This window comes from Pantoea sp. BRR-3P (assembly GCF_039621635.1).
In the GTDB taxonomy this organism is placed as follows: domain Bacteria; phylum Pseudomonadota; class Gammaproteobacteria; order Enterobacterales; family Enterobacteriaceae; genus Pantoea; species Pantoea floridensis.
In genome coordinates, this window is sequence record NZ_CP155066.1 from 4,142,156 (window position 1) to 4,241,285 (window position 99,130).

Here is a 99,130-nt window from a genome sequence, read left to right on the forward strand (position 1 = left end):
ACGTCCACATTGGGCAAATGTGCCGTTACCTGGCGCGCCATATCCACACGCTCATCCAGACTGAACAGCGGTTTCTTGCTCGGGCTGGCGGCAATCGCCACCACGATGCGGTCAAACATCTGCGCCGCGCGCGTCACAATATCCAGATGACCCAAGGTGAAAGGATCAAAGGTGCCGGGATAAATCGCTTTGGTGCTCATACGCGGCCTTTTGTTGAGGTGTGATGCAGCGCCCAGAGCGCCGAGTATTTGTTGAAGGTGTATTGCGCGTTCACTACCGCCAGAATCCAGCCCTGTTTGCCATCAAGGAAACCGGCGCGCAGCAGCAGCGTTTTCACAAACGCGCCGAGCGTATGGCTAAAGATAGAGAACAAGCCGCAGCGTTTGCCGCGCTGGAAACGCTCTTGCGCCCAGGCTTCGGCATAGTTCATTTGCTTGCGCTGGAAAGCGATGAGATCGCGGCAGGTAAGATGTTGCAGATCGCCCGGCAACGTCACCACCGGCGCGCCCTGCGTCTCCAGCGATTCATGTACCAGGTTGTCGTTGTAATTTAGCTTGCGCGGGTAGAGGCGCAACACGCGGTCGGGATACCAGCCGCTGTGGCGCATAAAGCGACCGAGAAACAGGTTGCTGCGCCCCAGGCTGTAAACGGTGTCTGACGGCGGCTGAGCTAAAACCTGTTCAATGGCACGACGCAGTTCTGGCGTCACCCGCTCATCAGCATCGATCATCAAAATCATATCGCCGTTGGCATGTGCCTGCGCGCGCTGGCGCTGTTTGCCAAATCCATCCCAGCCTTCAGCCTGGTACACCTGTGCGCCATGCTCCCGCGCGACTTGTGCGGTGTGGTCTGAACTGCCGGAGTCCAGCACCACAATCTCATCCGCCCAGCTAACGGAGGCCAGCGCCTCTGGCAGCAGCTCAGCTTCATTTTTGGCGATCATCACCACAGAGAGGCGTTGGCGTTGCGACATGAGTTAGTGTGCTCGCGGCGGTAAGTGAGGTTCGAGTAACTGTAGCAGACGCTGTAAGGCGCCCTGATTCTGATGCAGCACTTCCACGGCATGGCGACCGTAATAGCGGCGATAATCGTCATCCTGCAGCAGGTTAGCGACCTCTTTTTGTAACGACACCACGTCAGTAACGGTAATCAAACCTTCGGCCTGCTGCAACTTGGCGCAAATATCTTTGAAGTTCCAGATGTGCGGACCCATCAACACGGGGATCGCGTGTGCGGCCGGTTCGAGCGGATTGTGCCCGCCGCGCTCCACTAAACTGCCGCCAACAAAGGCGAGGTCAGCAATGCCGTACAGCATCATCAATTCACCCATGGTGTCGCCAATCACGACCTGGGTAGAGCTTGATGGAATTTCACCGCTGCTGCGCAAGATAAAACTGAAGCCACGTTTTTGCGCCAGGTCACAGGCATCTTTGAAACGCTCTGGATGGCGCGGCACCAAAATCAGCAGTAGATCGGGAAACTGCTGCAGCAGGCGACGATGGGCATCGAGCACAATCGCCTCTTCGCCTTCGTGGGTGCTGGTGGCGATCCATACCGGGCGACGCGATGCCCACTGACGACGCAGCGTCACCGCTTTGGCCGCCAATTCCGGCGTGACCGAGATATCAAATTTGAGGCTGCCGGTGACGGTAAGATGCGAACGTTTCAGGCCAAGGCTAAGGAAACGGTCGCCATCTTCGGCGTTTTGCGCAGCAATCAGCGTGATACGTTGCAGCAAATCGCGCATAAAGCCGCCGAGCTTTTTGTAGCCTTTGGCTGAACGCTCAGACAAGCGCGCATTGGCAATCACCAGCGGGATTTGGCGCTGATGCAAAATACGGATGATGTTTGGCCACAGCTCGGTTTCCATAATGATCACCAGCCGTGGATTGACGTTATCAAGGAAGCGATTAATGGAGCCAGGCAGATCGTATGGCAGATAAACGTGGTGCACATCTTTGCCAAATGCCGATTGCGCGCGCTCGGAGCCGGTTGGCGTCATGGTGGTGACGGTGATCGGTAAAGTGGGATAGCGGTGGCGCAGCGCGCGCACCAGCGGCACCGCCGCCAGCGTTTCGCCGACGGATACGGAGTGCAGCACAATACCGTGCGGCAGTACTTTTCCAGCGCAGTAGCCGTAGCGTTCTGCCCAGCGCTTACGATAGGCCGGTGCTTTTCGACCGCGCAGCCACAGGCGCAGCCAGATGAGTGGCTGAATCAGATAGAGCAAGGCTGTGTATAGAGTCGTCATAGTTACCGTTACGACAGAATCGCGTCAAAAAACAGATGAAAGGCGGCATGTTATCAGAAACTAGCCGCCTGCTCATACCACTTCGTCAGCGGCTCTGCAGCACTTGCTGATAAAGTGAAGTCAGCGCCAGCGCCAGTCGCTGCGGACCAAAAGGTTCAATTCTACGTCGTGCGGCTTCACCCATGGCAGAATTGTGTGAAAGTGCTGGCGTGGCGATTACGGCTTCGTTTAACGCTTTGATATCTAACGCATCACAAACAAAACCTTCCTGGCCTGCAGTGATAAATTCAGCGCCACCGCAGCCGGTGCTGGTGATCACTGCCAGGCCGCAGGCCATTGCTTCCAGCACCACATTGGGAAAGGGGTCATAAAGCGTGGGCAGCAGCAGCGCGTCAGCGGCATGGTAAAACGGCTGTACATCCTGCTGCACGCCAACAAAACGCATTCGATCCAGGCAGTTAAGCTGATTCGCTAACTGCTGATAACGCGACAGGTGCTTATCCTGGCCAACCACCACCAGATAGCGATCGCTTTTCGCCACCGCCTCAATCGCGGCCTTAAGTCCTTTGCGCTCAAAGCCCGAACCGACATAAATCATCACTGTGGCATCGTGCGGCAGGTTGAGCTGCTGACGTGCTGCGTGGCGCAATGTTTCGCTGGCGGGCTGGAAACGCTGGCTATCAATCGCATTGTGAATCACATGAATCTTGCTGGCATCGAGCGTGAAGTGCCGCAAAATATCCTGCTTCACCATCTCGGAATTACAGATCACCGCCTTCAACGCAGGCGCATTGAACATCTCGGCTTCCGCCTGCAATACGTAGCGATGGTAAGGGCTGAGGCTGGCGCTCAAACGTTGCCACGGCGATACAATACGCGCGCGCTGTTCCAGCCATACGCGATGCACGCCATCTCCCGCGCGGAAGATATCGCAGCCGGCAATGCGCTCGTGGCTCTGCACAATATCGAACTTCTCACGTTCCCAGCATGCCCGGGCGGCGCGGGCAAAACCCCTTTCGCGCGAGATGCGGCCGAATTTCGCCGGATTACAGATGTGCAGATGCCAGGCCGGATTCGGCATGCCCTGCCAGCTGCGGGTGATAATGTTGAGATCGAGCTGTTCGCTATCCAGTGCTTCCAGCGCACGTGAGATAAAGCGCTCGGCGCCGCCGTCGGGACGGTATTTCTGCCGGACTATCGCCAGGCGTAACTTACTCATGCAAAAAACTCCTGGCGGCGGCGACCACATCCTCAACGGGAATAGCAGAAAGGTAGCGCTGTTGGGTATTGGTATCGATTGCGTCTGGCGACGGCAGCGGCCCATAATCGCCGGCCCAAATCACGCGGTTGTTCTCGCCCCACGGGCGCCAGTGTTGCAGCTTAGTTGGGCCAAACAGCGCAAGGCAGGGGGTTTCCAGCGCGGCGGCCATGTGCATGGGAGCAGAATCCACGCCGATAAACAGCTGCGCCGCATTGATGAGTGCGGCCAACTGCGGCAAGGAGAGTTGACCCGCCAGCGACACCACATTGTGGCTGCGGCACAGCGACTGAATATTGGCGATCATCGCCAGCTCTTTCTGGTCTGGTCCTGCGGTAAGCACCACGGTACGGCCTTCAGCGGTGAGCGCATCGATCACCTGTGCGACTTTGTCATCTTCCCAGCATTTAAACTGCCAGCGAGAAGTGGGTTGCACCACAATAAAAGGCGCGCTGACCGCGTGCTGTGCCAGCATGTCCTGCACCTTTTGCCAATCGGCCGCGCTGAAGTGCATTGAGGCTTTCGCGCCCGCGGCGCTGATACCCAGCGGCGTCAGCGCCGCCATATTCTGTTCAACCGTATGCAGCTGGTTATGATTGGCGGTGCTAACCAACTGATTGTGCATTCGGCGCCATAAAACATTGTCGCGCTTGTGAAAAGCAAAACCGATACGCACGTTGGCGCCGGAAAGGCCGGTAATAATGGCGCTGCGCCACTGATCGGCGAGGTTGATCACGAGGTCATAGTGGCAGGCGCGTACCGCTGAAATCAGGCGCATTTCGTGACGGAATTTCTGCCAGCCGCCCTCTTTCTTCCAGTTGCGATCGATAAAGTGTAACTGGCGAATGGCCGGATGCGCTTCCAGCATCGGACGGGTCTCTTTATACAGCAGAACGTCGATATTGGCCTGCGGATAGCGCTGGCGAAGCGCATTGATAGCGGGTGTGGTCAGCAGCATATCGCCGTGATGGCGCAGCTTGATCAATAGAATATTTTTCGGTGTAAATGGGTCTGGAATCGGGCTTGCCATACTCAAATGATCTCAGAATTCAGTCAGCTGATTGTAGGGCAAACCCCAAAAGCGTGAAAGCCAGGTGCAGCGCTTATTTCTTACGCCAGCGATAAATCCGACTCAGCCACAACAGCAGTTGATACCATTGCCGCAGGCCGCGTGCGTTACGCAGCATGCGTTTATGCGTTTGTGTGGCAAACAGGTCTTCAATCATCGCCAGACGCGCACTCTCTTCGGGTTCGCGACGAATGCAGTGGCAGACGCTGAGCGCCTCATGCGTAATCTGGGCGTGAAATGACGGATAGATTTTCACTTTATCGCGATAGCGCACGTTAATCTCTTCCAGCAATCGCGCAATTTTCAGGTAATGGCGCTGATACTCGACGTTGCGCTGGCCGGTGCGCTTACGATTGCTGATTGACGCATCGTGCATATGGTAGCGATAGAAGATTTGATCGGTGTAGCGCACGCGTTTAGCGTTAAGCATCAGCTCGGTGGTCCAGGGGATATCCTGATGATGCAGGCCGGGTTCAAAATAGAGCTGCAGCTGCTCGATCAGTTCACGGCGATAAATCCCCAGCCATACCACGTGCATGTAGCGCCGCGTTTGCAGTGCCTTATTGAGCCATTCAGAGCCGCTAAGCACGCCGGTGCTGGTGAGGCGATCGCGGGGAATCAGCGGCTTTACCTGTTGACTGGCTTTAAAGAACCACTCCGCATTGCACTGCGCGACGTCGAGATTATCGCGCTCTGCCATTTCGACCAGGGTTTGATACATCGCCGGGTCCATGGTGTCGTCAGCATCCGGGAATGACACGTACTTACCACGCGCGACGGCCAGTCCGGCATTGCGGGCGCGAGACACGCCCCCGTTGGCTTGATGAACAACGCGCACATGGTGGTGCTGTTGTGCATAGGCGTCGGCACGCTCGCCGGAGCCGTCGGTAGATCCGTCATCGACAATGATGATTTCCATGTCGCTAAGCGTTTGTGCCAGCAGCGCCTGCATGCAGACAGTAAAATCGCTGCCCGCATTGAACATGGGAATGATAAGGCTGAGTAAAGGGGCTGATTGAGCAGGGGGCATTGTCATGCTGTTTTTGTGTTCTTCCGTCGCGCCAGGCGTTGTTGCTGCCTCGCGGTAATAAAATCATGAATATCATCCAGCTTCCGCTGATCCAGTTCAAACAGCTGTTCAGTGGGATGCTTAAATTTGTACTGCGCTGCGAAAACAAATGAAGAAGGCGCAATATGATTTGGGCCAATCAGCAAGACATCGCCAAGAGGGCGCTGTTCTTCTACACAGCAAGGACCGTAAATCAAAATAATGGGAACGTGCTGCGCATCGGCAATATAAACGTTCCCCGAATCAGACGCGATATAGAAATCCATCTCGTTGATAACGGCGGGAACGTCTTCTAACGGCACTTTACCTACCAAACTGATCACATTCTCACGCGCGCCGACAACTTTATACAGCTCTTGTAGACGTGATTGTTCATTCGGTGCGCCAAAGGCAAAGAACTGACAGGGCAAATCGCTGAGATGGTCAAACAGTCGCTGCCAAATAAGCGGAGGAATCGTTTTCGCCTGGTTACCGGCGGTGATACTGATACCAATTCTGATCCCCTCATGCTGGAAAATTTCTGCAGGCAGCGCGCGAGGTTGCCACAGCGGTTGTGTCGCATGTTTCGGATAGCTCTCTTTAGTAAAAGAACGATCGGCGAGCTTTAAATAATTTTCCAGCGTGAGCGTATTTTTTTCGTGCTGCACGACACCTGAAGCGGTGAGATAAAAAAGCTTCTGATAGCTTCGGCGACGATAGCTGGAAAGAAATTGCTTGTTACTGGCGTTACAGCAAGCGGCAATAAATAGATTGAGATTGGTCGGATGCAGCAGATAGATATTGTCGTAACGATTAAGTAATAACCATATTAATTTGAATTTCTTAATCAGTCCTGAACGATGATCTTCGATGTACCAGATATTTTCTAGCGTGCTGTCACGCGTCGCCAGAGCCGCTACGCTATGGCTTAGCAGCGCATCGCTTTTTCCCAAATGGGTTAATAGCGGAGTGATGTTAATAAAATCACCAATCTTCGCTGTTTGAATCACGAGATTTTTACCGGTCCTGGCATGGAAGATTTTCATCAACCATTTCACCGGTAAAAAAAGAATGAAGAGAATGGTATACGTCAACGATCTATCCCCATGTTCGGCCACACCGACATGGGGACCTGTTTAACCTGAAACGTGCTGAGTATGTGAATATGAGGGTTTTGCCGCTTCAGCCAGTTGCAAATAGTGCTGACAAACCACGTTGAGACTATAAATGCTTAAGTCCAGATGTTGCAACTCTGGCGGGTTCGCATAAATTTCGCGCATTTTTTCCGCCAGTGACTGCGCATTTAACTCAGCAAGCCCACGCGCAAGGTCACCGCTCATTATCGACGCTGGGCCACCAGGGCAACGCGTACTGACGATGGAAGTGCCGCAGCTCAGGGCTTCTACCAGCACATTACCAAATCCTTCGCTATCTGAACTAAGCACTAACAGACGTGCGTGGCGAATCCACGGGTAAGGATTGGCGTGAAAGCCTTCGAAGCGCACGCGCTCAGCAATACCTAAATCAGCGGTTTGCTGACGTAATTTTTCCGTGATTTTTTCACTTCCCTGACCCAATAACACTAAGGGAGCGGTGATACCACTCATAGCATAGGCGTCCAGCAAGCGATCGTGGCGTTTTGTTTCATGAAAACGCCCAACGTGCAGGACGAAATCACTGCCGGCAAGGGGGCAAGGTTCGGCGGCAAGGCGACTAATAAGATTGAAATCGAAGGGGTTGACTATCACACGCGTTTTGCTGGGCTTTACGCCAATATTCTGAACAACATCATCAATGACGTATTGTGAAACACCAATCAATTGTTTGCCTTGATAAGTCAGGCGTATTTTGAGCCGTTTAAGCCACAGCGAGAATCCTGATTTACGCTTAAGGTACGAGGCTGAGAATACGCCATGCAGACAATACCAGGTTTTATTCGTATCCAGCGCGCGTGCGCGCCGCACAATGCGATCGGTTTTGTGTAGATGTGAAAGAACCAGGTCAAATTTTCCGTGCGTTGCTTCGCTTGCACGCACGGCGGCGTCAAGGAGATGCGCTCGACGATAAGTTTCAGTCAACTTACGCCAGGGACGAGAGCTGCTATCAATGATGGTCTGATAATCAACGCCGGATGGAATAGGGTAATCACACACCTTACGCAATGAAAAAAGCGACACCCGATGTCCCTGACTTATAAAACCTTCTGCCAGCGTCAGGACGACTTTTTCGGCCCCTCCTCCCGGCAGGCCATCAATCACCATCAGAATGCGCTTTGACAAATTCGTTACTCCTAATCGCCAGCCTGTTTTTAATGATACAAAAACTATCATCCCCGCTAAAAACAGGACTGAATATAAGATAAATCAATTTATTAGATGTGTTTGGTATTAAATGAATTCGCAGGGCATTTTAGCTGAGCACCCAGCGTATTCTGAACCTTATGTAGTTTAATTCACTCTAGTTTAACCGTGCTTATACTGCTACACACTTATCCCCGCGCCTGTCCGATGAAATGTTTGCCCTCATTCCCGGGCTTGCGTACCATAACGACGAGAAATTGCTCATTTTATCGGATAAGTTATGGATAAGCCTGCGTTTTTAATCACTCTCGATACTGAAGGGGATAACCTCTGGCGCAATCGCAGCGGCAAGGTTACCACGCATAATGTTCGATTCCTGCCGCGTTTTCAGTCGTTATGTGAGAAATACGGTTTTAAACCAACCTGGCTAACCAATTTTGAAATGGCGAGCGATCCCGCTTATGTAGAGTTTGGCCGCGATCTGCTGGCGCGGGGGCAGGGTGAAATCGGCATGCATCTGCACGCATGGTATAGCCCGCCAGACTATGCGCTAACGGATGATGATTGGCGCTATCAGCCCTATTTAATTGAATATCCTGAAGATGTGCTGCGTGGAAAAGTCGCTTTCATGACAGATTTACTGGAAACGGCCTTTCAGCAGAAGATGACCAGTCACCGTGCTGGACGCTGGGCTTTCAATGAAATCTATGCGCGCGCACTGCTCGATTACGGTTATTTGGTTGATTGTTCCGTCACACCGCGCGTTGACTGGCGTACCTCTTCTGGCGCGCCTCAGGGCAAAGGCGGCACCGATTATCGCCACTTTCCCGACCACGCTTATTATCTTGATGCGAATGATATTTCCAAAGAGGGCGACAGCGGGCTTTTAGAGCTGCCGATGAGCATCGAATATCGCTACGGTGCGCTGACCAATCAGTTAAAAAAAGTGTGGAATGACATTCGCGGCAAGAAACGCGGCCATTCAGTCAACTGGCTGCGGCCGGTTGGTGGCAATGTGGCGCAGATGAAGCAGGTGGCTGAGCAGACGCTTAGGCGTGGAAATGACTACGTTGAATTTATGCTGCACTCTTCAGAATTCATGCCGGATGGCAGCCCCACGTTTAAAAATGAGGCTGACATTGAACGTCTTTATGATGATTTAGAGCAGCTTTTCAGCTGGCTCCAGTCACGTACCCAAGGCATGACGCTAACAGAATATGCGTTATTAAAGCGCGATCGCCAGCCGAGCTGAATCAAGACGCGGTATACCTCTATACCGCGATTTCTTTCATCATTGCCGCGACATCCTTTGCCTGGATATCTGCCATGCTGTGGCCTTGTGCAGGGCGCAGCACATACTGATTTTTCCCATATCCACCAATGAGTCCCGGATCGGTTGGGCCGTATAAGGTGATATTGGGCCGATCCAGCGCCGCGGTCAGATGGCTTAAGCCGGTATCCACCGATACCACCGCGCGCGCGCCCGCTAATTGCTGCGCGACCTGCTCGAGGGTTAATTTGGCTAACACTTCAACATGTGAGAAGCCTTCCGCCAGGCGCTGCGCGCGCTGATGCTCGTGCTCTGCGCCCCACGGCAACTTCACGCGCAGGCCCGTAGGCTGCATTAATTCGATTAACTCGCGCCAGTGCGATTCCGGCCAGTGTTTGTTGTCACGCGTGGTCGCATGCAGAAACACCAGATAAGGGCTGCTCTCCGCCGGAAGTGACGTCAGGAAATGACCGGCAATGGCATAATCACCCTGCGTAGCCGGTTTTTCATAGCCGAGGCTTTTGGCAAACAGCTCGCGCGTACGTTCCACGGCATGCTGCTGCTTGTCGATTTCATGACGCTTGTCATACCACCAGCTGGCGAAAGGCTCGCGCGCACTGCGGCTATCCTGACCGTGCTTCACCCCTTTTGCCAGGCGCGTCACCAGCGCGGCGCTTTTGATGAGGCCTTGCGCATCCAGCACCACATCATAGTCGCGCGATTGCAGATCGCGTTTGAAGCGCACGCGCTCTTCGCGCTGCTGGCTGCCAAACCAGTGTTTGCGCCAGCGGCGAATCGCGACGGGCAGCACTTTATCCACCGCCGGATGCCAGCCTGGAATCTGGGCGAAGTTCTCCTCCACCACCCAATCAAAGCGAATGCCTGGAATGGCCTGCATCGCATCGGTGAGCGCCGGAAGCGTATGCAGCACGTCTCCCATTGAGGAGGTTTTTACTATCAAAACGTGCATCTTTACTCCTGCACCGGATGCAACAGCGCGCTAAGCTCCTGATGAACTCGCGCTGGTTGAATATCAATCAGGCTTTGGTGATAGCCTTGATCGGCATCCCCTTTGCGGATTTTGTGATAACCGGTGATCAAGCGAATAATGCGCGCCTGATGGGACAACGGCGGGGTGAAATCCGGGCTGCTTGGGCCATATAGCGCCACCAGCGGACGGTTAAGAGCCGCCGCAATATGCATTAAGCCCGAATCATTACTCACCACTGCCGTGCAGTTGGCCAGCAAAATCACCGCCTGTTCCAGTTGCGTATCGCCGGCCAGATTCTTGCAGTGCGCACGCGCTGTTTCTGACAGCGTTTGTACAATGGTTTCGCCGGTTTCGCGATCCTTTGCCGAACCAAACAGCACCACCTGATAGCCTTCGCCGATCAGCTGTTCTGCCAGCGCGGCATAGTGATAATGTGGCCAGCGTTTGGCCGGACCAAACTCTGCACCCGGGCAAAAGCCAATTGCTGGACGATCGGCTGATAGCGCAAACTGTGCCGCCGTCATGCGTTTTTCGTCGTCATCCACGCGCAGCTGCGGCCACAACAAGGGCTGCGGCAGCTGCTGCGCTGAGGCGATGGGCTTGTCATAGCCGAGCGCCACATAGCGCTCAACCATTAACGGAAACGCGGCTTTATCCAGCACGCGGACATCATTTAACACGCCATAACGCATCTCGCCGCGCCAGCCGGTGCGACGCTTGATGCCGGCGAAGAAGGGCACCAGCGCGGATTTAAAGGAGTTCGGCAACACATAGGCGCGATCGTAACCGCTCGCCTGCAGCGTTTTCCCAAGGCGTCGACGCTCACCTAACGCCAGAGCGCCATGACCGAGCGGCATCGCCAGTGCCTGATTCACTTCCGGCATACGCGACAGCAAAGGGCGGCACCAGGCTGGGGCCATTACATCGATTACCGCGTCAGGATGTTCCGCCTTGAGCGTGCGATAGAGACTTTGCGACATCATCATATCGCCGACCCATGATGGGCCAATAACCAGAATTTTCATCGCTGGTGCCGGTTTCCTTATGCGTTACGATTCAGCCAGGCCATATATTCGCCCACGCCTTGCGCCACGGTTTTAAACGGCTTGTCGTAACCGGCCGCTCGCAGATTGGTCAGATCGGCTTGAGTGAATGCCTGATAGCGGCCTTTCAGCTTGTCAGGGAAGGGAATGTACTCAATCTGGCCCTTCTGGTGGAAGTTCAGCACCGCATCCGCCACTTCCTGGAAAGATTCAGCGCGGCCGGTACCGCAGTTGTAGATACCGGAAACGCCGTTCTCCCAGCACCACAGATTCACGGCGACCACGTCATCAACATGGATGAAGTCGCGGCGGAAAGCGTCGCTGCCTTCAAACAGCTTCGGATTTTCATCGTTGCTGATCTGCGTGTTGAGATGGAAGGCCACGCTCGCCATGCTGCCTTTATGGCCTTCGCGCGGACCATACACGTTGAAGTAGCGGAAACCGCACACCGGTGATTCGGCTTCTGGCAGAATCTGGCGCACATAGTGATCGAACAACATTTTTGAGTAGCCATAGACGTTCAGCGGCTGCTCGTATTGGCGCTCTTCAATGAAGTTTTCATTGCGGCCACCGTAGGTCGCGGCGGAAGAGGCATACAGGAACGGGATTTCACGCTCAAGACAGAAGTGAAGCAGATCTTTCGAGTACTGATAGTTGTTGTCCATCATGTACTTGCCATCCCATTCGGTGGTCGCGGAGCACGCACCTTCGTGGAACACGGCTTCGATAGGGCCCAGATCTTCGCCGGACATGATATAGCTGAGGAACTCCTCTTTATCCATGTAATCAGCGATGTCCAGATCGGCCAGATTCACGAATTTGGTGCCATCCTTCAGATTATCCACCACCAAAATGTCGGTAAGACCGCGATCGTTCAGCGCTTTAACAATGTTGCTGCCAATCATGCCAGCGCCACCGGTTACGATAATCATATGCTTTGCCTTTAAAGAGTTAGGGTGAAACAGGAGGTTTCAGCCACGAATACCTACCATCATAACATTTCAACCAGACGCAGGCAGCCAGATGACTCCGTAAGCGCTGCACAAATCCTGTTCGCAGCGTGAACTATGCTGCAAAACCGAGATATTGCTGGCTGAAATATCGTGTCTTTGCTTTTCGATCAGTAATATGTGCCAAAATTTTGCTATCTAAGGAGCAGAATCATGTCCAGTCAGTTTTATTCGCAAATCCGCCAACAGCTTGAGACAACACGTCAGGACGGATTGTTCAAACAAGAACGCACTATTACCTCGCCACAGCAGGCGGAAATCAATGTCGCTCACAGCCCAGCCGTCATTAACTTTTGCGCCAATAACTATTTGGGTTTAGCCAATCATCCGGCATTGATCCAGGCGGCGAAAGACGGCATGGATTCGCACGGCTTTGGTATGGCCTCGGTGCGCTTTATTTGCGGCACGCAGGATATTCACCAGCAGCTGGAACACAAGCTGGCCGCATTCCTCGGCATGGAAGACGCGATTTTGTTCTCGTCCTGCTTTGATGCCAACGGCGGCCTGTTTGAAACGCTGCTCAGCGCGGAAGACGCGATTATTTCGGACGCGCTTAATCACGCATCGATCATTGACGGCGTACGCTTGTGCAAAGCGCAGCGCTATCGTTACGCCAATAATGATATGAGCGAGCTGCGCGCGCGCTTGCAGGAAGCTCGCGACAAGGGCGCGCGCCACATTCTGATCGCCACCGACGGCGTCTTTTCTATGGATGGCGTGATCGCCAATCTGCAGGGGATTTGCGACCTGGCCGATGAGTTTGATGCACTGGTGATGGTGGATGATTCGCATGCGGTGGGCTTTGTCGGTTCGGCCGGACGCGGCACGCACGAATATTGTGGTGTGATGGATCGCGTCGACATCCTTACCGGCACGCTGGGTAAAGCGCTGGGTGGCGCGTCTGGCGGTTACGTGGCGGCGAAAAAAGAGGTGGTGGAATGGCTGCGCCAGCGCTCGCGCCCGTATCTGTTCTCCAATTCGCTGGCACCGGCAATTGTTGCCGCCTCGCTGCGCGTGCTGGAACTGCTGAGTGAAGGCGATGGGTTACGTCAGCGCCTGTGGGAAAACGCCCGCTTCTTCCGCGAACAAATGACCGCGGCAGGCTTCACCCTGGCTGGAGCCGATCACGCCATTATTCCGGTGATGCTGGGCGATGCCAAAGTGGCACAGCAATTCGCGAGCCTGCTGCAGCAGGAAGGCATCTATGTCACCGGCTTCTTCTACCCGGTGGTGCCGCAAGGTCAGGCGCGTATTCGTACGCAGATTTCTGCCGGCCATACCCAGGCTCAGCTGGAACACGCTGTTGCCGCCTTTACCCGCATTGGTCTGCAGCTGGGCGTTATTTCAGGAGCAGGGAAATGAAAGCACTCGCCAAATTAAAAGCCGAAGAAGGTATTTGGATGGTCAAGGACGCGCCGATTCCGGAGCCGGGCCATAACGATCTGCTGATTAAAATACGTAAAACCGCTATTTGCGGTACCGATGTGCACATTTATAACTGGGACGACTGGTCGCGCAAAACCATTCCGGTTCCGATGATCACCGGCCACGAATACGTGGGTGAAGTGGTGGGAATCGGGCAGGAAGTAAAAGGCTTTGCCATTGGCGATCGTGTTTCTGGTGAAGGCCACATCACCTGCGGTCATTGCCGTAACTGCCGTGCGGGACGCACTCATCTCTGTCGCAACACCGTTGGCGTGGGCGTTAATCGTCAGGGCTGCTTCGCCGAATACCTGGTCATTCCGGCGTTCAACGCTTTCAAAATTCCTGACAACATCTCTGATGAACTGGCGGCCATTTTTGATCCCTTTGGCAACGCGGTACATACGGCGCTGTCGTTTGATTTAGTCGGCGAAGACGTGCTGATTTCTGGTGCCGGTCCGATTGGCATTATGGCGGCAGCGGTGTGTAAGCACGTCGGCGCGCGTCATGTGGTGATTACCGATATCAATGAATATCGCCTCGATCTGGCGCGCAAGATGGGCGTAACGCGTGCGGTGAACGTAGCGCAGGAGAATCTGCGTGACGTGATGGCTGAACTCGGCATGACCGAAGGGTTTGATGTTGGGTTGGAAATGTCAGGCGCGCCGCCGGCATTCCGCACCTTGTTAGAGGTGATGAACCACGGCGGCCGCATTGCCCTATTGGGTATTCCGCCGGGTGAAATGTCGATTGACTGGAATCAGGTGATCTTCAAAGGACTGTTCATCAAAGGCATCTATGGGCGTGAGATGTTTGAAACCTGGTACAAGATGGCAGCGTTGATTCAATCTGGCCTCGATCTTACGCCTATCATCACCCATCGTTATCACATTGATGAGTTCCAGCAGGGCTTTGATGAGATGCGTTCGGGTCGATCTGGCAAAGTGGTGTTGAGCTGGGATTAAACGATTCTCCGGCCAGACGGCCGGAGAGTTTCATTGCTGTATTTTTTCTGCGTCCGTCAGGTAGCGCACTTTGCGTGTGTAATCCTGCCCCTTGAAGGTGAGCGGCTGAGTGGGATCCTGAAGGTATTTCTGCCATTCACTTAAAGGAAAACCACCGTGTGCGCCAATGACTTCAGAGGGAATGGGCGCCGCGTGGCCGCCAATCTTTTTGGAAACGGGCCAGTTTGCCCACTCTCCCAGATTGATCGTACGAAGGTCTAGCATATCCAGTAATACTGAGAGTGGCAGCTGATCTGTTGGCGGCTGATTGTCGTTCATGAGTTCCCACGTGTCTTGAAAGAGCGTTAACCAGAGTGGGCAAATGCGTTTCCAGGTTTTTCGCGTGGCGGCTAAATAGGCACCATTTACGTGATCTTCTAAATACGGTCTTATTGATGGTTTGTAATATGCAGGGATGGCATGCTCATCGGCTCCCTCCAGCTTAGCGATCATTTTTCCTTTGCGGAAACTGGAATAAAGATGCCCTTCATGCATATTTATTGTGGGTGATCTAAGCAGATTGAGGTCCGAGTCAATCATCAAAATCCCTTCGCCTTTAGCCTGTAAAGGGGCTTGAATTTTGATTAATCGACTGCGGTAAATCTGTTTATAACGATAGCTTTCCTCACGAAAAGGAATATCCAATGTCGTTACGCGGGTATTTTTCGGCAGTTTACCGAAAGCCTGCTCAGGCTGATCGCTGACAATCACTATCTCCTCAATACCGGATGCAAAGCGACTGGCAAATTCTGCACTCAATAACGCTTCTTCGATATAGTCGGAACCTGTGCAAGGAATGATCACTGAAGTTAATGGTGTATTACCTTGCGTATCGCTCTGCGTGTATGAAATATTGTGGCGAGCGCGGATGTGTCGATAGTTTTTATTTAAAAATTCAAACATGCGTTCTCCTTTCAATACATTTTTCTAATATCATTTCGACACCAGAAACATAGTTCTCAATGGCGTATTGCTCACGCACGCGTAATTCAGCCGCCTCAATGAGGCGCTGGCGCAGTGTGGCATCTTGCCATAATGTCATCAGATAGCCGCTTAACCGATCAATATCGCCATATTCAAAAATCACGCCGGTCTCATTGTGATTAATTAACTCCGCCGTTCCTACCACATTCGAACCTATTACCGCCGTTTTCACCAGCATGGCTTCCAGCACCACACGCGGTAAGCCTTCACTGCGCGAGGCAAGAATAAAGACATCAAACGCGGCAAGATAATCCAGCGGATTGTTTTGAAAACCGGTAAAAACGATATGTGATTCAATCATTTCTGTACCAGCGAGCTGAGCCAGTTTTTCCTGTTCGGGCCCGCTACCTACCACCACCATTTTCCATTTGGCCTCAGGATGAGCGCGTTTGAACTGGCCTAACGCCTGAAAAATATGATGGTTCGCTTTACGCGTGATAAGTGAGCCTATTGAACCAAAAATGAATGTTTCTGGGGCGTAGCCCAGGCGCTCACGTACTTCTGCGCGGTCAGGCAATGTCTGGTGAATATCAATCGCGTTTGAAACGGTGAAGCAGCGCTGCGCATCAACGCCGCTCTGACGTAATGACTGGTTGACGCCGTGCGAGACCGCGATAACGGCATCAACACGTTCATTAACCCTCTTCACCAGCGCGGCGTTCAGTTGCGGTTCAATTCGGCAGTGCTGGATGAGCGCCACATCTAAATTGTTGACGGCGCAATAGCCTTCAACGTTGGTGCTGGGCTGGTTATTCATATAAAGCGCGTTGTATTGCCCAGCCCGCATAATTGATGAAATTGCTTTGGCATTGGGTAAGACACGCCATATTTCGTCCACCCGAGCGATCATCTCTTTTTTCAGCGAGCGGTTGAAAAAAAACAGCGTACGTAACAGCTCTTTACTCAGTTTTGCCCACATTGGCTGGCGACGTTGCGGGATAAAAATAACGGGAATGCCGATTGAATTTAAGATGGACTCAATGGTTTCGCTGTTGCCACGAGAATAGTTGTTGTAAAAACAACAGGTGACAGCAAACTTCTGCCGATCGATGCGTTTAAGCAGTTCTAACATACTGTTAGTGCCGCCGCCCCATTCACGTCCGGTATCCAACAGCAAAATCTTTCTTCTCATTGAGTTCATTCATCCCGCTATCAGAAGAGCTGTTTAATTGACTTAACCAATTGGCTTTGCTCAATACTTTCCGTGACTAATTCAACGGCTCGGCTCTGCGGCACCTGCGGTACGGGCTTGCTCGGCTTACACAGACCTGGTGCGCGGAAGCGCGGATTCTCAGGTTTATCCGGCTTGGATGGCGGTAGCGTGGTGCCCTGATGCAGCGGTTCATTCAACAACTGACTGGGGCGCACCAACATGATATCGGCTGGTAAAGTTGGCAGCATTTGTTGCAACACGCGTACCGTGGTGGGATGCGGATGACCGATGGCGATGGCATAACCGTCACGCTGTGCCAGCTTAACCGCGCGAGTAAACTGCGTACGGATGGCGGCTTCATTCTGGCTATCATCGAGGAACACGCGGCGCTTAAGCACTTTGACGTGCGTGCCCTGAGACGCCGGGATCGATTGGCTGTTGCCAATGGTCATGCTATCGAGAAAGTAATAATTGTAGTGATTGAGCGCCTGCATCACTTTCTGCATGCCGGGCAGGCTGGAGGTCATTTTGCTGCCCATGTGATTATTCAGGCCCACCGCGTAGGGCACTTTGCTGGTGGCTTCACGAATGATCCGTTCAATCTCCGCGCTGCTCATCTCCGGCGTTAGCGTATCTTTTTCCAGCGGTTGTTTACTGAGCGGAGCCATTGGCAGGTGGATCAATACTTCGCGGCCACCCTGATGTGCTTTTGTCGCCATTTCACGCGCATGTGGCGCATTCGGCAGGACCGCAACGGAGATTGCCGTGGGCATTTGCAGCACTTTATTCTCTTCGGCGGGACGATAACCGAAGTCGTCAATGACGATGGAGAGTTTTCCCGCATGGGCGGAAAGTGACAAAAACAGGCCGCAGAGTGCGGCCGAAACTTTAGAGGGTTGAAACAAAACTTATCTTCCTAACCACGGTAGTGGATTGACGGCCTGTCCCTGGCGTCGGATTTCAAAGTAGAGCGAAGGCGTGCCGCGGCCGCCGCTGGTGCCCACAAGGGCGATAGGCTGTCCTGCCTTCACCTGAGCACCAACGCTCACCAATGCGCTTTGATTGTAGCCATAAAGGCTCATGTCGCCTTTGCCGTGCTCGAGTACCACCACCAGACCGTAACCTTGTAGCCAGTCGGCCATCAGCACGCGTCCATCGGCAATGGCTTTGACTTCAGTGCCTTCAGGCGCATCAACCACCAGACCTTTCCAGCGCAGTTCGCCCTGCATCGATTCACCGAAGCGGTGTTCAATACGTCCTCGTACCGGCCAAACCGCTTGACCACCCGGCTTGCCCAATCCTCCAGTACGCGCCATCAGCTCGCGTTCACTCTGCGTTGGCTGATAGCTGGATCCTTTGGCTTTCGCCTGCGCCTGACGTTGACGCACTTTTTCCGCCTCGCGAGCTTCGCGTTCGGCGCGTTCACGTGCTTCACGTTCTGCTTTGGCAATCTTGCTCTGCAGGCGGCTTTCGTTCTCACGCATCTCAACCAGATCGGCCTGATCTTTTTCCAGCGAACTCTCCAGCACGGTAAGCGTCTTCTTCCGTGCCGCACTGGCCACTTCCAATTTGCTTTGCTGTGTCTGTTGTTGCGCTAACAAGGATTTTTGCTGCTCTTGTTTACCCTGCAGGGATTGACGCTGTTCCGCCAATTGCTGCTGCGTTTGTTTGAGATCGTCGATATTTTTCTGTCGGGCGGCATTGAGATAGCCGAAATAGGCAAGGATGCGTTCACTGCGTTGTGCTTCTTCACCGCCCAGCAGCAGTTGTAAACCGTTATGCTGACCCTGACGGAAGGCGGCATCTAACTGTTGCGCGAGCAGTTTTTCTTGCTGTGCTTGCTGCTTTTCCAGACGAGAAATTGAAGCGGTAACCTGCGCAATTTCACCCTCAAGCGCGCGCAGGCTATTGCGCGTTTCACGCAGTTGTCGGCTGGCTTGCGCAATTACTTTTTCCTGACTCTGTAATTGATCCAGCAGCTTACTGCGCTGCAGTTTCTGCGCCTTTACGCTTTTTTCTTTCTCGGCAATGTTCTGCTGAATAGATTTTAGCTGCGTTTTATTATCATCTGCGCTGCGCGCGGCTGCGGGCATTAACAGCGCGCCCGCGACGAGCAGACTCAGGGAGATTTCGGACCAGCGGAATGACAACGGAAGTGTGGTGCCGCTGTAACGGGTCCTTGTGTGTGTAACGGTCGCTTTTCCCTTCATAGTCGATAATTATTCCACGATGAACAGCCGCTTACCAGTTAGCCCGGCCGGGTTTTGCTTTGCTAAAAATGTCTGTACCGAGCTTACTGGCATAAACTTTGTCTTAATTTTGCGATTAGAACACTTTTTTTGGAAAATGACGCACAAATCGTAACTCTGGCCCCTTCGCGACTGTACATGCGAAGTGGCGCAGGTATACTCAGAACCCTTGTTTTAGCTTATCAGCCCGGTTTGGAGTCGTTACCCCTCATGCAAGAAATTATGCAGTTTGCAAGCAATCACCCCATCCTCAGTCTGGCATGGGTTGCTTTACTCGTTCTCGTGATTGTGACCACCGTTAAAGGTATGTTCTCTAAAGTAAAAACCATCAGTCGTGGTGAAGCAACCCACATGATTAATAAAGAGGACGCGGTGGTGGTAGACGTTCGTTCACGCGACGATTACCGCAAAGGACACATTTCAGGGGCAATTAATGTAGCGGCCGCAGACATTAAAAAAGAGAGTTTTGGCGAGCTGGAAAAGCACAAGGCACAACCCATAATTGTAGTTTGTGCCACCGGCCAGAGCGCAGGTGAGTCAGCGGCTAAATTGAGCGCTGCTGGTTTTGAAAAAGTATCCGTGTTGAAAGACGGCGTGAGCGGCTGGAGTGGTGAAAATCTGCCACTGGTACGCGGTAAATAACTTCTCAGGGGTAACCGTATGGCGAATGTTGAGATTTACACCAAAGTCACTTGTCCTTATTGCCACCGGGCAAAGGCGTTGCTGGATCAAAAAGGCGTGTCGTACCAGGAGATTCCCATTGACGGGAACGCAGCGAAACGCGAAGAGATGATCCAACGAAGTGGCCGTACTACGGTGCCTCAGATTTTTATAGACGCGCAGCACATTGGCGGCTATGACGATCTTTACGCGCTGGATGGACGTCAGGGACTTGATCCTCTACTCCAGGCATAACTTTTCGATCAGACAATTTTAACTCAAAGGATTTAGTCTCATGTCAGAACATAGCACCAACGAAATGCAGTTCCAGATTCAACGTGTTTACACCAAAGACGTCTCTTATGAAGCGCCGAACGCGCCGCAGGTTTTCCAGAAAGAGTGGGAACCGGAAGTGAAGCTGGATCTCGACACGGCATCTTCTCAGTTGGCTGATGGCGTTTTTGAAGTTGTGCTGCGTGTTACCGTAACGGCAACCGTTGCCGAAGAAACGGCATTCCTGTGCGAAGTACAGCAGGCCGGTATTTTCACCATTAGCGGCATTGAAGGCACGCAAATGGCACATTGCCTGGGCGCATACTGCCCGAACATTCTGTTCCCGTATGCACGCGAGTGCGTCACTAGCCTCGTGTCTCGCGGTACCTTCCCGCAGCTCAACCTGGCACCCGTTAACTTTGATGCGCTGTTCATGAACTATCTGCAGCAGCAAGGTGAAGGCGAAGCGCCACATCAGGATGCCTGATGACTACCCTCAACGCTTCAATTAGCGTCATCGGTGCCGGTTCGTACGGCACCGCCTTGGCCATCACGCTGGCCCGTAATGGCCATCCGGTTCTGCTGTGGGGGCATAATCCCCAAAGTGTGGCGCAGCTGCAAGCTGACCGCTGCAATGTTGCTTTCCTGCCCGATGTTCCTTTCCCCGATAATCTTGTTCCTGAAGCCGACTTAGCTACGGTAGTGAGCGCGAGCCGCGATTTGCTGATCGTGGTACCGAGCCATGTGTTTGGCGATGTGCTTACGCAGCTCAAACCGCATTTGCGGGCGGATTCGCGGATTGTTTGGGCGACCAAAGGGCTGGAGAAAGAGACGGGCCGTTTACTGCAGGATGTGGCGCGCGAGATCCTCGGTGATGCGATTCCTTTAGCTGTCATTTCTGGGCCAACCTTCGCCAAAGAGTTGGCGGCTGGGATGCCAACCGCCATCGCGCTGGCCTCGACAGATGGACAGTTTGCTGAAGATCTGCAGCAGAAATTACACTGCGGTAAAAGTTTTCGCGTCTATAACAATCAGGATTTCATCGGTGTGCAGTTAGGCGGCGCGGTGAAAAACGTCATTGCGATTGGCGCAGGAATTTCTGACGGAATTGGTTTTGGGGCTAATGCCCGGACCGCACTGATCACACGTGGCCTCACTGAAATGAGCCGTCTTGGCGCCGCGCTGGGGGCCGATCCCACCACCTTTATGGGCATGGCGGGCTTAGGCGATCTGGTGCTGACCTGTACCGACAATCAGTCACGTAACCGACGTTTCGGCATGATGCTGGGGCAAGGTGAGAGCGTGGATGATGCGCAACGCATTATCGGACAAGTTGTAGAAGGCTACAGAAATACTAAAGAAGTCAAAGTATTGGCCGCTCGAGTTGGCATCGAAATGCCCATTACCGAGCAGATTTATCAGGTGCTCTATTGCGGAAAATCGGCGCGAGAGGCAGCATTGACGTTACTTGGCCGTGCAAGGAAGGACGAAAACAGCCAAAGCTGAAGCAGGATGCGCCAGCGTCATCACCTGTAGCGCCCCATCAGGCGCTTTTTTTATCGGGAGCAAACAGCAATGTCGTCTGAAGAGTTAGAACTGGTCTGGAACCATATCAAAGCCGAAGCCAGAGCCCTGGCCGACTGTGAACCGATGCTGGCCAGCTTTTACCATGCGACATTGCTAAAACACGAAAACCTTGGCAGCGCCCTCAGCTATATGCTTGCCAACAAGCTGGCGAACCCGATTATGCCCGCGATTGCCATCCGCGAAATCGTGGAAGAGGCCTATCGTGAAGACCCGGAGATGATCGTCTCTGCGGCCTATGATATTCAAGCGGTGCGCCAGCGCGATCCGGCGGTCGACAAATACTCCACGCCGCTGCTCTATCTGAAAGGCTTCCATGCATTGCAGGCTTATCGTATTGGGCATTGGCTGTGGAAAGAGGGGCGCCGTGCGTTGGCGGTCTATCTGCAAAATGAAATCTCCGTCTCCTTTGCCGTCGATATTCATCCGGCGGCACGCATTGGCCGCGGTATTATGCTGGATCACGCCACCGGCATCGTCATCGGCGAAACGGCCATCATCGAAAATGATGTTTCAATTCTGCAATCGGTAACGCTGGGCGGTACCGGGAAAACCAGCGGCGATCGTCATCCGAAGATCCGTGAAGGCGTGATGATTGGTGCGGGTGCCAAAATTCTGGGCAACATTGAAGTGGGGCGCGGCGCGAAAATCGGAGCCGGTTCTGTTGTCCTGCAGCCCGTACCACCGCACACTACGGCGGCCGGCGTGCCAGCGCGTATTGTTGGCAAGCCGACCAGTGATAAACCGTCGATGGATATGGATCAGCACTTTAACGGCGCTGGCTTTGAGTATGGTGACGGCATCTAGCCTTTAATCAGGGCGCCAGCATAGTCGAGTTGGCGCCACGCTTCATATACCACCACCGATACCGCGTTCGATAAGTTCATGCTGCGGCTTTCCGCCATCATGGGTATACGGATTTTTTGCTCAGCCGGTAACGCGTTGAGAATCTCTGCCGGTAAACCCCGACTCTCCGGACCGAACATCAAATAATCACCTTTTTGATAGCTCACCGCGCTGTGCGCAGGCGTGCCTTTGGTCGTAAGTGCGAACAGGCGTTGCGGTGCTTCGGAGGTCAAAAATGCCGCGTAGGTAGCATGCTTTTTTAACGCGGTGTACTCGTGGTAATCCAGACCCGCGCGACGCAGGCGCTTATCATCCCAGGCAAAACCCAGAGGTTCAATCAGGTGTAAATGAAAACCGGTATTAGCGCACAGGCGGATGATGTTGCCGGTATTTGGCGGAATTTCAGGTTCAAATAAGACAATGTTTAGCATAAGGCCCCCGGAAACGAGGGCCGAAGCATAACAAATTATTGACGGGCGGAGTACAGCGGCAACCACAGCGTTAAGCGTAAGCCGCCTAACGGACTATCATCGGCTTTAACCCAGCCGCGATGCTGCTGCACTGCAGTTTCGACAATCGCTAAACCCAGACCGGTGCCACCCGACTCGCGATCGCGTGCTTCATCAGTACGGTAAAACGGACGGAAAATCTGCTCGCGATCCTCTGGACTCACGCCTGGACCATCATCATCGACATGGATGGTAATGCCCTCAATATCTACCGAGAAGCTGACGCTGATATGCGAGTTTGAATAGCGCAATGCGTTACGTACGATATTCTCCAGCGCGCTTTCCAGGGCGTGAGGATTACCATATAAGGGCCAGGGACCCGGCGGATAGGGTACATCCATAACCTTGCCCATCTGCTCGGCTTCAAATTTGGCATCTTCCAGCACGCCGTTCCACAGCTGATTGGCCTTCATCGCTTCGCTGACCAGGGCGTTATTATGCTGAGTGCGTGACAGCACCAGCAAATCGTTGATCATGCCATCAAGACGCTGCGCTTCGGTTTCGATGCGCTGTAACTCTTTACCTTCACCGTTGCGCCGACGCAGCAATGCCGTTGCCAGCTGTAAACGGGTCAGCGGGGTGCGCAATTCATGGCTGATATCGGACAGCAGGCGCTGCTGTGCCGTCATCATACGTTCGAGCGCACTCACCATCTGGTTGAAACTCGAGCCGGCTGCAAGGAACTCCTGCGGGCCTGATTCCAGTTCCGGATGTTGACGTAAATTGCCACTCGCTACTTCATCTGCGGCGTACTTAAGCTTACGAGCGGGACGCGCCAGGCTCCATGCCAACCACAGCAGCAGCGGTGAGCTAATCAACATGGTGACGATCAGCAGCAGAAGCGGGCGGTCGAACATCAGATTGATGAAATCGAGCTGCGAGCTGGTAGCAGGGCGAATCATATAAAGCTGGTAGTTATCTTCACCATCGCGCACGGCGAACGGCCCGACCATTTCAACGCGGCCATACTTCTTCTTTTGCGGATGGTCGGCATTGTCGGATTGACCGATAAAGTTACGGATGATCTGCATTTCGTTATGCTGCGCGCCAATCACACGGCCTTCGCTGGTGACCAGCAGTAAGCGCTGGCCTGGGGGCGCCCATTTGTCGATAGAACGGAACAAACGGCGCCACCACATCAGATCGTTTGGCGGGTCCTGAGATAATTCAGCCTCGACGTGCTGTTCAATCATCGTGCCCTGTCGTTGTTCACTTTCCAGCAACGACGTCATTTGGCGCGAATCGAGTTTGGGCACCATTAAAACCAGCATCAACACCAGCGCCAGCGTGAGCCAGAAGATAGCGAAGATGCGGGTAGTTAAACTTCCGATCATGATGCCGAAACCATCAGATAGCCGCGTCCACGTAGCGTTTTAAACCACGGGTGGCCATCGCGACGTTCCGGTAATTTACGGCGCAGGTTAGAAATGTGCATATCGATAGCACGGTCAAACGGTGTCAGACGTTTACCCAACACTTCCTGACTCAAATGCTCACGTGAAACCACCTGGCCCAGATGCTGCGCCAGCAAATAGAGCAGGGTGAATTCGGTGCCGGTAAGATCCAGCGTTTCGTTATCAAAGCTCGCTTCCTGGCGACCAGGGTTCAGGCGCAGGCAATCCACTTCCAGCGTTGGTGAGCTGTTATCGTGCTGTTGTTGCTGCTCGCTCCAGTTTGAACGGCGCAAAATGGCACGGATACGCGCCACCAGTTCGCGATCGTTAAAGGGTTTAGGCAGATAATCGTCTGCACCTAACTCAAGGCCCAAAACACGGTCCAGTTCACTGCCGCGCGCGGTCAGCATGATGACCGGCGTTTGGTGCTGTTGGCGTAGTTCTTTCAATGTGTCGATACCGTTCTTTTTCGGCATCATCACATCCAGCAAAAGCAAGTCCACGGTGTTGTCTAACAGGTTTAGTGCCTGCTCACCATCGCTTGCCACAATGACTTCAAAACCTTCCATCTCAAGCAGTTCTTTAAGCAGCGAAGTTAATTCGCGGTCGTCATCAACCAACAGGATTTTATTCATTTTTTATTGCCCTCCGCAGGCAAAATACCGTGTTCCTTGACTTGCAATCCAACGCTTTACGTAGTTTTACACCCCCTGACGGATGTTTGCAGCCATCGCCGTACACTGGCTCTCGTTGAATCGCAAAACGGAACGAACTGGGAGTTAACGATGCGCTACTTAACCGCCGTCGTCATTGCCTCAGCGATGGTTCTCAGTCACGCCAGCGCAGAAGCAGCAGACACGACGACGATTGACGAGATGCATCCGAACGGCGTATTAGCGACAGGCAGTATGACGCAAAATCCGCAAAGCTACATGTTCGATGGCATTGAGCTGACTGAACAACAGCGGCAACAGATGCGAGATCTAATGCAGCAAGCGCGCCACGAACGCCCAACACTCAGCGTTCAAGATATCGAAACTATGCATGACCTTGTCATTGCTGACAAATTTAACGAACCGGCTATCAGAGAGCAGGCTGAAAAACAGGCCCGCGCAGCAATCGAACAGCAAGTTGAGATGGCCCGGGTTCGCAATCAGATGTATCACCTGCTAACGCCTGCACAGCAAGCGAAATTGCAGAAGAATTATGAGCGACGACTTGCAGAAATGCGTCGGCTCTCAGGATTGCAGCCATCATCACCGCTGCAAGCAGTGAGTAGTACCAGCAGTAACCAGTAACATAGTATCCCTGTTTTCCTTGCCATAGACACCATCCCTGTCTTCCCCCGCATGATGCGGGGGTTTTTTTTGCCTGTTATTTTCTCCTCACGCTCTTATCTTAATATTGATTTTTCACAGCATATTCCTTCCAGTGATAAACTTTAGCCATCTTGAGACCATCAGGCTGCATTTTGGGTGTGGGCCATCTGGCGAGGCAAAGCATGGATTCTTCCTATGCAAAATTAGTTAACCGGGCCGCTGTGGCGGCAACTACGCTGGCAACGTTGCTGCTGATTGTTAAAATTTTTGCCTGGTGGCATACCGGTTCGGTCAGTATGTTGGCGGCATTGGTGGATTCTTTGGTGGATATTGCGGCATCCCTGACTAACTTGCTGGTGGTGCGCTATTCGCTCCAGCCGGCCGATGACGATCATACCTTTGGTCACGGTAAAGCAGAGTCGCTGGCAGCACTGGCGCAGAGCATGTTTATTTCTGGCTCAGCGCTATTTCTTTTCCTGACGGGCATTCAGCATTTGGCATCACCAGCGACCTTAAACGCGCCGCTGGTAGGTATTGTGGTGACGGTGGTGGCACTGTTTTCAACCCTGGTTCTGGTGGCCTTTCAACGGTGGGTGGTGCGGCGCACGCGGAGTCAGGCGATTCGTGCTGACATGCTGCACTATCAATCGGATGTCGTAATGAACGGCGCAATCCTGGTGGCTCTCGGCTTAAGCAGCTATGGTTTTGTGCGGGCGGATGCTTTGTTTGCGCTCGGCATCGGCATTTACATTCTCTATAACGCGTTGCGGATGGGGTATGATGCGGTACAGGCGCTATTAGACCGTGCCTTGCCAGAGCATGAAACGCTGGAGATTATTCACGTAGTGACCGGCTGGCCTGGGGTTCGTGGTGCCCATGCTCTACGCACGCGGCAATCTGGCCCCACGCGTTTTATTCAATTGCATCTGGAGATGGAAGATCAGCTACCTCTGGTGCAAGCGCATCAGGTAGCCGATGAAATTGAGCAAGCATTACTGAAGAAGTTTCCCGGCTCGGATGTGATTATCCATCAAGATCCCTGTTCTGTTGTGCCAGGAAACCAACACGGATTTTTTCAAGGTTAGCGTTTTAAAATCATGCGATTACACAAAAAAAGTGACGTAGCGCTAACAACTCTGTAAAAAATTAGCGAAAAGTTGTCTGACCTGAATCAATTCAGCTTCAGGCCTTTGATATACTATTCTGCAACTATTAAGTCATGCGATCGCGAGCTGGTCTACGCCGGGCACATGACAGGAATAATCCTTAGTTTTGAACAATCCAGAGGTTGTCATGATCAAAAAAATCGGAGTACTGACCAGCGGCGGTGACGCCCCAGGCATGAACGCAGCCATTCGCGGAGTTGTACGTTCCGCGCTGAGTGAAGGACTGGAAGTTTTTGGTGTTTACGACGGCTATCTGGGCTTGTATGAAGATCGCATGATCAATCTCGACCGCTACAGCGTGTCTGACATGATCAACCGCGGCGGCACCTTCCTTGGCTCCGCACGTTTCCCAGAATTCCGTAATGACGAAGTACGTCAAACCGCGATCGATAACATGAAAAAGCGCGGCATTGATGCGCTGGTGGTTATCGGCGGTGATGGTTCCTACATGGGGGCTAAGCGCCTGACCGAAATGGGTTTCCCATGCATCGGCTTACCGGGCACCATTGATAATGATGTAGCGGGCACTGATTACACCATCGGCTACTTCACTGCGCTGGAAACCGTGGTGGAAGCGATTGACCGTCTGCGTGATACCTCTTCTTCCCACCAGCGTATCTCTATCGTGGAAGTGATGGGTCGTTATTGCGGCGATTTGACGCTGGCGGCGGCCATCGCGGGTGGCTGTGAGTTCATTGTTCTGCCGGAAATTCCGTATACCCGTGAAGAGCTGGTTGCCGAAATCAAGGCTGGCATTGCCAAAGGTAAAAAGCACGCCATCGTCGCGATCACCGAGCACATCTGTGACATCGACGATCTTGCGCACTTCATCGAAGCAGAAACCAAACGCGAAACCCGCGCTACTGTGCTTGGCCACATCCAGCGTGGCGGTGCGCCTTGCGCGTACGACCGCATCCTCGCGTCCCGCATGGGTTCATACTCTATTGAACTGCTGTTGCAGGGTTATGGCGGTCGTTGCGTGGGTATTCAGAACGAAAAGATGGTGCATCACGATATCATCGACGCAATTGAAAACATGAAGCGTCCATTCAAACGCGACTGGCTGGATACCGCGAAAAAACTCTACTGATTCTTCAGCATTAAGGCGCGACGTAAATCGCGCCTTTTTTATGCCTGCTCATATACCGTCCGGTTATAACAGCTTATTTTTAATTCTTTAATCCGTGGATAACTTTGTGTCAGTCTTGTTCTATAACGACCTCGGGAGAGCAAGCAATGAATAAGTGGAGTATTGGTGTCACCTTGTTACTGGCCTCAACCAGTGTTCTGGCAAAGGATATTCAGCTGTTAAACGTCTCATACGATCCTACCCGTGAGCTGTACGAACAGTACAACAAAGCGTTTAGCGCACACTACAAGCAGGAAACCGGCGACAACGTGGTGATTCGCCAGTCGCACGGTGGATCGGGTAAACAAGCGACTTCCGTGATCAATGGCATTCGTGCTGATGTGGTTACGCTGGCGCTGCAATCCGATGTGGATGCTATTGCTGACCGTGGTCGTATTAATAAAGATTGGATCAAACGCCTGCCGGATAACTCCGCCCCTTACACCTCAACCATCGTGTTCCTGGTCCGCAAAGGCAACCCGAAGGGCATTCATGATTGGCCAGATCTGATCAAACCGGGCGTTTCCGTTATCACACCAAACCCGAAAACCTCGGGTGGGGCACGCTGGAACTATCTGGCTGCATGGGGTTGGGCGCTGGATCAGAACCATGGCGATCAGGCCAAAGCGCAGGCTTACGTGAAGTCGCTGTTTAAGAACGTTGAAGTACAGGATTCTGGCGCACGTGGTGCGACCAATACCTTCGTTGAGCGCGGTATCGGCGACGTGCTGATTGCGTGGGAGAACGAAGCGTATCTGGCGGTCAATAAACTGGGCAAAGACAAGTTTGAAATCGTTACGCCAAGCGAATCGATCCTGGCTGAACCGACGGTTTCCGTGGTGGATAAAGTGGTAGATGAGCAAGGCACGCGTAAAGTGGCTGAAGACTATCTCAAGTATCTCTATTCACCAGAAGGCCAGACCATTGCCGCCGAGAATTTCTACCGTCCACGTGATGCAGCCGTGGCGAAGAAGTTTGCTGATAAATTCGCGCCGGTGAAACTGTTCACGATCGACAGCAAGTTTGGTGGCTGGACGCAAGCCCAGAAAACCCATTTCGCCGATGGCGGCAGTTACGACCAGGTGATGAAGCCTTAACAAATCCAAAAACGGCCAGCGATAATGCTGGCCGTTTTTTTATGTCTGAAGACAGGCGCTGAGGATTAGTCCGTGACTTTCATCATCTGTCAGGCGAGGATGCTGGCAGATGATGAATAGAGGAATCGGGCTATGCAGGGCAGTCATCGTACCCTGAAGTTGCTTACCGCATTATTGGTGCTGTTGATTGTTGGACTGATCGGCGGTGCTCTTCACCTACAAAAAAACAGCGATGCCTTATGGCAGATCATTAGCGAGAAATGCGTGCCAAATATGGCAGCCAGCGGCAAACCTGCGCCTTGCCAACAGGTGAATACCGCCCAGGGTTACGTCACGCTGAAAGATCTCAATGGTCCATTGCAGTATCTGCTGATGCCGATAGAAAAAATCACCGGCATGGAAAGCCCCATCATTCTCAATCCCGCAACGCCGAATCTGTTTGCCGATGCCTGGCAACAGCGTGTTTTGCTCGCGCAGAAGCGCGGCGCACCCATTGCTGACAGCGCGCTGTCGCTGGCGATCAATGCGCAATATGGGCGCACGCAGAATCAGCTGCATATTCATATTTCCTGCCTGCGACCGGATGTCCGTCAGCAGCTGGATACACTGGCACCAAGACTTAATGCGCAGTGGCAGAACGAAACGCTGCTGAAACATCGCTATTGGGTGCGAACGCTTTCTACGGCGGAGTTGGCGCAGCAAAGTGCTTTTATTCGTCTGGCGGATGAAGTGCCTAACGCACGTAGGGAAATGGGCAAATATGGCATGGCGCTGGCGCAACTGCCGGATGGGCGCTTAGCGCTGCTGGCACTGGAACGTAACTGGTTGACGTTGAACCGCGGTTCAGCGGAAGAGTTGCAGGATCATCAATGCAGGATCTTGTAGGGGCGGCATTGATGGCGACCCATAAAAAAGGCGGCTAATCAGCCGCCTTTTCTGCATCAACAACGAAAGATTATGCGTTTTTCGCTGCTGCTGCGGCTTTCACGATCACGGCGAAAGCATCCGCTTTCAGGGATGCACCGCCAACCAGAGCGCCATCGATATCGGGCTGGGTGAACAGCTCAGCGGCATTTTTATCGTTCACTGAACCGCCGTACTGAATGATCACTTGCTGTGCGATAGCGGCATCTTTCTTCGCGATGTGGTCACGAATGAATTTGTGCACGGCCTGAGCCTGCGCTGGGGTAGCGGATTTACCGGTACCGATGGCCCAAACTGGCTCGTAAGCGATGACTGCGCCTTCGAACGCTGCTGCGCCCTGCGTTTCCAGCACGGCGTCGATCTGACGTGCGCACACTTCTTCAGTTTTGCCTGCTTCGTTTTCTGCGTCGGTTTCACCGATGCATAGAACCGGCACCAGGCCAGCTTCTTTCACCACGGCAAATTTCTTCGCGATGAACTCGTCGCTTTCTTTATGGTAGGTGCGGCGCTCAGAGTGGCCGATGATGATGTATTTCGCGCCGACGTCTTTCAGCATGTCTGCAGACGTTTCGCCAGTGAATGCGCCAGACAGATTCACGTCGACATTCTGAGCACCCAGAGCGATGTGGCTACCGGAAATGGCGTGTTTCGCCAGGTCCAGATAGATAGCCGGCGGGGCAATCGCTACGCCACAACCATCAACACCAGACAGCTCTTTGCGCAGGCCTTCAATCAGCTCTTTAGTGATCTGCTTGCTACCGTTCAGTTTCCAGTTACCCATAACCAGTGGATGTCGCATTCTTTCCTCCGCATAACGCGATTCATGAAATAGCGCTGCCATCGGGCAGCGATGTCTGCGAGACAGTATAGAGATCAAATGGGTTGCTGGCTTTGCTTTTCGTCATTTTTGCCGGTGTGATCAGGGTGTCGCGAGCGCCAGTTTTATCGGCTCAACGGCGAAGGTTAAACCCTTGTCGCCGTTGTCCGCGACCACGAAACGCAGTGCGCCTTCGGTGCGGGAAAAATAACGTGCGCCTTTACCCGCGCTCAGCAGAGAATCGAGCTTTTTGCGCCCATCCTCGGCCGACAAGCCAGGGATGAAGAAGCGCAGTAGGGCGGTCATATAATCCATGGCGCGCGCCTGAGCGGCTTTCATATCGGGGCCAGGAACGGGCAGCCAGGTGATTTGCAAGGTTTTGATCTTGCCGGTGCCTTGTTCCAAAGCCGTAGACGCGTACAGCGTTTCGCTGATTTTGCTGGCAGCACGCGTCAGATTGCTTTTATCGCCGCGATTATCAATGGCGCGATATTCCTGCAGCGGTTCATTGGGATTGGCGGCATTGTACTTTTCACGAAACTGCGCAACGGTCATATCGAACGTCGGCGCACCCGCCAGCAGATAGGGCGCAGCAGGCAGATGATCGCTACGATCCAATGCAGGTGCATCCTCCGCCCAGACGGGAAATGTCAGTGCGAGGCCAAGCAGCAGCGCGACTGGCAGGTTGTTCATTGCTTCGGCCCTAAATCATTCACTTAGCCCACGATTAGAACGGTTTTTACCGGGGAAAGTCAAAACCCACATTGGGAAAAATCTGACATTCTTCGCCTCGCACGTATCACCAGTAATGCTCGCTGGTCATATGGCCGGGTTTGCGTTTGAAATGCTTACGCATCTCACGGGTATCTTTCAGCAACTGTTGGGTATCGCGCACCATTTGCGGATTTCCGCACAGCATCACATGGCTGGTTTCTGCGGTGAGCGGCAGGCCGACCGCACGCTCCAGTTCGCCGCTCTCAATCAGTTGCGGTACACGACCGTGCAGCGAACCGGCGATCTCTTCGCGGCTCACCACCGTTTGGATATGCAGTTTGCCCTGATAACGCTGCTGCAGCTGCTGCATTAAGGGCAGAAAGCTCAGGTCATCGGCGAAGCGCGCGGCGTGTACCAGCACAATGTTCTCAAAGCGTTCCAGATCTTCGCCCTGTTGCAGAATCGATAAATAGGGACCGATCGCCGTGCCGGTCGCCAGCATCCACAGCGTTTGGCAGTCAGGAATTTCGTCGAGCACAAAGAACCCAGCGGCTTCTTTGGTAATCATCACCTGTTCGCCGGGCTGCAATGCCTGCAAACGTGGACTCAGTTTGCCTTCCGGCACGGTGACCAGATAAAACTCCAGCAGCGGATCCTGCGGTGCGTTGACGTAAGAGTAGGCGCGCTGCACACGCTCGCCGTCAATTTCCAGTGCCAGCTTGGCAAACTGACCTGCGGTAAAGGTATCAATGGGCGCTTCGACGCGCAGACTGAACAGTGCATCGGTCCAGTTTTTTACTTCTTTCACTTCAGCATTGATCCACTCTGCCATGTTGGCTCCTTAGTGTTGATTACCCGTCATACTTCAAGCCCCCTCATGGGGCCTACTCTTGGTGCAGCTGCGATGGCTACGTGTGCTCACCCCCGTCACTTACTCATGTAAGCTCCCGGGGATTCACACACTTGCCGCCTTCCTGCAACTCGAATTATTTAGGCTATATGATCGCTATTGACCTCACGGATTACCACCCTCGCGTCCAGCAAAGGGCTCTTAGCGACAAACGCAGCGCACAGATCAGCAACTGTAGCGGCCGGTTTACAATCTGGACGTCAACCTTGACGGCTTAAGACACTACAGCTTTGCCGGCGCCTTTCGATTTGTCACTGAATCCTGATATTTTTGCCGCCATCAATCCGAAGCGGCCTGTTTTGTGCTGCTTATTCTTTGTTTCTCAGGCAGACATTTTGTTCCATGTTGATAAGTAAAACGCAAAATCGCTTTCTATTATTCATGCTGATCGTGCTGGTGGCGGTGGGGCAGATGGCGCAAACCATCTATGTTCCGGCGATGGCCAATATGGCTGAGACGCTCAATGTGCACAGCGGCGCCATTCAGCAGGTGATGGCCGCCTATCTGATGACCTACGGCGGATCGCAGCTGATCTATGGTCCACTTTCGGACAGCGTTGGCCGACGTCCGGTGATCCTTATCGGCATGACGATCTTTGCTAGCGGTGCGTTGATCGCCATGTTCGCGCCCTCGCTGGATATTCTGGTCGTGGGCAGCGCAGTGCAAGGTTTAGGTACCGGCGTGGCGGGCGTGATGGCGCGTACCATGCCGCGTGACCTTTACTCTGGCATCGCACTGCGCCAGGCGAACAGCTTACTCAACATGGGCATTCTGGTCAGCCCCCTGCTGGCGCCGGTGATTGGCGCGCTGCTGACGCATCTGTTTGGCTGGCACGCCTGTTTCGCCTTCCTGCTGCTGCTATGCCTCGGCGTTACCGCGTCGATGGCTCGCTGGCTGCCGGAAACCCGTCCAGTGGATACGCCTGCGACGCCGTTCCTGAAGCGTTATGCCACGTTGCTCAGCGACGGCAATTTCGTGCGTTATCTGCTGCTGCTGATTGGCGCGCTGGCGGGCATCGCGGTATTCGAAGCCAGCTGCGGCGTGCTGATGGGCGGCGTATTGGGGCTGGATGGTTTGACCGTCAGCGTCCTGTTTATCCTGCCGATTCCGGCGGCATTCTTTGGGGCGTGGTTTGCCGGACGCGAGCAGAAATCCTGGCACACGCTGATGTGGTACGGCGTGAACAGCTGCCTGCTGGCGGGTTTATTGATGTGGGTTCCCGCCTGGTTTGGCGTGATGAATATCTGGACGCTGCTGGTGCCGGCTGCGCTGTTCTTCTTTGGCGCGGGCATGTTGTTCCCGTTGGCAACGTCGGGGGCGATGGAGCCGTACGCGTGGCTGGCGGGCAGTGCTGGTGCATTAATTGGTGGCTTGCAGAACCTCGGTTCTGGCGTGGTTGCGTGGCTGTCAGCTCTGCTGCCGCAGCACGATCAATCCAGCCTCGGCATGCTGATGTTTGTGACATCGCTGGTGATGCTGCTGTGCTGGTGGCCGCTCTCGCGTCATCCGGAGAGCGGCAAGCAGGCGATTACAGGATAAATTGATGCAGCGCCGCGTCTTTGCGGTCCAGATAGTGGATTGACTGGATGCGGCGAATGGTGCGCGATTTGCCGCGTACCAGCAGGGTTTCGCTGGTGGCGATGTTGCCGTTACGCGTGATGCCTTTCAGCAAATCGCCGGTGGTGATGCCGGTGGCGGCGAAGATCACGTTATCGTTACGCGCCATCTGATCCAGCTTCAGCACCTGATCCGCTTCAATGCCCATTTCGGCGCAGCGTTGTAGTTCATTTTCACCCAGGCGGCGATTCTCTTCGCTGTCGCCTTTTACCACGTGCCGCGCCAGCAGGCGCGCCTGCATATCGCCATCCATTGCACGAATGACCGCCGCTGATACCACGCCTTCTGGCGCGCCGCCGATGCCGTACATCACATCCACTTCGCTATCCGGCATACAGGTGAGGATCGAGGCTGCAACATCCCCATCCGGGAAGGTGAACACGCGCACGCCGAGCTGCTGCAGCTGAGCAATCACCGCATCGTGGCGCGGTTTAGCCAGAATCGAAACGGTTAATTGGCTAAGTGGTTTGCCGAGCGCCAGCGCGATATTTTTCAGATTGATATCGAGCGGCAGATTGAGGTCGATGGCGCCGCGTGCGCCTGGCCCGACAATCAGTTTCTCCATGTACATATCAGGTGCGTGCAGGAAGCTGCCTTTATCGCCCACCGCCAGCACCGCCAGCGCGTTGGCCTGGCCCATTGCCGTCATGCGCGTGCCTTCAATGGGATCAACGGCGATATCCACCGCGTCGCCGTGACCGGTACCGACTTTCTCACCGATATACAGCATCGGCGCTTCGTCGATTTCGCCTTCGCCAATCACAATCTGGCCGTCGATATCAATAGTGTTGAGCATAATGCGCATGGCATGAACGGCTGCGCCGTCGGCCGCATTTTTATCGCCGCGTCCTAACCAGTGATAGCCCGCCAGAGCGGCGGCTTCGGTCACGCGGGAAAATTCAATCGCGAGTTCTCGTTTCATGGTTGCACCTGACAAAAAACAGGCGGGCAGTTTAACACAGCGGGGAAGAGTGACGGGGGAAAAACCCGCGGCAGGGCGCCGCGGGTCAGCAGGATTTTACTCTTCGTCTTCCCATGCTTTCGCACGGGCAACGGCTTTCTTCCAACCGGCGTAACGCACGTTACGTTCGGTGGTTTCGATGCTTGGACGGAACTCGCGTTCAATCACCGCTTTAGCACGCACTTCTTCCAGATCGCCCCAGAAGCCGACCGCCAGGCCAGCAAGATAAGCCGCACCCAGCGCAGTCACTTCACGCACTTCCGGACGCTCAACGCGCGTGCCGAGAATGTCTGACTGGAACTGCATCAGGAAGTTGTTGGCAACCGCACCGCCATCCACGCGCAACGATTGCAGGCGGGTGCCGGCATCGTTTTGCATTGCTTCCAGCACGTCACGCGTCTGGTAAGCAATCGATTCCAGCGTGGCGCGAATGATGTGGTTGGCGTTGGCACCGCGCGTCAGACCGAAGATTGCACCGCGTGCATACGGGTCCCAATAAGGCGCACCCAAACCGGTGAAGGCGGGCACCATGTAAACACCGTTGGTGTCCTTCACTTTCAGCGCAAAGTATTCAGAGTCCGTCGAATCGCTGATCAGCTTCATTTCATCACGCAGCCACTGAATTGACGCACCACCAATAAACACCGCACCTTCCAGCGCATAGTTCACTTCACCACGCGGACCGCAGGCGATGGTGGTCAGCAGACCGTGTGTTGACGTTACCGCTTCAGTACCGGTGTTCATCAACATGAAGCAACCGGTGCCGTAGGTATTTTTCGCCATACCCGGTTGTACACACAGCTGGCCATACAGCGCCGCCTGCTGGTCACCGGCGATACCGGCGATAGGAATACGCGTACCGCCCTTACCACCAATGTTGGTCTGGCCGTACACTTCTGAAGAACCTTTCACTTCTGGCAGCATTTCGCGCGGGATATCGAGGATCTCCAGCATGCGCTCATCCCACTCCAGCTTGTGGATGTTGTACATCATGGTACGCGAGGCGTTGGTGTGATCGGTAACGTGCACGCGCCCTTGCGTCATTTTCCAGATAAGCCAGGTATCAACGGTACCAAACAGTAGCTCGCCGCGTTTAGCACGCTCACGTGCGCCTTCAACGTTATCGAGAATCCACTTCACTTTGGTGCCAGAGAAGTAAGGGTTGATCACCAAACCGGTGGTGTGCTGGATGTACTCTTCCAGGCCCTCTTTCTTCAGCTTGTTACAGTAATCGGCGGTGCGTGGATCCTGCCAAACGATGGCGTTGTAGACAGGTTTACCGCTCTCTTTATCCCACACGATGGCGGTTTCACGCTGGTTGGTGATACCGATTGCCGCGATCTGGTCAGAGTTAATGTCCGCATGGGCCAGCACTTCCACCAGCGTTGAACTTTGTGACGCCCAGATATCCATTGGATCATGTTCAACCCAACCCGCCTTCGGGTAGATCTGAGTAAATTCGCGCTGGGAAACCGCAACGATGTTGGCATCATGATCGAGCACCACGGCGCGTGAGCTGGTTGTGCCCTGATCGAGTGCAACGATATATTTTTTATCAGTAGTCATTGTGCTTTCCTGATGATGTATCAATGAAACTTAGGCTTTACGCTGCTGAGCGCGTGCAACCGGTTTTTCTGCTGTGCTGGCTTCCGCAACGTTAACTGGCAGGTGACGACCAATCAGTGAGCGATAACCGAAGGCTCCGAGGCAGGCACCGATCAGCGGGCCAAAAATCGGAACCAGGAAGTAAGGAATATCTTTGCCACCGGTGAACGCGACGTTGCCCCAGCCGGCGAAGAAGGCGAACAGTTTCGGACCGAAGTCACGCGCTGGATTCAGTGCGAAGCCGGTCAGTGGACCCATGGCACCACCGATAATGGCCACCAGCAGACCAATCAACAGTGGGGCCAGCGGACCACGTGGAACACCGTTGCCGTCATCGGTGAGCGCCATAATCACGCCCATCAGTACTGCCGTAATCACCATCTCCACCAGGAACGCCTGACCAACACTGATGTGCGGGTTCGGATAGGTAGAGAAGATACCGGCCAAATCGAGGCTTTCGACGCTACCGCGTACCATCTGGTGGCTGGTTTCAAAATCCACGAACAAATTGTAGTAAAGACCGTAAACCAACGCGGCAGCGCAGAAGGCGCCGGCAACCTGCGCCAGGATGTACGGGACAACTTTACGACCTTCAAAGTTTGCGAACAGGCACAGCGCGATGGTGACGGCTGGGTTAAGATGCCCGCCTGAGACACCGGCGCTCAGATAGACCGCCATGGATACTGCTAAACCCCAGATAATACAAATTTCCCACTGACCGAACGCAGCACCGGCTAATTTCAGTGCGGCAACGCAGCCTGCACCAAAAAAGATGATCAAACCGGTGCCAATAAATTCGGCGATGCACTGACCTGTTAGTGTGTTAGTTGTTTGACTCATAATGGCATTCCTGAAGCGAGGTTAAATTTTATCAGTTTTTGTTCTCATCCATGAGTCGCCCAGCTTTTAATGTAGGGTTGATGTGAATTTATCGTTAACGAGCATAAACGAGAAATAGCGAAATTGAAAATTGTGTACTGCGTCATAAAAATGCGCGTTTTCGCGTCTTTTGCGTTTCTTTAAGGCCCATTCACCCTATCTGGCGGAAAGATCTTTAGGTGATCGCCCACACAAATGCGCGAAGATGCGCATTTTTTTAGGCATTGACTGAAAAGTGTTACAGACTGCCCTCGCAGGCCTTGTGCCGCTGGACTTGCTGGGTTTGGCTACATACAATCGAGTCATCGTGGTTGAGCGCACCATAATAAGGCATGCACCAGCCCCATCAACGCCTTGCAAGATTTAGGAGAGGTCAGAAAGATGTCATTTGAAGTATTCGAGAAACTGGAAGCGAAAGTACAGCAGGCGATTGATACCATCACTCTGCTGCAGATGGAAATTGAAGAGCTGAAAGAGCAAAACAATAACCTGAAAAACGAAGTCAGCCAGGCTTCAGGCAACCAGGATGCGCTGGTACGTGAAAATCAGCATCTGAAAGAAGAGCAGCACGTCTGGCAGGATCGTCTGCGGGCACTGCTGGGAAAAATGGAAGAAGTTTAAGCGTTATCGCTTAAACCAACGGGTGCCGCGGCACCCGTTTTTGTTGCGGCTTACTCGATGTCGAGCGCGTCTTCAGACAGGATAATGCCGGTATTGTCGGCATACAGATGATCGCCAGAGAAGAAGGTTACGCCGCCAAAGTTAACGCGTACGTCACTCTCGCCAATGCCTTCACCCGCTGCTCCTACCGGAATTGCCGCAATCGCCTGAATGCCGATTTCCAGCTCTTCCAGGTCATCAACCTGACGCACCGAACCGTAAATCACAATGCCTTCCCACTCATTTTGCGCTGCCAAAGTCGCCAGCTGAGCATCGACCAGTGCGCGACGTACCGAGCCGCCGCCATCCACCAGCAATACGCGACCCCGACCATTCTCTTCCAGCAAATCGTAGAGTAAGCCGTTGTCTTCGAAACATTTCACTGTGGTGATTTGACCACCGAATGAGCTGCGCCCACCAAAGTTAGAAAAAAGCGGTTCAACAACGTTCACAGCTTCGTGGTAGATGTCACAGAGTTCAGATGTATCGTATTTCATGAGGGTTTTCGTCTGTTTGCCACAGGAGCGCTAAGTATATCGCTATCTGGCGATTGTTGGCAAAATCATCAACCGCCAAAAAAAGCGCTGCATCAATATCCTGCGTAATAAAAAGCCCGGCGCAGTGGCCGGGCGGGAATAGCGGGGACGACGCTTACAGAATGAAGCGGCTGAGATCTTCGTCGGCCACCAGCTCATCCAGATGCTTACCAACGTACTCGGCATCGATGGTAATCGACTCGCCGTTACGATCGCTGGCGTCATAGGAGATATCTTCCATCAAACGCTCCAGCACGGTATGCAGACGACGCGCACCAATGTTCTCAGTGGTTTCGTTCACCTGCCACGCTGCTTCGGCAATACGACGCACCGCATCATCGGTAAAGTCGATGTTAACCCCTTCAGTACCCATCAGCGCTTTGTACTGTACGGTCACCGAGGCATTCGGTTCGGTCAGGATACGTTCGAAGTCGTTGACGGTCAGCGCCTGCAGCTCAACGCGGATCGGCAGACGGCCCTGCAGCTCTGGAATCAGATCGGAAGGGCTGGCAACCTGGAACGCACCGGATGCGATAAACAGAATGTGGTCGGTTTTCACCATGCCGTGCTTGGTGGATACGGTGCAGCCTTCAACCAGCGGCAGCAGATCGCGCTGCACACCTTCACGTGAAACGTCTGGACCGCCGGCATTCTGACCGCCGCGCTTACAGATTTTATCGATTTCGTCGATGAACACGATGCCGTGCTGCTCAACCGCATCAATGGCATCCTGCTTCAGCTCTTCCGGATTCACCAGCTTGGCCGCTTCTTCTTCAATCAACAGCTTCATCGCTTCTTTGATTTTCAGCTTACGCGGCTTCTGCTTCTGGCCACCGAGATTCTGGAACATCGATTGCAGCTGGCTGGTCATCTCTTCCATGCCAGGAGGCGCCATGATTTCAACGCCGGCTGAGGAAGCGGCCAGATCGATTTCAATCTCTTTGTCGTCCAGCTGGCCTTCGCGCAGTTTCTTGCGGAAAGACTGACGCGCTGCCGAGGGCTCAGCCGCTTGCTCAGCCTGGCCCCAGTTATTTTTCGCCGGTGGGATCAGCACATCAAGGATGCGCTCTTCCGCCATCTCTTCGGCGCGGTATTTATTCTTCTCAATCGCCTGGCTGCGCACCATCTTAATGGCTGAGTCGGTCAGGTCGCGAATAATAGAGTCGACTTCTTTACCGACATAACCGACTTCAGTGAATTTGGTCGCTTCTACTTTAATAAACGGTGCGTTAGCCAGTTTGGCCAGGCGACGCGCTATCTCGGTTTTACCCACACCAGTAGGACCAATCATCAGAATATTTTTCGGCGTGACTTCGTGGCGCAGCTCTTCGTCGAGCTGCATGCGGCGCCAGCGGTTACGCAGGGCGATGGCGACCGCCTTTTTTGCGCCGTCCTGGCCGATAATAAAGCGGTTAAGCTCGCTGACAATCTCGCGTGGAGTCATCTCGGACATGATTTTGATCCTTACGCCTTAGACGGCAATGCTTCGATGTTGATGTTGTGGTTGGTGTAGATACAGATATCGCCGGCGATGTTCAGCGCCTTTTCCACAATATCTTGTGCACCAATGTCCGTGTTCTCCAGCAGTGCGCGTGCTGCTGCCTGAGCGTAAGGGCCGCCAGAACCAATCGCAATCAGGTCATTTTCCGGCTGGATAACGTCGCCGTTGCCGCTGATGATCAGTGAGGCGTTTTCGTCAGCGACCGCCAGCAGCGCTTCAAGGCGGCGCAGCATGCGATCGGTACGCCAATCTTTCGCCAGTTCGACCGCCGCTTTCACCAAATGACCCTGGTGCATCTCCAGCTTGCGCTCAAACAGTTCAAACAGGGTGAAGGCATCTGCGGTACCGCCAGCAAAGCCAGCGATCACTTTATCGTTGTAAAGACGACGGACTTTTTTAACATTGCCTTTCATTACGGTATTGCCGAGCGTAGCCTGGCCATCACCGCCAATCACTACCTGGCCGTTGCGTCGTACACTTACTATTGTTGTCACGGGCAGACCCCTTGTTGCAGTAGAAAAGGAACTCCGCGCACTCGGCGCGGAGTATCATGCAACCAGATATGGGGCAGGATTGGGGAGTTTCAACCCCTAAAGAATTTAAGGTAAAGCGAGGGGAATACAACTCCCGTGGCCGGAGCTGTGTAAGCGTTTGACCGTGCTGTCCGCGCTGCTGCGATCTTTAAACGGTCCGATCACCACGCGATTCCAGCCACCGCCGGTCGTAATACGGCTCTCAAATCCTTCAAATGCCAGACCGGCGCGCACGGATTCCGCCTGATCGGTGACTTTGAACGAACCACACTGCACCATCCAGCGTTGCGAAGAGGTTTTCTCTTCAGGTTTCGCCCTGGCGGTTTCCTGCGGCTTGCTCTGCTGCGTTGGCTCGCGCGTGATCGGCGCAGGTTGCTGCTGCTGACGCGCGGCCTGTTGCTGCTGCAACTGCTGTTGGCGCTGCTGCTGCTGTAACTGTTGCTGCTGGCGTTGTTGCACCTGCTGCTGTTGTTGCTGTACCTGTTGACGCTGCAGCGTTTGCTGGCGCTGCGCCGGGGTTTGTTCATTCCACGGTACTTCATTCAGCTGCGTAGGCTGCTGGCGCATATCGGCCTGCATTTGATCCAGTAGCTGGCGCTGTTCATCGGTTAGCTGAGTTTGTGATTGTACGCCACCCGCCGAAGGCTCAGTCGGTGATGGAACGGTAATCTGACGATTTTCCAGCTCTTTGATGTACTTCCAGCGCTCTTCCGGCTTCGGCGGCAGGCCGTTACCATTGGCTTTATGATTCGGAATAACCTCAATCTCTTCTTTCTTATGGTGCGAGATGAACCATAAACCACCGGCAAAGGTGACCAGCACGGCCACAGCCAGTATCATCATGATTTTTGAAGTGCCGGAGCCGCCTTTGCTTTTCTTGCTGCGGCTGGCGGGTTTTTTGCGACGCGTCCCTGTTGAACGCCCGCGGCCTACATAATCTTTCTGTGCCACTTTCGTTCTGATACCCTTCAAAAAAATGCCAATGGGCGTGAAAAATTGCGATTAATCGCCCGGCAACGAATGCGCCATGTTACGCAAGGGCTGGAACTTTGACCAGCACAGTCTGCCTTCAGAATCGGCTGAAAATTCTGGGGTCGTTACGCTATTTTTCGCGTTTTGCCGCCGGTGCGGTACTACCGCGTACGCGCAGCTCCGCATCCAGCAGACGTGATCCGTTATTCACGCGTTTCCCTTGCAGCTCATCGAGTAATAGCAGCATCGCTTCGCGGCCGATAGCAAAGCGCGGCTGCGCGACGGTGGTCAAGGGTGGATCGTAATATTGTGCGAGCTCGATATCATCGAAACCCACAACAGACAAATCCTGTGGAATGCGCATGCCAAGTTTGCGCGCCTGGTTCATGGCACCCAGCGCCATCAAATCGCTATGGCAGAAGATGGCTTTTGGCGGCTGCGGCAAGCTCATTAACTGCTTCAGCGCGCTGGCGCCTGCTTCAAAAGTGAAATCACCGTGCACAATCATGGTGGGATCGATGGCGATGCTGCTGCGGCGCAGCGCCTGAATGTAGCCCTGCAAACGATACTGGCTGAGCGGAACGTGTTCTGGTCCGGTGATGCAGGCGATTTGACGATGACCAAGCTGCAAGAGATGATTAACGGCTTCAAATGCCGCCGTCAGGTTATCAATGTGCACCGTTGGCAGCGCCATTTCTGGGGCAAATTCATTTCCCATCACCATCGGCGGCAGATTGCGCTGATCTTCAATGCCTGCATCAAACGGCAGCTGTGAACCCAGCAGCACCATGCCGTCGATTTGCCGCGTCAGCATTAAATTCAGGAAGGTTTTTTCCTGCTGATTTTGATGGGCACAATCTCCAATCAGGACCAGATAACCTTCCTGCGCGGCGGTCACTTCTACACCGCGGATAATCTCACTGAAAAAGGGATCGCAGATGTCCGGCACAATCACCAGAATAGTTTGCGTTTCACCGCGTTTGGCGTTGCGCGCCAAACCGTGCGGCGCGTAGCCCACGGCAAGCACCGCTTTTTCGACTTTGAGCCGGGTAGCGGCAGAGACTTTTTCTGGATTCATCAACGCACGTGAAACCGTGGCGGTAGAAACACCGGCTTTCTCAGCCACATCTTTCATGGTGGCGGCGGTTGAGGATTGCTTCTGGTCCAACGTATAACTCCTGACGCGGTACAGCGCATTGATTTACAGAGAATGCCGGGCTTCAACCGGGTCGGCACTATTGTTAACCCAAGGTCGCGCCGGGTTGTTACTTAATTTGCATAAAAATTGTGACTTGTGCGACTTTTTTCGATCTGGCTCGCAGTTGTAGCGTGGCTTAACTCTCGGTGGGATCGATATCTAACGTCCATTTCACTTTGCGCGCGGCGGGCAAAGTAGCGATCAATGGCAGCGATCCGCTCAGCAACTGTTGCAAACGTTTACGTGACGGATGTTGTACCAGTAACTGCCAGCGCCAGCGCCCGCTGCGTTTAGGCGCCAGTGCAGGAACGGGCCCCATCAGCCACATCGCCTCATCTTTCATTGGACTGGCTTCCAGTAAATTGCGCAGTTGCGTAAGAAATTCCGCTGCCTGCTGGTTATCCATATCTTCGGCGCGGAACAGGGCGTGGCTGGTCCACGGCGGCAGCTGAACTGATTGACGCTCTAGCAGCGTTTGATCGGCAAAGGCAAAATAGCCGCGATGCAACAGGGTTTGCAGCAGTGGATGTTCTGGATGGTGGGTTTGCAGCAACACTTCGCCCTGTTTCCCGGCGCGACCAGCGCGGCCAGCAACCTGGGTATAGAGCTGAGCGAAACGCTCGGCGGCGCGGAAATCGGCGGAAAACAGCGCGCCATCAACATCCAGCAGCGACACCAGCGTGACATCCGGGAAATGGTGACCTTTCGCCAGCATTTGTGTGCCGACCAGAATGCGCGCACCGCCGCGATGCACATCGGCCAGATGCTGCTCCAGCGCACCTTTGCGGCTGGTGGTATCGCGATCGATGCGCGACACCGGTACGCCAGGGAATAACGTACCGAGCTGCTGTTCCAGCTGTTCGGTGCCTACGCCGACCGGCATCAAATGTGTGGAGCCGCAGCCCGGACACTGATTAGGTAGCGGGCGCTGGCTATCGCAATGATGGCAGCGCAACTGGCGATGATTCTGATGCAGCGTGTAGTAGCTGTCGCAGCGCTGGCACTCTGCCAGCCAGCCGCAATCATGACACATCAGCGCCGGTGAGAAACCGCGGCGGTTGAGAAACAGCAGCACCTGATTATCAGCCTGCAGATGCTGGCGCATTTTGCCGAGCAGCGCGGGTGCCAATCCTCCTTTCAGCTGCTGACCTTTCAGATCAATCAACTGCTGTAACGCCGGTTTGGCATTGCCCGCGCGTTTGGTGAGATTGAGCTGGCGATATTTGCCAACGCGTACGTTGTGCAAGGTTTCCAGCGCGGGCGTGGCCGATCCCATCACAATCGGGATGTCTTCTTCATGGGCGCGAAATACTGCCAGATCGCGCGCCTGATAGCGCCAGCCTTCCTGCTGTTTGTACGAGCTATCGTGCTCTTCATCAATAATGATCACACCCGGACGCGCCAGCGGCGTGAACAGTGCTGAACGCGTTCCGATAACAATCGCGGTTTCGCCGCTGCGCGCGCGCAGCCAAACCGCAAGGCGTTCACTATCGTTGAGCGCCGAGTGCAACACATCAATCGGCGCATCAAAACGTTCGCGGAAGCGGGCGATTGTTTGTGGCGTCAGGCCGATCTCCGGCACCAGCACCAGCGCCTGTTTGCCGCGTGCCAGCACATTCTCCAGCACGCTAAGATACACTTCGGTTTTACCCGAACCGGTAATTCCCGCCAGTAGCCAGGGTGCGTAGTGGTCGTCTTCGCTGCGCATCGCGCCCACCGCCATCGCCTGATCGGTATTCAGGCGCAGGCGTTCGCCTTTTACGGCGAAGCTGCTGCGCCAGTCGTGCATTTGCGGCGCGTGTTCACGCAGATCGCACAAGCCTTTCGCGCGCAACGCTTGCAGGGCGGCATCGGTAAAATCGTGTTCGCTGACCTGATGACGATACAACGGCTGCTGACGCAGCATCGCCAGCGCCTGCTGCTGTTTCGGCGCGCGCTTCAGGCTCTCCATCGCCACTTCTCGTCCAGCATCATTGATCACCCATTGCCACAGCGGTGCTTCCTGCGCCGGTTTGCCCTGGCGCAGCAGCACCGGCAGCGCATGACTCAGCACTTCACCGAGCGGTGAGTGATAATAATGAGCCGCCCAATGCAGGATGCGCCACAGCGCGGGCGAGAACAGACTTTCATCGTCGAGTACGTTCTCAATCTGCTTGAGCTGCGTTAACGGGAGATCGCTGGTTTCGCGCGTACCAACTACAATGCCGATCATTTTGCGATTGCCGAACGGCACATTCACGCGTGCGCCTGCCACCGGCTGCGGCGCATCGGCAGGCAGCAAGTAATCAAACAGACGAGGTAGCGGAACGGGCAGGGCAACCTGAACAACGGGCATGTGAATCTCTATCCGGTTCTGAATTAAGGAGAAGTAGTGTACACGCTGATACACTGAGCGGGTATCTAGAGTAGTGATTTGCTAAAACTGGTTAATTTCTGTATACTATGCCGCCTTCGATGAGATTGCTCGTCGGAGCATACACTTAATGTTCAATCGCGTGTGGTGCTGTGCAGGCTGAGAGCCTGGCGCGGAGAGCGACACGGCCTTTTATGAGGTTCTCCCATGAAACAAGGTATTCACCCTAAGTACGAAGCAGTAACCATGACTTGCTCTTGCGGTAACGTGATCAACACCCGTTCAACCATGGCTTCTGGTCTGAACCTGGACGTGTGCGGCAAATGCCACCCGTTTTACACTGGTAAGCAGCGTGTTGCTGACACCGGTGGCCGTGTAGATCGCTTCAACAAGCGTTTCAGCGTGCCAGCAAGCAAGAAATAAGATTATTTGCCGTCGAATCATCACGATTCGGAAGCAAGAAAAAACCCAGCTTCGGCTGGGTTTTTTTATTTCTGGCGTCAGTATTCCCAACTATCGGGATCGATGCCCATCTCACGCATAATCTGTTTTGCTTCTTCCGGAATTTCATCACTGCGTTCTTTGCGCAGATCGACATCGTTCGGCAGAGGCTGCCCGGTGAAAGCATGCAAAAAGGCTTCACACAGCAGTTCGCTGTTGGTGGCGTGACGCAGGTTATTCACCTGACGGCGTGTACGCTCATCCGTTAAAATCTTCAGCACTTTCAGCGGGATAGAAACTGTGATTTTCTTAACCTGCTCGCTCTTCTTACCATGTTCAGCGTAAGGGCTGATATATTCGCCGTTCCATTCAGCCATGGGTTACCTTAATCAATAAAAGTTGAATATGGGGAAATCCGTTGATTATGCCCGATTTTTCGATACCTGACCCCTTAAACCGCAGGTTTTATGCTTGAGCATCGCTTTTGAAAAGGAAAGCGCGCTGAACACCAGGCGATGACGGACAATTTTAGCGGTTATTGATGATTTGCTCAATCTATACGCAAAGACATTTAGATGTCCAGATGTATTGACGTCTATGCGCTGAATGTTATTCTGTTGCTCTTCTTTTTCTTCAGGAACAGTAGGCACCATGACGCGCAAACAGGCAACCATCGCAGTACGCAGCGGTTTGAATGATGACGAGCAATATGGCTGCGTTGTCCCACCGATTCATCTCTCCAGTACTTATAACTTCCTCGACTTCAATGAGCCGCGCGCGCATGACTATTCACGCCGCGGTAATCCGACGCGCGATGTGGTTCAGCGTGCGCTGGCGGAGCTGGAGGGGGGCGCAGGTGCGGTTTTAACCAATACCGGCATGTCAGCGATTCATCTGGTGACCACCGTGTTCCTGAAGCCGGGCGATTTACTGGTCGCGCCTCATGACTGCTACGGCGGCAGCTATCGTCTGTTCGATAGCCTGAGTAAGCGCGGTGCCTATCGCGTGAAGTTTGTTGATCAGGGCGATAAAGCCGCGCTGGCTGCTGCATTAGCTGAGAAGCCAAAGCTGGTGCTGGTCGAGAGCCCAAGCAATCCGCTATTGCGCGTGGTTGATATTGCCAGCATTTGTGCCGCCGCGCGCGAAGCCGGCGCGATTAGCGTGGTGGATAACACCTTCCTTAGCCCGGCGCTGCAAAACCCGCTGGCGCTGGGTGCCGATCTGGTGGTTCACTCCTGTACCAAATACCTGAACGGCCACTCCGATGTGGTTGCAGGCGCAGTCATCTCTAAAGATCCGGCGATGGCGACCGATCTTGCCTGGTGGGCGAATAATATTGGTGTCACTGGCGCCGCGTTTGATAGCTACCTGCTGCTACGCGGTTTACGCACGCTGTCGCCGCGTATCGCCGCCGCACAACGCAACGCATTGGCAATTGTTGATTACCTGAAGCAACAACCGCTGGTGAAAAAACTGTATCATCCGTCTCTGCCGGAAAACGCCGGTCATGAGTTTGCGGTACGTCAGCAGCGTGGCTTTGGCGCCATGTTGAGTTTCGAAATTGATGCTGATGAAGCGCGCCTGCGCCGCTTCCTGAAAGCACTGCAGCTGTTTACGCTGGCTGAATCACTGGGCGGTGTAGAGAGTTTGATTTCGCATACCGCGACCATGACGCATGCGGGCATGTCTGCAGAAGCGCGCGCGGCAGCGGGAATTTCTGAAACACTGCTGCGTATTTCAGTGGGAATTGAAGATCACGAAGATTTAATCGCCGATCTGGATAATGCATTCAGGATCGCAGCCGAGGGGTAACCATGACGATTTCAGCAGGCGCGGGAACGCCGATCAAGCAGTTGCATAAATTTGGTGGCAGTAGCCTGGCCGACGCACGTTGCTATCAACGCGTAGCCAGCATCATGGCGGATTACAGCCAGCCAGGCGACTTAATGGTGGTCTCTGCCGCAGGCAGCACCACCAACCAGTTGATTAGCTGGCTGAAATTAAGCCAGAGCGATCGCTTATCTGCCCATCAGGTGCAACAGGCTTTACGCCGCTTTCACAGCGAGCTTATTGCTGCGCTGCTGCCTGCTGAATATGCCGAAACCCTGACCTCTACCTTTATACGCGATCTGGAACGGTTGGCGGCACTGCTCGACGGCACCATCACCGACGCGGTTTATGCCGAAGTGGTCGGCCACGGCGAAATCTGGTCGGCGCGCTTAATGGCTGCAGTATTAAGCCAGCGCGAAATTGAAGCGGCCTGGCTTGATGCGCGTGACTTCCTGCGTGCCGAACGTGCCGCACAGCCGCAGGTGGATGAAGGAAAATCCTGGCCGCTGCTGCAGGAGCTGTTGACCCAGCATCCGCATAAGCGTTTGGTGGTAACCGGATTTATCAGCCGCAGCGATGCCGGTGAAACGGTCTTGCTGGGCCGTAACGGCTCGGACTACTCGGCCACGCAGATTGGTGCGCTGGCGGGTGTGGGTCGCGTGACCATCTGGAGCGATGTGGCGGGCGTGTATAGCGCCGATCCACGCAAAGTCTCTGATGCCTGCCTGCTGCCGCTGCTGCGTCTGGATGAAGCCAGCGAGCTGGCACGTCTGGCGGCGCCGGTATTGCACACTCGCACCTTGCAGCCGGTTTCTAATAGCGATATCGATTTGCAGCTGCGCTGCAGCTATCAGCCGGAGCAGGGCTCGACGCGCATCGAGCGCGTGCTGGCATCTGGCACCGGTGCGCGCATCGTCACCAGCCACGATGATGTGTGTCTGGTTGAGATTGAGATCCCGGCTAATCACGATTTCAAAACGCAGCAGAAAGAGATCGATCTGCTGCTGAAGCGCGCGCAGCTACGGCCGCTGGCGATGGGGATTCATCCCGATCGCCGCCTGCTGCAGCTGTGTTACACCTCTGAAGTGGTGAACAGCGCCTTTAATCTGCTGCAGGATGCCGCATTGCCGGGTCATCTGCAGCTGCGCGACGGCTTAGCGCTGGTGGCGCTAGTGGGAGCAGGCGTAACGCGTAATCCGCTGCATAGCCATCGCTTCTGGCAGCAGATCAAAGATCAGCCGGTGGAATTTGTCTGGCAGTCTGAAGATCACATCAGCATTGTTGCTGTACTGCGCGTTGGGCCAACGCAGCACCTGATTCAGGGCTTGCATCAGTCGCTGTTCCGCGCGGAAAAGCGCATTGGCCTGATACTTTTCGGCAAAGGCAATATTGGATCCCGCTGGCTGGAGCTGTTTGCGCGCGAGCAGGAAACGCTGTCGGCGCGTACCGGATTTGAATATGTGCTGGCGGGCGTGGCGGACAGCAGCCGCAGTTTGCTGAGCTACGACGGTCTGGAAGCCAGCCGCGCGCTGGCGTTTTTCGATGACGAAGCGGTTGAGCGCGATGAAGAGTCGCTGTTCCTGTGGATGCGCGCGCACCCGTTCGATGATTTGGTGGTGCTGGACGTCACGGCGAGCGAGCAGCTGGCGCAGCAGTATCATGATTTCGCCAGCCACGGTTTCCACGTGATCAGCGCCAATAAGGTCGCCGGTGCATCCAGCGGCCAGAGCTGGCGTCAGGTGCGTGATGCCTTCGCCAAAACCGGGCGTCACTGGCTCTATAACGCGACCGTGGGCGCCGGTTTGCCGGTCAATCACACGGTGCGTGATTTGCGAGAAAGCGGTGATAGCATTCTGGCGATCAGCGGCATTTTCTCTGGCACACTTTCCTGGTTGTTCCTGCAGTTTGACGGCACGGTTCCATTCAGCGAGCTGGTCGACCAGGCCTGGCAGCAAGGCCTGACTGAACCCGATCCACGCGTTGATCTGTCTGGGCAGGATGTGATGCGCAAGCTGGTGATTCTGGCGCGCGAAGCGGGCTACGACATCGAGCCGGATCAGGTGCGGGTGGAATCGCTGGTGCCGTCGATTTGCGACGGTGAGTCGATTGATCATTTCTTCGAAAATGCCGATGAGCTCAATGAGCAGATGCTACAGCGTCTGGAAGCGGCGCAGGAACTGGGTCTGGTGCTGCGTTACGTGGCGCGTTTCGATGCCAATGGCAAAGCGCGCGTCGGTGTGGAAGCGGTACGCCCTGAGCATCCGCTGGCCGCGCTGCTGCCGTGCGATAACGTGTTTGCCATCGAAAGCCGCTGGTATCGTGATAATCCGCTGGTGATTCGCGGTCCTGGCGCAGGTCGTGATGTGACGGCGGGTGCACTGCAATCTGACATCAATCGCCTCGCACAGCTGCTGTAACCTTCCGCAATAGGCAGACGGCTCCCCTCGTCTGCCTTTTTCACTTTATCCCTCCCATCATGAAACGCTTTCACGTTGTTTGAAGATTTGTCACGCCTGCTGATTAATTTTAAGTTGACGCTAACGCGGTAATGGTTCATTTTGTGCATCTGGACGTCTAAACGTATGGATGTTCGCGGGCCGAAAAATAATCGCTGTGTGATGATGAGGTAATTAGGATGAGTTTCTTTCACGCCAATCAACGTGAAGCGTTGAACCAGAGCCTGGCTGAGCTGAATGGGCAAATTAATGTCTCTTTTGAGTTTTTCCCGCCACGTACCAGCGAAATGGAAGAAACCCTGTGGAGCTCAATCGATCGGCTGAGCAGCCTGAAACCGAAATTCGTCTCCGTGACCTACGGCGCCAACTCGGGTGAGCGCGATCGCACGCACAGCATTATTAAAGGCATCAAAGATCGGACCGGTTTAGAAGCGGCACCGCATCTGACCTGTATCGACGCCACGCGTGATGAACTGCGTGGCATCGCCCGTGATTACTGGGACAGCGGCATTCGTCATATCGTGGCACTGCGCGGTGATTTACCACCGGGCGGCGGCAAACCAGAAATGTACGGTTCGGACCTGGTAGCGTTGCTGAAAGACGTTGGCGATTTTGATATTTCTGTGGCGGCTTATCCGGAAGTACATCCGGAAGCGAAAAGCGCGCAGGCCGATCTCATCAACTTAAAGCGTAAAATTGATGCCGGTGCGAACCGCGCCATTACCCAATTTTTCTTTGACGTTGAAAGTTACCTGCGTTTCCGCGATCGCTGCGTCGCGGCCAGCATCGACGTTGAAATCGTGCCGGGCATTCTGCCGGTATCCAACTTTAAGCAGCTGCAGCGCTTCGCCACCATGACCAACGTCCGTGTGCCAGGCTGGATGAGCGCGATGTTTGAAGGCCTCGATAACGATCCGGAAACGCGCAAAATGGTCGGCGCTAACGTTGCCATGGACATGGTGAAAATCCTGTCGCGCGAAGGGGTGAAGGATTTCCACTTCTATACGCTGAACCGCGCCGAGATGAGTTACGCCATTTGCCACACGCTGGGCGTGCGCCCAGGGATTAGCGCCTAAGGTGATGCGGTGGTCGCCATGAATGGCGCCCCTACAATTTGCCAGTGCGGATTCTGTAGGGTGCGCATTCATGCGCACCTGACACCAGGGTGCAGAACCCATAAAAAAAGGAGCCAGCTGGCTCCTTTTTCACATCATGCCTCTTTGTTAACCGGTATTTCGCATACCCGCTGCAACACCGGCAATCGTCACCATTAGCGCTTGCTCAACGCGCGCATCCGGCGCATCACCGCGCTCTTCCTGCGCACGTGAACGATGCAGCAGTTCAGCCTGCAATACGTTCAGCGGATCGGTATACACGTTACGCAGCGCGATGGATTCGGCAATCCACGGTTGGTCAGCCATCAGGTGCGCATCATTGGCGATGGTCAGCACCGCTTTAATATCCGCATCCAGCTGATCGCGTAGCTGCTTGCCGAGTGGCCACAGCGACTTATCCACCAGACGCTGATCGTAGTATTCCGCCAGCCACAGATCGGCTTTCGAGAACACCATCTCCAGCATGCCAAGACGCGTCGAGAAGAACGGCCAGTCGCGGCACATGGTTTCCAGCTCATCCTGATGACCTTCATCCATCGCTTTCTGCAGCGCGGCGCCCGCACCCAGCCAGGCCGGCAACATCAGGCGGTTTTGCGTCCAGGCAAAGATCCACGGAATGGCGCGCAGCGATTCCACACCGCCGGTTGGGCGACGTTTTGCCGGACGTGAGCCCAGCGGCAATTTACCCAGCTCTTGCTCCGGCGTTGCCGAACGGAAGTACGGTACGAAGTCGGGATTCTCACGCACATAGCCGCGATACATGGCACAGGAGTGCGCCGAAAGGCCGTTCATGATCTCCTGCCATTCGCGTTTTGGTTCCGGTGGTGGCAGCAGGTTAGCTTCCAGAATCGCGCCGGTATACAGCGACAGGCTGGCGATAGTGACTTCAGGCAAACCGTATTTGAAGCGAATCATCTCGCCCTGTTCGGTCACGCGCAGACCGCCTTTTAGGCTGCCCGGCGGTTGTGATAACAGCGCGGCGTGTGCTGGCGCGCCGCCACGACCAATTGAGCCGCCGCGTCCGTGGAACAGCGTCAGCGTGATGCCGGCGCTCTCACAGGTTTTGATCAACGCATCCTGCGCCTGATATTGCGCCCAGCTGGCGGCCATCACGCCGGCATCTTTCGCCGAGTCGGAATAGCCAATCATCACCATCTGCTTGCCATTGATAAAGCCGCGATACCAGTCGATGCTCAGCAGCTGCGTCATCACGTCATTGGCGTTGTTGAGGTCATCAAGGGTTTCGAACAGCGGCGCCACCGGCATGGCGTAAGGAATACCGGCTTCTTTCAGCAGCAGATGTACCGCCAACACGTCTGACGGCGTTTTCGCCATCGAAATCACGTAAGAGGCAATTGAGCCCTGCGGCGCTTCGGCCACCACTTTGCAGGTATCGAGCACTTCACGCGTTTCATCGCCAGGTTCCCACTGATGCGGCAACAGCGGACGCTTAGAATTCAGTTCACGGATCAGGAAGGCCTGTTTATCCGCTTCTGACCAGCTTTCGTAATCACCGAGGCCGAGATAGCGCGTCACTTCAGCAATCGCCTGGGTATGTCGGGTGCTCTCCTGACGGATATCGATACGCACCAGCGGCACGCCGAAGCACTTCACGCGGCGCAGCGTATCCAGCAGCTGGCCATTGGCGATGATGCCCATGCCGCACTGTTGTAAAGACTGATAGATAGCGAACAGCGGTTCCCACAGCTGATCGTTAGAAACCAGCAGATCGGTCGGACGCGGCAGGCGCTCGCCTTTCAGACGACGTTCCAAATAAGCTTGTGTCGTCATCAGCTGGCTGCGCAGGCGTTTCAGCACCATACGATACGGCTCCAGCGCTTCCGGATCGCCGCACAGCTCGCGCACTTCGTCGCTGCATTCGGACATCGACAGCTCAGAAACCAGCACGCCGATATCACGCAGGAAAAGGTCCGCGGCTTTCCAGCGGCTCAGCTGCATCGCGTGGCGGGTAATCGGTGCGGTAACGTTTGGGTTGCCGTCACGGTCGCCGCCCATCCACGAGGTAAATTTGATCGGCACGAAATCGACCGGCAGCTTAATGCCAAAGGTTTCTTCCACCTGTTCATTCAGCTCGCGCAGGAAGGCAGGCACGCCTTGCCACAGGCTGTTTTCCACCACGGCAAAGCCCCATTTGGCTTCATCGATGGGCGTTGGACGATATTTGCGGATCTCATCGGTATGCCACGCTTGTGCCACCAGCTGACGCAGACGGCGCATCACCTGCGTACGCTCGTAGTCAGAGATATCGCTGTGATCGAGTTGCTGTAAACAGCTGTTCACTTCGCCGAGCATATGGATCAGCGTGCGGCGGGTAATTTCGGTGGGGTGTGCCGTCAGCACCAGCTCCAGCGACAGCTCTTCAATCGACTGGCGGATAGCGGCTTCGCTGATATCACCTTGCTGTTTCAGACGCTCGAAGGTCTTCTTCAGCAGCTCAGGATGATTCGCGCCATCGCCGCTGCGGGAAATGGTTTGATACTGCTCAGCGACGTTGGTGAGATTAAGGAACTGGCTAAACGCACGCGCAACCGGCAGCAGCTCGTCATTCGACAGATTTTGCAGCGTGTTCAGCAGTTCCTGACGATGAGTGTCATTTCCCGCGCGGGATGACTTAGAGAGTTTACGGATGGTCTCCACCTGGTCGAGGATGTTCTCTCCTAGTGCATCCTTAATCGTATCCCCGAGCAGTTTGCCGAGCATACTGACATTACTTCGCATTGCGGAATATTGTTCGTTCATTGGACCCTGACACCCTCATCATCTTTTTAAATATCCCCACGGGAATTATCCACGGGCATAACATCGTCTTTTATCTAGCCACGTATCTTCTTGTACGTCAATTGACTTAAATCCGCATGAATGTGCGGCTAAATAGCGGAAATTCAAAGAATTTGCTTGCAGCGAAGCGAGATAAGTTATTCTTATTATCAAATCCCGAACAATGACGGGGCAATTTGCTGATTTAACAGTGAAATGCCCCATCTGTTGTTCATCAATGACAAAAATGCTGCACAACCTGGGTGATAAGCGCATGAGTCGGCTTGATAAATGCGGTATCAATAAACTCATCCGGCTGATGGGCTTGATTGATAGATCCCGGGCCTAACACTAGCGTTGGGCACAATTGCTGGATAAATGGCGCTTCAGTGCAATAGTTCACCACTTCAGTCGGCACGCCCAATAGTTTCTCCACCACTTGCACCAGCTCATGATCGGCAGGGCATTCGTAGCCTGGAATAGGCGGATGCAGCTCGCCCACGGTTAAACGTCCCGGCCAGCGCGCGCTGACCGGCGCCAACGCGTCGTTCAGCAGACCATCCAAATCGCTCAGAGTTAAGCCCGGCAGCGGACGAATATCCATGTGCAATTCACAGCAGGCGCAGATGCGGTTAGCCGCGTCGCCGCCATGAATATGGCCAAAGTTCATGGTTGGATATGGAATAGCAAAGCCGTCGTGGTTGTAGCGTTCTTTCAAGGTGTTACGCAGCTGCATCAGTTGAGTGATGGATTCATGCATCAGTTCGATGGCGTTCACGCCGCGCGACGGATCGCTGGAGTGGCCCGATTGCCCCTGAATACGGATCACATTCGATAGATGACCTTTGTGCGCGCGCACCGGTTTGAGCGACGTTGGCTCGCCGATAATGGCGCAATCCGGACGCAGCTGGGTCGATTCAGAGAAATACTTCGCACCCGCCATGGTGGTCTCTTCATCGGCGGTTGCGAGGATGTAGAGCGGCTTGCTGAGTTTGGTCACGTCAACGTCACGCAGCGCATCCAGAATAAACGCGAAGAAGCCTTTCATATCGGCGGTGCCCAAGCCATAAAGCTTGTTGTCGTGTTCGGTCAGCGTGAAGGGATCGCGCGTCCAGCGGCCATCATCGTACGGTACGGTATCGGTATGGCCGGCCAGCAACAGGCCGCCCGCGCCCAATCCGCTGCGCGCCAACATATTAAATTTATGCCGCGTGCCAGGCACCGGCTGCACTTCGACGCTGAAGCCAATATCGCGGAACCAGCCGGCCAGCAAATTGATTAAAGTTTCATTACTCTGATCCAGTGCGCTGTCGGTTGCGCTGATTGATGGCGTGGCAATCAACTGGCGGTAGAGTTCGATAAAAGGTGGTAATTTTGTCTTCACTGTTGACGGTCCTTGGGTTAGGATGTATCAATATTCATGCATTAATAGTGAATAAAAATACAATAACGTCGCTTGCATGTGAAGCATCAAATCTTCTGCAAACGGCATCCTGGGCAACGGGGCAAGGCCGCGACCCGATACGTGTGACTGTAATAAGGTATACAGCCTGATGTTGAATACGCTGATCGTTGGTGCCAGTGGTTACGCTGGCGTAGAGCTTGCCACCTACCTGAATCGCCATCCGCATATGAACATAACCGCTTTGGCGGTTTCAGCGCAAAGCCCGGATGCTGGAAAGTTATTGTCGGATTTGCATCCGCAGCTCAAAGGCATTGTCGATTTGCCGCTGCAGCCGCTGAGCGACGCCGCAGAATGGGCTGATAAAGTGGATGTGGTGTTCCTCGCGACTGCCCACGAAGTCAGCCACGATCTGGCACCCGAGTTCCTCAAAGCAGGTTGCGTGGTCTTCGATCTCTCCGGCGCGTTCCGCGTCAACGACGACGCTTTCTATACGCAATATTACGGTTTCAGCCATCAGCATCAGGATTGGCTGGATAAAGCGGTTTACGGTCTTGCCGAATGGCAGCACGACCAAATCAAAGACGCGCAGCTGGTTGCGGTGCCGGGTTGCTACCCAACCGCAGCACAGCTTTCGCTGAAACCACTCATCGAGGCGGGTCTGCTTAACGATGCACAGTGGCCGGTGATTAATGCTACCAGCGGCGTGAGCGGTGCAGGGCGCAAAGCTAATGTTGCCACCAGCTTCTGTGAAGTGAGTTTGCAGCCGTACGGCCTGTTTAATCATCGTCATCATCCTGAAATCGTCGCGCATCTCGGCACGCCAGTGATCTTCACGCCACATCTGGGCAGTTTCCCGCGCGGAATCTTGTCGACCACCACCTGCCGCCTGAAAGCGGGCGTGACGCAGCAGGATGTGGCCGAGGCCTTCCATCATGCTTACCACGACAAACCGCTGGTGCGCGTGTATGACAAAGGCGTTCCGGCGCTGAAAGCGGTGGTCGGTTTGCCGTTCTGCGATATCGGCTTCGCCATGCAAGGCGAGCACCTGATTGTGGTCGCCGCTGAAGATAACCTGCTGAAAGGCGCCTCATCGCAGGCGGTTCAGTGTTTGAACATTCGTTTCGGCTTCCCCGAAACGCTGTCTCTGATTTAACCAACGGATAACGCAATGAATCCTTTAATCATTAAACTGGGTGGCGTGCTGCTGGATAGCGAAGAAGCGCTGGCCCGTCTGTTTGATGCCCTGCTGGCGTATCGCAATGCACATCAGCGTCCGCTGATCATTGTGCACGGCGGCGGTTGCGTGGTGGACGAGCTGATGAAGAAGCTCGCGCTGCCGGTGAAAAAGAAGAACGGTTTGCGCGTGACGCCAGCCGATCAGATTGACATTATTACCGGTGCGTTAGCCGGTACCGCCAACAAAACGCTGCTGGCGTGGGCGAAGAAATATGGCATCGGCGCCGTGGGTTTGTGCCTGGGCGATGCCGGTTTGGTCAATGTGGCGCAGTTCGATGAAGAGCTCGGCCATGTTGGTAACGCCACGCCGGGTAATCCGGCGCTGGTGAACACTTTGCTGGCGGCAGGCTACATGCCGGTGATCAGCTCGATTGGTATCACCGACGGCGGCGAGTTGATGAACGTCAATGCCGACCAGGCCGCGACCGCGCTGGCCGCAACGCTCGGTGCCGATTTAGTGCTGTTATCCGATGTCAGCGGTATTCTCGACGGCAAAGGTCAGCGCATCGAAGAGATGACTGCAGCGAAAGCGGAACAGCTGATCGCCCAGGGCATCATCACCGATGGCATGGTCGTGAAAGTGAATGCGGCGCTCGATGCGGCGCGCACGCTCGGTCGCCCGGTGGATATCGCCAGCTGGCGTCATGCTGAACAACTGCCAACCCTTTTCAACGGCGTGTCGATTGGCACCCGGATTCTCGCATAATCAAGGATTAAGACATGAGCACGCAAAACATCAAAAAAATCGTACTGGCTTATTCAGGCGGCCTCGATACTTCAGCCATCATTCCGTGGTTGAAAGAGAACTACGGCGGCTGTGAAGTGGTGGCGTTTGTGGCGGATATCGGTCAGGAACGTAGCGATCTGGAAGGCGTTGAGAAGAAAGCGCTGCAGTCCGGCGCTTCTGAGTGCCACGTGGTGGATCTGCGCGAAGAGTTCATCAGCGAATATGTTTATCCAGTGCTGCAGACCGGCGCACTGTACGAAGGCACTTACCTGCTGGGAACGTCGATGGCGCGTCCCATCATCGCTAAAGCACAGGTTGAGCTGGCATTGAAAGTGGGCGCTGATGCGCTGTGCCACGGCGCAACCGGCAAAGGTAACGACCAGGTGCGTTTCGAAACCACCTACACCGCGCTGGCGCCACAGCTGAAAGTGGTTGCGCCATGGCGTGAGTGGAACCTGCGTTCACGTGAAGCGCTGCTGGATTATCTGAAAGAGCGCAACATCCCGACCACCGCGTCGCTGGAAAAAATCTACAGCCGTGATGAGAACGCATGGCACATCTCCACGGAAGGTGGCGTGCTGGAAAGCCCGGCTAATGCACCGAATAAAGATTGCTGGGTGTGGACCGTTGATCCGCTGGAAGCGCCCGATCAGCCAGAAAACGTCACGGTTACCGTCGAGAAAGGCCGCGTCGTTGCAGTGAACGGCGAGAAGCTGAGCCCGTTCCAGTGCCTGGAAAAACTTAACGTGCTGGGCGCGAAACACGGCGTGGGTCGTATCGACATCGTGGAAAACCGTCTGGTGGGCATTAAGTCGCGTGGCTGCTATGAAACCCCGGGCGGCACCATCATGGTGAACGCGCTGCGTGCGGTTGAACAGCTGGTGCTGGATCGCGATAGCTTCAAATGGCGTGAGCAGCTGGGCCACGAAATGTCTTACGTGGTTTACGATGGCCGCTGGTTCGCGCCGCTGCGTAAATCTATCCAGGCCGCTGCCGAATCACTGGCAGAAGAGGTGAACGGTGAAGTGGTGCTGCAGCTGTACAAAGGCCAGGCCACGGCGATTCAGAAAACCTCTGCTAACAGCCTGTACTCAGAAGAGTTTGCCACCTTTGGCGAAGACGAAGTTTACGATCACCGTCACGCGGGCGGCTTTATCCGTCTGTTCTCGCTCTCTTCACGCATTCGCGCGCTGAACGAGCAGAAGAAGTAATACCGCGGCAAGCGACACATTTTGCAAGGGCGGCTTCGGGCCGCCTTTTCTATAACGGATTCAGGAGTAATTCAGATGGCACTTTGGGGCGGACGTTTTTCGCAGGCAGCAGACCAACGGTTCAAACAGTTCAATGATTCGCTGCGTTTTGATTATCGCCTGGCCGAGCAGGACATTACCGGCTCGATTGCCTGGTCAAAAGCGCTGGTCACGGTCAACGTGCTGACCCATGACGAGCAGCAACAGCTGGAAAGCGCGCTGCAGGAACTGCTGGCCGAGGTACGCGCCAATCCTGAACAGATTCTGCAAAGCGATGCCGAAGATATTCACAGCTGGGTGGAAGGCAAGCTGATCGATAAAGTCGGCTCGCTGGGCAAGAAATTGCACACCGGCCGTAGCCGTAACGATCAGGTCGCGACCGATCTGAAACTGTGGTGCAAAGAGCAGGTTGCCGTGCTGCTGGAGGCTACGCGTGAACTGCAATCCGCGCTGGTTACCACCGCAGCAGCCAATCAGGATGCAGTGATGCCGGGTTACACGCACCTGCAACGTGCGCAGCCAGTGACCTTCGCGCACTGGTGCCTGGCGTACGTTGAGATGCTGGCGCGTGATGAGAGCCGTTTACAGGATGCGCTGAAGCGTATGGACGTCAGCCCGCTGGGTTGCGGCGCGCTGGCCGGTACCGCGTATGAGATCGATCGTCAGCAGCTGGCGGGCTGGTTAGGTTTTGCGTCTGCCACGCGTAACAGCCTTGATACCGTTTCCGATCGCGACCATGTGCTGGAGTTGCTGTCAGATGCCTCAATTGGCATGGTGCATCTGTCGCGCTTTGCGGAAGACCTGATCTTCTTCAACACCGGCGAAGCGGGATTCCTGGAGCTGTCGGATAAAGTGACTTCCGGTTCGTCGCTGATGCCGCAGAAGAAAAACCCGGATGCGCTGGAGCTGATCCGTGGCAAATGTGGCCGTGTACAAGGTGCGCTAACCGGCATGATGATGACGCTGAAAGGCTTACCGCTGGCGTATAACAAAGATATGCAGGAAGACAAAGAAGGGCTGTTCGATGCACTCGACACCTGGCTCGACTGCCTGCATATGTCGGTGCTGGTGCTGGACGGCATTCAGGTGAAACGTCCACGTTGCCAGGAAGCCGCTGAACAGGGCTACGCTAACTCCACCGAGCTGGCCGATTATCTGGTGGCAAAAGGCGTACCGTTCCGTGAAGCGCACCATATTGTCGGTGAAACGGTGGTCGAAGCGATCAGGCAAGGCGTGGCGCTGGAAGCGCTCAGTTTGGCGCAACTCAAGCAGTTCAGCGCGGTAATTGAGGATGATGTCTATCCGATTCTGTCGCTGCAATCTTGCCTTGATAAGCGTAATGCGCAAGGTGGCGTGTCGCCTCAGCAGGTCGCATTTGCCATCGGTGAAGCCCAGAAACGTTTGGGTTAAAGGCATTGCGCAATAAATTGCGCCGCTACGGTTTGTGCACATTTTTGTAGCGGCGCGATTTATCGCGCTCAGTTGATGTTCATTACGGTTACGACAAACAAAAAAAAGCGGGCACCGTTTCGGTAGCCCGCCAACCTCTAGCTTCGGAATTACATCTTTTTTTATAGGCACATCATCAAGGGCAGGCCACTCCCAGCCGGCACAGTGATTGGTTTTAAGCAGATTGCAGGTACTGCTCCAGATCGTCGCTGCCGCCAATATGACGACCACCGATAAATACCTGAGGCACCGTGGCGCGGCCTGATACGGCACGCAGACTCACGGTTGTGGCATCTTGCCCCAGGACGATTTCTTCAAACGCAATGCTGCGATCAATCAGCAGCTGTTTCGCTTTGGTGCAGAATGGACAGCCGGGTTTGGTGAACACCGACACGGATTCCTGCACCTTATATTCAGGTGCCAGATAGCGCAGCAGCGTATCGGCATCCGACACTTCAAACGGATCGCCCGGCTTGTTCGGCTCGACAAACATCTTCTCAATGATGCCGTTGCGCACCAGCATGGAATAACGCCACGAGCGCGGACCAAAACCCACGTCGGCTTTTTCTACCAGCATATTCATACCGCGGGTGAAGTCGCCGTTGCCGTCCGGAATAAAGGTGATATGTTCAGCGCGCTGATCGGCCTTCCATGCATTCATGACAAAGGTATCGTTAACGGACACGCACAGAATGCTGTCGACCCCGTGCTGCGCAAAGGTGCTGAACAGCTCGTTGTAGCGTGGCAGGTGGCTCGATGAACAGGTTGGCGTAAACGCCCCCGGCAGCGAGAACACGATAACGGTTTTGTCTTTGAACAACGCGTCAGTCGTGAGATCGACCCAACGATCATGCTGACGCGTGTGAAAGGTAACCTGCGGTACGGCTTTGCCTTCCTGGCTTGCGAACATATCTTCTCCTCACTATTCAATGGTCTTAATTCTATGGGGCGTATTATTCCCGCTCGCGGCTTGATAGGGCTAATCGTTCATTGCTATTCTATCTATCGCCACGGGCTATCGTGGTTTGGAGGATTTGCATGAATATTCGTGATCTTGAATATCTGGTTTCACTTGCGGAGCATCGCCATTTCCGGCGTGCAGCTGATGCTTGTCATGTCAGCCAACCCACCTTAAGTGGACAGATTCGTAAGCTTGAAGATGAACTTGGTGTGATGCTACTGGAGCGTACCAGTCGTAAGGTGTTATTTACCCAGGCGGGTCTGCTGCTGGTGGATCAGGCGCGAACCGTGCTGCGTGAAGTCAAAGTGCTTAAAGAGATGGCGAGCCAGCAGGGCGAAGCGATGTCTGGACCACTGCACATTGGTTTGATCCCAACCACCGGGCCCTATCTGCTGCCGCACATCATTCCGATGCTGCATCAGACCTTCCCCAAACTCGAAATGTATCTGCACGAAGCGCAGACGCAGCAACTGCTGGCACAGCTCGACAGCGGCAAGCTGGATTGTGCCATTCTGGCGCTGGTGAAAGAGAGCGAGGCCTTTATTGAGGTGCCGCTGTTTGATGAGCCTATGACGCTGGCGGTTTACGCCGATCATCCATGGCGCGATCGCGATCGCGTGCCGATGTCGGATCTGGCCGGTGAAAAATTGCTGATGCTGGAAGATGGCCACTGCTTGCGCGACCAGGCGATGGGTTTCTGCTTTGAAGCCGGAGCGGATGAAGATACGCATTTCCGCGCCACCAGTCTGGAAACGCTGCGCAATATGGTTGCGGCTGGAAGCGGCATCACCTTGCTGCCTTCGCTGGCCGTGCCGAATGAGCGCGTGCGTGATGGTGTTTGCTATCTGCCGTGTTATAAGCCGGTGCCGCAGCGCACTATCGCGTTGGTTTACCGTCCGGGATCGCCTCTGCGCAACCGCTATGAGCAGTTGGCAGAAGCAATTAAAACCCACATGCAGGGTTACCTGGATACCACGTTAAAACAGGCGGTTTAAGCCGTTTAACGCCGCCACGCGATAGGCTTCGGCCATGGTGGGATAGTTGAAGGTGGTATTCACGAAGTACTCAATCGTATTGCCACCGTTCTTCTGTTCCATGATGGCCTGACCGATGTGGATGATCTCCGCAGCACGCTCACCAAAGCAGTGAATGCCTAAAATCTCTTTGGTTTCGCGGTGGAACAAAATCTTCAGGCTGCCGACGTGCATGCCAACAATTTGCGCACGCGCCAGATGTTTAAACTGCGCACGACCCACTTCATACGGCACTTTCATCGCAGTAAGCTGCTGTTCGGTTTTACCCACTGAGCTGATCTCCGGAATGGTATAAATCCCGGTTGGAATATCCTCGATCAGATGTGCGGTGGCTTCACCTTTGATGATCGCCTGTGCGGCAATGCGGCCCTGATCGTATGCGGCGGATGCCAGGCTTGGATAGCCAATCACGTCGCCGACCGCATAGATGTGCGGCTGCGCGGTTTGGTACATGCTATTTACTTTCAGCAGGCCACGACCATCCGCTTCCAGTCCTACGTTTTCCAGCGCCAGTGAATCAGTGTTACCCGTTCGGCCGTTGGCATACAGCAGGCAATCCGCTTTCACTTTCTTGCCTGATTTCAGGTGAATGATCACGCCATCATCAACGCCTTCAATTTTCTCGAACTCTTCGTTGTGACGAATCACTACACCGCTGTTCCAGAAGTGATAGGAGAGCGAATCGGACATCTCCTGATCGAGGAACGCCAGCAGGCGATCGCGGGTGTTGATCAGGTCAACCTTGACGTTCAGGCCGCGGAAAATCGACGCATATTCACAACCAATCACGCCGGCGCCGTAGATGATGACGTGGCCAGGTTCATGGTGCAGGTTGAGGATGGAATCGGAATCGTAAACGCGCGGGTGGGTAAAATCGACATCCGTTGGATGATACGGGCGAGAACCACAGGCAATCACAAATTTCTCTGCGGTTAGGCGCTCGCGCGTGCCGTCTGGCTGTTCCACTTCGATGGTGTTGGCATCAACAAAACGCGCATCGCCCTGATACAGTTCACAGCGGTTGCGCTCATAAAAACCCTGACGCATTGCGGTTTGCTGGCTGATAACGTTCTCGGTGTGGTTCAGAATGTCGGCGAATGAGGAGCGCAGGAGTCGAGTGTGATCGCTGTAAAGAGGGTTTTGATTGAACTCGATAATACGGCTAACAGCGTGGCGCAAGGCTTTGGAAGGGATGGTTCCCCAGTGAGTACAACCGCCGCCGATGTTGTGGTAGCGTTCGATCACTGCAATACGCGCTCCCTGCTTCACCAGCCCCATCGCCGCACCTTCGCCGCCCGGACCGGAGCCAATCACAATGGCATCGTAATCGTAAGACTTTTGCATACCAGTACGTCCTATTTTTTTATCACATTTTTACAACGAGATTCTAACATCTCGCCGCGCACATCTGAATTCTAACAGCGTAAATTGCTGAAGTTTGACAAAGCGTGAGGTTCACAGCCATTCACAAAGTTTGCACCGCTGTACGCTGAAAAGTTTGTTATAGTGCCTGCCAAATCATCGACAAGGCCGGGAAAATGGGCGTCAGAGCGCAACAAAAAGAACGTACACGACGTTCACTGATTGAAGCTGCCTTCAGTCAGTTAAGTGCAGAAAGGAGTTTTGCCAGCCTGAGTTTGCGTGAAGTTGCACGTGAAGCCGGGATCGCGCCGACCTCGTTTTATCGCCACTTCCGCGATGTGGATGAACTTGGCTTGACCATGGTGGACGAAAGCGGCTTGATGCTGCGTCAGCTCATGCGGCAGGCGCGCCAGCGCATTGCCAAAGGCGGCAGCATCATTAAAACGTCGGTGGCAACTTTTATGGAGTTCATCGGGAACAATCCCAACGCTTTTCGGCTCTTACTACGCGAGCGCTCCGGAACCTCGGCGGCGTTTCGTGCTGCGGTGGCGCGTGAGATTCAACACTTTATCGCCGAACTGGCCGATTATCTTGAGCTGGAAAATCGTATGCCGCGCAGTTTCACCGAGGCGCAGGCTGAAGCCATGGTGACGATTGTGTTTAGTGCGGGTGCTGAAGCGTTAGATGTCGATATTGAGCTGCGACGCAAGCTTGAAGATCGCCTGGTGCTGCAGCTGCGTATGATCGCCAAAGGTGCGTATTACTGGTATCGCCGGGAGCAAGAGCGCCTGTCGGTTACCCTGGAAAAACCCGAAGAGTAATGTGATAAGGATAAAGAAATGATTGAGCAAAACCCTCGCGATAAAGGGACGCTTTTGTTGGCTTTTATCACCGGTTTAGCTATCAACGGCTCCTTTTCGGTGCTGTTCAGTACGTTTGTTCCCTTTTCGATTTTTCCGTTGATCGCGCTTGGCCTTGCCGCCTGGTGTCTGCATCAACGTTATCTCAACCGCAATATGCCAGAAGGCATGCCTTCGCTGGCGGCGGCATTCTTCCTGTTAGGTATTCTGGTGTATAGCGCGCTGGTGCGGGCTGAATATCCGGATATCGGCTCCAACTTTATCCCGACCATTCTGATGGTGGCGCTGGTGTTCTGGATTGCCATGCGTTTTCGCCGCAAAAACAGAAACTAAGCCTTTCAGTACGCATGAATGCGCACCTTACGGTTTTGTAGGGTCGCCATTCATGGCGACCGATACATCTTGCTCTCAGACTTTGCGCGTCAGCAGCACGCCGCACTCCATGTGATGGGTATACGGGAACTGATCGAATAGCGCGAGGCGCGTGACATCATGGGTTTCTGCCAGCACCGCAAGGTTATCGCATAGCGTTTGTGGATTGCAGGAGATATAAAGGATGCGCGGATACGCCTGCACCATCTTCACGGTTTCCGCATCCAGCCCGCTGCGTGGTGGATCGACGAAGATGGTTTCACACTGATAACTCTTCAGATCGATGCCTTCTAAACGATTGAAACTGCGCACGCCGTTCATCGCCTGAGTGAACTCTTCCGCTGCCATGCGAATAATTTGCACGTTATCAATCTGGTTGGCGGCAATGTTGTATTGCGCGGACGCTACTGACGGCTTGGCAATCTCCGTAGCCAGTACGCGGCGGAAGTTACGCGCCAGCGCCAGCGAGAAGTTGCCATTACCGCAATAAAGTTCCAGCAGATCGCCGCGCGAATTCTGCGTGACGTCCAGCGCCCACTCTAGCATCTGAATATTCATCGCTGCGTTAGGCTGGGTGAAGCTGTTTTCCACCTGACGATAAATCATCTCTTTGCCCGCTACCGGCAAGCGTTCATCGACGAAATCGCGATCGAGACAGATTTTAGTTTTGGTGGCGCGGCCAATCAGCTGCACATCAAAACCTTCGGCACGCAGGCTATCGCGCAGGGCGCTGGCGGCGAGCGTCCACTCTTCTTCCAGCTTGCGGTGATAGAGCAGCGAGATAACGATTTGGTTGCTCATGGTCGAGAGGTAATCGATCTGGAACAGCTTAAAACGCAGCGCGCGGTTATCGCGGATCGCATCCATCAATCTCGGCATTAGCTGGTTGATCAATTCACTGGCGGCCGGGAAGCGATCGACGCGGATACGTTGTTTGGTCTCCTGATCAAAGATGATGTGGTAGAGATCGTCCCCGTCATGCCAGATGCGGAATTCGGCGCGCATACGATAGTGGCTGACCGGTGAGCGGAACACCTCCACGTCGGGCGCGGCAAAGGGCACCATCATCGCCTGTAAGCGGCTGACTTTTTCCGCCAGTTGCGCGTCGTATTGTTCAATCGGGAGCTGTTCGGGTGTCATCTTTAATCCTGGTAATAAGCTGGCTTGCCGGGCGATTGTAGGCATTCAACTGATGATGTCCAGCCCTGCGCAACACACGATGGCTGGAAGTCTGGATTTCCGGCCTTCCTGGCCTTAGACTGCGCCTGCCGGCCTCCTTGAGTTAAAAGGGAATCCAGTGTGAATCTGGAGCTGACGCGCAGCGGTAAAGAATGTCGTGGTGATGGCACTTACAAACACTGTCCTGCCGGATGGGAAGTTTTTCACCATTTATGATTCTCAGCCCGAAGACCTGCCGGTGTGACGTCGCAATACATACGACCATCGCGTGCTATTGGTTGTAGTCATGCGGCATCCTGCTTCGTCTTTTGGATGCTATAACAATGAAAAAAACACCCGCTTCGCTGTTTGCCTTTAGTGCAACGGCGTTGTCTCTCTGGGCCCAATTTGGCTACGCCCAGCAGAATGATGATACGCAAATCGTTACCGCCAACCGCTTCGCGCAGCCGGTCTCTTCGGTGCTGGCGCCCACCACCGTTGTTACCCGCGAAGATATCGATCGCTGGCAGTCAAAAAGTCTCACCGATGTGATGCGCCGTTTGCCGGGCGTGGATATTGCGCAGAACGGTGGGCTGGGCCAATCCAGCTCTCTGTTTATTCGCGGAACTAACTCAAGCCATGTGCTGGTGCTGATTGACGGTATTCGTCTTAATCAGGCTGGCGTTTCGGGTTCATCCGATCTCAGTCAAATTCCTCTTTCGCTGGTGCAGCGTATTGAGTATGTGCGCGGTGCGCGCTCGGCGGTATATGGCTCGGATGCGATTGGCGGAGTGGTTAACATTATTACCGGCCGCGCAAAACCCGGTACCACCCTGACCGCGGGCGTAGGCTCTAAAGGCTATCAGAGTTATGAAGGTTCGACGCAGCAGCAGATCGGTGATGCCACTAAGCTGACAATGGCGGGTAATTATACCTATACCAGAGGCTACGATGTGGTGGCTAACCTGCCTGACGTGTATGGCGATCCCGCGCAGAAAGATCGCGATGGCTTTATGAGTAAATCGCTCTATGGCTCACTGGAGCACCAGTTTAGCGATGAGTTGAGCGGTTTCGTGCGCGGCTACGGTTTTGATAATCGCACGGCTTACGACGGTACTTATAGCTATGACAGCAGCTTCAATATCCTGGGACTGGATGATACTCGCCAGCTCTATAGCCAGACCTGGGACACCGGCCTGCGTTACAACCATGACATCTATTCAACTCAGCTGATTGCCAGCTATAGCCGAACTAAAGATTTTAACTACGACCCGCGTACCGGCCGCTATGGCCCGGCGACCACACTTGATGACAGCAAGCAGTACAACCTGCAATGGGGCAACACCTTCCAGGTTGGCACAGGTACGGTCAGCGGTGGGGTGGATTGGCAGAAACAGACGACTGAGCCGGGAACGGCGTATGTCACCAACAGCACTGAACAGCGCGATACGGGCATTTATGCGACGGCTCAGCAGCAGTTTGGCAGCGTCACTGTAGAAGGCGCGGTACGTGGTGATGATAATAGTCAGTTTGGCTGGCACAGCACCTGGCAGAGTGGCGCTTCCTGGGAGTTTGTTGAGGGCTACAGTGTCTTTGCTAACTATGCCACGGCCTACAAAGCACCGCGTCTTGGCCAGTTGTATGGATCTTATGGCAACAGCGATCTTAAGCCGGAAGAGAGCAAACAGTGGGAAGGTGGCTTTGAAGGTCTAACCGGCCCAGTGAACTGGCGCGTATCGGGTTACCGCAACGATATCGATAATCTGATTGATAGTGATCCCAGTACCTACGTTTATTACAATATTAATAAAGCGCGTATTAAAGGTGTTGAGGCAACGGCTTCATTTGATACGGGTCCGCTGAGTCATCAGCTTTCATATGATTATGTTGATGCGCGTGATGCCGAAACCAACCAGCAGCTGGCGCGCCGTGCTAAGCAGCAGGTTAAATATCAGCTCGACTGGACGCTCTATAATTTTGACTGGTCTGTGACTTATCACTATCTCGGCGATCGTTACGATACCGACTACAACCACTCCTATACTGCGCAGCGCGTTAAATTGGGCGGTGTAAGTTTATGGGATTTGGCAGTTTCGTATCCGGTCACATCACAGCTCACCGTTCGTGGTAGAATTGCCAACCTGTTCGATAAAAACTACGAGACAGTGTATGGCTATCCAACTCCAGGAACGGAGTACTACCTCAGCGCCAGCTACAGCTTCTGATCTCCGCCCCACTGTGCTGGTGTTTGACTCCGGCGTGGGTGGGCTTTCCGTTTATGATGAGGTCCGGCATCTACTGCCGGATCTTCACTATCTCTACGCCTTCGATAATGAAGGTTTTCCGTACGGCGAAAAATCCGAAGACTTTATTGTCGAGCGTGTGGTGGCTGTGGTGACGGCTATTACGCAGCGTTTTCCGTTAGCGCTGGTGATCATTGCCTGTAACTCTGCCAGCACCATTTCTTTGCCGGCTCTGCGTGAACGCTTCGAATTTCCGGTTGTGGGCGTGGTGCCTGCGATCAAACCGGCAGCACGTCTGACGCGTAACGGCGTGGTGGGATTGCTGGCCACGCGTGGCACGGTAAAGCGTCCTTATACGCATGAGTTAGTGACGCAGTTTGCCCGCGATTGCAAAATTGAAATGCTCGGTTCTGCTGAGCTGGTGGAATTAGCAGAAGCGAAGCTGCATGGCGAAGATGTTGAGCTCGCTGATGTACGCCGCGCTGTGCAACCCTGGCTACGTATGAAAGAGCCGCCGGATACCGTGGTGTTGGGATGTACGCATTTCCCTTTATTGCGTGATGAGCTGCAATTGGTGCTTCCAGAAGGAACGCGGCTAGTGGATTCGGGGGCCGCCATTGCGCGTCGTACCGTCTGGTTATTAGAGCATGAAGCGCCGCATGCCGTTTCATCCGGGCAGAATTTAGCGTTCTGCACGCGTATGGATGCGGAGGTGACGAAATTATCACCAATTCTGCAGCGTTATGGCTTCCCGTTGCTGGAAAAATTAGCAGTTTAATCGCGTTTCGCCGAAAAAATCAGCACTCGGAAATTAATTTGAAATTAGCGCTTGTCAGCTCTGAAGAAATCCCTATACTGCGCCTCCACTGACACGGAACAACGGCTTACGAAGCGAAGTGTTCAGGAGGTGGTCTTCAAGGCAACCTTCAGAAAAGCAAAAATAAATGCTTGACTGAAAATGCGGAAAGCGTAATATACGCATCCCGCGCCGCTAGAGAAATAGCGGCACTGCTCTTTAACAATTTATCAGACAATCTGTGTGGGCACTCGCAGGATTGATATCAGCGTCTCCGGACGCAACAAAATATCAAGTCTCACGAGTGAACACATAATGAAATTCATTATGACGTTTTACAGATGAGCATCGCTGCACTTGTTGCAGCAAATCAAACTTAAATTGAAGAGTTTGATCATGGCTCAGATTGAACGCTGGCGGCAGGCCTAACACATGCAAGTCGAACGGTAGCACAGAGAGCTTGCTCTCGGGTGACGAGTGGCGGACGGGTGAGTAATGTCTGGGAAACTGCCCGATGGAGGGGGATAACTACTGGAAACGGTAGCTAATACCGCATAACGTCGCAAGACCAAAGTGGGGGACCTTCGGGCCTCACACCATCGGATGTGCCCAGATGGGATTAGCTAGTAGGTGGGGTAATGGCTCACCTAGGCGACGATCCCTAGCTGGTCTGAGAGGATGACCAGCCACACTGGAACTGAGACACGGTCCAGACTCCTACGGGAGGCAGCAGTGGGGAATATTGCACAATGGGCGCAAGCCTGATGCAGCCATGCCGCGTGTATGAAGAAGGCCTTCGGGTTGTAAAGTACTTTCAGCGGGGAGGAAGGCGGTGAGGTTAATAACCTCACCGATTGACGTTACCCGCAGAAGAAGCACCGGCTAACTCCGTGCCAGCAGCCGCGGTAATACGGAGGGTGCAAGCGTTAATCGGAATTACTGGGCGTAAAGCGCACGCAGGCGGTCTGTCAAGTCGGATGTGAAATCCCCGGGCTTAACCTGGGAACTGCATTCGAAACTGGCAGGCTAGAGTCTTGTAGAGGGGGGTAGAATTCCAGGTGTAGCGGTGAAATGCGTAGAGATCTGGAGGAATACCGGTGGCGAAGGCGGCCCCCTGGACAAAGACTGACGCTCAGGTGCGAAAGCGTGGGGAGCAAACAGGATTAGATACCCTGGTAGTCCACGCCGTAAACGATGTCGACTTGGAGGTTGTTCCCTTGAGGAGTGGCTTCCGGAGCTAACGCGTTAAGTCGACCGCCTGGGGAGTACGGCCGCAAGGTTAAAACTCAAATGAATTGACGGGGGCCCGCACAAGCGGTGGAGCATGTGGTTTAATTCGATGCAACGCGAAGAACCTTACCTACTCTTGACATCCACGGAACTTGGCAGAGATGCCTTGGTGCCTTCGGGAACCGTGAGACAGGTGCTGCATGGCTGTCGTCAGCTCGTGTTGTGAAATGTTGGGTTAAGTCCCGCAACGAGCGCAACCCTTATCCTTTGTTGCCAGCGGGTAATGCCGGGAACTCAAAGGAGACTGCCAGTGATAAACTGGAGGAAGGTGGGGATGACGTCAAGTCATCATGGCCCTTACGAGTAGGGCTACACACGTGCTACAATGGCGCATACAAAGAGAAGCGACCTCGCGAGAGCAAGCGGACCTCATAAAGTGCGTCGTAGTCCGGATCGGAGTCTGCAACTCGACTCCGTGAAGTCGGAATCGCTAGTAATCGTAGATCAGAATGCTACGGTGAATACGTTCCCGGGCCTTGTACACACCGCCCGTCACACCATGGGAGTGGGTTGCAAAAGAAGTAGGTAGCTTAACCTTCGGGAGGGCGCTTACCACTTTGTGATTCATGACTGGGGTGAAGTCGTAACAAGGTAACCGTAGGGGAACCTGCGGTTGGATCACCTCCTTACCTGAAGATACCTTCCCGCGAAGTGCTCACACAGATTGTCTGATAGAAAGTAACGAGCAGAAAAAACCTCTACAGGCTTGTAGCTCAGGTGGTTAGAGCGCACCCCTGATAAGGGTGAGGTCGGTGGTTCAAGTCCACTCAGGCCTACCAAATTTCTTCTCATGCTGCGTTAAAGCGCCGCTCGTATAGTGAACTATACGTCGCGACACTTTGCCCTGCCTGAAAAGAAATTACCGTTTGTGAAAACGGGACTCCTGGTGAGTGGTAGTAGCGGTCTCTGCAGTAACTGTATGGGGCTATAGCTCAGCTGGGAGAGCGCCTGCCTTGCACGCAGGAGGTCAGCGGTTCGATCCCGCTTAGCTCCACCATTACAGTGACTCAAAACAATACTTCAGAGCAAGCCGGAAACGGTGTGCTGCGAAGTATTATGCTCTTTAACAATCCGGAACAAGCTGAAAATTGAAACGACGTGTTGGTTCATTTCTCCGTAATAAGAAATGAATAACAACATGTTCGAGTCTCTCAAATGCTTGCAGTCTGCACGCGTTGCAAAACGCCTGTGGGTTGTGAGGTTAAGCGACTAAGCGTACACGGTGGATGCCCTGGCAGTCAGAGGCGATGAAGGACGTGCTAATCTGCGTAAAGCGTCGGTAAGGTGATATGAACCGCTACAGCCGACGATGTCCGAATGGGGAAACCCGGTGCACTCAGTGCATCATCGCAACATGAATACATAGTGTTGCGAGGCGAACCCGGGGAACTGAAACATCTAAGTACCCGGAGGAAAAGAAATCAACCGAGATTCCCCCAGTAGCGGCGAGCGAACGGGGAGCAGCCCAGAACCTGAATCAGTTTGTGCATTAGTGGAAGCGTCTGGAAAGTCGCACGACACCGGGTGATAGTCCCGTACACGAAAGTGCACATTCTGTGAGTTCGAAGAGTAGGGCGGGACACGTGGTATCCTGTCTGAATATGGGGGGACCATCCTCCAAGGCTAAATACTCCTGACTGACCGATAGTGAACCAGTACCGTGAGGGAAAGGCGAAAAGAACCCCGGCGAGGGGAGTGAAACAGAACCTGAAACCGTGTACGTACAAGCAGTGGGAGCCTCTTTATGGGGTGACTGCGTACCTTTTGTATAATGGGTCAGCGACTTATATTCTGTAGCAAGGTTAACCGTATAGGGGAGCCGCAGGGAAACCGAGTCTTAACTGGGCGTTAAGTTGCAGGGTATAGACCCGAAACCCGGTGATCTAGCCATGGGCAGGTTGAAGGTTGGGTAACACTAACTGGAGGACCGAACCGACTAATGTTGAAAAATTAGCGGATGACTTGTGGCTGGGGGTGAAAGGCCAATCAAACCGGGAGATAGCTGGTTCTCCCCGAAAGCTATTTAGGTAGCGCCTCGTGAACTCATCCTCGGGGGTAGAGCACTGTTTCGGCTAGGGGGCCATCCCGGCTTACCAACCCGATGCAAACTGCGAATACCGAGGAATGTTATCACGGGAGACACACGGCGGGTGCTAACGTCCGTCGTGAAGAGGGAAACAACCCAGACCGCCAGCTAAGGTCCCAAAGTCATGGTTAAGTGGGAAACGATGTGGGAAGGCACAGACAGCCAGGATGTTGGCTTAGAAGCAGCCATCATTTAAAGAAAGCGTAATAGCTCACTGGTCGAGTCGGCCTGCGCGGAAGATGTAACGGGGCTAAACCATGCACCGAAGCTGCGGCAGCGACACTATGTGTTGTTGGGTAGGGGAGCGTTCTGTAAGCCGTTGAAGGTGGCCTGTGAGGGTTGCTGGAGGTATCAGAAGTGCGAATGCTGACATAAGTAACGATAAAGCGGGTGAAAAGCCCGCTCGCCGGAAGACCAAGGGTTCCTGTTCAACGTTAATCGGAGCAGGGTGAGTCGACCCCTAAGGCGAGGCTGAAAAGCGTAGTCGATGGGAAGCAGGTTAATATTCCTGCACTTGGTGTTACTGCGAAGGGGGGACGGAGAAGGCTAGGTTATCCGGGCGACGGTTGTCCCGGTTTAAGCGTGTAGGCTGACACCTTTGGTAAATCCGGGGTGTCTTAAGGCTGAGGCGTGACGACGAGCCACCACGGTGGTGAAGTAACTGATGCCCTGCTTCCAGGAAAAGCCTCTAAGCTCCAGGTAACACGAAATCGTACCCCAAACCGACACAGGTGGTCAGGTAGAGAATACCAAGGCGCTTGAGAGAACTCGGGTGAAGGAACTAGGCAAAATGGTGCCGTAACTTCGGGAGAAGGCACGCTGGCGCGTAGGTGAAGGGACTTGCTCCCGGAGCTGAAGCCAGTCGAAGATACCAGCTGGCTGCAACTGTTTATTAAAAACACAGCACTGTGCAAACACGAAAGTGGACGTATACGGTGTGACGCCTGCCCGGTGCCGGAAGGTTAATTGATGGGGTTATCCGCAAGGAGAAGCTCTTGATCGAAGCCCCGGTAAACGGCGGCCGTAACTATAACGGTCCTAAGGTAGCGAAATTCCTTGTCGGGTAAGTTCCGACCTGCACGAATGGCGTAATGATGGCCAGGCTGTCTCCACCCGAGACTCAGTGAAATTGAAATCGCTGTGAAGATGCAGTGTACCCGCGGCAAGACGGAAAGACCCCGTGAACCTTTACTATAGCTTGACACTGAACATTGAGCCTTGATGTGTAGGATAGGTGGGAGGCTTTGAAGCGTGGACGCCAGTCTGCGTGGAGCCAACCTTGAAATACCACCCTTTAATGTTTGATGTTCTAACGTAGGCCCGTAATCCGGGCTGCGGACAGTGTCTGGTGGGTAGTTTGACTGGGGCGGTCTCCTCCCAAAGAGTAACGGAGGAGCACGAAGGTTGGCTAATCCTGGTCGGACATCAGGAGGTTAGTGCAATGGCATAAGCCAGCTTGACTGCGAGAGTGACGGCTCGAGCAGGTGCGAAAGCAGGTCATAGTGATCCGGTGGTTCTGAATGGAAGGGCCATCGCTCAACGGATAAAAGGTACTCCGGGGATAACAGGCTGATACCGCCCAAGAGTTCATATCGACGGCGGTGTTTGGCACCTCGATGTCGGCTCATCACATCCTGGGGCTGAAGTAGGTCCCAAGGGTACGGCTGTTCGCCGTTTAAAGTGGTACGCGAGCTGGGTTTAGAACGTCGTGAGACAGTTCGGTCCCTATCTGCCGTGGGCGCTGGAGAATTGAGGGGGGTTGCTCCTAGTACGAGAGGACCGGAGTGAACGCACCACTGGTGTTCGGGTTGTCATGCCAATGGCACTGCCCGGTAGCTAAGTGCGGAAAAGATAAGTGCTGAAAGCATCTAAGCACGAAACTTGCCCCGAGATGAGTTCTCCCTGACTCCTTGAGAGTCCTGAAGGGACGTTGAAGACTACGACGTTGATAGGCCGGGTGTGTAAGCGCAGCGATGCGTTGAGCTAACCGGTACTAATGACCCGTGAGGCTTAACCTTACAACGCCAGAGGCGTTTTGGTGAGAGAGACCAGAGATTTTCAGCTTGTTTATGGATTGGTTTGCGGTGCCTGACAGGGCTTCGTGAACGAAACAGAATTTGCCTGGCGGCTTTAGCGCGGTGGTCCCACCTGACCCCATGCCGAACTCAGAAGTGAAACGCCGTAGCGCCGATGGTAGTGTGGGGTCTCCCCATGCGAGAGTAGGGAACTGCCAGGCATCAATTTAAGACCCGTTATCGGGTCGTGACCTTCCCGGTGACGCGGAAAGGGCGAAACACCTGAAATCAGAACGATTTTCTGATATCAGTACAGAATCGGTGGAGCGGTAGTTCAGTTGGTTAGAATACCTGCCTGTCACGCAGGGGGTCGCGGGTTCGAGCCCCGTCCGTTCCGCCACCCTAATTAGGGGCGTAGTTCAATTGGTAGAGCACCGGTCTCCAAAACCGGGTGTTGGGGGTTCGAGTCCCTCCGCCCCTGCCAGAAAATAATCCTTTGCTTCGGCAAAGGATTTTTTTTGTCCAAAATTTAGCAGTGAAAAGAGTTTGAGTTTCACTGTGATCCACTCAAACTTGCTCATTTACTCTATTAGTGTGTCAGTACCGGATATTTAAGTAACTGGCGAATGTGACTTTGTTGATCGCTATTCTGCAGCCACACCGCATATAAAGGTCGCACAGCGACAGGTGTATCTGGAATAACCATCAAATCACTATAAATCCCGTGCCAGAAATCAGGTAAAAATGCACAGGCACCGGTGGTATGCAGCAATTCACGCGTCACATGCGCTGATGTAGTGGTTAATACGGGCACATCATCACTGGATAGATAACTTTCATGCTGATGGAAATCTGCTCCCCATTCCAGTTTAATGTAATCATACTTTTCACGCTTCTCCGTTTTGCGCGCGCGGAATAATGCGAGCGAGATATGACCAATCTGCTGACTGGTTAATTCGTCCATTTTTGGCGCTTCAGTGGTAATCAACAGATCCAGTTGGCGTTCATGTAATTGCTTAACCAGCAGGTGTCGCTGGGCAATTCTTGCCTCAAGATGAAGACTTTCTCTATTCTCATAAAGCGTTTGTAACCAAGGGGTTAAGTAGGCTTCCCAAAGGGATGCGCTACCTCCTATAGAAAGCTCATGATGCTGTTGGGTATGTGAAACTTCCTTCTTGGCCATCAACCAGGTACTCATCAAGCTTTCGGCATAGGGTAATAAACGCTCGCCTGCTGAGGTCAACCGGATGTTATTACGATGGCGAGTAAAGAGGTTAACACCCAGTTGATTCTCCAACTGACGAATGCGGAAACTAACGGCTGATTGCGTGAGGTAGAGCGCTTCAGCAGCACGCCCGAAATGGCGCGTTCTGCTCACTTCGAGGAAAGTTTTCAGTAATTCCGTATCCACACCATTCTCCCAAAAATTGTTTGTCGTACTGATTTAAATGTTTTGTTTTACACTCTGTCAAGCCTATCTAATACTCCGCGCCATAAATAGCACGGCCATATGAGAGTCAGGAGCGTGTAAAATGGCGGATAGCTTCGCAACAACAAATCGTTTCTTTGATAACAAACATTACCCACGTGGTTTTTCGCGCCATGGTGATTTCACCATTAAAGAAGCCCAGCTTCTGGAGCGCCACGGTTACGCCTTCAATGAATTGGATCTCGCAAAGCGTGAACCCACTACAGAAGAAGAGCGTTCTTTTTTAGAAGTATGTCGTGGTCTTCGTGAGCCGCAAACGGAAGCTGAGCGTGTATGGTCAAAATACACTGCGCGTATCAAGCGTCCTAAGCGTTTCCACACGCTGTCTGGCGGTAAGCCGCAGATGGATACGGTGGAAGATTTCAGCGATAGTGATGATTAAAAAAACGGGGCTTATATAAGCCCCATTTTTTATTCCAGGCTCTTGTGCAAATAGATCATTAAACGGTCAATACTACGATATCCCACCGCTTCCTGCAGATGGCTCCGCGTAATCTGTTCTTCACCCGCTAAGTCAGCAATTGTCCTTGCGACTTTTAAAATCCGCTGCCAGGCGCGTACTGAAAGTCCTAACGAATTCAGTACCCCTTCCAGCCATTCAGCTTCCTCCTGCCTCAGGGAACACCAACGTAAAATCTCAGGGTTTGAAAGTTGTGCGTTTATCTTGCCACTGCGCGCCGTCTGAATCTTACGGGCAGCTATAACACGGCTTAGCACTTCAGCACTGCTTTCGCTAACTTGCTGTTTCTTACTCAGGGTACCGCTGGGCAGGAGCGGTACTTCCAGCGACAAATCAAAGCGGTCAAGAAAAGGTCCTGATAGACGGCTGAGGTAACGTAAAACCTGTTGGGGCGTACAACGATTGTGGTTGCCCTGATAATGGCCCGTGGGGCTAGGATTCATGGCTCCCACTAATTGAAAGCGCGCAGGATAGGTCACTTTGGCGCGGGTGCGCGAAATAGAAATCTCGCCCGATTCTATTGGCTCACGCAATGCATCCAGCGTTTTGCGTTCAAACTCCGGTAACTCATCCAGGAATAACACGCCATTGTGCGCCAAAGAGATTTCACCCGGGCGCGGCAATGAACCGCCCCCTACCAGTGCGTACAGAGAAGCACTGTGGTGAGGGGCCCTGAACGGCCGTTTACGCCATTGATGATGCAGGTTGCCACTACTTACCAGGCTGGCAATAGCGGCGCACTCCAGCGCTTCCTGGTCGTCTAACGGGGGCATGATGCCGGGCAGACGTGTCGCTAACATGGTTTTTCCCGTACCGGGCGGACCAATCAGTAATAGGTTATGGCCACCTGCAGCTGTAATTTCCAGCGCACGCCGGCCCTGATCCTGGCCAATGATATCGCTAAGGTCCTGCGTTTGCTGATCAAGGGCTTCAGGATGATAGCGGGCAACGGTGAGCGTCGTTTTGTTATGGAGAAAGGCGCAGATATCCACCAGATGATTGCCCACCAAGGTTTCACCTTGCTGAATCAAACCAACATCCTGTTGATTCTGCTCAGCGAGTACCATTTGTCGTCCTGCTTGCAGCGCCGCCATTGCTGCCGGAATGGCGGCCTGAACGCCACAGAGCGCGCCGTTGAGGGCTAGCTCTCCCAGGAATTCATATTGCGTCAGTTTATCGTCTGGTAGCTGCTCAGAGGCTGCCAGAATCGCAATGGCAATGGGTAGGTCATAACGCCCCCCTTCTTTAGGCAGATCGGCAGGGGCAAGATTAATGGTGACGCGTTTGGCCGGGAAAGTGAAACCGCTAGTGATAATCGCACTGCGAACCCGTTCTCGTGCCTCTTTCACGGTGGTTTCGGGCAAACCGACTAATGTCAGGGCAGGCAAGCCATTACTGATATGCACTTCTACCGTGACGAGCGGAGCCTGAACCCCTAACGCAGCCCGTGTTAAAACCTTTGATAAAGACATAGCCGCTCCTTGTTGTCCTTATCATCGGTGCCTGTGTTGAGTCACTCAAATCCCTGATCTCTGATTTCGGAGGAAGATTCCGCATAATCCCTCATGATTGCGACTCTTTCAGTGAAATTCAGATCCCGTTCCCAATGGTCGAAAAAAAGTTGCCCTCCGGACGTAATGAAAATTCATCACTTATATAAATAACCTTTTACATACAATGTGATAACGAACCGCCGCCAATGTCGTTATAAAAAAATCCAATGAAAATTATTGTCAAGAGCCAGATAACTATGGTAACTCTGTAGGTATTACTTCGAACAATCGAAAAAACGAATAACACATGAAAGCCCTTCTACAAGTGATTAGCCTAGTCGTGATTAGCGTGGTGGTGATTATTATCCCACCGTGCGGGGCATCGCTTGGAGAAAGAAAGGCTTAAAAATCAAGTCTGGAATTCCAAAAACCCCCGCACCGAAAGGTCCGGGGGTTTTTTTTTAACCAGACAAAATATTAGCGAATCAGCGAGGAACAGATTATGAGCAGTAGCATAAAATTCTGTTGTTCCCCAAGGAACACAGGAGAATAACCATGACAGGTGCACAGTGGGTAGTTCAGGCTTTACGCGCGCAGGGTGTTGATACAGTGTTTGGTTATCCTGGCGGCGCAATCATGCCAGTGTACGATGCGCTCTACGATGGCGGCGTGGAACACCTATTGTGCCGTCATGAGCAAGGTGCGGTGATGGCGGCAATTGGTTATGCCCGTGCAACCGGCAAAACTGGCGTATGCATCGCTACTTCGGGTCCGGGCGCCACCAACCTGATTACCGGCCTGGCGGATGCGATGATGGATTCCATCCCGGTTGTGGCGATCACTGGTCAGGTCTCTTCCGCTTTTATCGGCACCGACGCCTTCCAGGAAATCGATGTACTCGGTTTGTCGTTAGCCTGCACCAAGCACAGTTTCCTCGTTGAATCGCTTGATGATTTACCTTCCGTGATGGCCGAAGCCTTCGCTATTGCACAGTCCGGCCGCCCTGGTCCGGTATTAGTTGATATCCCGAAAGACATTCAAATTGCCCATGGCGAACTGACGCCGCACCTGCTGCCGGTGGAAGAAGAAGTGAGCTATTCGGCGCAGCATATCGCGGAAGCGCGTGCCTTAATGGCACAGTCGCACAAACCGATGCTGTATATCGGCGGTGGCGTGGGCATGGCGCAAGCCGTTCCCGCACTGCGCGCCATGGCACAGGAAACCGGTATTCCGATGGTTTCCACCTTGAAAGGTCTCGGTAGTGCGGATGCCAGCAGCGATCTCTATCTCGGCATGCTGGGCATGCACGGTACCAAAGCCGCTAACCTCGCGGTGCAATCCTGCGATTTGCTGATTGCAGTGGGCGCACGTTTTGACGACCGCGTCACTGGTAAGCTGGATACCTTCGCGCCGCATGCCAGCGTCATCCATATCGATATCGATCCTGCCGAACTGAACAAACTGCGCCGTGCGCACGTCTCTTTGCAGGGTGACATGAATCAGGTGCTGCCTGCGCTGAGCATGCCGCTGCAGATTGATGGCTGGCGCGCGGAAGTGAGCGCGATGAAAACTGAATTCGACTGGCGCTACGATCATCCAGGCGAAGCGATTTACGCGCCGCTGCTGCTGAAGCAGTTATCCGATCGCAAAGCGGATAGCGCGGTGGTGACCACCGACGTTGGTCAGCATCAAATGTGGGCCGCTCAGCACATGAGCTTCACCGCACCAGAAAACTTCATCACCTCCAGCGGCCTCGGCACCATGGGCTTTGGCCTGCCAGCGGCGATCGGTGCGCAAGTGGCGCGTCCTGAAGATACGGTGATCTGCGTATCTGGCGATGGCTCGATCATGATGAATATTCAGGAGTTGGGCACCATCAAGCGCGGCAAACTACCCGTAAAAATCCTGCTGTTGGATAACCAACGTCTGGGCATGGTGCGCCAGTGGCAGCAACTGTTTTTTGATGGACGCTATAGCGAAACCATTCTTACCGACAATCCCGATTTCCTCACGCTGGCCAGCGCCTTTGATATTCCAGGCCAGCGCATTAGCCGTAAAGATCAGGTCGACGCCGCCCTCGATGCTCTGCTGAACAGTGAAGGTCCTTACTTCCTGCATGTTTCGATAGATGAGCATGAAAACGTCTGGCCATTGGTACCACCGGGTGCCAGCAACGCAAACATGATGGAGAAAACCGCATGAACCAGCATCAATTGTCTATCGAAGCTCGCTTTCGCCCTGAAATATTGGAGCGCATTTTGCGTGTCGTGCGTCACCGTGGATTCCAGGTGTGTGCGATGAACATGGCCTCCGCGGTCAATGTCGAGAACATTAATATCGAAATGACCGTTGCCAGCCAACGCTCTGTCGATTTACTGTCTTCGCAGTTAAGCAAACTTATGGATGTCGCTTGCGTCGAGATCCAACAACAGACAACACAACAAATCCGCGCTTAGTCGCCAAAGGAAAAAAGCAATGAGTACAAAGAAAGCAGACTTTATTTGGTTCAATGGAGAGATGGTTAAGTGGGAAGACGCCAAGGTCAGCGTAATGTCTCACGCACTGCATTACGGTACTTCTGTGTTTGAAGGCGTACGTTGCTACGACTCACACAAAGGCCCAGTGGTGTTCCGTCATCGTGAACACATGAAGCGTCTGCATGAATCCGCCAAAATTTACCGTTTCCCGATCAAAGCCAGCGTAGATGAACTGATGGAAGCGTGCCGCGAAGTGATCCGCGTGAACAAACTGAAAAGCGCTTATATCCGTCCGCTGGCCTTTGTGGGTGACGTGGGCCTGGGTGTAAACCCGCCAGATGGCTACACCACCGACGTAATCATCGCCGCCTTCCCATGGGGTGCTTACCTGGGCGCTGAAGCGCTGGAAAACGGCATCGATGCGATGGTTTCTTCGTGGAACCGCGTGGCACCAAACACCTTGCCGACCGCTGCGAAAGCTGGTGGTAACTATCTCTCCTCTCTGCTGGTGGGTAGCGAAGCACGCCGTCACGGCTATCAGGAAGGTATCGCCCTCGACACCAACGGCTATATTTCAGAAGGTGCTGGCGAAAACTTGTTCGAAGTGAAAGATGGCGTTCTGTTCACGCCACCGTTCACCTCTTCGGCGCTGCCAGGCATCACCCGTGACGCCATCATCAAGCTGGCGCAAGACATGGGGATCGAAGTGCGTGAGCAGGTTCTGTCGCGTGAATCGCTGTATCTGGCAGACGAAGTCTTCATGTCAGGTACTGCCGCGGAGATCACCCCGGTGCGCAGCGTCGATGGTATTCAGGTTGGCGAAGGTAAACGTGGTCCGGTCACCGGTCGTATCCAGAAGGCCTTCTTTGGCCTGTTCACTGGCGAGACGGAAGACAAGTGGGGCTGGTTGGATCCGGTTAACGCATAACGAGATTTTTTGCGGGCGTCAGATGGCGCCCGCAACCTTATTATTACTGGAGTAAATAGAGCATGCCTAAGTACCGTTCCGCCACCACCACCCATGGACGCAACATGGCCGGTGCCCGTGCCTTGTGGCGCGCGACTGGAATGACCGACGACGATTTCGGTAAGCCGATTATCGCCGTGGTTAACTCATTCACCCAATTCGTACCGGGCCACGTGCACCTGCGCGACCTTGGCAAATTGGTTGCTGAAGAAATCGAAGCAGCAGGCGGTGTAGCCAAAGAGTTCAACACCATTGCGGTGGATGATGGTATCGCCATGGGTCATGGCGGCATGCTGTATTCACTGCCTTCACGTGAGCTGATTGCCGATTCAGTGGAGTACATGGTTAACGCGCACTGCGCCGACGCCATGGTGTGTATCTCCAACTGCGATAAAATCACCCCGGGCATGCTGATGGCCGCACTGCGCCTCAACATTCCAGTGATCTTTGTTTCTGGCGGCCCGATGGAAGCCGGTAAAACCAAGCTGTCCGATCAAATCATCAAACTGGATCTGGTGGACGCGATGATTCAGGGTGCGAACCCGAACGTCAGCGATGCCGACAGCGATCAGATTGAACGTTCTGCCTGTCCAACCTGCGGCTCCTGTTCTGGGATGTTCACCGCCAACTCCATGAACTGCCTGACCGAAGCGCTGGGCTTGTCACAGCCAGGTAACGGTTCACTGCTGGCCACACACGCCGATCGTAAAGAGCTGTTCATCAATGCCGGTAAGCGCATCGTGAGTCTGACCAAACGCTATTACGAGCAGGATGACGTCAACATGCTGCCGCGCAACATCGCCACCAAGGCGGCGTTTGAGAATGCGATGACGCTGGATATTGCCATGGGTGGTTCCACTAACACCGTTCTGCACCTGCTGGCCGCGGCGCAGGAAGGCGAGATCGATTTTAATATCTCCGATATTGACCGTCTGTCGCGCAAGGTGCCGCAGCTGTGCAAAGTGGCACCAAGTACGCCGAAATATCACATGGAAGATGTGCACCGTGCGGGTGGCGTTATCGGCATTCTCGGTGAGTTAGATCGCGCCGGCTTAATCGACTCCAGCGCGCGCAATATTCTGCAGCAAAGCATGCGTGAAACCATCGATCAGTACGACATCATGCTGACCAACGATCAGGCCGTGAAGGATATGTTCCGCGCCGGTCCTGCCGGTATTCGTACCACCAAGGCGTTCTCGCAGAATTGTCGTTGGGACACGCTGGATGATGATCGTAGCGAAGGCTGCATCCGTACGCGCGAACACGCTTACTCACAGGATGGGGGGCTGGCGGTACTTTACGGCAACCTGGCAGAAGATGGCTGTATCGTAAAAACCGCGGGCGTTGATAAAGAGATCCTCACCTTCAAAGGCCCAGCCAAAGTGTACGAAAGCCAGGACGATGCGGTAGAAGCCATCCTTGGCGGCAAAGTGGTTGCCGGTGACGTGGTAGTTATCCGCTACGAAGGACCGAAAGGTGGCCCGGGCATGCAGGAAATGCTTTATCCCACCACCTATCTGAAATCGATGGGCCTCGGCAAAAGCTGCGCGCTGATCACCGACGGTCGCTTCTCGGGCGGCACCTCCGGTCTTTCGATTGGTCACGCCTCTCCGGAAGCGGCGAGCGGCGGCACTATCGCGCTGGTGAAAGATGGCGACATGATTGAAATCGATATCCCGAACCGTGGCATAAAGCTGGCGGTGGCGGATAACGAACTGCACGCCCGTCGTGAAGAAGAGCAGGCACGTGGCGAAGCGGCCTACACGCCGCACGGCCGCGTGCGTGAAGTCTCCTTCGCCCTGCGCGCTTATGCATCCCTCGCGACCAGCGCTGACAAAGGCGCGGTGCGCGATAAGTCCAAGCTGGGAGGCTAACCGATGGCTGAGTCTCAACCGCTACCCGCGTCGCCCAACGGCGCGGAATATTTGCGCGCCGTGCTGCGTTCACCGGTGTATGAAATCGCCCAGGTAACGCCGCTGCAGAAAATGGAAAAAATATCATCGCGTCTTGGCAACACCATTTTGGTGAAGCGTGAAGATCGCCAGCCGGTGCACAGCTTCAAGCTGCGCGGGGCGTACGCGATGATAGCCGGGCTGAATGAAGAGCAAAAAGCACGCGGCGTGGTCACGGCTTCGGCCGGTAACCATGCGCAGGGCGTGGCGCTCTCGGCCAGCACGCTTGGCATCAAATCACTGATTGTGATGCCGTTGGCCACGGCAGACATCAAGGTTGATGCAGTGCGCGCATTTGGCGGTGAGGCTTATCTGTTTGGGGCCAACTTCGACGAGGCAAAAGCCAAAGCGATCGAGCTGTCAGAACAGCAGGGTTACACCTTCGTGCCGCCGTTTGACCATCCTGCGGTCATCGCCGGACAGGGCACGCTGGCGATGGAGCTGTTGCAACAGGATGCGCATCTCGATCGCGTCTTCGTACCGGTGGGCGGCGGTGGTCTGGCAGCGGGGGTTGCGGTGCTGATCAAACAGTTAATGCCGCAGATCAAAGTGATTGCCGTGGAATCGGAAGATTCAGCCTGCCTGAAAGCAGCGCTGGATGCCGGCGAGCCGGTGGATTTGCCGCGCGTCGGCTTGTTTGCTGAAGGCGTGGCGGTCAAACGCATTGGTGATGAGACCTTCCGTCTGTGTCGTGAGTATCTCGACGACATCATCACGGTGGATAGCGATGCGATATGTGCGGCGGTAAAAGATCTGTTCGAAGATGTGCGCGCGGTTGCGGAACCTTCAGGTGCGCTGGCGCTGGCGGGTATGAAGAAGTATATCCAGCAGCATGACATCAAAGGCGAGCGCCTGGCGCACGTGTTGTCAGGTGCTAATGTCAACTTCCACGGCTTGCGCTACGTTTCGGAGCGTTGCGAACTGGGTGAACAGCGTGAAGCGCTGCTGGCGGTGACGATTCCAGAGCAGCAGGGCAGTTTCCTCAAGTTCTGCCAAACCATCGGCGGCCGCTCAATCACCGAGTTCAACTATCGCTATGCGGATGCGGATAACGCCTGCATTTTCGTCGGCGTGCGCTTAACGCGTGGGCTGGAGGAGCGCAGTGAAATCATCAGCCAGCTGAACGAAGCCGGTTATCACGTGGTGGACCTGTCGGATGATGAGATGGCCAAGCTGCACGTGCGCTACATGGTGGGCGGCCGTCCATCGAAGCCGCTGCGTGAACGCCTGTTTAGCTTTGAGTTCCCGGAAGCACCGGGCGCGCTGCTGAAGTTCCTGCAGACGCTGGGCGCACACTGGAATATCTCGCTGTTCCACTATCGCAGCCACGGCACCGATTACGGTCGCGTGCTGGCGGCGTTTGAAGCTAACGAGCAGGAGCCGGATTTCGAAACTCATCTCACCGCGTTGGGTTACGAGTGGCACGACGAAGCGAACAACCCGGCGTTTCGTTTCTTCCTCGCCGGGCAGTAATTACAGCTGGTGCCAGAACGCATTGATAAGCGGCTCCCCGAGCCGCTTTTTTTGTACGCACACGCCAAGCTCCAGCGGCGCAACAGATTCCACATTCTCCAGCGTTAACACGCGATTGCGCACCGGTTCCGGACTGTTTTCCAGCACCACATCCGGCAGCAGCGCAATGCCACAGCCCAGCGCCACCATCGAGACAATCGCCTCGTGTCCCGAAACCGTGGCGTAAATCTGCGGATTGGGGATGCGCTGGCGGCGGAACCATAAATCAATGCCGCGGCGCGCAGGCCCTTGTTCCGGCAGGATAAACGGAATTTGCGCCCAATCCGGCTCATCCTGCGTTGCCTGGCTGCGCACCGGACAAGGCAGCGCCGGGGCGATCAGCACCAGCGGGATCAGCCCCAGTGGCGTAAAATCTATACTGGCAGGCAGCGATTCAGGTCGGCCGGCAATGGCGAGATCGGCGTCACCGGACTGCACCATCTCAATCGCATCGGCGGCATCACCGGTGGTGAGCTTGATCTCCACCTGCGGATGTTCGGCACGGAAGCGGTCGAGAATCGGTGGCAGATGACTGTAAGCGGCCGTCACCGAGCAAAACAGGCGCAGTTCGCCGCTGAGCGACGGACCGTTGAGATCCATCACATGGCGCAGCTGCTGGTATTGCAGCAACGTCTGCTGCGCAAACTGGCGCAGACGCTCACCGGCTTCGGTCAGCGTAACGGTACGATTATCACGCAGAAATAGCGCGTGGCCGACATCCTCTTCCAGGCGCTGAATCTGGCGCGAAAGGGTGGATGGGCTGACGTGCATGGCGCGCGCAGTACGTCCGAAATGGCAGCTTTCCGCCAAATGAAGAAACAGTTTCAGGTCTCGTAAATCCATGCGCTTGTCGCCTCAACGTTATGTTGCAATTTCTGCAATGTGACCTTGCTAATATATCAATTTAAGCAATAGATTTCCTGTCATATGATGGGGTCATTCGCGGCGTAATAGACAACGCTGTTCCTGAACAAAAACAAACACAACATCTAACCGGAGTACCCATGGCTAATTACTTCAACACATTGAATCTGCGCAACCAGTTAGCGCAGCTGGGCAAGTGTCGCTTCATGGCGCGCGATGAATTCGCCGATGGCGCAAGCTTCCTGAAAGGCAAAAAAGTGGTCATCGTTGGCTGTGGTGCTCAGGGTCTGAACCAGGGCCTGAACATGCGTGATTCTGGCCTGGATGTGGCGTATGCCCTGCGTGCTGAAGCGATTGCTGAGAAGCGTGCTTCTTTCCGTAAAGCCACCGATAACGGCTTCAAAGTGGGTACTTACGAAGAACTGATCCCGCAAGCCGATCTGGTGGTTAACCTGACGCCGGACAAACAGCACTCCGCCGTCGTTCAGGCTGTTCAGCCGCTGATGAAAGATGGCGCGGCGCTGGGTTACTCACACGGTTTCAATATCGTTGAAGTGGGCGAAACCATTCGTAAAGACATCACCGTCGTGATGGTGGCGCCGAAATGCCCGGGTACCGAAGTGCGTGAAGAGTACAAGCGTGGTTTCGGTGTGCCGACGCTGATCGCGGTTCACCCGGAAAACGATCCGAAAGGTGAAGGCATGGCGATTGCTAAAGCCTGGGCCGCAGCCACCGGCGGCGACCGTGCGGGCGTGCTGGAGTCTTCCTTCGTTGCGGAAGTGAAATCTGACCTGATGGGCGAGCAGACCATCCTGTGCGGTATGCTGCAGGCCGGTTCTCTGCTGTGCTTCGACAAGCTGGTGGCGGAAGGTCACGACGCGGCTTACACCGAAAAACTGATTCAGTTCGGCTGGGAAACCATCACCGAATCTCTGAAGTTCGGCGGCATCACGTTGATGATGGATCGTCTGTCTAACCCGGCGAAAATCCGCGCTTATGCGCTGTCTGAGCAGCTGAAAACCATCATGGCGCCGCTGTTCCAGAAGCACATGGATGACATCATCTCTGGCGAATTCTCTTCTGGCATGATGGCTGACTGGGCTAACGACGATAAAAACCTGCTGACCTGGCGTGAAGAGACCGGTGCTACCGCGTTCGAAAATGCACCGCAGTTTGAAGGCAAAATCGAAGAGCAGGAGTACTACGACAAAGGCGTAGTGATGGTTGCGATGGTGAAAGCGGGCGTTGAGCTGGCGTTCGAAACCATGGTTGACGCAGGCATCATCGAAGAGTCGGCTTACTACGAATCACTGCACGAGCTGCCGCTGATTGCCAATACCATCGCCCGTAAGCGCCTGTATGAAATGAACGTGGTTATCTCAGATACCGCAGAATACGGTAACTACCTGTTCTCCTTCGCGGCCGTTCCGCTGCTGAAAGAGTTCATGACTACGCTGCAGCCAGGCGATTTGGGTAAAGCGGTTGAAGGCACTCAGGTTGATAACGCGCAGCTGCGTGACGTCAACGAAGCGGTGCGTCAGCACCCAATCGAATCGGTAGGCCGCAAGCTGCGTGGCTACATGACCGATATGAAACGTATCGCCGTCGCGGGCTAAGCCACGCACGACACCGTTTTCAGCACAAAGAAACCCCGGCTTGCCGGGGTTTTTTATTATGTGGGATTCGATCAGTTCAGCATGAATGCTGACTATACAACATCGTAGGGTCGCCATTCATGGTGACCTGGTTTCCGCATACCTTATCTCAATCAATAAAAAACCCGGCTAAAAGCCGGGTTCTCTTAACGCTCAATCAAATCACACCGCTTCATACAGCGTCTGATTACGGGTCTCTTTACAGGCAATCAGCGCAATCAGCGTCAGCACTGCCATTGAAGCCAGATAGAAACCTACCGCCTGCAAACCGTAATTGGCGTTTAACCAGGTGGCGATATAGGGCGCAACCGACGCACCAAGAATCGACGAAAGATTATAGGAGAACGACGCGCCGGTATAACGTACTTCGGTCGGGAACAGCTCTGGCAGCAGCGCGCCCATTGGACCAAACGTCAAACCCATAATGCTCAAGCCGAGAATCAGGAAGCCCATCACCAGCACCTGAGAACCCGAACCGAGCAGCACGGGGAACATCAACGCAAAAGCGATAATCATCAGCGTAATGGTGATCATGGTTTTACGGCGACCAAAGCGATCGGCCAGCAAACCGGCAATCGGCACCATCACACCAAAACCAATCACTGCCACCATCAACATCCACAGGAAGCTATTACGCGAATAACCGAGGCCTGCCGGGGCGGGGGCGGTGCCGTAACTCATCGAGTAGACGGTCATAATGTAGAACAGCGTATAGGTGGCAAGCATGATGAAGGTACCGAGAATGGTCGCCGTTAAATGCTTGCTCAGCAGCGTACCAATCGGCATCCGCACCTGCTTATTCTCTTTCTGCACTTTGGCAAACACCGGGCTTTCATGCAGCGAAACGCGCACATACAGGCCAATCAGCACCAGCACTGCAGAAAGGATAAACGGCACGCGCCAGCCCCAGTTCATGAACTGCTCATCAGTTAGTAGCCATGACAGCAACAGGAAGGTGCCGTTGGCGAAGAAGAAGCCAATCGGCGCGCCAAGCTGTGGGAATGAACCATAAAGCGCGCGTTTCTTTGCGGGCGCATTCTCGGTCGCCAAAAGTGCCGCACCGCCCCATTCGCCGCCCAGGCCAAGACCCTGACCAAAACGCGCCAGCGCCAGCAGCAGCGGGGCAGCCACGCCAATGGTTTGATAGCTCGGCAGCAAACCAATCAGCACTGTTGAAACGCCCATGGTCAGCAGCGATGCCACCAGGGTGGCTTTACGGCCGACGCGATCGCCAAAGTGCCCGAACAGCGCAGAGCCGATAGGGCGCGCAACGAAGGCGATGGCGAAGGTAGCCAGTGATTGCAGCGTGGCGACGGTTGGATCGCCCTGCGGGAAGAAGATATGCGGGAAAATAATCACCGCGGCAGTGGCATAAATATAGAAATCGAAGAATTCGATGGCGGTGCCGACAAGCGATGCCACAACCACTTTGCCGCGTGAATTGACCGGCGTGTCGTCGTGTTTTTGGTCGAGTGTTTCTGTGATGGAGGCTTGCATAAGTGTTTCTTAATTGTAAATGTAGACAGAGAATCTTACGCACCTGGTTTGCGGCATTCAATGGCGAAAAACCGCGTCAGACCGGGCTTTTTCGGCGAAAAAGTGGATAATTTCTGAGTTGATGCAATCAGTGGCGGATGGGAACGGGAAGTGTCACTTTTTTGGCGTGAATCTCTGCAAAATGGCCAAATTAAAGTGACCCTTCAGCGTTTCCTGCTGGTTTTTGCTGGAAAAGCAGCCAGCAGGAAACATTTTTAGCTAGTTGAGAAAATGTAACAAGTGAGCCAGCCTATTTTGCCTGATGCGGCTGCGGCATCTCTTTATCATCTTTGTATTTCGCCGTGGCGATCCACGCCGCGCAGAACAGCGTCAGACGTGCAAAGAAGTAGAAGAAGGCCATTAAGCCAAGCACCGAACCAAAGGCCGCGCCAGAAGGCGAGGTTGCCAGTTTTGGCAGGGTCAGCGTCATCACAAATTTAATCACCTCAAAGCCAATTGCTGCCAGCAGCGTACCGCGGAACAGCGCTTTCTTACGCGGCTTATGGCGCGGCAGAATCCAGAAGATCCACAGGAACAGCAGGTAGTTCGCGAAGATAGAGATCGATAACGCGATGATGGTCATCGCTGGTCGCAGCCACTCAATATCCTGCAATCCCAGCGCATTCACAATTGCCGCCTGCGCCGCACCTGCAATGGAGGTCAGCGACAGCGTAATCACCAGCGCAAACATCAAACCAAGCAGTGAAAGCAAATCACGCGCGTACTTTTTCCAGAACTTCTCCTGGTCATCTGGCTTACGTTCCCATACATCGCGCGACTGCGCGCGCACCGCTTCACGCAGATTGCCCATCCAGTTGATGCCGGAGTACAGCGCCAGCAGCAAACCGGTCAATCCTACCGTTGCGCGCTGCTGAATCGCGGTATTCACCGTGTTTTTCAGGGTGGTAGCCAACGTAGGATCGCTGATGCTGTTAACGATTTTGTTGATCAACTCGGTGAGCAAATCCTGATTCGACGCCAGCACAAAGCCGACAGCCGCAAAGGAGACCATCAAAATCGGTATCAGGGAGAGAAATGAGAAGTAGGTTATAGCCGCGCCAAACTGGCTGCCGAGGCGATCGTTAAAGCGTTCAAGCGCACGCAAAAAATGCGCGACCGCGGGAATCGCCTGAAACCAGGCGGCAAAGCGCGAAACGTTTTGGATCGAGCCATCTACGGTTTTATTACCGGTTTTGATATCAATCAGCGGCTTGGCTTCTGCCTCAGCCGCGCTCTCTTTAGGGGTGTTGTCCGTCATAGACGATAGTTATCCTGTTCACTGCGAAAATACAATTATAGCGTCTTATGTCACATACTCTTGTAGGACTTGGCTGAGCCACTCCATAAACACTCGCACGCGACGCGCCACGTTACGACGATGCGGATAAAGCAGCGAGATCGGCATCGGTTTCGCCGGGAAGTGATGCAGCACTTCTACCAGCTGTCCTGATTCCAGCAGCGGCTGTACGCCAATCGCCGGTACCTGAATAATGCCGAGACCGGCGAGACACGCGGCACGATAGGTCTCGGTACTGTTTACCGTCACCACGCCGCCGGTTTGAATGTAATGACACTGTTTGCCATCAAAATACTCAAAGCCCTGTGAAGGTTGCCCAAGTTGTTGGCTGTAATGCACCATCGCATGTTGCGACAAATCTTCCAGCCGCACCGGCATGCCGAAGCGGGAAAGGTAGTCGGCGCTGGCGCAGTTGATCAAGGCGTGAGTGCCAATTTTGCGCGCAATCAGGCCGGAATCTTTCAGCTCGCCCACGCGTACCACACAGTCAAAGCCTTCACGGATCACATCCACCTGACGATCGCTGCTGCTCAGCTCAATCTCCACGCCGGGATAGTGCTGTAAAAACTCCGGCAGGCGCGGCAACACAAAGCCGGTCGCCATCGCCACCGACATATCCACGCGCAGTTTGCCGCTTAAAGTGCCGGGATCGTGCTGAAACAGGCTGTCCATGTCGTCGAGCATCGATAGTAAATCGAGGCAGCGATCGTAATAGACCAGGCCATCCTGAGTCAGATGCACGCGACGCGTGGTGCGATGCAGCAGGCGCGTACCCATTTGATTTTCCAGCGCCTGAAGCTGGCGTGAAACGCTGCCTTTCGGTAAACCGAGACTTTCTGCCGCACGGGTAAAACTGCCCATTTCTGCCACCCGCACAAAAACCTGCATTGCGTGAATTTTATCCATGTTGTTCACCGATTGTTGTTGTTAGTGAAACAGTGCTGCGTATTTCTCTGCGTTTATAGATCAATTATTCGCGAATATCCTTATCCCGTGTTCAATTTTCCAACTGGAGCGAAACATGAGTCATAAAATTGCATTGATTACCGGCGGAAATCGCGGTTTAGGCAAAAATGGCGCGCTGAAACTGGCCGCTAAAGGCACCGATATCCTGTTTACCTATCGCAACCATGCTGAAGAAGCGCAGGCGGTAGTACAACAGATTGAAGCGCTGGGCGCGCGTGCAGTGGCGCTGCAGCTGGATGTTGGCGACACAGGGCAATTTGATGGCTTTGTGGCCCAGGTAAAAGAGGCGCTGCAAAAAACCTGGCAGCGTGACAACTTTGACTATTTAGTGAACAACGCCGGCCACGGCCACTACAAGCCCTTTGCCGATACCACGGAAGATGAGTTCGACGCACTGGTGAATGTGCATTTCAAAGGGCCCTATTTCCTGACGCAGAAACTGCTGCCACTGCTGGTGGATGGTGCGCGCATCCTGAACATTTCCAGTGGCTTAACGCGTATGACGCTGCCAGGTTCTGGCACTTACGCGTCGATGAAAGGCGCGATGGAAGTATTAACCCGCTATCAGGCTAAAGAGCTGGGTGAACGCCGCATCCGCGTCAACATTCTGGCGCCAGGAGCGATAGAAACCGATTTTGGCGGTGGCCACGTACGTGATACCAAAGATCTCAACGACCACATCGCTTCGGTGACTGCGCTGGGTCGTGTGGGATTACCGGATGATATTGGTGACGCCATTAGCGCAATTCTCAGCGATGAAACCAGCTGGATCACCGCGCAGCGCATTGAAGCCTCAGGTGGCCAGGCACTGTAATCCGTAGGGTCGCCATTAATGGCGACCTCATTAAACAGCGACGCCAGCCAGGTTGCCATAAATGGCAACCTTACACCGCAATCGTCCCATCAATCACCGTCACCGTTTGGCCGCCAATCCAGATCGCTGCATCACTAAAACTCACCTGAATGCGACCTTCACGCTGAATCACGCTGCCCTGGCGCGCCCGATAATCACGCGTTTGGCCTTGGGCGGCGAAGTAGCGTGCCAGGCACGCATTGGCGCTACCGGTAACCGGATCTTCGGTCAAACTGCCATTCTCAACCAGCAACGCGCGCACTTCGTACTGCTCGTTTTCATCCGCGGGAAGCGCGCCAAAAATCATCGTGCCGTTAACGTCGGCATGTTGATGTAAACGGTGTAAATCAGAGGCTGAGGGCACCACATCCAGTACCGCCTGCGCGCTGCTCAGTGGAATCAGCAGCCAGCGAATGCCCATATCGACGATGGTGGGTGCCTGGCTGAGATCGAAGGCTTCGCTGTTGAGCGCACTGCTCATCAGCGCATCGCTAAAAGGCGTTAAGGTGGCGGCGGGGGCAGCAAAGGCCAGCGCGCCGTCGTGGCTAATCTTCACCTCAACCAGGCCAACGCCGCACTCCTGCACAATCTTGCCCGGCGTTTTTAGCGGCCAACCCGCTTCGAGTAGCGCGTGCGCGGTGCCGAGCGTTGGATGACCGGCAAAGGGCAGCTCACCTTCTACGGTAAAAATGCGCACGCGGTAATCTGCCGCTTCATCTTGCGGCGGCAGCACAAAGGTGGTTTCCGACAGATTCGTCCAGCGCGCGATTGCTGCCAGCTGCGCGTCACTTAATCCTTGTGCATCCATAATCACCGCCAGCGGATTACCTTTGAACGCCGATGAGGTAAACACATCCACCTGTTTAAATGCGACCTGCATTGTCACTCCTTCCTCGTTGAGGTTGTCTGAAATCCGGATTTACATCCTGCCGATTGCGAAAGGCCAGCAACAGGGCTATGAATAGATTAAGAATTCTGCAATTGGAGACTGCAATGTTAAAAGTGCTTGGCCGTACTTCGTCTATTAACGTGCGAAAAGTTCTGTGGCTGTGCGAAGAACTGGATATCGCGTATGAATCTGAACCCTGGGGCGACGATCCGCAATCGCTGCACTCGCCCGAGTTTATGGCACTCAATCCCAATGCAATGGTCCCGGTGATTATCGAGGACGATTTCGTGCTGTGGGAATCCAACACTATTTTGCGCTATCTGGCTAATAGCAACGGCGGCGAATGGCTCTACCCAGAGAATCCGCGCGCCCGTGCGCCGGTCGATCAGTGGATGGATTGGCAAGCCACCGAGCTGAATACCTCCTGGCGCTATGCATTTATGTCGCTGGTGCGCAACTCGCCAGCACATCAGGATCCACGACTGCTGGCGGCGGCCGTCAAAGGCTGGACGCACACCATGAACATTCTCAACGCGCATTTGGAAAAAACCGGGCGCTACGTCGCAGGCCGTAATTTCTCGCTGGCAGACATTCCCGTGGGATTAGCGGTGAATCGCTGGTATGAAACACCGCTTGAGCATCCTCCCTTCCCGGCGGTACAAACGTATTACGAGCGCCTGACCGAGCGTGAGCCTTACACCACCTGGGGCCGCAACGGCAAGCCCTGATCCTGCCCCGGCGCGAGGCCTGTCATTTCGCAGGCCAGCGCGCCGGTGCGCTGCAATGCCCACGTATAACGCTCATCAAACGAATAGCAGCAGGAGAGGCGCAACGCGTGCGTATAGCGATTGCTCAGCGAGTAGAGCGCTCCCGGCGTTACACAGATTTGCTCTTGCAGCAGACGATGAAACATCTCCACGGTATCGACTTTGCCCGGCAGTTCTACCCAAAAGACAAATCCGCCGCGCGGCAGGGTAGCGCGCGTGCCCTGTGGGAAGTGGCGCGCCAGCATCCCGCGCGCGGCATCGAGATTTGCGGCATAGCGCCGCCGCAGCGTGCGCAGATGATGATCGTAACCGCCGCTGGCAAGAAACTCGGCCAGCGTTTCGCTCAACAGGCGTGATTCTGCCATGGAGGACACCGCCTTAAGCTGGGCGATGCGTTCATGAAAGCGGCCGGCGGCCGTCCAGCCGATACGAAAATCGGGTGCCACGGTTTTGGTAAAGCTGGTGCAGTAAATCACCCAGCCGTCGCTATCAAAGGCCTTCACCGGCGGCGATAGCGGCCACTCAAATTGCAATTCGTCGTACAAGCCGTCTTCCAGCAGCGGAACGTGGTAAGTATTCACTAACTTCGCCAGGCGCTTTTTATGCTCCAGCGGCATCACATAACCCAGCGGGTTCTGCGCGCCGGGCATGGCGATCACTGCCTGAATGCGTTTCTCCTGCAGCAGCATCTCCAGTGCATCCAGCGACAAACCTTGCTGCGGATCGGTGGGGATTTCCAGCGCCTTCAGCCCCAGCGACGCCAGCAGCGGAAACAGGAAGAAATAGGTTGGCGATTCCAGACCAATGCAGTCGCCGGGCTTGGTTACTGCACGCAGCGCCAGCTGCAGCGCTTCCATGCAGCCGTGGGTGAGGGTGATCTCCTGCGGCGGCAGATTGATGCCGTTATGCAGCGCGCGGCGCGCAATCTCCTCCCGTAAGCGCTCACTACCAGGCGGAAGCGCGTAGCGCCCGATAATGTCGGGATTCTGCCGCAAAATGGAGGCGGTAATGCGTCCGATACGCGCCGCCGGATAGAAGGTGCCATCCTGCGGACAGGCGAGCGAGATATTGGTGTACTCCGGATTATTCTGCGCGGCGAACACCTGCTCAATCAGCGCCAGCTTTTGCGAGCTGGGGTCATTAATTTTTGCCGCAAGCGGTTTAACCGGACGCGTCACGGCGGGCAGCACGCCGCGCACGTAATAACCCGATTGCGGACGTGATTCGATCAGGCCGCGATCTTCCAGGATTTGCCAGGCGTTTAACACCGTATTGATACTAACCTGATGTGATTGTGCCACGCGCCGGATCGCCGGCAGTCGTTTGCCCGGCTTTAACGTGCCCTGATGAATTGACTCGGCAAAACTATCGACCAGCTGCTGATACAGCGTTTGGCCGGATGAAAGAGGAAGGGACACAAAAGCCTCCGCGCGTGATGGGTACAATTCAGTTTTAAGACAACTGTATCCATTACAATAGTGGTTTTGTGTCTCTGTTTCCATCGCGCGCTCCGCATTAGCATAAATGCAACATTGGTTCATCAGGAAGCGCATCATGCTCGATCCCTCATTCTTCAGCTACGTCACCGTTATGTCGATCACGCCCGGACCGAACAATCTGTTACTGGCGACCTCAGGCGTCAACTTTGGCTTCAGGCGCACGCTGCCGATGCTGTTTGGCATCCTGCTGGGCTGTGCGATACAGATGCTGCTGGCAAGTATGGCGCTGGATGTGTTGCTGCACTGGATGGGCGCGATTCGCCTGCCGCTGACAGTGGTCGGATGCAGCTATCTGCTGTGGCTCTCATGGAAGATATTCCGCGCCGGGGCGCCGGAGTTGCGCGAACGCCCGAGCCCGATGACGCTAGTGGGCGGTATCTGTTTTCAGGCGGTGAATCCGAAAGCCTGGCTGATGGTGACGAACGTGGCGCTGATGTACGCCAACAGCAACGGCGTGCTAACCGTATTATTGGGATTTGCAGCGTTGAATCTGCCGTGCATTTTGATTTGGGCTGCATTGGGCGACCGCCTTCGCAGCCATCTGCAGGTAGCGTGGAAACGTCAGGCGTTTAACGGTTTGATGGCGTTATCGCTGGTGGCAACTACGGCGTGGATGCTGTATGACGCGGTACTGCTAAGCTAGTGATTGCGGTGCGCATGAATGCGCACCCTACAATGTAGGGTCGCCATTCATGGCGACCTGGGTTGAGACCACCTTATTACTTCCCCACCACGTGCGCCGTTTCGCGCGCTTCATCGTTGGCGGCATCCGGTGTAACAACGGGTTCGTAATCGAGTTGCAGCACGCGACTGGTGTCGGCCAGCACTTTCTCGGTTAGCGCCACATCGCCGTTCAGTTTGCGGCCCCACGATGGGATCACCATGCGGATTTTGGTCTGCCACTCCGGTGAACGCATCTGCTCCGGGAAGGCTTTCGCCATCAGCTCGAGCATAATCGGTGCGGCGGTTGATGCACCAGGTGAGGCGCCGAGCAACGCCGAAATCGAACCGTCTTCAGACGTCACCACTTCGGTGCCAAGACGCAGCACGCCGCCCTCTTTCTCGTCATTTTTAATGATCTGCACGCGCTGGCCTGCCGTCACCAAACGCCAATCTTCCTGCTGCGCCTGCGGGACGTAAGCTCGCAAGGCTTCCATACGATCGCTGTCGCTTTGCAGCACCTGATCAACCAGATATTTCACCAGGTCGAAACTCTTCAGGCCAACCTGCACCATCGGTTTCAGGTTGCTGCCATTCATCGCGCCGAACATATCAAGCAGCGAACCTTGCTTAAGGAATTTGGTGGAGAAGGTGGCGAACGGGCCAAATAGCAGCACCCGCTTGCCATCCAGCACGCGTGTATCAACGTGCGGCACCGACATCGGCGGTGCGCCGACGCTGGCTTTGCCATACACCTTCGCCATGTGCTGTTTCACCACGTCCGGATTTTCCGTAACGAGGAAAGAGCCGCCCACCGGGAAGCCGGCGTAGCCTTTCACTTCGGGAATGCCGGATTTCTGCAGCAGCGGCAACGCCGCACCGCCCGCACCAATAAACAGCTGGCGCGTAGTCAGCACACGGTTTTCTCCGCTGGCCAGATTATGCAGGCTGACCTGCCAGCGGCCATCGCTCAGGCGCTTAATGTCACGCACTTCCTGGCGCAGACGCAGGCGGAAATTGGCTTTCTTCTCTAAAGCAGCAATCAGCTGACGCGTCACTTCACCGAAGTTCACATCGGTGCCCATCTCGGTCCAGGTGGCGGCAACTTTCTGCTTGCTGTCACGCCCGTTCATCACCAGCGGAATCCAGCGGGTGATTTGATCGCGGTCTTCTGAATAGCTCATGCCGCGGAACAGCGTACTTTTTTGCAACGCATTGAAGCGCTTGCGCAGGAATTCAACGTTATCGTCGCCCCAGACGAAACTCATGTGCGGCGTACTGTGGATAAAGCTTTTAGGATTGCGCAGGTTGCCTTTCTGAACGTGATAGGCCCAGAACTGACGCGAAATCTGGAACGATTCGTTAATCGCCACCGCTTTAGCGATGTCGATGCTGCCATCCGCCTTTTGCGGCGTATAGTTCAGCTCCGCCAGCGCGGCATGGCCGGTTCCCGCATTGTTCCAGCCATTAGAGGATTCAACGGCAACGTCATCAAGACGTTCAACCATCTCAATCGACCAGTCAGGCTCGAGATCCTGCAGCCATGTGCCCAGGGTCGCACTCATCACGCCTGCGCCAATCAGCAGTACGTCGACGTCTTTTCGGTCCTGAAGGTGTGCGCTTTCCTTGCCAGCGGCGGCGAGCGCCAGATTTACCGCAGTAGTACTCATGAGGCGACATCTCCTCTCTCTGTTGACCTGAAGCTCAACAGGTTCGCAGGCGAAATAGCCGCGCTTCTTTCGAGCGCGTGGTGCTACTTCTCAAAGGTTAAGACTCAGGTATAAGTCATAGGGACGATAACGGTTAACTGCACGTTATGCATATGCATTCGAATATAACATTCTCGTATCGGAATTAAACGTTTGTTTATTTTTTAAAGGCGGAAATGATTCAGCATAAGAATTAATCAGCTCAACCCCGCTGCCATAAGGGATTTTTATCTCTTAATCAGATGCTTATCGTAATGTGAATGTTATGGCTTTGTGAGTGTTGTTATGGGGGAAGGAGAGGTGTAGTGACATGTATCACAATTTAAGCCAATGATTTTTATCTGTTTTTGGTGGATTGATTATTTATGCGGAATTTGTGGTGCTCAATATTTAGCCAGTCCGTGTAAAAGTAATGTTACAATTTTGTGGTGATGAATTTTGGTATGAGGAGGCGACTCCAGCAGAAGAAAAATGCATCACCATGCGGAGAGCGATCAACGCGAACGACGTCGCCACAGGAAACGAATGACGAAAAACTCAATGGCACCCAGCAGCAAAAACCACAGGCTAAAAACAATCGTATACAGCTGATTAACATCCATCAGATGCAAACTTTCCTGCAGCCGTTTTGCCAGCTCAATGCCAAACGAGGGCGCGGGCAGCAGCAGAGCGGAGAGAAAGCCCAGCAGCAGAATGCCACCCGGGATAATCAGCGTTTCGAATGGGTTATTCATGGTCATCTTCCAAATCAGTTAGCGTCGGCATTAGCGCATAAAAGGGCGCTACGGTGCAATCCCCGTGCCGGATCGCGCTAAGAAATTTCTTCTATTCCATTCACTTAGCGACAAAAATAGCGGAAGTTAAGAGTTATAGCCTTTGCTATACTTAAATCCCTGATTTTACTGTCTTTTTTTTGGCGTTTTAGCGTGTTAGACTGCGCGCACTTTTTCATTACTGAACAATAAATGCGGAGAAGTAGCGGCTTTAGGGCCTGTTCCGCGGCATTGATTGAAATCCCATGACATTTATCGCAACCCTGATTCTGGCCTTTGGTATGTCGATGGACGCTTTCGCCGCAGCACTGGGCAAAGGCGCATCGCTGCATCGCCCGAATTTTAAAGAAGCGCTGCGTACTGGCTTGATCTTTGGCGTGATCGAAATGCTGACGCCGCTGATTGGCTGGGCGATTGGTCTCGCGGCCAGCCGCTACGTTATGGCGTGGGATCACTGGGTAGCGTTTGGCCTGTTAACCATACTGGGCGGTCGTATGATCATGGAAGGTTTCCGTCAAACGGCCGATGAGCCTTGCGAAGCGCCGCAGCGGCACGGTTTTATGGTGCTGGCATTAACTGCCGTTGCCACCAGCCTGGATGCGCTGGCGGTCGGTGTTGGGTTGGCGTTTCTGCAGGTTAATATCATTATGACCGCCGTTACCATTGGCGCCGCGACCACCGTGATGGCGACCACCGGCGTGCTGGTAGGACGCTTTATTGGTCCGGTGATGGGCAAATGGGCTGAAGTCCTCGGTGGCGTGGTACTGATCAGCATTGGCTGCACCATTTTAAGCGAGCACATGGGCTGGTTCAGCTAAGCCTGTAGCTGCCTGGTGCGCATAAATGCACACCCTACAACTTCACCTGCGCCTACCGTAGTGGCGCCATTCATGGCGACCACCGCAAACCCGCAATAAACCCCCATTCTGTGATCCACTTCAAAAAAAATTGCGGTAAAAACGCTCAGACGTTATACTTTTTGCGTATTTCTTCAACAATTTTTGAATCAGGTGCCTTATGAAACGCTTTTTCCGCTACGTGTTCCGTTCTTATGTCGAAACCTTCAAACACGTACCGCCGGGCGCGCTTAATTAAGATCTCCCCAGCATACCCTCGATAATCGCGGTCAGGGATCGACCTGTGGTTATCAACTGTTTTCTTATCGCTCTCACCACTTCTGCCGTAATTCTCTCCCTAATTCATTGATTTATCCCTTCAGTCATCACATTTCGATCTGGC

The 99,130-nt window shown here is 54.2% G+C and carries 86 protein-coding genes, 4 tRNA genes, 3 rRNA genes and 1 riboswitch (1 of these 94 only partly in view); of the genes, 47 read left to right on the plus strand and 46 right to left on the minus strand.

Translation table 11 applies throughout. The features are described from left to right. From coaD to AAGR08_RS19170, 8 genes are all read right to left on the minus strand, one after another. Window positions 1-200 carry the 5' end (the start) of a pantetheine-phosphate adenylyltransferase gene (coaD, locus tag AAGR08_RS19135; RefSeq protein ID WP_345827729.1) on the minus strand. It extends 286 nt beyond the left edge of the window, so 200 of the gene's 486 nt are visible here — the first part of the coding sequence; it begins with the start codon at window positions 198-200; its stop codon lies off the left edge, out of view. Next, a complete protein-coding gene (locus AAGR08_RS19140) occupies window positions 197-973 on the minus strand; it encodes a glycosyltransferase family 2 protein (RefSeq protein ID WP_345827730.1) in 777 nt (258 codons plus the stop codon). The genes coaD and AAGR08_RS19140 overlap by 4 nt, the downstream gene beginning before the upstream one ends. Window positions 974-976: 3 nt before the next feature. Further along, a complete protein-coding gene (gene waaA, locus AAGR08_RS19145) occupies window positions 977-2,251 on the minus strand; it encodes a lipid IV(A) 3-deoxy-D-manno-octulosonic acid transferase (protein WP_097095586.1) in 1,275 nt (424 codons plus the stop codon). Window positions 2,252-2,336: 85 nt separating this feature from the next. Then, on the minus strand, window positions 2,337-3,470 hold the full coding sequence (locus tag AAGR08_RS19150; protein WP_345827732.1) for a glycosyltransferase family 4 protein: 1,134 nt from the start codon (window positions 3,468-3,470) through the stop codon (window positions 2,337-2,339). After that, the gene (gene rfaQ / locus AAGR08_RS19155) at window positions 3,463-4,539 is read right to left on the minus strand and encodes a putative lipopolysaccharide heptosyltransferase III (RefSeq protein ID WP_097095588.1); all 1,077 of its coding nucleotides are present in this window, start codon (window positions 4,537-4,539) and stop codon (window positions 3,463-3,465) included. Before rfaQ ends, AAGR08_RS19150 begins: the two co-directional genes overlap by 8 nt. Window positions 4,540-4,612: 73 nt before the next feature. Beyond that, entirely contained in the window at window positions 4,613-5,614 is a 1,002-nt protein-coding gene (locus AAGR08_RS19160) for a glycosyltransferase (protein ID WP_345827734.1), read from the minus strand. After that, window positions 5,611-6,720 carry a glycosyltransferase family 9 protein gene (locus AAGR08_RS19165; RefSeq protein WP_345827735.1) on the minus strand — a complete coding sequence of 370 codons (1,110 nt, stop codon included), beginning with the start codon at window positions 6,718-6,720 and terminating at the stop codon, window positions 5,611-5,613. The genes AAGR08_RS19160 and AAGR08_RS19165 overlap by 4 nt, the downstream gene beginning before the upstream one ends. Before the next feature lie 42 nt (window positions 6,721-6,762). Next, complete coding sequence (locus AAGR08_RS19170) at window positions 6,763-7,887, minus strand: glycosyltransferase (RefSeq protein ID WP_345829943.1); 1,125 nt, start codon at window positions 7,885-7,887, stop codon at window positions 6,763-6,765. Between the two features lie 319 nt (window positions 7,888-8,206). On the opposite strand from AAGR08_RS19170, the gene AAGR08_RS19175 reads away from it, so the two are divergent. Further along, complete coding sequence (locus tag AAGR08_RS19175) at window positions 8,207-9,178, plus strand: deacetylase (RefSeq protein ID WP_345827737.1); 972 nt, start codon at window positions 8,207-8,209, stop codon at window positions 9,176-9,178. 19 nt (window positions 9,179-9,197) lie between these two features. On the opposite strand, the gene rfaC is transcribed toward AAGR08_RS19175, so the two are convergent. From rfaC to rfaD, 3 genes are read right to left on the minus strand one after another with little or no spacing between them, the layout of a single operon-like run. Next, window positions 9,198-10,166 (minus strand): lipopolysaccharide heptosyltransferase RfaC, encoded by a 969-nt coding sequence (rfaC, locus tag AAGR08_RS19180; RefSeq protein ID WP_097095592.1) that lies wholly within the window; start codon window positions 10,164-10,166, stop codon window positions 9,198-9,200. 2 nt (window positions 10,167-10,168) lie between these two features. Continuing rightward, window positions 10,169-11,212 carry an ADP-heptose--LPS heptosyltransferase RfaF gene (gene rfaF, locus AAGR08_RS19185; RefSeq protein ID WP_345827738.1) on the minus strand — a complete coding sequence of 348 codons (1,044 nt, stop codon included), beginning with the start codon at window positions 11,210-11,212 and terminating at the stop codon, window positions 10,169-10,171. Window positions 11,213-11,229: 17 nt separating this feature from the next. Beyond that, a complete protein-coding gene (gene rfaD / locus AAGR08_RS19190) occupies window positions 11,230-12,162 on the minus strand; it encodes an ADP-glyceromanno-heptose 6-epimerase (RefSeq protein WP_097095594.1) in 933 nt (310 codons plus the stop codon). A 231-nt stretch (window positions 12,163-12,393) separates the two neighbouring features. Between rfaD and AAGR08_RS19195 the strand changes: the two genes are divergently transcribed. Together AAGR08_RS19195 and tdh are read left to right on the plus strand one after the other, a co-directional pair. After that, complete coding sequence (locus AAGR08_RS19195) at window positions 12,394-13,602, plus strand: glycine C-acetyltransferase (RefSeq protein ID WP_345827739.1); 1,209 nt, start codon at window positions 12,394-12,396, stop codon at window positions 13,600-13,602. Further along, window positions 13,599-14,627, plus strand: coding sequence for an L-threonine 3-dehydrogenase (gene tdh, locus AAGR08_RS19200; RefSeq protein ID WP_345827741.1), 1,029 nt, complete (start codon window positions 13,599-13,601; stop codon window positions 14,625-14,627). Before AAGR08_RS19195 ends, tdh begins: the two co-directional genes overlap by 4 nt. A gap of 30 nt (window positions 14,628-14,657) precedes the next feature. On the opposite strand, the gene AAGR08_RS19205 is transcribed toward tdh, so the two are convergent. Genes AAGR08_RS19205 through envC form a run of 4 tightly spaced genes read right to left on the minus strand, consistent with a single transcriptional unit; the run spans window position 14,658 to window position 19,013 of the window. After that, entirely contained in the window at window positions 14,658-15,569 is a 912-nt protein-coding gene (locus tag AAGR08_RS19205; RefSeq protein WP_097095597.1) for a hypothetical protein, read from the minus strand. Continuing rightward, window positions 15,562-16,791 carry a glycosyltransferase gene (locus AAGR08_RS19210; protein WP_345827744.1) on the minus strand — a complete coding sequence of 410 codons (1,230 nt, stop codon included), beginning with the start codon at window positions 16,789-16,791 and terminating at the stop codon, window positions 15,562-15,564. The genes AAGR08_RS19205 and AAGR08_RS19210 overlap by 8 nt, the downstream gene beginning before the upstream one ends. An 11-nt stretch (window positions 16,792-16,802) precedes the next feature. Next, window positions 16,803-17,708, minus strand: coding sequence for a divergent polysaccharide deacetylase family protein (locus tag AAGR08_RS19215; RefSeq protein WP_345827745.1), 906 nt, complete (start codon window positions 17,706-17,708; stop codon window positions 16,803-16,805). Window positions 17,709-17,711: 3 nt separating this feature from the next. Further along, window positions 17,712-19,013, minus strand: coding sequence for a murein hydrolase activator EnvC (gene envC, locus AAGR08_RS19220; RefSeq protein ID WP_345827746.1), 1,302 nt, complete (start codon window positions 19,011-19,013; stop codon window positions 17,712-17,714). Between the two features lie 249 nt (window positions 19,014-19,262). Here envC and AAGR08_RS19225 point away from each other — a divergent pair, with 249 nt between their 5' ends. The 5 genes from AAGR08_RS19225 (at window position 19,263) to cysE (ending at window position 22,376) form a co-directional block, all read left to right on the plus strand. Next, window positions 19,263-19,694, plus strand: a complete 432-nt coding sequence (locus tag AAGR08_RS19225; RefSeq protein ID WP_097095601.1) for a rhodanese-like domain-containing protein — start codon at window positions 19,263-19,265, stop codon at window positions 19,692-19,694. Between the two features lie 18 nt (window positions 19,695-19,712). Beyond that, the gene (gene grxC, locus AAGR08_RS19230) at window positions 19,713-19,967 is read left to right on the plus strand and encodes a glutaredoxin 3 (RefSeq protein WP_345827748.1); all 255 of its coding nucleotides are present in this window, start codon (window positions 19,713-19,715) and stop codon (window positions 19,965-19,967) included. Between the two features lie 40 nt (window positions 19,968-20,007). After that, window positions 20,008-20,472 carry a protein-export chaperone SecB gene (gene secB, locus AAGR08_RS19235; protein ID WP_097095603.1) on the plus strand — a complete coding sequence of 155 codons (465 nt, stop codon included), beginning with the start codon at window positions 20,008-20,010 and terminating at the stop codon, window positions 20,470-20,472. Further along, the gene (gpsA, locus tag AAGR08_RS19240; RefSeq protein ID WP_345827749.1) at window positions 20,472-21,491 is read left to right on the plus strand and encodes an NAD(P)H-dependent glycerol-3-phosphate dehydrogenase; all 1,020 of its coding nucleotides are present in this window, start codon (window positions 20,472-20,474) and stop codon (window positions 21,489-21,491) included. The genes secB and gpsA overlap by 1 nt, the downstream gene beginning before the upstream one ends. A gap of 69 nt (window positions 21,492-21,560) precedes the next feature. Next, window positions 21,561-22,376 (plus strand): serine O-acetyltransferase, encoded by an 816-nt coding sequence (cysE, locus tag AAGR08_RS19245; RefSeq protein ID WP_007885334.1) that lies wholly within the window; start codon window positions 21,561-21,563, stop codon window positions 22,374-22,376. On the opposite strand, the gene trmL is transcribed toward cysE, so the two are convergent. From trmL to cpxR, 3 genes are read right to left on the minus strand one after another with little or no spacing between them, the layout of a single operon-like run. Further along, a complete protein-coding gene (trmL, locus tag AAGR08_RS19250; protein ID WP_345827751.1) occupies window positions 22,373-22,846 on the minus strand; it encodes a tRNA (uridine(34)/cytosine(34)/5-carboxymethylaminomethyluridine(34)-2'-O)-methyltransferase TrmL in 474 nt (157 codons plus the stop codon). The genes cysE and trmL overlap by 4 nt on opposite strands. A 35-nt stretch (window positions 22,847-22,881) precedes the next feature. Then, a complete protein-coding gene (gene cpxA, locus AAGR08_RS19255) occupies window positions 22,882-24,258 on the minus strand; it encodes an envelope stress sensor histidine kinase CpxA (protein WP_097095606.1) in 1,377 nt (458 codons plus the stop codon). Next, window positions 24,255-24,953: an envelope stress response regulator transcription factor CpxR gene (gene cpxR, locus AAGR08_RS19260; protein WP_084877909.1), complete on the minus strand. Its 699-nt coding sequence runs from the start codon at window positions 24,951-24,953 to the stop codon at window positions 24,255-24,257. Before cpxR ends, cpxA begins: the two co-directional genes overlap by 4 nt. A 150-nt stretch (window positions 24,954-25,103) precedes the next feature. On the opposite strand from cpxR, the gene cpxP reads away from it, so the two are divergent. The 5 genes from cpxP to AAGR08_RS19285 all read left to right on the plus strand — a co-directional run bounded on the left by cpxP (window position 25,104) and on the right by AAGR08_RS19285 (window position 29,914). Then, window positions 25,104-25,616, plus strand: coding sequence for a cell-envelope stress modulator CpxP (gene cpxP / locus AAGR08_RS19265; RefSeq protein ID WP_097095607.1), 513 nt, complete (start codon window positions 25,104-25,106; stop codon window positions 25,614-25,616). Window positions 25,617-25,819: 203 nt separating this feature from the next. Further along, on the plus strand, window positions 25,820-26,722 hold the full coding sequence (gene fieF / locus AAGR08_RS19270; protein WP_345827754.1) for a CDF family cation-efflux transporter FieF: 903 nt from the start codon (window positions 25,820-25,822) through the stop codon (window positions 26,720-26,722). A 208-nt stretch (window positions 26,723-26,930) separates the two neighbouring features. Continuing rightward, window positions 26,931-27,893 (plus strand): 6-phosphofructokinase, encoded by a 963-nt coding sequence (gene pfkA / locus AAGR08_RS19275; protein ID WP_097095641.1) that lies wholly within the window; start codon window positions 26,931-26,933, stop codon window positions 27,891-27,893. 146 nt (window positions 27,894-28,039) lie between these two features. Then, on the plus strand, window positions 28,040-29,029 hold the full coding sequence (locus AAGR08_RS19280) for a sulfate ABC transporter substrate-binding protein (protein ID WP_097095642.1): 990 nt from the start codon (window positions 28,040-28,042) through the stop codon (window positions 29,027-29,029). Between the two features lie 132 nt (window positions 29,030-29,161). After that, window positions 29,162-29,914, plus strand: a complete 753-nt coding sequence (locus AAGR08_RS19285; protein WP_345827755.1) for a CDP-diacylglycerol diphosphatase — start codon at window positions 29,162-29,164, stop codon at window positions 29,912-29,914. Between the two features lie 70 nt (window positions 29,915-29,984). Here AAGR08_RS19285 and tpiA read toward each other — a convergent pair whose 3' ends face one another. From tpiA to fpr, 3 genes are all read right to left on the minus strand, one after another. Further along, entirely contained in the window at window positions 29,985-30,752 is a 768-nt protein-coding gene (gene tpiA, locus AAGR08_RS19290; RefSeq protein WP_008109693.1) for a triose-phosphate isomerase, read from the minus strand. Window positions 30,753-30,872: 120 nt separating this feature from the next. Then, window positions 30,873-31,463, minus strand: a complete 591-nt coding sequence (locus AAGR08_RS19295; protein WP_345827756.1) for a YiiQ family protein — start codon at window positions 31,461-31,463, stop codon at window positions 30,873-30,875. Window positions 31,464-31,569: 106 nt separating this feature from the next. Next, window positions 31,570-32,316: a ferredoxin--NADP(+) reductase gene (gene fpr / locus AAGR08_RS19300; protein ID WP_345827757.1), complete on the minus strand. Its 747-nt coding sequence runs from the start codon at window positions 32,314-32,316 to the stop codon at window positions 31,570-31,572. Between the two features lie 420 nt (window positions 32,317-32,736). Between fpr and emrD the strand changes: the two genes are divergently transcribed. After that, window positions 32,737-33,933 (plus strand): multidrug efflux MFS transporter EmrD, encoded by a 1,197-nt coding sequence (emrD, locus tag AAGR08_RS19305; RefSeq protein WP_345827758.1) that lies wholly within the window; start codon window positions 32,737-32,739, stop codon window positions 33,931-33,933. Here emrD and glpX read toward each other — a convergent pair. The 3 genes from glpX to AAGR08_RS19320 form a co-directional block, all read right to left on the minus strand. After that, entirely contained in the window at window positions 33,923-34,933 is a 1,011-nt protein-coding gene (glpX, locus tag AAGR08_RS19310; protein ID WP_345827760.1) for a class II fructose-bisphosphatase, read from the minus strand. The two genes, emrD and glpX, sit on opposite strands and share 11 nt — an antisense overlap. A 96-nt stretch (window positions 34,934-35,029) precedes the next feature. Continuing rightward, complete coding sequence (gene glpK, locus AAGR08_RS19315) at window positions 35,030-36,538, minus strand: glycerol kinase GlpK (protein ID WP_345827762.1); 1,509 nt, start codon at window positions 36,536-36,538, stop codon at window positions 35,030-35,032. A 30-nt stretch (window positions 36,539-36,568) separates the two neighbouring features. After that, the gene (locus tag AAGR08_RS19320) at window positions 36,569-37,417 is read right to left on the minus strand and encodes an MIP/aquaporin family protein (RefSeq protein ID WP_097095648.1); all 849 of its coding nucleotides are present in this window, start codon (window positions 37,415-37,417) and stop codon (window positions 36,569-36,571) included. 420 nt (window positions 37,418-37,837) lie between these two features. On the opposite strand from AAGR08_RS19320, the gene zapB reads away from it, so the two are divergent. Beyond that, window positions 37,838-38,077, plus strand: coding sequence for a cell division protein ZapB (zapB, locus tag AAGR08_RS19325; protein ID WP_097095649.1), 240 nt, complete (start codon window positions 37,838-37,840; stop codon window positions 38,075-38,077). A gap of 50 nt (window positions 38,078-38,127) precedes the next feature. On the opposite strand, the gene rraA is transcribed toward zapB, so the two are convergent. From rraA to priA, 6 genes are all read right to left on the minus strand, one after another. Continuing rightward, a complete protein-coding gene (gene rraA / locus AAGR08_RS19330) occupies window positions 38,128-38,613 on the minus strand; it encodes a ribonuclease E activity regulator RraA (protein WP_097095650.1) in 486 nt (161 codons plus the stop codon). A gap of 154 nt (window positions 38,614-38,767) precedes the next feature. After that, window positions 38,768-40,105 (minus strand): HslU--HslV peptidase ATPase subunit, encoded by a 1,338-nt coding sequence (gene hslU / locus AAGR08_RS19335; RefSeq protein WP_007885388.1) that lies wholly within the window; start codon window positions 40,103-40,105, stop codon window positions 38,768-38,770. A gap of 11 nt (window positions 40,106-40,116) precedes the next feature. After that, window positions 40,117-40,647 (minus strand): ATP-dependent protease subunit HslV, encoded by a 531-nt coding sequence (gene hslV / locus AAGR08_RS19340; RefSeq protein WP_007885391.1) that lies wholly within the window; start codon window positions 40,645-40,647, stop codon window positions 40,117-40,119. A 105-nt stretch (window positions 40,648-40,752) separates the two neighbouring features. Beyond that, window positions 40,753-41,637 (minus strand): cell division protein FtsN, encoded by an 885-nt coding sequence (gene ftsN, locus AAGR08_RS19345; protein ID WP_345827767.1) that lies wholly within the window; start codon window positions 41,635-41,637, stop codon window positions 40,753-40,755. A 151-nt stretch (window positions 41,638-41,788) separates the two neighbouring features. Then, window positions 41,789-42,826 (minus strand): DNA-binding transcriptional regulator CytR, encoded by a 1,038-nt coding sequence (cytR, locus tag AAGR08_RS19350; protein ID WP_097095652.1) that lies wholly within the window; start codon window positions 42,824-42,826, stop codon window positions 41,789-41,791. A gap of 166 nt (window positions 42,827-42,992) precedes the next feature. Then, window positions 42,993-45,191, minus strand: a complete 2,199-nt coding sequence (priA, locus tag AAGR08_RS19355; protein WP_097095653.1) for a primosomal protein N' — start codon at window positions 45,189-45,191, stop codon at window positions 42,993-42,995. Window positions 45,192-45,416: 225 nt separating this feature from the next. Between priA and rpmE the strand changes: the two genes are divergently transcribed. Then, window positions 45,417-45,632 carry a 50S ribosomal protein L31 gene (rpmE, locus tag AAGR08_RS19360; RefSeq protein ID WP_097095654.1) on the plus strand — a complete coding sequence of 72 codons (216 nt, stop codon included), beginning with the start codon at window positions 45,417-45,419 and terminating at the stop codon, window positions 45,630-45,632. A 77-nt stretch (window positions 45,633-45,709) separates the two neighbouring features. On the opposite strand, the gene metJ is transcribed toward rpmE, so the two are convergent. Next, window positions 45,710-46,027 carry a met regulon transcriptional regulator MetJ gene (metJ, locus tag AAGR08_RS19365; RefSeq protein WP_007885403.1) on the minus strand — a complete coding sequence of 106 codons (318 nt, stop codon included), beginning with the start codon at window positions 46,025-46,027 and terminating at the stop codon, window positions 45,710-45,712. Window positions 46,028-46,301: 274 nt separating this feature from the next. Between metJ and metB the strand changes: the two genes are divergently transcribed. The 3 genes from metB (at window position 46,302) to metF (ending at window position 51,012) form a co-directional block, all read left to right on the plus strand. Then, window positions 46,302-47,462, plus strand: a complete 1,161-nt coding sequence (gene metB / locus AAGR08_RS19370) for a cystathionine gamma-synthase (protein ID WP_345827775.1) — start codon at window positions 46,302-46,304, stop codon at window positions 47,460-47,462. 2 nt (window positions 47,463-47,464) lie between these two features. Continuing rightward, entirely contained in the window at window positions 47,465-49,897 is a 2,433-nt protein-coding gene (locus AAGR08_RS19375; protein WP_097095656.1) for a bifunctional aspartate kinase/homoserine dehydrogenase II, read from the plus strand. A gap of 218 nt (window positions 49,898-50,115) precedes the next feature. After that, complete coding sequence (gene metF / locus AAGR08_RS19380; protein ID WP_097095657.1) at window positions 50,116-51,012, plus strand: methylenetetrahydrofolate reductase; 897 nt, start codon at window positions 50,116-50,118, stop codon at window positions 51,010-51,012. 147 nt (window positions 51,013-51,159) lie between these two features. On the opposite strand, the gene ppc is transcribed toward metF, so the two are convergent. Together ppc and argE are read right to left on the minus strand one after the other, a co-directional pair. Next, complete coding sequence (gene ppc, locus AAGR08_RS19385) at window positions 51,160-53,811, minus strand: phosphoenolpyruvate carboxylase (protein WP_345827778.1); 2,652 nt, start codon at window positions 53,809-53,811, stop codon at window positions 51,160-51,162. Between the two features lie 253 nt (window positions 53,812-54,064). Continuing rightward, on the minus strand, window positions 54,065-55,213 hold the full coding sequence (gene argE, locus AAGR08_RS19390; protein WP_007885409.1) for an acetylornithine deacetylase: 1,149 nt from the start codon (window positions 55,211-55,213) through the stop codon (window positions 54,065-54,067). Window positions 55,214-55,382: 169 nt separating this feature from the next. Between argE and argC the strand changes: the two genes are divergently transcribed. From argC to argH, 4 genes are all read left to right on the plus strand, one after another. Then, window positions 55,383-56,387: an N-acetyl-gamma-glutamyl-phosphate reductase gene (argC, locus tag AAGR08_RS19395; protein WP_097095659.1), complete on the plus strand. Its 1,005-nt coding sequence runs from the start codon at window positions 55,383-55,385 to the stop codon at window positions 56,385-56,387. Between the two features lie 15 nt (window positions 56,388-56,402). Then, on the plus strand, window positions 56,403-57,176 hold the full coding sequence (gene argB / locus AAGR08_RS19400; RefSeq protein WP_097095660.1) for an acetylglutamate kinase: 774 nt from the start codon (window positions 56,403-56,405) through the stop codon (window positions 57,174-57,176). A 14-nt stretch (window positions 57,177-57,190) separates the two neighbouring features. Continuing rightward, a complete protein-coding gene (locus AAGR08_RS19405) occupies window positions 57,191-58,408 on the plus strand; it encodes an argininosuccinate synthase (protein WP_097095661.1) in 1,218 nt (405 codons plus the stop codon). Between the two features lie 75 nt (window positions 58,409-58,483). Then, a complete protein-coding gene (argH, locus tag AAGR08_RS19410; protein ID WP_345827781.1) occupies window positions 58,484-59,857 on the plus strand; it encodes an argininosuccinate lyase in 1,374 nt (457 codons plus the stop codon). Window positions 59,858-60,071: 214 nt separating this feature from the next. On the opposite strand, the gene AAGR08_RS19415 is transcribed toward argH, so the two are convergent. Then, on the minus strand, window positions 60,072-60,806 hold the full coding sequence (locus tag AAGR08_RS19415) for a glutathione peroxidase (protein WP_097095663.1): 735 nt from the start codon (window positions 60,804-60,806) through the stop codon (window positions 60,072-60,074). Window positions 60,807-60,934: 128 nt separating this feature from the next. On the opposite strand from AAGR08_RS19415, the gene oxyR reads away from it, so the two are divergent. Then, on the plus strand, window positions 60,935-61,852 hold the full coding sequence (oxyR, locus tag AAGR08_RS19420) for a DNA-binding transcriptional regulator OxyR (protein WP_097095664.1): 918 nt from the start codon (window positions 60,935-60,937) through the stop codon (window positions 61,850-61,852). Here the strand turns inward: oxyR and sthA are convergent. Next, window positions 61,835-63,235 (minus strand): Si-specific NAD(P)(+) transhydrogenase, encoded by a 1,401-nt coding sequence (gene sthA, locus AAGR08_RS19425; protein WP_007885417.1) that lies wholly within the window; start codon window positions 63,233-63,235, stop codon window positions 61,835-61,837. The genes oxyR and sthA overlap by 18 nt on opposite strands. Before the next feature lie 194 nt (window positions 63,236-63,429). Between sthA and fabR the strand changes: the two genes are divergently transcribed. Further along, window positions 63,430-64,074 carry an HTH-type transcriptional repressor FabR gene (gene fabR, locus AAGR08_RS19430; RefSeq protein ID WP_097095665.1) on the plus strand — a complete coding sequence of 215 codons (645 nt, stop codon included), beginning with the start codon at window positions 63,430-63,432 and terminating at the stop codon, window positions 64,072-64,074. 18 nt (window positions 64,075-64,092) lie between these two features. Next, the gene (locus AAGR08_RS19435) at window positions 64,093-64,446 is read left to right on the plus strand and encodes a YijD family membrane protein (RefSeq protein ID WP_097095666.1); all 354 of its coding nucleotides are present in this window, start codon (window positions 64,093-64,095) and stop codon (window positions 64,444-64,446) included. 75 nt (window positions 64,447-64,521) lie between these two features. Here AAGR08_RS19435 and trmA read toward each other — a convergent pair whose 3' ends face one another. Continuing rightward, the gene (gene trmA, locus AAGR08_RS19440) at window positions 64,522-65,625 is read right to left on the minus strand and encodes a tRNA (uridine(54)-C5)-methyltransferase TrmA (protein WP_345827785.1); all 1,104 of its coding nucleotides are present in this window, start codon (window positions 65,623-65,625) and stop codon (window positions 64,522-64,524) included. Between the two features lie 112 nt (window positions 65,626-65,737). Continuing rightward, window positions 65,738-65,919, plus strand: a riboswitch (cobalamin riboswitch). A 68-nt stretch (window positions 65,920-65,987) separates the two neighbouring features. Here trmA and btuB point away from each other — a divergent pair. From btuB to AAGR08_RS19485, 9 genes are all read left to right on the plus strand, one after another. After that, window positions 65,988-67,868, plus strand: coding sequence for a TonB-dependent vitamin B12 receptor BtuB (gene btuB / locus AAGR08_RS19445; RefSeq protein WP_345827787.1), 1,881 nt, complete (start codon window positions 65,988-65,990; stop codon window positions 67,866-67,868). Further along, a complete protein-coding gene (murI, locus tag AAGR08_RS19450; protein WP_097095669.1) occupies window positions 67,813-68,664 on the plus strand; it encodes a glutamate racemase in 852 nt (283 codons plus the stop codon). Before btuB ends, murI begins: the two co-directional genes overlap by 56 nt. Window positions 68,665-69,060: 396 nt before the next feature. After that, a 16S ribosomal RNA gene (locus tag AAGR08_RS19455) occupies window positions 69,061-70,601 on the plus strand. 73 nt (window positions 70,602-70,674) lie between these two features. Further along, a tRNA-Ile gene (locus AAGR08_RS19460) sits at window positions 70,675-70,751 on the plus strand. Between the two features lie 142 nt (window positions 70,752-70,893). Continuing rightward, window positions 70,894-70,969, plus strand: a tRNA-Ala gene (locus AAGR08_RS19465). 202 nt (window positions 70,970-71,171) lie between these two features. After that, a 23S ribosomal RNA gene (locus AAGR08_RS19470) occupies window positions 71,172-74,076 on the plus strand. A gap of 102 nt (window positions 74,077-74,178) precedes the next feature. Beyond that, a 5S ribosomal RNA gene (gene rrf, locus AAGR08_RS19475) occupies window positions 74,179-74,294 on the plus strand. Together the 16S, 23S and 5S rRNA genes with 4 tRNA genes alongside form the textbook arrangement of a ribosomal RNA operon. A gap of 102 nt (window positions 74,295-74,396) precedes the next feature. Continuing rightward, a tRNA-Asp gene (locus AAGR08_RS19480) sits at window positions 74,397-74,473 on the plus strand. Window positions 74,474-74,481: 8 nt separating this feature from the next. Continuing rightward, window positions 74,482-74,557 (plus strand) — tRNA-Trp (locus AAGR08_RS19485). A gap of 105 nt (window positions 74,558-74,662) precedes the next feature. On the opposite strand, the gene hdfR is transcribed toward AAGR08_RS19485, so the two are convergent. Then, complete coding sequence (hdfR, locus tag AAGR08_RS19490; RefSeq protein WP_097095670.1) at window positions 74,663-75,484, minus strand: HTH-type transcriptional regulator HdfR; 822 nt, start codon at window positions 75,482-75,484, stop codon at window positions 74,663-74,665. 121 nt (window positions 75,485-75,605) lie between these two features. Between hdfR and AAGR08_RS19495 the strand changes: the two genes are divergently transcribed. After that, a complete protein-coding gene (locus AAGR08_RS19495) occupies window positions 75,606-75,944 on the plus strand; it encodes a DUF413 domain-containing protein (RefSeq protein WP_007888811.1) in 339 nt (112 codons plus the stop codon). 29 nt (window positions 75,945-75,973) lie between these two features. Here the strand turns inward: AAGR08_RS19495 and AAGR08_RS19500 are convergent, their stop codons facing one another. Then, complete coding sequence (locus tag AAGR08_RS19500) at window positions 75,974-77,494, minus strand: YifB family Mg chelatase-like AAA ATPase (protein WP_345827792.1); 1,521 nt, start codon at window positions 77,492-77,494, stop codon at window positions 75,974-75,976. A 328-nt stretch (window positions 77,495-77,822) separates the two neighbouring features. On the opposite strand from AAGR08_RS19500, the gene ilvL reads away from it, so the two are divergent. From ilvL to ilvA, 6 genes are all read left to right on the plus strand, one after another. Next, window positions 77,823-77,921, plus strand: coding sequence for an ilv operon leader peptide (ilvL, locus tag AAGR08_RS19505; RefSeq protein WP_071531048.1), 99 nt, complete (start codon window positions 77,823-77,825; stop codon window positions 77,919-77,921). A 149-nt stretch (window positions 77,922-78,070) separates the two neighbouring features. Then, complete coding sequence (ilvG, locus tag AAGR08_RS19510; protein WP_097095672.1) at window positions 78,071-79,717, plus strand: acetolactate synthase 2 catalytic subunit; 1,647 nt, start codon at window positions 78,071-78,073, stop codon at window positions 79,715-79,717. Further along, a complete protein-coding gene (gene ilvM / locus AAGR08_RS19515; RefSeq protein ID WP_097095673.1) occupies window positions 79,714-79,971 on the plus strand; it encodes an acetolactate synthase 2 small subunit in 258 nt (85 codons plus the stop codon). The genes ilvG and ilvM overlap by 4 nt, the downstream gene beginning before the upstream one ends. Before the next feature lie 19 nt (window positions 79,972-79,990). Further along, on the plus strand, window positions 79,991-80,920 hold the full coding sequence (locus AAGR08_RS19520) for a branched-chain amino acid transaminase (RefSeq protein WP_097095674.1): 930 nt from the start codon (window positions 79,991-79,993) through the stop codon (window positions 80,918-80,920). A gap of 62 nt (window positions 80,921-80,982) precedes the next feature. Then, complete coding sequence (ilvD, locus tag AAGR08_RS19525) at window positions 80,983-82,833, plus strand: dihydroxy-acid dehydratase (RefSeq protein WP_097095675.1); 1,851 nt, start codon at window positions 80,983-80,985, stop codon at window positions 82,831-82,833. 3 nt (window positions 82,834-82,836) lie between these two features. After that, complete coding sequence (gene ilvA, locus AAGR08_RS19530; protein ID WP_345827796.1) at window positions 82,837-84,384, plus strand: threonine ammonia-lyase, biosynthetic; 1,548 nt, start codon at window positions 82,837-82,839, stop codon at window positions 84,382-84,384. Here ilvA and ilvY read toward each other — a convergent pair whose 3' ends face one another. Next, window positions 84,385-85,266 (minus strand): HTH-type transcriptional activator IlvY, encoded by an 882-nt coding sequence (ilvY, locus tag AAGR08_RS19535; RefSeq protein ID WP_007888824.1) that lies wholly within the window; start codon window positions 85,264-85,266, stop codon window positions 84,385-84,387. 161 nt (window positions 85,267-85,427) lie between these two features. Here ilvY and ilvC point away from each other — a divergent pair, with 161 nt between their 5' ends. Next, on the plus strand, window positions 85,428-86,903 hold the full coding sequence (gene ilvC / locus AAGR08_RS19540) for a ketol-acid reductoisomerase (protein ID WP_097095677.1): 1,476 nt from the start codon (window positions 85,428-85,430) through the stop codon (window positions 86,901-86,903). A 201-nt stretch (window positions 86,904-87,104) separates the two neighbouring features. On the opposite strand, the gene AAGR08_RS19545 is transcribed toward ilvC, so the two are convergent. The 3 genes from AAGR08_RS19545 to AAGR08_RS19555 all read right to left on the minus strand — a co-directional run bounded on the left by AAGR08_RS19545 (window position 87,105) and on the right by AAGR08_RS19555 (window position 90,681). Continuing rightward, window positions 87,105-88,439 (minus strand): MFS transporter, encoded by a 1,335-nt coding sequence (locus tag AAGR08_RS19545; RefSeq protein ID WP_097095678.1) that lies wholly within the window; start codon window positions 88,437-88,439, stop codon window positions 87,105-87,107. Between the two features lie 289 nt (window positions 88,440-88,728). After that, the gene (gene yhjD / locus AAGR08_RS19550; protein WP_097095679.1) at window positions 88,729-89,736 is read right to left on the minus strand and encodes an inner membrane protein YhjD; all 1,008 of its coding nucleotides are present in this window, start codon (window positions 89,734-89,736) and stop codon (window positions 88,729-88,731) included. Window positions 89,737-89,781: 45 nt separating this feature from the next. Then, on the minus strand, window positions 89,782-90,681 hold the full coding sequence (locus tag AAGR08_RS19555; RefSeq protein ID WP_345827797.1) for a LysR family transcriptional regulator: 900 nt from the start codon (window positions 90,679-90,681) through the stop codon (window positions 89,782-89,784). A 115-nt stretch (window positions 90,682-90,796) separates the two neighbouring features. Here AAGR08_RS19555 and AAGR08_RS19560 point away from each other — a divergent pair, with 115 nt between their 5' ends. Then, window positions 90,797-91,555 carry an SDR family oxidoreductase gene (locus tag AAGR08_RS19560; RefSeq protein ID WP_097095680.1) on the plus strand — a complete coding sequence of 253 codons (759 nt, stop codon included), beginning with the start codon at window positions 90,797-90,799 and terminating at the stop codon, window positions 91,553-91,555. A 70-nt stretch (window positions 91,556-91,625) separates the two neighbouring features. Here the strand turns inward: AAGR08_RS19560 and AAGR08_RS19565 are convergent, their stop codons facing one another. Continuing rightward, window positions 91,626-92,474, minus strand: a complete 849-nt coding sequence (locus AAGR08_RS19565) for a PhzF family phenazine biosynthesis protein (RefSeq protein ID WP_345827799.1) — start codon at window positions 92,472-92,474, stop codon at window positions 91,626-91,628. 113 nt (window positions 92,475-92,587) lie between these two features. Here AAGR08_RS19565 and AAGR08_RS19570 point away from each other — a divergent pair, with 113 nt between their 5' ends. Then, entirely contained in the window at window positions 92,588-93,211 is a 624-nt protein-coding gene (locus tag AAGR08_RS19570; RefSeq protein WP_097095682.1) for a glutathione S-transferase, read from the plus strand. Here the strand turns inward: AAGR08_RS19570 and AAGR08_RS19575 are convergent. Further along, on the minus strand, window positions 93,178-94,668 hold the full coding sequence (locus AAGR08_RS19575) for a PLP-dependent aminotransferase family protein (RefSeq protein WP_345827801.1): 1,491 nt from the start codon (window positions 94,666-94,668) through the stop codon (window positions 93,178-93,180). The two genes, AAGR08_RS19570 and AAGR08_RS19575, sit on opposite strands and share 34 nt — an antisense overlap. 136 nt (window positions 94,669-94,804) lie before the next feature. Between AAGR08_RS19575 and AAGR08_RS19580 the strand changes: the two genes are divergently transcribed. Then, window positions 94,805-95,392: a LysE family translocator gene (locus tag AAGR08_RS19580; protein WP_345827803.1), complete on the plus strand. Its 588-nt coding sequence runs from the start codon at window positions 94,805-94,807 to the stop codon at window positions 95,390-95,392. A 76-nt stretch (window positions 95,393-95,468) separates the two neighbouring features. Here the strand turns inward: AAGR08_RS19580 and mqo are convergent, their stop codons facing one another. Both mqo and AAGR08_RS19590 read right to left on the minus strand, forming a co-directional pair. Next, a complete protein-coding gene (mqo, locus tag AAGR08_RS19585; protein WP_345827804.1) occupies window positions 95,469-97,079 on the minus strand; it encodes a malate dehydrogenase (quinone) in 1,611 nt (536 codons plus the stop codon). Window positions 97,080-97,612: 533 nt separating this feature from the next. Beyond that, on the minus strand, window positions 97,613-97,852 hold the full coding sequence (locus AAGR08_RS19590) for a DUF1158 domain-containing protein (protein WP_097097629.1): 240 nt from the start codon (window positions 97,850-97,852) through the stop codon (window positions 97,613-97,615). A 284-nt stretch (window positions 97,853-98,136) separates the two neighbouring features. Here AAGR08_RS19590 and mntP point away from each other — a divergent pair, with 284 nt between their 5' ends. Beyond that, a complete protein-coding gene (gene mntP / locus AAGR08_RS19595) occupies window positions 98,137-98,709 on the plus strand; it encodes a manganese efflux pump MntP (RefSeq protein WP_097095685.1) in 573 nt (190 codons plus the stop codon). Window positions 98,710-99,130: the final 421 nt, after the last annotated feature.

Bases quoted from the DNA above. Each gene is read 5' to 3' on its own strand.
- AAGR08_RS19140 (WP_345827730.1), bottom strand. From the start codon at position 973: ATGTCGCAACGCCAACGCCTCTCTGTGGTGATGATCGCCAAAAATGAA.
- waaA (WP_097095586.1), bottom strand. From the start codon at position 2,251: ATGACGACTCTATACACAGCCTTGCTCTATCTGATTCAGCCACTCATC.
- AAGR08_RS19150 (WP_345827732.1), bottom strand. From the start codon at position 3,470: ATGAGTAAGTTACGCCTGGCGATAGTCCGGCAGAAATACCGTCCCGAC.
- rfaQ (WP_097095588.1), bottom strand. From the start codon at position 4,539: ATGGCAAGCCCGATTCCAGACCCATTTACACCGAAAAATATTCTATTG.
- AAGR08_RS19160 (WP_345827734.1), bottom strand. From the start codon at position 5,614: ATGACAATGCCCCCTGCTCAATCAGCCCCTTTACTCAGCCTTATCATT.
- AAGR08_RS19170 (WP_345829943.1), bottom strand. From the start codon at position 7,887: ATGGTGATTGATGGCCTGCCGGGAGGAGGGGCCGAAAAAGTCGTCCTG.
- AAGR08_RS19175 (WP_345827737.1), top strand. From the start codon at position 8,207: ATGGATAAGCCTGCGTTTTTAATCACTCTCGATACTGAAGGGGATAAC.
- rfaC (WP_097095592.1), bottom strand. From the start codon at position 10,166: ATGCACGTTTTGATAGTAAAAACCTCCTCAATGGGAGACGTGCTGCAT.
- rfaF (WP_345827738.1), bottom strand. From the start codon at position 11,212: ATGAAAATTCTGGTTATTGGCCCATCATGGGTCGGCGATATGATGATG.
- rfaD (WP_097095594.1), bottom strand. From the start codon at position 12,162: ATGATTATCGTAACCGGTGGCGCTGGCATGATTGGCAGCAACATTGTT.
- AAGR08_RS19195 (WP_345827739.1), top strand. From the start codon at position 12,394: ATGTCCAGTCAGTTTTATTCGCAAATCCGCCAACAGCTTGAGACAACA.
- tdh (WP_345827741.1), top strand. From the start codon at position 13,599: ATGAAAGCACTCGCCAAATTAAAAGCCGAAGAAGGTATTTGGATGGTC.
- AAGR08_RS19205 (WP_097095597.1), bottom strand. From the start codon at position 15,569: ATGTTTGAATTTTTAAATAAAAACTATCGACACATCCGCGCTCGCCAC.
- AAGR08_RS19210 (WP_345827744.1), bottom strand. From the start codon at position 16,791: ATGAACTCAATGAGAAGAAAGATTTTGCTGTTGGATACCGGACGTGAA.
- envC (WP_345827746.1), bottom strand. From the start codon at position 19,013: ATGAAGGGAAAAGCGACCGTTACACACACAAGGACCCGTTACAGCGGC.
- AAGR08_RS19225 (WP_097095601.1), top strand. From the start codon at position 19,263: ATGCAAGAAATTATGCAGTTTGCAAGCAATCACCCCATCCTCAGTCTG.
- grxC (WP_345827748.1), top strand. From the start codon at position 19,713: ATGGCGAATGTTGAGATTTACACCAAAGTCACTTGTCCTTATTGCCAC.
- secB (WP_097095603.1), top strand. From the start codon at position 20,008: ATGTCAGAACATAGCACCAACGAAATGCAGTTCCAGATTCAACGTGTT.
- gpsA (WP_345827749.1), top strand. From the start codon at position 20,472: ATGACTACCCTCAACGCTTCAATTAGCGTCATCGGTGCCGGTTCGTAC.
- cysE (WP_007885334.1), top strand. From the start codon at position 21,561: ATGTCGTCTGAAGAGTTAGAACTGGTCTGGAACCATATCAAAGCCGAA.
- trmL (WP_345827751.1), bottom strand. From the start codon at position 22,846: ATGCTAAACATTGTCTTATTTGAACCTGAAATTCCGCCAAATACCGGC.
- cpxA (WP_097095606.1), bottom strand. From the start codon at position 24,258: ATGATCGGAAGTTTAACTACCCGCATCTTCGCTATCTTCTGGCTCACG.
- cpxR (WP_084877909.1), bottom strand. From the start codon at position 24,953: ATGAATAAAATCCTGTTGGTTGATGACGACCGCGAATTAACTTCGCTG.
- cpxP (WP_097095607.1), top strand. From the start codon at position 25,104: ATGCGCTACTTAACCGCCGTCGTCATTGCCTCAGCGATGGTTCTCAGT.
- fieF (WP_345827754.1), top strand. From the start codon at position 25,820: ATGGATTCTTCCTATGCAAAATTAGTTAACCGGGCCGCTGTGGCGGCA.
- pfkA (WP_097095641.1), top strand. From the start codon at position 26,931: ATGATCAAAAAAATCGGAGTACTGACCAGCGGCGGTGACGCCCCAGGC.
- AAGR08_RS19280 (WP_097095642.1), top strand. From the start codon at position 28,040: ATGAATAAGTGGAGTATTGGTGTCACCTTGTTACTGGCCTCAACCAGT.
- AAGR08_RS19285 (WP_345827755.1), top strand. From the start codon at position 29,162: ATGCAGGGCAGTCATCGTACCCTGAAGTTGCTTACCGCATTATTGGTG.
- tpiA (WP_008109693.1), bottom strand. From the start codon at position 30,752: ATGCGACATCCACTGGTTATGGGTAACTGGAAACTGAACGGTAGCAAG.
- AAGR08_RS19295 (WP_345827756.1), bottom strand. From the start codon at position 31,463: ATGAACAACCTGCCAGTCGCGCTGCTGCTTGGCCTCGCACTGACATTT.
- fpr (WP_345827757.1), bottom strand. From the start codon at position 32,316: ATGGCAGAGTGGATCAATGCTGAAGTGAAAGAAGTAAAAAACTGGACC.
- emrD (WP_345827758.1), top strand. From the start codon at position 32,737: ATGTTGATAAGTAAAACGCAAAATCGCTTTCTATTATTCATGCTGATC.
- glpX (WP_345827760.1), bottom strand. From the start codon at position 34,933: ATGAAACGAGAACTCGCGATTGAATTTTCCCGCGTGACCGAAGCCGCC.
- glpK (WP_345827762.1), bottom strand. From the start codon at position 36,538: ATGACTACTGATAAAAAATATATCGTTGCACTCGATCAGGGCACAACC.
- AAGR08_RS19320 (WP_097095648.1), bottom strand. From the start codon at position 37,417: ATGAGTCAAACAACTAACACACTAACAGGTCAGTGCATCGCCGAATTT.
- zapB (WP_097095649.1), top strand. From the start codon at position 37,838: ATGTCATTTGAAGTATTCGAGAAACTGGAAGCGAAAGTACAGCAGGCG.
- rraA (WP_097095650.1), bottom strand. From the start codon at position 38,613: ATGAAATACGATACATCTGAACTCTGTGACATCTACCACGAAGCTGTG.
- hslU (WP_007885388.1), bottom strand. From the start codon at position 40,105: ATGTCCGAGATGACTCCACGCGAGATTGTCAGCGAGCTTAACCGCTTT.
- priA (WP_097095653.1), bottom strand. From the start codon at position 45,191: ATGCCCGTTGTTCAGGTTGCCCTGCCCGTTCCGCTACCTCGTCTGTTT.
- rpmE (WP_097095654.1), top strand. From the start codon at position 45,417: ATGAAACAAGGTATTCACCCTAAGTACGAAGCAGTAACCATGACTTGC.
- metJ (WP_007885403.1), bottom strand. From the start codon at position 46,027: ATGGCTGAATGGAACGGCGAATATATCAGCCCTTACGCTGAACATGGT.
- metB (WP_345827775.1), top strand. From the start codon at position 46,302: ATGACGCGCAAACAGGCAACCATCGCAGTACGCAGCGGTTTGAATGAT.
- AAGR08_RS19375 (WP_097095656.1), top strand. From the start codon at position 47,465: ATGACGATTTCAGCAGGCGCGGGAACGCCGATCAAGCAGTTGCATAAA.
- metF (WP_097095657.1), top strand. From the start codon at position 50,116: ATGAGTTTCTTTCACGCCAATCAACGTGAAGCGTTGAACCAGAGCCTG.
- ppc (WP_345827778.1), bottom strand. From the start codon at position 53,811: ATGAACGAACAATATTCCGCAATGCGAAGTAATGTCAGTATGCTCGGC.
- argC (WP_097095659.1), top strand. From the start codon at position 55,383: ATGTTGAATACGCTGATCGTTGGTGCCAGTGGTTACGCTGGCGTAGAG.
- argB (WP_097095660.1), top strand. From the start codon at position 56,403: ATGAATCCTTTAATCATTAAACTGGGTGGCGTGCTGCTGGATAGCGAA.
- AAGR08_RS19405 (WP_097095661.1), top strand. From the start codon at position 57,191: ATGAGCACGCAAAACATCAAAAAAATCGTACTGGCTTATTCAGGCGGC.
- argH (WP_345827781.1), top strand. From the start codon at position 58,484: ATGGCACTTTGGGGCGGACGTTTTTCGCAGGCAGCAGACCAACGGTTC.
- AAGR08_RS19415 (WP_097095663.1), bottom strand. From the start codon at position 60,806: ATGTTCGCAAGCCAGGAAGGCAAAGCCGTACCGCAGGTTACCTTTCAC.
- oxyR (WP_097095664.1), top strand. From the start codon at position 60,935: ATGAATATTCGTGATCTTGAATATCTGGTTTCACTTGCGGAGCATCGC.
- sthA (WP_007885417.1), bottom strand. From the start codon at position 63,235: ATGCAAAAGTCTTACGATTACGATGCCATTGTGATTGGCTCCGGTCCG.
- fabR (WP_097095665.1), top strand. From the start codon at position 63,430: ATGGGCGTCAGAGCGCAACAAAAAGAACGTACACGACGTTCACTGATT.
- AAGR08_RS19435 (WP_097095666.1), top strand. From the start codon at position 64,093: ATGATTGAGCAAAACCCTCGCGATAAAGGGACGCTTTTGTTGGCTTTT.
- trmA (WP_345827785.1), bottom strand. From the start codon at position 65,625: ATGACACCCGAACAGCTCCCGATTGAACAATACGACGCGCAACTGGCG.
- btuB (WP_345827787.1), top strand. From the start codon at position 65,988: ATGAAAAAAACACCCGCTTCGCTGTTTGCCTTTAGTGCAACGGCGTTG.
- murI (WP_097095669.1), top strand. From the start codon at position 67,813: ATGGCTATCCAACTCCAGGAACGGAGTACTACCTCAGCGCCAGCTACA.
- AAGR08_RS19495 (WP_007888811.1), top strand. From the start codon at position 75,606: ATGGCGGATAGCTTCGCAACAACAAATCGTTTCTTTGATAACAAACAT.
- AAGR08_RS19500 (WP_345827792.1), bottom strand. From the start codon at position 77,494: ATGTCTTTATCAAAGGTTTTAACACGGGCTGCGTTAGGGGTTCAGGCT.
- ilvL (WP_071531048.1), top strand. From the start codon at position 77,823: ATGAAAGCCCTTCTACAAGTGATTAGCCTAGTCGTGATTAGCGTGGTG.
- ilvG (WP_097095672.1), top strand. From the start codon at position 78,071: ATGACAGGTGCACAGTGGGTAGTTCAGGCTTTACGCGCGCAGGGTGTT.
- ilvM (WP_097095673.1), top strand. From the start codon at position 79,714: ATGAACCAGCATCAATTGTCTATCGAAGCTCGCTTTCGCCCTGAAATA.
- AAGR08_RS19520 (WP_097095674.1), top strand. From the start codon at position 79,991: ATGAGTACAAAGAAAGCAGACTTTATTTGGTTCAATGGAGAGATGGTT.
- ilvD (WP_097095675.1), top strand. From the start codon at position 80,983: ATGCCTAAGTACCGTTCCGCCACCACCACCCATGGACGCAACATGGCC.
- ilvA (WP_345827796.1), top strand. From the start codon at position 82,837: ATGGCTGAGTCTCAACCGCTACCCGCGTCGCCCAACGGCGCGGAATAT.
- ilvY (WP_007888824.1), bottom strand. From the start codon at position 85,266: ATGGATTTACGAGACCTGAAACTGTTTCTTCATTTGGCGGAAAGCTGC.
- ilvC (WP_097095677.1), top strand. From the start codon at position 85,428: ATGGCTAATTACTTCAACACATTGAATCTGCGCAACCAGTTAGCGCAG.
- AAGR08_RS19545 (WP_097095678.1), bottom strand. From the start codon at position 88,439: ATGCAAGCCTCCATCACAGAAACACTCGACCAAAAACACGACGACACG.
- yhjD (WP_097095679.1), bottom strand. From the start codon at position 89,736: ATGACGGACAACACCCCTAAAGAGAGCGCGGCTGAGGCAGAAGCCAAG.
- AAGR08_RS19555 (WP_345827797.1), bottom strand. From the start codon at position 90,681: ATGGATAAAATTCACGCAATGCAGGTTTTTGTGCGGGTGGCAGAAATG.
- AAGR08_RS19560 (WP_097095680.1), top strand. From the start codon at position 90,797: ATGAGTCATAAAATTGCATTGATTACCGGCGGAAATCGCGGTTTAGGC.
- AAGR08_RS19565 (WP_345827799.1), bottom strand. From the start codon at position 92,474: ATGCAGGTCGCATTTAAACAGGTGGATGTGTTTACCTCATCGGCGTTC.
- AAGR08_RS19570 (WP_097095682.1), top strand. From the start codon at position 92,588: ATGTTAAAAGTGCTTGGCCGTACTTCGTCTATTAACGTGCGAAAAGTT.
- AAGR08_RS19580 (WP_345827803.1), top strand. From the start codon at position 94,805: ATGCTCGATCCCTCATTCTTCAGCTACGTCACCGTTATGTCGATCACG.
- mqo (WP_345827804.1), bottom strand. From the start codon at position 97,079: ATGAGTACTACTGCGGTAAATCTGGCGCTCGCCGCCGCTGGCAAGGAA.
- AAGR08_RS19590 (WP_097097629.1), bottom strand. From the start codon at position 97,852: ATGAATAACCCATTCGAAACGCTGATTATCCCGGGTGGCATTCTGCTG.
- mntP (WP_097095685.1), top strand. From the start codon at position 98,137: ATGACATTTATCGCAACCCTGATTCTGGCCTTTGGTATGTCGATGGAC.